The organism is Promicromonospora alba (assembly GCF_042654905.1).
GTDB classification, from domain to species: Bacteria; Actinomycetota; Actinomycetes; order Actinomycetales; family Cellulomonadaceae; genus Promicromonospora; species Promicromonospora alba.
Genome location: NZ_JBHSFI010000003.1, coordinates 228,467 through 342,192, shown reverse-complemented (window position 1 = coordinate 342,192; position 113,726 = coordinate 228,467). Strand labels below are relative to the sequence as shown.

The 113,726-nt window shown below is 71.4% G+C and carries 98 protein-coding genes and 4 tRNA genes (2 of these 102 running past the window's edge); 53 read left to right on the top strand and 49 right to left on the bottom strand.

All coding sequences use genetic code 11. From position 1 onward, the window contains the following. From ACFO6V_RS06775 to acnA, 3 genes are all read left to right on the top strand, one after another. Nucleotides 1-655, top strand: partial view of a class I SAM-dependent RNA methyltransferase gene (locus ACFO6V_RS06775; RefSeq protein ID WP_377133531.1) — the end only. 746 nt of this gene lie to the left of the window's left edge; only the last 655 of its 1,401 coding nucleotides appear in the window; its start codon lies beyond the left edge, outside the window; its stop codon occupies nt 653-655. A gap of 48 nt (nt 656-703) precedes the next feature. Next, nucleotides 704-1,501 (top strand): SGNH/GDSL hydrolase family protein, encoded by a 798-nt coding sequence (locus tag ACFO6V_RS06770; RefSeq protein ID WP_377133529.1) that lies wholly within the window; start codon nt 704-706, stop codon nt 1,499-1,501. Nucleotides 1,502-1,632: 131 nt separating this feature from the next. Next, nucleotides 1,633-4,395 (top strand): aconitate hydratase AcnA, encoded by a 2,763-nt coding sequence (gene acnA, locus ACFO6V_RS06765; protein ID WP_377133527.1) that lies wholly within the window; start codon nt 1,633-1,635, stop codon nt 4,393-4,395. A gap of 151 nt (nt 4,396-4,546) precedes the next feature. Here acnA and ACFO6V_RS06760 read toward each other — a convergent pair whose 3' ends face one another. From ACFO6V_RS06760 to ACFO6V_RS06740, 5 genes are all read right to left on the bottom strand, one after another. Further along, entirely contained in the window at nt 4,547-6,448 is a 1,902-nt protein-coding gene (locus ACFO6V_RS06760) for a cupredoxin domain-containing protein (protein ID WP_377133525.1), read from the bottom strand. A 29-nt stretch (nt 6,449-6,477) separates the two neighbouring features. After that, nucleotides 6,478-10,482: a ThuA domain-containing protein gene (locus tag ACFO6V_RS06755; RefSeq protein WP_377133523.1), complete on the bottom strand. Its 4,005-nt coding sequence runs from the start codon at nt 10,480-10,482 to the stop codon at nt 6,478-6,480. Nucleotides 10,483-10,515: 33 nt separating this feature from the next. Continuing rightward, nucleotides 10,516-11,619 (bottom strand): multicopper oxidase domain-containing protein, encoded by a 1,104-nt coding sequence (locus ACFO6V_RS06750; RefSeq protein WP_377133521.1) that lies wholly within the window; start codon nt 11,617-11,619, stop codon nt 10,516-10,518. A 353-nt stretch (nt 11,620-11,972) separates the two neighbouring features. Continuing rightward, nucleotides 11,973-12,590 (bottom strand): hypothetical protein, encoded by a 618-nt coding sequence (locus tag ACFO6V_RS06745; protein WP_377133519.1) that lies wholly within the window; start codon nt 12,588-12,590, stop codon nt 11,973-11,975. A 109-nt stretch (nt 12,591-12,699) separates the two neighbouring features. Beyond that, nucleotides 12,700-13,590, bottom strand: coding sequence for an alpha/beta fold hydrolase (locus tag ACFO6V_RS06740; RefSeq protein ID WP_377133517.1), 891 nt, complete (start codon nt 13,588-13,590; stop codon nt 12,700-12,702). A gap of 93 nt (nt 13,591-13,683) precedes the next feature. Between ACFO6V_RS06740 and ACFO6V_RS06735 the strand changes: the two genes are divergently transcribed. From ACFO6V_RS06735 to ACFO6V_RS06720, 4 genes are all read left to right on the top strand, one after another. Next, nucleotides 13,684-14,316: a TetR/AcrR family transcriptional regulator gene (locus ACFO6V_RS06735; RefSeq protein ID WP_377133515.1), complete on the top strand. Its 633-nt coding sequence runs from the start codon at nt 13,684-13,686 to the stop codon at nt 14,314-14,316. 87 nt (nt 14,317-14,403) lie between these two features. Next, nucleotides 14,404-15,210 (top strand): alpha/beta fold hydrolase, encoded by an 807-nt coding sequence (locus ACFO6V_RS06730; RefSeq protein WP_377133513.1) that lies wholly within the window; start codon nt 14,404-14,406, stop codon nt 15,208-15,210. A gap of 74 nt (nt 15,211-15,284) precedes the next feature. Beyond that, on the top strand, nt 15,285-15,971 hold the full coding sequence (locus ACFO6V_RS06725; RefSeq protein WP_377133511.1) for an NUDIX hydrolase: 687 nt from the start codon (nt 15,285-15,287) through the stop codon (nt 15,969-15,971). A gap of 31 nt (nt 15,972-16,002) precedes the next feature. Then, a complete protein-coding gene (locus ACFO6V_RS06720; RefSeq protein ID WP_377133509.1) occupies nt 16,003-16,935 on the top strand; it encodes a threonine/serine dehydratase in 933 nt (310 codons plus the stop codon). A gap of 132 nt (nt 16,936-17,067) precedes the next feature. On the opposite strand, the gene ACFO6V_RS06715 is transcribed toward ACFO6V_RS06720, so the two are convergent. From ACFO6V_RS06715 to ACFO6V_RS06705, 3 genes are all read right to left on the bottom strand, one after another. Beyond that, the gene (locus ACFO6V_RS06715; RefSeq protein ID WP_377133507.1) at nt 17,068-17,583 is read right to left on the bottom strand and encodes a hypothetical protein; all 516 of its coding nucleotides are present in this window, start codon (nt 17,581-17,583) and stop codon (nt 17,068-17,070) included. Between the two features lie 157 nt (nt 17,584-17,740). Continuing rightward, on the bottom strand, nt 17,741-18,463 hold the full coding sequence (locus tag ACFO6V_RS06710) for a DUF4241 domain-containing protein (protein WP_377133505.1): 723 nt from the start codon (nt 18,461-18,463) through the stop codon (nt 17,741-17,743). A gap of 29 nt (nt 18,464-18,492) precedes the next feature. Continuing rightward, complete coding sequence (locus ACFO6V_RS06705) at nt 18,493-19,383, bottom strand: aminoglycoside phosphotransferase family protein (RefSeq protein WP_377133503.1); 891 nt, start codon at nt 19,381-19,383, stop codon at nt 18,493-18,495. A gap of 93 nt (nt 19,384-19,476) precedes the next feature. On the opposite strand from ACFO6V_RS06705, the gene ACFO6V_RS06700 reads away from it, so the two are divergent. Both ACFO6V_RS06700 and ACFO6V_RS06695 read left to right on the top strand, forming a co-directional pair. After that, nucleotides 19,477-19,905: a DUF1801 domain-containing protein gene (locus ACFO6V_RS06700; RefSeq protein WP_377133501.1), complete on the top strand. Its 429-nt coding sequence runs from the start codon at nt 19,477-19,479 to the stop codon at nt 19,903-19,905. A gap of 89 nt (nt 19,906-19,994) precedes the next feature. Beyond that, a complete protein-coding gene (locus ACFO6V_RS06695) occupies nt 19,995-22,043 on the top strand; it encodes a HelD family protein (RefSeq protein ID WP_377133499.1) in 2,049 nt (682 codons plus the stop codon). A 53-nt stretch (nt 22,044-22,096) separates the two neighbouring features. Here the strand turns inward: ACFO6V_RS06695 and ACFO6V_RS06690 are convergent, their stop codons facing one another. After that, complete coding sequence (locus ACFO6V_RS06690; protein WP_377133497.1) at nt 22,097-23,548, bottom strand: GuaB1 family IMP dehydrogenase-related protein; 1,452 nt, start codon at nt 23,546-23,548, stop codon at nt 22,097-22,099. Nucleotides 23,549-23,732: 184 nt separating this feature from the next. On the opposite strand from ACFO6V_RS06690, the gene dxs reads away from it, so the two are divergent. The 3 genes from dxs to ACFO6V_RS06675 all read left to right on the top strand — a co-directional run bounded on the left by dxs (nt 23,733) and on the right by ACFO6V_RS06675 (nt 27,689). Continuing rightward, on the top strand, nt 23,733-25,616 hold the full coding sequence (gene dxs, locus ACFO6V_RS06685) for a 1-deoxy-D-xylulose-5-phosphate synthase (protein ID WP_377133495.1): 1,884 nt from the start codon (nt 23,733-23,735) through the stop codon (nt 25,614-25,616). Nucleotides 25,617-25,683: 67 nt separating this feature from the next. Further along, on the top strand, nt 25,684-26,775 hold the full coding sequence (locus tag ACFO6V_RS06680; protein ID WP_377133493.1) for a carboxylate-amine ligase: 1,092 nt from the start codon (nt 25,684-25,686) through the stop codon (nt 26,773-26,775). Between the two features lie 248 nt (nt 26,776-27,023). After that, on the top strand, nt 27,024-27,689 hold the full coding sequence (locus ACFO6V_RS06675) for a GNAT family N-acetyltransferase (protein WP_377133491.1): 666 nt from the start codon (nt 27,024-27,026) through the stop codon (nt 27,687-27,689). A gap of 7 nt (nt 27,690-27,696) precedes the next feature. Here ACFO6V_RS06675 and ACFO6V_RS06670 read toward each other — a convergent pair whose 3' ends face one another. Together ACFO6V_RS06670 and ACFO6V_RS06665 are read right to left on the bottom strand one after the other, a co-directional pair. Beyond that, a complete protein-coding gene (locus ACFO6V_RS06670) occupies nt 27,697-28,398 on the bottom strand; it encodes a hypothetical protein (RefSeq protein WP_377133489.1) in 702 nt (233 codons plus the stop codon). 70 nt (nt 28,399-28,468) lie between these two features. Next, nucleotides 28,469-29,125 (bottom strand): MSMEG_1061 family FMN-dependent PPOX-type flavoprotein, encoded by a 657-nt coding sequence (locus ACFO6V_RS06665; RefSeq protein WP_377133487.1) that lies wholly within the window; start codon nt 29,123-29,125, stop codon nt 28,469-28,471. A 97-nt stretch (nt 29,126-29,222) separates the two neighbouring features. Here ACFO6V_RS06665 and ACFO6V_RS06660 point away from each other — a divergent pair, with 97 nt between their 5' ends. From ACFO6V_RS06660 to ACFO6V_RS06645, 4 genes are all read left to right on the top strand, one after another. Continuing rightward, nucleotides 29,223-31,424 carry a DEAD/DEAH box helicase gene (locus tag ACFO6V_RS06660; RefSeq protein WP_377133485.1) on the top strand — a complete coding sequence of 734 codons (2,202 nt, stop codon included), beginning with the start codon at nt 29,223-29,225 and terminating at the stop codon, nt 31,422-31,424. 71 nt (nt 31,425-31,495) lie between these two features. Further along, on the top strand, nt 31,496-34,018 hold the full coding sequence (locus tag ACFO6V_RS06655) for a tetratricopeptide repeat protein (protein WP_377135178.1): 2,523 nt from the start codon (nt 31,496-31,498) through the stop codon (nt 34,016-34,018). 136 nt (nt 34,019-34,154) lie between these two features. Beyond that, a complete protein-coding gene (locus tag ACFO6V_RS06650; RefSeq protein ID WP_377133483.1) occupies nt 34,155-35,036 on the top strand; it encodes a hypothetical protein in 882 nt (293 codons plus the stop codon). A 98-nt stretch (nt 35,037-35,134) separates the two neighbouring features. Next, on the top strand, nt 35,135-35,923 hold the full coding sequence (locus ACFO6V_RS06645) for a hypothetical protein (protein ID WP_377133480.1): 789 nt from the start codon (nt 35,135-35,137) through the stop codon (nt 35,921-35,923). Here ACFO6V_RS06645 and ACFO6V_RS06640 read toward each other — a convergent pair. After that, nucleotides 35,877-36,620 (bottom strand): class I SAM-dependent methyltransferase, encoded by a 744-nt coding sequence (locus ACFO6V_RS06640; RefSeq protein ID WP_377133478.1) that lies wholly within the window; start codon nt 36,618-36,620, stop codon nt 35,877-35,879. The genes ACFO6V_RS06645 and ACFO6V_RS06640 overlap by 47 nt on opposite strands. Before the next feature lie 172 nt (nt 36,621-36,792). Between ACFO6V_RS06640 and ACFO6V_RS06635 the strand changes: the two genes are divergently transcribed. After that, complete coding sequence (locus ACFO6V_RS06635) at nt 36,793-37,539, top strand: metallophosphoesterase family protein (protein WP_377133476.1); 747 nt, start codon at nt 36,793-36,795, stop codon at nt 37,537-37,539. 39 nt (nt 37,540-37,578) lie between these two features. Here the strand turns inward: ACFO6V_RS06635 and ACFO6V_RS06630 are convergent, their stop codons facing one another. Further along, the gene (locus ACFO6V_RS06630; RefSeq protein WP_377133474.1) at nt 37,579-38,250 is read right to left on the bottom strand and encodes a class I SAM-dependent methyltransferase; all 672 of its coding nucleotides are present in this window, start codon (nt 38,248-38,250) and stop codon (nt 37,579-37,581) included. Between the two features lie 360 nt (nt 38,251-38,610). Here ACFO6V_RS06630 and ACFO6V_RS06625 point away from each other — a divergent pair, with 360 nt between their 5' ends. Continuing rightward, nucleotides 38,611-38,841: an excisionase family DNA-binding protein gene (locus tag ACFO6V_RS06625; RefSeq protein ID WP_357502358.1), complete on the top strand. Its 231-nt coding sequence runs from the start codon at nt 38,611-38,613 to the stop codon at nt 38,839-38,841. A gap of 170 nt (nt 38,842-39,011) precedes the next feature. On the opposite strand, the gene ACFO6V_RS06620 is transcribed toward ACFO6V_RS06625, so the two are convergent. Both ACFO6V_RS06620 and ACFO6V_RS06615 read right to left on the bottom strand, forming a co-directional pair. Then, entirely contained in the window at nt 39,012-39,644 is a 633-nt protein-coding gene (locus ACFO6V_RS06620) for a metallophosphoesterase family protein (protein ID WP_377133472.1), read from the bottom strand. A gap of 73 nt (nt 39,645-39,717) precedes the next feature. After that, complete coding sequence (locus ACFO6V_RS06615; protein ID WP_377133470.1) at nt 39,718-41,268, bottom strand: hypothetical protein; 1,551 nt, start codon at nt 41,266-41,268, stop codon at nt 39,718-39,720. Between the two features lie 102 nt (nt 41,269-41,370). Between ACFO6V_RS06615 and pdxR the strand changes: the two genes are divergently transcribed. Beyond that, nucleotides 41,371-42,810, top strand: coding sequence for a MocR-like pyridoxine biosynthesis transcription factor PdxR (gene pdxR / locus ACFO6V_RS06610; RefSeq protein WP_377133468.1), 1,440 nt, complete (start codon nt 41,371-41,373; stop codon nt 42,808-42,810). On the opposite strand, the gene ACFO6V_RS06605 is transcribed toward pdxR, so the two are convergent. The 7 genes from ACFO6V_RS06605 to ACFO6V_RS06575 all read right to left on the bottom strand — a co-directional run bounded on the left by ACFO6V_RS06605 (nt 42,767) and on the right by ACFO6V_RS06575 (nt 52,678). Further along, nucleotides 42,767-44,053 (bottom strand): APC family permease, encoded by a 1,287-nt coding sequence (locus ACFO6V_RS06605; RefSeq protein WP_377133466.1) that lies wholly within the window; start codon nt 44,051-44,053, stop codon nt 42,767-42,769. The genes pdxR and ACFO6V_RS06605 overlap by 44 nt on opposite strands. A 91-nt stretch (nt 44,054-44,144) precedes the next feature. Beyond that, on the bottom strand, nt 44,145-45,914 hold the full coding sequence (locus ACFO6V_RS06600; protein ID WP_377133464.1) for a potassium channel family protein: 1,770 nt from the start codon (nt 45,912-45,914) through the stop codon (nt 44,145-44,147). Between the two features lie 84 nt (nt 45,915-45,998). Further along, complete coding sequence (locus ACFO6V_RS06595) at nt 45,999-48,140, bottom strand: 3-hydroxyacyl-CoA dehydrogenase NAD-binding domain-containing protein (RefSeq protein ID WP_377133462.1); 2,142 nt, start codon at nt 48,138-48,140, stop codon at nt 45,999-46,001. 3 nt (nt 48,141-48,143) lie between these two features. Continuing rightward, on the bottom strand, nt 48,144-49,394 hold the full coding sequence (locus ACFO6V_RS06590; protein ID WP_377133460.1) for a thiolase family protein: 1,251 nt from the start codon (nt 49,392-49,394) through the stop codon (nt 48,144-48,146). Between the two features lie 263 nt (nt 49,395-49,657). Continuing rightward, the gene (locus ACFO6V_RS06585; RefSeq protein ID WP_377133458.1) at nt 49,658-50,713 is read right to left on the bottom strand and encodes a lipid II:glycine glycyltransferase FemX; all 1,056 of its coding nucleotides are present in this window, start codon (nt 50,711-50,713) and stop codon (nt 49,658-49,660) included. A gap of 10 nt (nt 50,714-50,723) precedes the next feature. Next, nucleotides 50,724-52,013, bottom strand: coding sequence for an HRDC domain-containing protein (locus tag ACFO6V_RS06580; protein ID WP_377133456.1), 1,290 nt, complete (start codon nt 52,011-52,013; stop codon nt 50,724-50,726). Further along, complete coding sequence (locus tag ACFO6V_RS06575) at nt 52,010-52,678, bottom strand: DUF3000 domain-containing protein (RefSeq protein WP_377133454.1); 669 nt, start codon at nt 52,676-52,678, stop codon at nt 52,010-52,012. The genes ACFO6V_RS06580 and ACFO6V_RS06575 overlap by 4 nt, the downstream gene beginning before the upstream one ends. Before the next feature lie 182 nt (nt 52,679-52,860). Here ACFO6V_RS06575 and gndA point away from each other — a divergent pair, with 182 nt between their 5' ends. The 6 genes from gndA (at nt 52,861) to zapE (ending at nt 58,525) form a co-directional block, all read left to right on the top strand. After that, nucleotides 52,861-54,297 (top strand): NADP-dependent phosphogluconate dehydrogenase, encoded by a 1,437-nt coding sequence (gene gndA / locus ACFO6V_RS06570; RefSeq protein ID WP_377133451.1) that lies wholly within the window; start codon nt 52,861-52,863, stop codon nt 54,295-54,297. Beyond that, complete coding sequence (locus ACFO6V_RS06565; RefSeq protein ID WP_377133449.1) at nt 54,294-55,598, top strand: carboxylate--amine ligase; 1,305 nt, start codon at nt 54,294-54,296, stop codon at nt 55,596-55,598. Before gndA ends, ACFO6V_RS06565 begins: the two co-directional genes overlap by 4 nt. A 195-nt stretch (nt 55,599-55,793) precedes the next feature. After that, nucleotides 55,794-56,255 (top strand): DUF805 domain-containing protein, encoded by a 462-nt coding sequence (locus tag ACFO6V_RS06560; protein WP_377133447.1) that lies wholly within the window; start codon nt 55,794-55,796, stop codon nt 56,253-56,255. A 67-nt stretch (nt 56,256-56,322) separates the two neighbouring features. Continuing rightward, nucleotides 56,323-56,745, top strand: a complete 423-nt coding sequence (locus ACFO6V_RS06555) for a DUF805 domain-containing protein (protein WP_377133445.1) — start codon at nt 56,323-56,325, stop codon at nt 56,743-56,745. Between the two features lie 14 nt (nt 56,746-56,759). Continuing rightward, nucleotides 56,760-57,425, top strand: coding sequence for an SDR family oxidoreductase (locus tag ACFO6V_RS06550; RefSeq protein ID WP_377133443.1), 666 nt, complete (start codon nt 56,760-56,762; stop codon nt 57,423-57,425). A 53-nt stretch (nt 57,426-57,478) separates the two neighbouring features. Continuing rightward, nucleotides 57,479-58,525 (top strand): cell division protein ZapE, encoded by a 1,047-nt coding sequence (gene zapE / locus ACFO6V_RS06545; protein ID WP_377133441.1) that lies wholly within the window; start codon nt 57,479-57,481, stop codon nt 58,523-58,525. 7 nt (nt 58,526-58,532) lie between these two features. Here the strand turns inward: zapE and cuyB are convergent, their stop codons facing one another. The 6 genes from cuyB to glgX all read right to left on the bottom strand — a co-directional run bounded on the left by cuyB (nt 58,533) and on the right by glgX (nt 67,329). Next, nucleotides 58,533-59,327 (bottom strand): cysteate racemase, encoded by a 795-nt coding sequence (gene cuyB, locus ACFO6V_RS06540; RefSeq protein WP_377133439.1) that lies wholly within the window; start codon nt 59,325-59,327, stop codon nt 58,533-58,535. A 43-nt stretch (nt 59,328-59,370) separates the two neighbouring features. Beyond that, the gene (locus ACFO6V_RS06535) at nt 59,371-60,633 is read right to left on the bottom strand and encodes a carboxylate--amine ligase (protein ID WP_377133437.1); all 1,263 of its coding nucleotides are present in this window, start codon (nt 60,631-60,633) and stop codon (nt 59,371-59,373) included. 62 nt (nt 60,634-60,695) lie between these two features. After that, nucleotides 60,696-61,556: a PPK2 family polyphosphate kinase gene (locus ACFO6V_RS06530; RefSeq protein WP_377133435.1), complete on the bottom strand. Its 861-nt coding sequence runs from the start codon at nt 61,554-61,556 to the stop codon at nt 60,696-60,698. Between the two features lie 59 nt (nt 61,557-61,615). Continuing rightward, the gene (locus tag ACFO6V_RS06525) at nt 61,616-63,382 is read right to left on the bottom strand and encodes a hypothetical protein (protein WP_377133433.1); all 1,767 of its coding nucleotides are present in this window, start codon (nt 63,380-63,382) and stop codon (nt 61,616-61,618) included. A 56-nt stretch (nt 63,383-63,438) separates the two neighbouring features. Then, entirely contained in the window at nt 63,439-65,109 is a 1,671-nt protein-coding gene (locus tag ACFO6V_RS06520; RefSeq protein ID WP_377133431.1) for an RNA-guided endonuclease InsQ/TnpB family protein, read from the bottom strand. 81 nt (nt 65,110-65,190) lie between these two features. Beyond that, nucleotides 65,191-67,329 (bottom strand): glycogen debranching protein GlgX, encoded by a 2,139-nt coding sequence (gene glgX / locus ACFO6V_RS06515; protein ID WP_377133428.1) that lies wholly within the window; start codon nt 67,327-67,329, stop codon nt 65,191-65,193. 141 nt (nt 67,330-67,470) lie between these two features. Between glgX and ACFO6V_RS06510 the strand changes: the two genes are divergently transcribed. Beyond that, nucleotides 67,471-67,716 carry a hypothetical protein gene (locus tag ACFO6V_RS06510; protein ID WP_377133426.1) on the top strand — a complete coding sequence of 82 codons (246 nt, stop codon included), beginning with the start codon at nt 67,471-67,473 and terminating at the stop codon, nt 67,714-67,716. Between the two features lie 35 nt (nt 67,717-67,751). Here ACFO6V_RS06510 and ACFO6V_RS06505 read toward each other — a convergent pair whose 3' ends face one another. From ACFO6V_RS06505 to ACFO6V_RS06490, 4 genes are all read right to left on the bottom strand, one after another. Further along, nucleotides 67,752-68,027, bottom strand: a complete 276-nt coding sequence (locus ACFO6V_RS06505; protein ID WP_377133424.1) for a hypothetical protein — start codon at nt 68,025-68,027, stop codon at nt 67,752-67,754. A 71-nt stretch (nt 68,028-68,098) separates the two neighbouring features. Beyond that, on the bottom strand, nt 68,099-69,265 hold the full coding sequence (locus tag ACFO6V_RS06500; RefSeq protein ID WP_377133422.1) for a cystathionine gamma-synthase: 1,167 nt from the start codon (nt 69,263-69,265) through the stop codon (nt 68,099-68,101). 85 nt (nt 69,266-69,350) lie between these two features. Then, entirely contained in the window at nt 69,351-70,718 is a 1,368-nt protein-coding gene (locus ACFO6V_RS06495; RefSeq protein ID WP_377133420.1) for a cystathionine beta-synthase, read from the bottom strand. Between the two features lie 120 nt (nt 70,719-70,838). After that, a complete protein-coding gene (locus ACFO6V_RS06490; protein ID WP_377133418.1) occupies nt 70,839-71,162 on the bottom strand; it encodes a DUF2277 domain-containing protein in 324 nt (107 codons plus the stop codon). Between the two features lie 82 nt (nt 71,163-71,244). Between ACFO6V_RS06490 and ACFO6V_RS06485 the strand changes: the two genes are divergently transcribed. Both ACFO6V_RS06485 and ACFO6V_RS06480 read left to right on the top strand, forming a co-directional pair. Beyond that, nucleotides 71,245-71,832, top strand: a complete 588-nt coding sequence (locus tag ACFO6V_RS06485) for a GNAT family N-acetyltransferase (protein WP_377133416.1) — start codon at nt 71,245-71,247, stop codon at nt 71,830-71,832. Continuing rightward, nucleotides 71,832-72,686: an LLM class flavin-dependent oxidoreductase gene (locus tag ACFO6V_RS06480; protein ID WP_377133414.1), complete on the top strand. Its 855-nt coding sequence runs from the start codon at nt 71,832-71,834 to the stop codon at nt 72,684-72,686. Before ACFO6V_RS06485 ends, ACFO6V_RS06480 begins: the two co-directional genes overlap by 1 nt. Nucleotides 72,687-72,729: 43 nt before the next feature. On the opposite strand, the gene ACFO6V_RS06475 is transcribed toward ACFO6V_RS06480, so the two are convergent. The 3 genes from ACFO6V_RS06475 to ACFO6V_RS06465 form a co-directional block, all read right to left on the bottom strand. Further along, the gene (locus tag ACFO6V_RS06475; protein WP_377133412.1) at nt 72,730-73,200 is read right to left on the bottom strand and encodes a VOC family protein; all 471 of its coding nucleotides are present in this window, start codon (nt 73,198-73,200) and stop codon (nt 72,730-72,732) included. 89 nt (nt 73,201-73,289) lie between these two features. Next, nucleotides 73,290-73,679, bottom strand: coding sequence for a helix-turn-helix domain-containing protein (locus ACFO6V_RS06470; protein ID WP_377135176.1), 390 nt, complete (start codon nt 73,677-73,679; stop codon nt 73,290-73,292). A gap of 51 nt (nt 73,680-73,730) precedes the next feature. Then, nucleotides 73,731-74,642 (bottom strand): GntR family transcriptional regulator, encoded by a 912-nt coding sequence (locus ACFO6V_RS06465; RefSeq protein WP_377133410.1) that lies wholly within the window; start codon nt 74,640-74,642, stop codon nt 73,731-73,733. A gap of 169 nt (nt 74,643-74,811) precedes the next feature. Between ACFO6V_RS06465 and ACFO6V_RS06460 the strand changes: the two genes are divergently transcribed. From ACFO6V_RS06460 to gap, 7 genes are all read left to right on the top strand, one after another. Next, a complete protein-coding gene (locus tag ACFO6V_RS06460; RefSeq protein WP_377133408.1) occupies nt 74,812-76,044 on the top strand; it encodes an FAD-dependent monooxygenase in 1,233 nt (410 codons plus the stop codon). Between the two features lie 32 nt (nt 76,045-76,076). After that, entirely contained in the window at nt 76,077-76,766 is a 690-nt protein-coding gene (locus tag ACFO6V_RS06455; RefSeq protein ID WP_377133406.1) for a FadR/GntR family transcriptional regulator, read from the top strand. Further along, nucleotides 76,763-77,530 (top strand): creatininase family protein, encoded by a 768-nt coding sequence (locus ACFO6V_RS06450; protein ID WP_377133404.1) that lies wholly within the window; start codon nt 76,763-76,765, stop codon nt 77,528-77,530. The genes ACFO6V_RS06455 and ACFO6V_RS06450 overlap by 4 nt, the downstream gene beginning before the upstream one ends. Before the next feature lie 100 nt (nt 77,531-77,630). Beyond that, the gene (locus ACFO6V_RS06445) at nt 77,631-78,728 is read left to right on the top strand and encodes a CE1 family esterase (protein ID WP_377133402.1); all 1,098 of its coding nucleotides are present in this window, start codon (nt 77,631-77,633) and stop codon (nt 78,726-78,728) included. Further along, nucleotides 78,725-80,290, top strand: a complete 1,566-nt coding sequence (locus tag ACFO6V_RS06440; RefSeq protein ID WP_377133400.1) for an AbgT family transporter — start codon at nt 78,725-78,727, stop codon at nt 80,288-80,290. The genes ACFO6V_RS06445 and ACFO6V_RS06440 overlap by 4 nt, the downstream gene beginning before the upstream one ends. A 121-nt stretch (nt 80,291-80,411) precedes the next feature. Continuing rightward, on the top strand, nt 80,412-81,368 hold the full coding sequence (locus ACFO6V_RS06435; protein WP_377133398.1) for a GlxA family transcriptional regulator: 957 nt from the start codon (nt 80,412-80,414) through the stop codon (nt 81,366-81,368). 200 nt (nt 81,369-81,568) lie between these two features. Next, on the top strand, nt 81,569-82,567 hold the full coding sequence (gene gap / locus ACFO6V_RS06430) for a type I glyceraldehyde-3-phosphate dehydrogenase (protein WP_377133396.1): 999 nt from the start codon (nt 81,569-81,571) through the stop codon (nt 82,565-82,567). An 86-nt stretch (nt 82,568-82,653) separates the two neighbouring features. Here the strand turns inward: gap and ACFO6V_RS06425 are convergent, their stop codons facing one another. Further along, nucleotides 82,654-83,082: a protein-tyrosine phosphatase family protein gene (locus ACFO6V_RS06425; protein WP_377133394.1), complete on the bottom strand. Its 429-nt coding sequence runs from the start codon at nt 83,080-83,082 to the stop codon at nt 82,654-82,656. Between the two features lie 83 nt (nt 83,083-83,165). Between ACFO6V_RS06425 and ACFO6V_RS06420 the strand changes: the two genes are divergently transcribed. Both ACFO6V_RS06420 and ACFO6V_RS06415 read left to right on the top strand, forming a co-directional pair. Next, the gene (locus ACFO6V_RS06420) at nt 83,166-83,747 is read left to right on the top strand and encodes a dihydrofolate reductase family protein (protein WP_377133392.1); all 582 of its coding nucleotides are present in this window, start codon (nt 83,166-83,168) and stop codon (nt 83,745-83,747) included. 33 nt (nt 83,748-83,780) lie between these two features. Further along, nucleotides 83,781-84,335: a hypothetical protein gene (locus ACFO6V_RS06415; protein ID WP_377133390.1), complete on the top strand. Its 555-nt coding sequence runs from the start codon at nt 83,781-83,783 to the stop codon at nt 84,333-84,335. A gap of 114 nt (nt 84,336-84,449) precedes the next feature. Here the strand turns inward: ACFO6V_RS06415 and ACFO6V_RS06410 are convergent, their stop codons facing one another. Continuing rightward, on the bottom strand, nt 84,450-86,069 hold the full coding sequence (locus ACFO6V_RS06410; RefSeq protein ID WP_377133387.1) for a beta-1,3-glucanase family protein: 1,620 nt from the start codon (nt 86,067-86,069) through the stop codon (nt 84,450-84,452). 231 nt (nt 86,070-86,300) lie between these two features. Between ACFO6V_RS06410 and ACFO6V_RS06405 the strand changes: the two genes are divergently transcribed. Next, nucleotides 86,301-87,215: an alpha/beta fold hydrolase gene (locus ACFO6V_RS06405; RefSeq protein ID WP_377133385.1), complete on the top strand. Its 915-nt coding sequence runs from the start codon at nt 86,301-86,303 to the stop codon at nt 87,213-87,215. Nucleotides 87,216-87,328: 113 nt separating this feature from the next. After that, the gene (locus ACFO6V_RS06400) at nt 87,329-88,084 is read left to right on the top strand and encodes a class I SAM-dependent methyltransferase (RefSeq protein ID WP_377133383.1); all 756 of its coding nucleotides are present in this window, start codon (nt 87,329-87,331) and stop codon (nt 88,082-88,084) included. 254 nt (nt 88,085-88,338) lie between these two features. On the opposite strand, the gene ACFO6V_RS06395 is transcribed toward ACFO6V_RS06400, so the two are convergent. The 4 genes from ACFO6V_RS06395 to ACFO6V_RS06380 all read right to left on the bottom strand — a co-directional run bounded on the left by ACFO6V_RS06395 (nt 88,339) and on the right by ACFO6V_RS06380 (nt 90,960). Then, a tRNA-Val gene (locus ACFO6V_RS06395) sits at nt 88,339-88,410 on the bottom strand. 81 nt (nt 88,411-88,491) lie between these two features. Beyond that, nucleotides 88,492-89,340 (bottom strand): aminotransferase class IV, encoded by an 849-nt coding sequence (locus ACFO6V_RS06390; protein WP_377133381.1) that lies wholly within the window; start codon nt 89,338-89,340, stop codon nt 88,492-88,494. Between the two features lie 13 nt (nt 89,341-89,353). Then, nucleotides 89,354-89,944 (bottom strand): dihydrofolate reductase family protein, encoded by a 591-nt coding sequence (locus ACFO6V_RS06385; RefSeq protein ID WP_377133378.1) that lies wholly within the window; start codon nt 89,942-89,944, stop codon nt 89,354-89,356. 56 nt (nt 89,945-90,000) lie between these two features. Continuing rightward, nucleotides 90,001-90,960: a hydroxyacid dehydrogenase gene (locus tag ACFO6V_RS06380; RefSeq protein WP_377133376.1), complete on the bottom strand. Its 960-nt coding sequence runs from the start codon at nt 90,958-90,960 to the stop codon at nt 90,001-90,003. 183 nt (nt 90,961-91,143) lie between these two features. Between ACFO6V_RS06380 and ACFO6V_RS06375 the strand changes: the two genes are divergently transcribed. Genes ACFO6V_RS06375 through ACFO6V_RS06365 form a run of 3 tightly spaced genes read left to right on the top strand, consistent with a single transcriptional unit; the run spans nt 91,144 to nt 94,446 of the window. Continuing rightward, the gene (locus ACFO6V_RS06375) at nt 91,144-92,475 is read left to right on the top strand and encodes an ABC transporter substrate-binding protein (protein ID WP_377133374.1); all 1,332 of its coding nucleotides are present in this window, start codon (nt 91,144-91,146) and stop codon (nt 92,473-92,475) included. Between the two features lie 28 nt (nt 92,476-92,503). Next, a complete protein-coding gene (locus ACFO6V_RS06370) occupies nt 92,504-93,508 on the top strand; it encodes a carbohydrate ABC transporter permease (protein ID WP_377133372.1) in 1,005 nt (334 codons plus the stop codon). Further along, the gene (locus ACFO6V_RS06365; RefSeq protein ID WP_377133370.1) at nt 93,505-94,446 is read left to right on the top strand and encodes a carbohydrate ABC transporter permease; all 942 of its coding nucleotides are present in this window, start codon (nt 93,505-93,507) and stop codon (nt 94,444-94,446) included. The genes ACFO6V_RS06370 and ACFO6V_RS06365 overlap by 4 nt, the downstream gene beginning before the upstream one ends. A gap of 8 nt (nt 94,447-94,454) precedes the next feature. Here the strand turns inward: ACFO6V_RS06365 and ACFO6V_RS06360 are convergent, their stop codons facing one another. Further along, nucleotides 94,455-95,474: a LacI family DNA-binding transcriptional regulator gene (locus ACFO6V_RS06360; protein ID WP_377133368.1), complete on the bottom strand. Its 1,020-nt coding sequence runs from the start codon at nt 95,472-95,474 to the stop codon at nt 94,455-94,457. Nucleotides 95,475-95,525: 51 nt separating this feature from the next. Between ACFO6V_RS06360 and ACFO6V_RS06355 the strand changes: the two genes are divergently transcribed. The 3 genes from ACFO6V_RS06355 to ACFO6V_RS06345 are packed head-to-tail and all read left to right on the top strand — an operon-like array spanning nt 95,526 to nt 100,362. Then, nucleotides 95,526-96,482, top strand: coding sequence for a family 43 glycosylhydrolase (locus ACFO6V_RS06355; RefSeq protein ID WP_377133366.1), 957 nt, complete (start codon nt 95,526-95,528; stop codon nt 96,480-96,482). After that, nucleotides 96,479-98,674: an alpha-galactosidase gene (locus ACFO6V_RS06350; RefSeq protein WP_377133364.1), complete on the top strand. Its 2,196-nt coding sequence runs from the start codon at nt 96,479-96,481 to the stop codon at nt 98,672-98,674. Before ACFO6V_RS06355 ends, ACFO6V_RS06350 begins: the two co-directional genes overlap by 4 nt. A gap of 20 nt (nt 98,675-98,694) precedes the next feature. Continuing rightward, on the top strand, nt 98,695-100,362 hold the full coding sequence (locus tag ACFO6V_RS06345; protein WP_377133362.1) for a glycoside hydrolase family 43 protein: 1,668 nt from the start codon (nt 98,695-98,697) through the stop codon (nt 100,360-100,362). Nucleotides 100,363-100,484: 122 nt separating this feature from the next. Here the strand turns inward: ACFO6V_RS06345 and ACFO6V_RS06340 are convergent, their stop codons facing one another. After that, entirely contained in the window at nt 100,485-101,186 is a 702-nt protein-coding gene (locus tag ACFO6V_RS06340) for a DUF3800 domain-containing protein (RefSeq protein WP_377133360.1), read from the bottom strand. A 215-nt stretch (nt 101,187-101,401) separates the two neighbouring features. Between ACFO6V_RS06340 and ACFO6V_RS06335 the strand changes: the two genes are divergently transcribed. Continuing rightward, nucleotides 101,402-104,971 (top strand): discoidin domain-containing protein, encoded by a 3,570-nt coding sequence (locus tag ACFO6V_RS06335; RefSeq protein ID WP_377133358.1) that lies wholly within the window; start codon nt 101,402-101,404, stop codon nt 104,969-104,971. Nucleotides 104,972-105,040: 69 nt separating this feature from the next. Continuing rightward, nucleotides 105,041-106,306 carry an alginate lyase family protein gene (locus tag ACFO6V_RS06330; RefSeq protein WP_377133356.1) on the top strand — a complete coding sequence of 422 codons (1,266 nt, stop codon included), beginning with the start codon at nt 105,041-105,043 and terminating at the stop codon, nt 106,304-106,306. A 33-nt stretch (nt 106,307-106,339) separates the two neighbouring features. Here ACFO6V_RS06330 and ACFO6V_RS06325 read toward each other — a convergent pair whose 3' ends face one another. Next, nucleotides 106,340-107,440: a chorismate-binding protein gene (locus tag ACFO6V_RS06325; protein ID WP_377133354.1), complete on the bottom strand. Its 1,101-nt coding sequence runs from the start codon at nt 107,438-107,440 to the stop codon at nt 106,340-106,342. A 190-nt stretch (nt 107,441-107,630) separates the two neighbouring features. Between ACFO6V_RS06325 and ACFO6V_RS06320 the strand changes: the two genes are divergently transcribed. The 3 genes from ACFO6V_RS06320 to ACFO6V_RS06310 all read left to right on the top strand — a co-directional run bounded on the left by ACFO6V_RS06320 (nt 107,631) and on the right by ACFO6V_RS06310 (nt 107,929). Continuing rightward, nucleotides 107,631-107,702 (top strand) — tRNA-Gly (locus tag ACFO6V_RS06320). Nucleotides 107,703-107,770: 68 nt separating this feature from the next. Continuing rightward, a tRNA-Cys gene (locus ACFO6V_RS06315) sits at nt 107,771-107,841 on the top strand. Nucleotides 107,842-107,854: 13 nt separating this feature from the next. Then, nucleotides 107,855-107,929 (top strand) — tRNA-Val (locus tag ACFO6V_RS06310). Between the two features lie 85 nt (nt 107,930-108,014). On the opposite strand, the gene ACFO6V_RS06305 is transcribed toward ACFO6V_RS06310, so the two are convergent. Continuing rightward, entirely contained in the window at nt 108,015-108,323 is a 309-nt protein-coding gene (locus ACFO6V_RS06305) for a DUF7677 family protein (RefSeq protein WP_377133351.1), read from the bottom strand. A gap of 407 nt (nt 108,324-108,730) precedes the next feature. Here ACFO6V_RS06305 and ACFO6V_RS06300 point away from each other — a divergent pair, with 407 nt between their 5' ends. Both ACFO6V_RS06300 and ACFO6V_RS06295 read left to right on the top strand, forming a co-directional pair. Further along, nucleotides 108,731-109,003, top strand: coding sequence for a hypothetical protein (locus tag ACFO6V_RS06300; RefSeq protein WP_377133349.1), 273 nt, complete (start codon nt 108,731-108,733; stop codon nt 109,001-109,003). Further along, complete coding sequence (locus ACFO6V_RS06295; protein ID WP_377133347.1) at nt 109,000-110,121, top strand: HAD family hydrolase; 1,122 nt, start codon at nt 109,000-109,002, stop codon at nt 110,119-110,121. The genes ACFO6V_RS06300 and ACFO6V_RS06295 overlap by 4 nt, the downstream gene beginning before the upstream one ends. Before the next feature lie 110 nt (nt 110,122-110,231). Here the strand turns inward: ACFO6V_RS06295 and ACFO6V_RS06290 are convergent, their stop codons facing one another. Further along, entirely contained in the window at nt 110,232-110,519 is a 288-nt protein-coding gene (locus tag ACFO6V_RS06290; RefSeq protein WP_377133345.1) for a hypothetical protein, read from the bottom strand. Between the two features lie 385 nt (nt 110,520-110,904). On the opposite strand from ACFO6V_RS06290, the gene ACFO6V_RS06285 reads away from it, so the two are divergent. Continuing rightward, nucleotides 110,905-111,576, top strand: a complete 672-nt coding sequence (locus ACFO6V_RS06285) for an SAVMC3_10250 family protein (protein ID WP_377133343.1) — start codon at nt 110,905-110,907, stop codon at nt 111,574-111,576. On the opposite strand, the gene ACFO6V_RS06280 is transcribed toward ACFO6V_RS06285, so the two are convergent. The 3 genes in view from ACFO6V_RS06280 to ACFO6V_RS06270 are tightly spaced (at most 29 nt apart) and all read right to left on the bottom strand, a layout consistent with a single transcriptional unit that may run on beyond the window. After that, the gene (locus ACFO6V_RS06280; protein WP_377133341.1) at nt 111,573-112,103 is read right to left on the bottom strand and encodes a GNAT family N-acetyltransferase; all 531 of its coding nucleotides are present in this window, start codon (nt 112,101-112,103) and stop codon (nt 111,573-111,575) included. The genes ACFO6V_RS06285 and ACFO6V_RS06280 overlap by 4 nt on opposite strands. 29 nt (nt 112,104-112,132) lie before the next feature. Then, nucleotides 112,133-113,695: an asparagine synthase-related protein gene (locus ACFO6V_RS06275; RefSeq protein ID WP_377133339.1), complete on the bottom strand. Its 1,563-nt coding sequence runs from the start codon at nt 113,693-113,695 to the stop codon at nt 112,133-112,135. Between the two features lie 27 nt (nt 113,696-113,722). Next, on the bottom strand, nt 113,723-113,726 hold the end of the coding sequence (locus ACFO6V_RS06270; protein WP_377133337.1) for a hypothetical protein. 158 nt of this gene lie beyond the right edge of the window; the window shows 4 of its 162 coding nt (coding positions 159-162); its start codon lies off the right edge, out of view; the stop codon is at nt 113,723-113,725.

The window sequence follows — 113,726 nt, the reverse complement described above, 5'->3', positions numbered from 1 at the left end:
CGAGCCGTGGCGCCGCGGCAAGCCCGACACCCGGCCCAACGCCCGCCGCTCCGTGAGCGAGTTCGTTGCCGGGCCCTGGGGCACGCACCGCTTCCGCGTGGCGGCCGGCGGGTTCTGGCAGGTGCACCGCGAGGCGCCGTCCGTGCTGACGCGGGCCGTGCTGGACGCGTCCGGCGCGACGTCCGGCGAGCTCGTCGGGGCGACCGTCCTCGACCTGTACTCCGGCGCCGGGCTGTTCACGCTGCCGCTCGCGGAGGCCGTCGGGCCGCAGGGCCGGGTCGTTGCCGTCGAGGGCGACGAGCAGGCGTCGAAGGACGCCCGCCGCAACGCGCACGCGTACGAGCAGGTGTCGCTCGAGGTGGGCGCCGTCGAGCGGGTAATGGAGGGAGGGCGGGGGGAGGACAGCACTGTGCCGACGGCCGACGTCGTGGTGCTGGACCCGCCGCGGTCGGGCGCCGGACGAGCGGTGGTCGACGCGATCGCCGCCCGCGCCCCGCGCCGCATCGTGTACGTGGCGTGCGACCCGGCGGCGCTCGCGCGTGACGTCGGCTACCTCGCCGCACACGGTTACACACTCTCGGGAGTGCGCGGGTTCGACCTGTTCCCGCACACGCACCACGTCGAGGCGGTAGCGGTGCTGGACCGTCAGGACTGACGGAACCATGGAGAAAACTCCCAGGTCGGAGCGCGTACGATGCGCATCGTGAAGCGGTGGTTCGTGGGCGGCGGGATCGCCGTGGCGGTGGTGGCGGCGTTCGCGGTCGCCGTCCTGGTGGGCATGGTCCTGGGGGCCGGCGGTATCACCCTCGGCGGCGCGGGCGGGGTACTGGCACCCGCACCGCGGGGCGCGCCGTCGGTCTGGGCCGAGTCGCCCTCGCCCTCGCCGTCCCCGGTGGTCGAGCAGGAGCCGGTGGTCCTCTTCGTCGGTGACTCCTACACCGTCGGGCAGGGTACGACGTCGCCCGAGCTGCGGTGGAGCACCCGCGTGTGCGAGGAGATGGGCTGGCAGGAGCTCAACGTGGCCGTCGGCGGCACCGGGTTCGTCAAGGGGAACTCGAAGCGCGACAACTACCCCACCCAGCTGCGGTCGGTGCCCTGGGGCAGCGTGGACATCGTGGTGATCGCCGGTGGGCAGAACGACTTCAAGGCGCTGCGGAAGGACCCCGGACGGGTCTTCGACGCGGTGGCGGACACGTACGCCCTGGCCGCGCTGCGGTTTCCCGACGCCGAGATCGTCGCGGTCGGGCCCTCCACCCCGCGGACGGTGGGCCTGGAGGCGCGCGCCCTGGACAGCGCGGTGCGCGCCGCCGCGGCCGCCCACGGGGCGACGTACGTCTCGCTCCTGGACCCCAACATCGTCCAGGGCGGCCTGGTGCACGCCGACGGGGTCCACACGACCGACACGGGCAACGCGCGGATCGCGGAGCGGGTGCTGGCGACGCTGCAGGCCGGCCAGCCGCAGACGGGCGCCCGGCCGGCAGATATCTTGACGTCAAGATAAATGCGTTATGCTGGCCTGAGCAGCCCGGCCTAGGCTGGGTGAAGCCCCCTGGAACCCATGCGAAGGCTCCTTCGCGCGATGACCGCGCCTGTGAGAGCCGACGCACCGTCAGCCCCGCAGAAGGAGCCACAGTGAGCACCGTGGACACGTTCGGATCGAAGGGAACGCTGGAGGTCTCCGGCAAGTCCTACGAGATCTTCCGGCTCAACGCGGTCGAGGGGGTCGAACGCCTCCCGTACTCCCTGAAGATCCTCGCCGAGAACCTCCTGCGCACCGAGGACGGCGCCAACATCACCGCCGACCACGTGCGCGCCCTCGCGTCCTGGGACCCGGACGCACAGCCCGACACCGAGATCCAGTTCACGCCGGCGCGCGTGATCATGCAGGACTTCACCGGCGTGCCCTGTGTCGTCGACCTCGCCACCATGCGCGAGGCGGTCGCCTCGCTCGGTGGCGACGCCACCAGGATCAACCCGCTGGCCCCCGCCGAGATGGTCATCGACCACTCCGTGCAGATCGACGTCGCCGGCCGCGCGGACGCGTTCCAGCGCAACGTCGAGTTCGAGTACCAGCGCAACCACGAGCGCTACCAGTTCCTGCGCTGGGGCCAGACGGCGTTCGACGACTTCAAGGTCGTCCCGCCGGGCACCGGCATCGTGCACCAGGTCAACATCGAGTACCTGGCCCGCACGGTCATGACGCGTGAGGTGGACGGCGCGCTGCGCGCATACCCCGACACCTGCGTCGGCACCGACTCGCACACCACGATGGTCAACGGCCTGGGCGTGCTCGGCTGGGGCGTCGGCGGTATCGAGGCCGAGGCCGCGATGCTGGGCCAGCCCGTGTCGATGCTCATCCCGCGCGTCGTCGGCTTCAAGCTCAGCGGCTCGATCCCGGCGGCCGTGACGGCCACCGACGTCGTGCTCACGATCACGCAGATGCTGCGCCAGCACGGCGTCGTCGGCAAGTTCGTCGAGTTCTACGGCGAGGGCGTGGCCCAGGTGCCGCTCGCGAACCGCGCCACCATCGGCAACATGTCGCCGGAGTTCGGCTCGACGGCCGCGATCTTCCCGATCGACTCCGTCACGGTCGACTACCTGCGCCTGACCGGCCGCACCGAGGAGTCGCTCGCGCTCGTCGAGGCGTACGCCAAGGAGCAGGGCCTGTGGCTCGACGCGGACACCCCGGAGCCGGTGTTCTCCGAGTACCTCGAGCTCGACCTGTCGACGGTCGTGCCGTCGATCGCCGGGCCGAAGCGCCCGCAGGACCGCATCGAGCTGACGAACGCGAAGAACGCGTTCCTGCGCGACCTGCCCAACTACGCCCCCGAGGTCGGGGCGGGTGCCGACGAGGTCGGCCGCGAGTCGTTCCCCGCGTCCGACTCCCCGGCGCCGTCCGCGAACGGCCGCAAGCACGTGCACGTCACGAACAGCGAGGGCAAGGAGTTCGAGCTGTTCCACGGCGCCGTCGCGATCGCGTCGATCACGTCGTGCACCAACACCTCGAACCCGTCGGTCATGATCGCCGCGGCGCTGCTCGCCAAGAACGCCGTCGAGAAGGGCCTCGTGTCCAAGCCGTGGGTCAAGACCTCCATGGCGCCGGGCTCGCAGGTCGTGACCAACTACTACGAGAAGGCCGGCCTGTGGCCGTACCTCGAGAAGCTGGGCTTCCACCTGGTCGGCTACGGCTGCGCCACCTGCATCGGCAACTCGGGCCCGCTCGACGAGAAGGTCTCCGAGGCCGTCAACGAGCACGACCTGTCTGTCGTCTCGGTGCTCTCGGGCAACCGTAACTTCGAGGGCCGGATCAACCCGGACGTCAAGATGAACTACCTGGCGTCCCCGCCGCTGGTCATCGCGTACGCCCTGGCCGGCACCATGGAGTTCGACTTCGAGCACGACCCGCTGGGTCGCGACGAGGCCGGCAACCCGGTGTTCCTCCGGGACCTCTGGCCCTCGCCGGACGAGGTCGAGAAGACCATCGCGTCCTCCATCGACCGCAAGATGTTCGAGTCCGACTACGCCGACGTGTTCAAGGGCGACGAGCGCTGGGCCGCCCTGGAGACCCCCGAGGGCGACACGTTCGCCTGGGACCCCGAGTCGACGTACGTGCGCAAGCCCCCGTACTTCGACGGCATGGGCATGACGCCGGAGCCCGTCACCGACTTCTCGGGCGCCCGCGTGCTCGCCAAGCTCGGCGACTCGGTCACGACCGACCACATCAGCCCGGCCGGCTCCATCAAGCCGGACAGCCCGGCGGGCAAGTACCTCGCCGACCACGGTGTGGGCCGTCGCGACTTCAACTCCTACGGCTCGCGCCGTGGCAACCACGAGGTCATGATCCGCGGCACGTTCGCGAACATCCGCCTGCGCAACCAGCTCCTGGCTTCGGAGAACAACGGCGCGGGCGTCGAGGGTGGCTTCACCTTCAACTTCGTGAAGAACGCGCAGGACACGATCTACGACGCCGCGCAGGACTACGCCGCGGCCGGCACCCCGCTCGTGGTGCTCGGCGGCAAGGAGTACGGCTCCGGCTCGTCGCGTGACTGGGCCGCCAAGGGCACCGCGCTCCTGGGCGTCAAGGCCGTCATCACCGAGAGCTTCGAGCGGATCCACCGCTCGAACCTCATCGGCATGGGCGTGCTGCCGCTGCAGTTCCCGGCCGGCCAGAACGCCGAGACGCTGGGCCTGGACGGCACCGAGGTCTTCGACGTCACCGGCGTCACGGTCCTGAACGAGGGCGTCACGCCCGAGACGGTCAAGGTCACCGCGACCAAGGCCGACGGCGCCAAGGTCGAGTTCGACGCCGTCGTCCGCATCGACACCCCGGGCGAGGCTGACTACTACCGCAACGGCGGCATCCTGCAGTACGTGCTGCGCTCGCTGGTCGCCTGACGTAACTCGTTGAGTGCTGGCTATTTGTTGGGTTTCACGCCGCGAGACCGCAAATAGCCAGCACTCAGCGTGAAAGCTGGGCCGGTACGGCAAGAGGCTCGGGGCACCTCCCGTGGGGAGGTGCCCCGAGCCTCTTGTTGTGTTTGTTTGGCTACCGGCCGACGTCGGAGCGCTTGGCCGCGTTGACCAGCTTCGCGCGCTTCGTCTCGGTGATGACGCCGTCCGCCCGGAGCTGGTCGGCGACCTGGGTCACGTGGCGCACGAACGCCCAGTGGCTCACCCACTGCCCGTCGGCGTCGACGAGGTCCGCGATCGTGCACCCGTTACCCGTGTCGACGTTGGCCACCTTGCTGTCGACGTCGCCCATGATCACCGTGGGGCGCTCGTCGGAGACCGGACACGCGTCGATCCCCTCACGGGCGATCGAGAACCTGAGCGTCCCCGTCCGCGTGACGTTCCCGGCGTTGTCGGTCGCCCGGTACCCGAGCTCGTGCGCTCCACCCGCCGTGACCACTATCGGCCCCGTGTACTCCCGGAAGATGAAGTCGTCGAGCGCGTACTCGATGAACGCCACCCCGGACTCGCCGTCCCGGGCGTTGATGGTGATGGTCGCCGAGTCGATGTAGACACCGTCGTCGTCCTGCTCCCCGTCGACCTGTGCCGACGCGATCGGCTGGGTCGTGTCCGGCGGGTCCGCGCCACCGACGACCACCAGGTCGACCTTGCCGGGCTGCGAGACGTTCCCGGAGTTGTCGGTGGCCCGGTAGGACAGCGTGTGCGGGCCTGTCACGTCGACCACGACCGGTGCCGTGTAGGCCTTGTAGCCGGCGCCGTCCAGGTTGTACTCCACGCTCTTGACGCCGGTGCCGGCGTCCTCGGCCAGGAGGCTTACCGTCGCGGAGCCGACGTACGCGCCGTCGGCGTCCTGCTCGCCCGTGACCTCCGCTGTGACGGACGGCGGGGTGGTGTCCTCCTGGGAGGGTTCCACGACGGTGAACGTCGCAGAGCCGGGTGCGGAGACGTTGCCCGCGTTGTCCGTGGCCCGGTAGGTCACGGTGTGCTCACCGACCGTGTCGACGACCACGGGGTCGGTGTAGGGCGCGTACTCGGCGCCGTCGAGCGCGTACTCGACGCTCGCCACGCCCGAGCCGGCGTCCACCGCACTGAGGTTCACGGTGGCGGTGCCGACGTAGGCGCCGTTGTCGTCGAGCTCGCCCGTCACCTCGGGGGTGACGGTGGGTGCGGTCGTGTCCTCCCCGTCGGAGGGCACCACCGTCACGTGCGCCATCTCGGGTTCCGAGACGTTGCCGGCGTTGTCGGTGGCGCGGTACTCGAGCATGTACATGCCCGGCTCGTCGAGCACGACGGGCTCGCCGTAGGGCACGTAGGCACCGCCGTCGAGCGAGTACTCGACGGAGGCGACGCCGGAGCCGGCGTCCTCGGCCGTGAGGCTCACGGTGGCCGAGCCGATGTAGGCGCCGTCCGCGTCCTGCTGGCCCGCGACGTCGGCGGTCACCACCGGTGCGGTGGTGTCCTCGCCCGGGTCCTCGGTGACCACGAGCTCGCCCACCATGGTGCTGTGCCCGGGGATGGCGCAGAAGTACCGGTACGTGCCAGGGGTCAGGACGACCTCGGCCTCGTAGCGGCCGCCGTTGGCGTCGAACGGGTTGGCCAGGATGTCCAGCGTGATGTCGTGGTTGTACCCGGGGGTGCTGGTGTCGAACGTCAGCGTGTGCGACATGCCGATGTTGTTGCCTGTCGCCGCGCTGTTCTCGAAGACGATGGTCGCCGCCCCGGCGGTCGCCGTGGCGGGTGCCGAGGCGTACTCCGAGACGCTCGCGTCAGCGGTCCAGGTCAGCACCTGGTCCGCTGCCTGGTCGGTTGCCTGGTTCGCCGCCTGGTCGGTCGCCTCCGCTGCCGCCGGGGTGGCGGACCGCTCGGACGAGATCTCGCCGCGGTACTCCGCGGCGGTGGCCGCCGGGGCCAGCGGCAGCACCACGAGGGCGCTGACCGCGGCCCCGGCGAGGAGCCGGGACAGTCTGTGTCGGAACATGGGGACGCCTCTCTCTTCGACGGGGGCGGTCACAGGTCGCGCACCCGGATGTTGCGGAACTCCATGGCGTCGGCGTCACTGTGGTTCTGCAGGCCGATGAAGCCGCTGAGGAACTGCCGCAGGTCGGTCGGCGGGTCGCCGGCGCGCGAGGACTCCTTGCCCGGCGAGTTCTCGAACTCGTTGATGACCTCGCCGTTACGGATGATCGTGTACTGCTGGCCGACCACCTGGATCTCGTACTCGTTCCACTCGCCCTTCGGGGTGACCCCCGCCTGGGGCAGGCCGTTCGAGTCGAAGTTGTACACCGACCCCGTCTTCTGGGGTTCGCCGGTCGGCCCGTCGTAGAGCTGGATCTCGTGGCCGCAGTAGATGGCCACCCAGGCCTCGGCGTCGGTCAGCTGACCGCACTCGGGACGCTCGTCCCGCGGCACGCGCGGGTCGGGGAACCGGGTGAAGACACCGCTGTTCGCGTAGCCGGTGCCTGGAGCGACGTCCTTGAACTCCAGCTTGAGGGAGAAGTCCTCGAGCTCCTCGCCCGGGTGCCACAGCATGCCGAGCCCGCCCTGGGCCCGGATGGACCCGTCGTCGCGGAGGTCGAAGTTTCCGCCGGGCGCCTGCCGCCAGTCGGCGAGCGTCTCCGCCGTACCGTCGAAGAGCCACCGGTACCCGGAGTGGGCCTCCGTCCCGATGTCCGACGCTTTCGCGGCCTGGACCAGCTTCGTCTGCGCGGCCTTCGTGATGACCTTGTCCGCCACGAGCTGCTTGGTCACCGCGGTCACGTGGTTCACGAACCGGCCGTTGGTGTCCCAGTCGCGCTCGTCGTTGATCAGGTCGTTGATGGTGCAGCCGCCCAGGTCGACGCTCGCGACGCTGGTCTTGGTGGTACCGATCCAGACGTTCTTGCGGTCGTCCGGGATGGTGCACGTCGTCTCGACAGGGACGTCGAGAGTCGTCGTGTCGCCGTCGGCGTAGGTCACCGTGAGCGTCGCGTCGTAGCTCCCGACCCTCTTGTAGGTGTGCCGCGGGTTCGCCTCGGTCGAGGTGCTCCCGTCCCCGAAGTCCCAGGCGTAGGAGACGCCGCCCGAGTCGCCGCCCGTGAAGGCGACGGTGAGCGGGTCGCTCTGCACGCTGGCCCCGGAACCGGCAGGCGTCGGCGTCGGCGCGCCGCCCGTGTAGGCGATCCGGGTCAGCTTCTGCCGGTCGGTGAGGGAGAAGAAGCCGCCGCCGTAGTCGAGCAGGTACAGCGCCCCGTCCGGACCGAACTTGGCGTCCATCCACTGGTCGACGTCGTCGTTGCCGTTGCCGCCCTGGATGATCTGGCGCAGGTCCTCGGCGAAGACCGGGGGAGCGGCCTCGTCCACCGTGTCCGGGTTCACCGTGACGGCGATCCGGTTGTTCGAGTTGGACTGGTCACCGATGAACCACTTGTTGTCCCAGTACGCGGGCCAGGCGACGCCGCTCCTGGTGTCCACCTCGGACCGGTGGTAGGTCGGTCCGTTCATGATCGCCTGACCGCCGCCCCGCAGGTACGGCTGGGTGTAGGTCGCCTCGGCGTCCACGTACGACGGGATGCCGTTCTCGCCCTCGGGGAAGACCGGTCCGCCGCCGCTCGGCGAGTACCAGATCATGTTGTCGCGCACCGGCGGCAGGTCCACCAGGCCCGTGTTGCGCGGCGAGGTGTTCTTCGGGTTGTCGCAGTCGTACCAGCCGGTCAGTACCGTCGCGTCCTCGTTGCTGCGGTCCCGGTAGGGCTGCCCGTTACCCATGCAGTAGGGCCAGCCCTGGTTGCCCGCCGAGGTGATGATCGTGGCGGTCTCGTACTTCGCCGGCCCGAGCTCCGGGTCCGGCAGGCCGGCGTCCGGCCCCACCCACGCCGCCGTCAGCCAGTCGTTCTTCTTGTCGTAGGCCAGGCGCGAGATGTTGCGGACACCCATGACGTAGATCTCCGGGCGCGTCTTGTCGCCCGGGTCGTCGGCCTCGGGGAACAGGTTCCCCTCGGGAATGGTCGCCGTGCCGTCCGGCTCCGGGTGGATCCGCAGGATCTTGCCGTTCAGGTCGTTCGTGTTGCCGGCCGTGCGCCGCGCGTCCTGGAACGAGATGCCCGCGTACTCCTGGGTCCAGTTGTTGCCCGAGTAACCACCGGAACCGCCCGAGGAGTTGGCGTCGCCGGAACCGATGTACAGGTTGCCGTCGTTGTCGAAGTCCATGCCGCCGCCCGCGTGGCAGCAGCTGTGGATCTGCGTCTCCCACTCCAGCAGGTCCTTGCGCGTGGACTGGTCGATGGTGTTCGCCTCGGCGTCGTACGTGAAGCGCGAGACCGTCCGCTTGCCGACACGTCGCTCGACGTCGATCGACTCGTGCGGCATCCAGTAGAGGTAGATCCACTGGTTCTCGTCGAAGTTGGGGTCGAGGGTCAGCCCCAGCAGACCCTCCTCGTTCTTGACCAGCTCGCTGCCGCTGCCGCGGTTACCCATGACCTCGAGGGTGGTCAGCAGCTTCGTGGTCCCCGAGTCCGGGTCCCAGCGGTGTACCGTGCCGCAGCCGAGCCCCACCTTCGGGTCGTCCCACGAGACCACCGGACCGGACGGGCAGGCGGCCTTGCCGATGTAGAAGACGCCGCCGTCGGGTGCGACCGTGAGCCCGTGGGGCTCGCCGATCTGGTCGAGCTTGCCCGCCGCGTTCTTCACCGTCAGGCGCTCGGCCTCGTAGTTCGCCGCGATGGTCGCCTGGCAGTCGCCGCGCACCATGCCCGTCGACCAGAGCAGGCCGCCCAGCAGGTGGTCGCGGAACTCCGGCTCCGCGTAGGTCTCGGCGGTGCCGCCCATGCCCGTGTAGAACGACCGGCCGCCGTCGTAGTCACGGCACCACGAGATCGGGTGGAACGGGCCGTTCGCGCTCTCGCCGGGCTCGTAGTCCCACTCCTGCACCTGCGCGACCGTGTGCACCTCGCCGATCGGGTTCGGCGACCAGTTCAGCCAGCGGTCCGAACGGGTCCAGTTGAGCGGCAGCCCGTCGTTGGCGGGGTGCGCCCGGTCGACGACGTTGACCGTCGCCTCCTGCACCGGGACCTCGGGGGCGGGCTCCTCCTCGCCCGTGCCGTCGAAGAGCTGGATCTCGGCGAGCTGGGTCAGGTCGTCACCCGCGTTCGCCGTGATGTCGAGCCGGTAGTGCTGGTAGGCCGTCTCGTTCTCGAACCGGTAGTCCATCGGGGTGAACCGGTCGGGGAACTCCTGGTCCGCCTGGGTGTCCAGGTCGGTCCACGTCTCACCGTCGGTGGAACCCTGCAGCGTCCAGTTCTTCGGGTCGCGGCCGGCGAAGTCGTTCGCCGAGGTCAGCGCGTACCGCGTGGCGACGACGGCCTCCTCCATCTCGAGGTCGATGGTCGCCGTCGGCTCGAAGGCGAGCCACTTGGTGTTCGAGTCGCCGTCGATCAGGTTCTCGGCGTCCTCGTTCGGCGGGTTCTCGGCGTTCGCGCTGACGCTCGCGACGGCCAGCGGGTCCGGCAGGTTGCCGGCCGGCCGGGTGCCGATCAGGCCCGTGAACCACTGCGAGCGGTCCTGCGCGCGTGCGGCGTCGCGGACGCCGAGGAAGCCACCGCCGTCCTGCACGTAGGCCTTGAGCGCGTCCTCCTGCGCGGTGCTGAGCTCGACGCCCTCGGCGGACAGGAAGACGACGCCGCGGAACGCCGCGAGGTTCTGCGCGGTGAAGGCTCTCGGGTCGCTGGCGGTGCGCACGGTGAACCCGTGCTCGGCGCCCAGCTCCTTGATGGTCCTGGTCGCGGCCGCCACGGGGTCGGCCTGCTTGTCCGGCGCGCCGTGGAACACGAGCACGTTGATGTCTGCCGCGTCCTCGGCGAGCGCCGCCGGCGCGACCGCCACCGGGGCGACGTCCGCCGTCGTGGCCCGCTGGGCCTGGGCGGGGACCGTCGCCAGCCCCATGACGAGGGCGGCGCCGGCTGCCGCGGCGAGTGCGCCGCGTACCGACCTGCGCGGGGCTGCCGCCCCGAGGATCGTGCGTCTTCCTGTCCGTTCCATCACTGCTCCTTTGCGCGTGATCGATGCGTGCGGTCAGTGGCCGGAGTGGGCCGTGCCGGTTTCTGTGCCGGTCTCTGTGCTGGTCTGGGTGCTGGGCTCTGTGGAGGACTGGGTGGCGCCGCTGGTCAGGTGGCCGCCGTGCTCGTGGAACCTGTCGATGGCGTCCTGTGCGCCGGCGGGCATGGAGCCGTCCGCGTTGCGGACCAGGAAGATCCCGGCCATGCCGCCGTCCGAGTGGAACTGGACGTGGCAGTGGTACATCCACGCGCCCGCGCCGACCTTCTGGCCGGCCTTCACCTGGAACCCGAACGAGTCGCCCGGGTTGAGGTCGCGGGTGTCGATCACCTGGCTGGGGTCGTCCGGTCCGGTCAGGTAGCCGGTCCGGTTGTTCGCCCAGCGGTGGGCGTGCAGGTGGAAGGTGTGGAGCTGGTCCCCGTGCCCGATCGCGACGAACTCGACGGTCTCGCCGAGGTTCGCCTCGAACATCGGGGTGTCGGGGGCCGTCTTGTTGTTGATGGTCATGTCGTTGAACACGACGGTGTACGTCCGGTCGGGCACGATGTCGCCCCTGCGCCGCACGACGAGCCCGCCGTACAGGCCGGCGCGCAGGCCCGCGGTGCCGTGCTCACCGCCCAGCGCATGGTCGTGGTAGTGCCAGTAGCCGGCGCTGCCGGGCAGCCAGTGGCCGTCGTCCAGCTGGGTCTGCACGTGGCTGCCCCAGGTGTACGTGCGGGTCTCGCCGGGCTCGTTGAACGAGTCGTTGAACGGGCTGCCGTCCGACTCGGTCTTGTAGTCGACGCCGTGCGGGTGGATGGACAGGCGCTTGTCGGTGTTGTTCACCAGCTCGATCTGGAGGGTGTCTCCCTCCCACATCTCCAGCAGGGGGCCGGGGATGGTCGCCTTGCCGGGCGTGAGCCCGTAGCCGTAGAGGCCGCCGGGCAGCGGCTCCGCGTAGACGGTGATGTGCCGGGTGGTGCCCAGCGGGCGGACGATCCCGGTCCCCGCCGCGGCGGCGGTGTCCGCGCCGAGCGCCAGCGCCGCGGTCGGCGCCATCAGCCCGGCGAGCGTTCCGGTCAGGATCGAGCGACGGGACACGGCGCTCTGCGGGGTTCGGGTTTCAGCGTTGTTCTCAGGCATGCGGCTCCGTTCGACACCGCCGGGCATGCGGATGCGGGCCCGGCGAGACAGGGATCAGGAGGTATGGGGGCTCAGGCGCGCGAGGCCGTCGGCGGCGACGCCGTGGGTGACAGCGTTGTCACGAAGGTGGACCACATCGTCGTTCCCTCCAAGGACGTTGGCTCGTGACCGTCAGCGGCGGCGGTCACGCCCTCATGACCCATGCGGCCAACCGGAAAGACATGAGATGGCTCGCATGCGTGTTGTGCACCACAAGGTGGCTTTGCGAACCTATGGCGACTTATGCCGAGTGTCAAGCAAAAGTTGGAGGAACAACGTCAGACTTCTGCGTGGAAGGCTTCGGCGGCGGGCGGTTACGGGGGAGGTAGCAGCACCCACACGGCGGTCACCACGAGGATGGTCCCGGTGAGGAGCCCGGTCAGGGGATGGGCGAGCGCCGCCGTCGGACGGGGGCCCCGCGGCCTGGTGACGGTACGCAGCACCCAGCCGAGCGGCCAGGCCGCCAGGGCCGCGAGGAACCCGGCAGCGGCACCCAGGTACAGGAGGGGCACGTCGAGGGTGTTGGCGACGATCGCCACCTGGATCGCCGTGGACAGCGCGACGACCGTCGGGATCAGGTGGAGCCTCGGCTTGCCCGCGGTGACGCCGGCCTTGTCCTCGTCCTTGGCGGCCGCCACCGCCCGCCGGTACTTGCTCGCTATGAGCCCGGTGCACAGCCGGGTCAGGCCGCCGTGGGCCAGGAGCGCCGCGACGTAGATGGCCACTACCCGCCCCGTCACGACCGTGCCGTCGGGCCAGGAGCGCACGGCAGCGACGACGGCGACCACGACGACGCCGCAGGAAAGTACGACGCCCGCGATGGGCAGGAGCCGGGTCCAGGGTCCGGAGTGCCGGACGGTCCAGGCGAACCACAGCGCCGCGAGGGCGCCCGTAGCTGTCGCCGCGAGGGCATGGTCGCTCGCGTACTGCATGGTGATCCCCTTCGCAGAACCGGCGCGGACCGGGCATCAGCGTAGGGTGTTTTCGCAGGTCAGGGAAGTGTTTGTGCATTTGGATGGGGTTGCGTCCCCGGGCGGGCGGTCACGCGGACGCCGGGGCCGCCAGGTGGTCGAGGATCCTGGACCGGACCGCCGCGTCGCCGAGGATCTTGTTGTGCCCCAGTCCCGTGGTCGTGAACAGCTCGCTCGACGACGCGTGGGCCTCGTGGAGCCGCTCGGACAGGACGTGGGGATTCATGCGGTCCTCGGCGTCGTGTATCCAGAGCGCGGGGACCGACGCCGGCACGGTGCGCGCCAGCAGGTCGAAGCGTTCGTAGACATCGGGGTGGCCGGGCAGCCCGTAGCGCTGGACTGCGGTCGCGAAGCGGTCCCGCAGCGCCCAGGGGAGTCCTGACACCCGGACGAACCAGTCGGTGGCCGAGCGGACCGACGTGAGGGCGGAGACCCCGGTGAACCGCTCGGCCCGGACGCCCTCGTGCAGGGCGATCCCGGCGGCGAGCACGCCGAGCGAGTGCCCGACCACTGCCGCCCAGGGTGCGTCCTCGACGTCGGACAGCCGGCGGATGATGTCGAGGTCGTCCAGCCCGGTGCGGCCGCGCCCGCCGGAGTCGCCGTGGGCGGGGGCGTCGTAGGTGACGACCCGGAGCCCGGCGGCGGTGAGGTCCTCCACGATCCGGCCGAAGGCCGAGGCGCGGGAGCGCCAGCCGTGGACGAGCAGGACGCCGGGCGCGCCCGGCTCGCCCCAGGAGTAGGTGGCGACCTGGGTGGATCGGCGCCCGCCGCCGCGGAACGTGGGGCGGTGCACGAGCGAGCCGCGGCGTGCGGACTCGTGGACCGGCCGGTCGGCGAGCCGGACCGGCACCGGAGGGCCGGGTCGCCAGTAGGTGACCGAGCCGAGCGCCAGGGCGAGCGGCGGCGCGGTGCGCCCGAGTGTGCGGAACGTGGCGCGGGTGACGCGCTGGGACTGGGGCACGGAAGACCTCCGGGAGCTGTCCGGGACTGGCTGAACAATCTGTACGATCGTTCGCACACTATCCGATGTGCGAACGGTCGTACACTCTCTTTTATGGATCTCACGACGGACCTGCGCCGTGCCCGGGGTGACCGCACGCGCCGCGCCGTGCTGGACCACGCGGTGCAGGAGGCGTCGGTGAGCGGGCTCGACGCGCTGTCCTTCGGCACGCTCGCCACCTCCGCGCCCGTGAACAAGAGCGCTATCGCCGGCCTCTTCGGGTCCAAGGAGAAGCTCCAGCTGGCCGCCGTGGAGCGGGCCACGGAGATCTACCGCGACCACGTGATCGTCCCGGCGCGCTCCGCTCCGCGAGGCCTGCCGCGGCTGTGGGCGCTGGTGCTGGCCTGGACCGAGTACTCCCGCACGCGCGTGTTCCGCGGGGGATGCTTCTTCCGCACGGTCGAGGTGGAGTTCGACATGCGCGAGGGAGCCGTGCGGGACGCGGTGGTGGCCGCGCAGCGGTCCTGGGAGTCGTACGTCGAGCACCAGGTGCGGACGGCGGCCGGCGCCGGCGAGCTGTCCCCGGGAACTGAGCCAGACCAGGTGGAGTTCGAGATCAACGCGCTGCTGAACGCCGCCAACGACCGCTCACTCCTGTACGGCGACGACGCCGTGTACGGGCGCGCCGAGGCGGCGGTCCGGGCGCTCCTGGTGGCGCACGGGGCGGACCCGGCCGCGCTGCGCTGACCTGCGGTCTTCGGCGACGACCGGTTCGCCTTCGAGCGACGTCCAAATGTTTCAAGCCGGTATACATGTGCTCGTTACCCTCTGTTCATGGTGATGCGGCACGAAGGTCCTGACGACGCGCCCGTACCACCTGGGGCCGTCTCGCTCGCCACCACCCGCTGGGGCAGCGGACCCGGGCGGGCGCTCCTGCTGCACGGCACGGTGTCGGCCGGCGCCACCTGGTGGCAGCTCGCGGAGACCCTCGCGGCGGACGGCTACGAGGTGATCGCCCCCGACCTGCGGGGCCACGGGACGAGCCCGCGCGCCGACTCGTACCTGCTCGCCGACCACGTCGCCGACGTGCTTGCCCTCGGTGCCGGCTGGGACCTCGTGGTGGGACACGGCCTCGGGGGCCTGCTCGGCGCGCTGGCCGCCGACGCCGGCTCGGGCTCCGACCCCGGCTCCGGCCGCAGGTTCGCGCGGCGGCTGGTGCTGCTCGACCCCGCGCTCGACATCCCGGACGACCGGTTCGAGACCGGCGCGGCGGCGGAGATCGCCGAGGCCGCCCACCCGCGCTCGCCCCGGGCGGTGCAGGCGGCGCACCCGGCCTGGGACCGGCGCGACGTCACTGCGGTCGTGGCCGCAGCGAAGGCCGCCGACGCCATGGCGGTGGCGCGCACCCTGCGGGACAACACGCCGTGGCGGTACACCGGCGTCATCAGCCGCCTCGTGGTCCCCACGCTCGTGCTGAGCGCGGACCCCGCCCACGGCGCCCTGTTCCCGTCGCCCACCGGCGTCGAGCTCATGATCCGCAACCCGAGCGTGCGGGTGCGGATGGTGGTGGGCGCCGGGCACGCGGTGCACCGCGACCGGGCGGCCGCCGTGTCGGCCGCTATCCGGTCGTTCCTCTGGTGAACGTCTCCGGCGTGCTTCCCCCGGTGCGCTTCCTCTGGTGCCGAAGCCTCCGGAACCGGAGTTAAGGTCGGGCAGTGAGCTCCTCCGCATCCGCACGCAAGCAGCTGGTCGCGCTCGCCGAACAGGGCTTCGACGGGCCGTGGCGGCACGCGCGCGGTGACTTCACGAGCGACGCCCGCCCCGCCTCGGTCCTCGTGCTGTTCGGCGTCCTGGACGACCTGGCCGCCGACCGCGACGACCACGATCTCGCGGTGCCCGCCGACCTCGACGTGCTGCTGCTCGCGCGGGCCGCGACGCTCCGCAGCCACGCCGGCCAGGTCGCCTTCCCGGGCGGACGCGCCGACGACGGGGAGGACGCCGTGGCCGCCGCCCTGCGCGAGGCCGTCGAGGAGACCGGGCTGGACCCGGCAGGCGTCGAGGTGCTCGGCGCGTTCGACGAGCTGCCCATGCCGGTCAGCAACCACGTGGTCACCCCGGTGCTCGGCTGGTGGGCCCGGCCCACGCCCGTCGGCGTCGTCGACGCCGCAGAGTCCGCGCACGTCTTCCGCGCGCCCGTCGCCGACCTCCTGGACCCGGCCAACCGGTTCACCGTGGTCGCCCGTCGCGGCAACCAGACCTGGCGCGGCCCGGGCTTCCACGTGCACGACGGCGACCTCACCCACCTCGTGTGGGGGTTCACCGCCGGGATCCTGGACGCCATGTTCGACCAGCTCGGCTGGACCGAGGACTGGGACCGCACGAAGGAGCTCGGGATCTCGTGACCCCCACCGCCGACGCACCGAGGAGCACCAGTTGACCGACGTGACCCGCGACGCCATCCGCGCCGCCGAGGCCCTGATCCGCCCACACGTGCGGCATACTCCCGTGCTGGACGTCGACCTGGCGGACTTCGGCCGCCCCGCGCACCCCCTCTCGCTCAAGCTCGAGTGCTTGCAGCACTCCGGCTCGTTCAAGGCGCGCGGCGCGTTCACGAGCCTGCTCACCCGCGAGGTGCCCGACGCCGGAGTGGTCGCCGCCTCGGGCGGCAACCACGGTGCGGCAGTCGCCTACGCGGCCGCCCGGCTCGGGATCCCCGCCACGATCTTCGTGCCGAGCGTGACCTCACCGGCCAAGGCCGACCGCATCCGCGGCTACGGCGCGAAGCTCGTCGTGGGCGGTGACCGGTACGCCGACGCGCTCGCCGCGAGCGAGGAGTTTGTCGCCGGTACCGGCGCCATGACGGTGCACGCCTACGACCAGCCCGAGACGCTGATCGGACAGGGCACGCTCGGGCTGGAGATCGCCCAGGACCTGCCCGACGTCGACACGCTGCTCGTCGCAGTGGGCGGCGGCGGGCTCATCGGCGGCATCTCCGCCTGGTTCCGCGGCGACGTGAAGGTCGTCGCCGTCGAACCAGAGGGTTCGCCGACGCTGCACCGTGCGCTCGCCGCCGGCGAGCCGGTCGACGCGCCCACCGAGGGCATCGCCGCCGACTCGCTGGCACCCAGGCAGGTGGGCCGGCTCATGTTCCCGCTGGCCCAGCAGTTCGTCGCCGAGTCGGTGCTGGTCACCGACGACGCCATCGCGTCGGCCCAGCACTCCCTCTGGGACACGGCCCGCGTCGTGGCCGAGCCGGGCGGCGCGGCGGCGCTCGCCGCCGCGCTGTCCGGGAGCTACGTGCCCGAGCCGGGGGAGCGGGTCGCGGTGCTGGTGTGCGGGGCCAACACGACGGCCGTGCGGTTCTGACCCGTGGCCATGTGCTCCATCGAAACTGTCGGTGCGACTGATGCGGCTGCCGCCGAACCATCGCGGCCATCGAGGTGAGAGGAGTCCGTCCGGTCTTGCGGACGAACCCCTCCCATGTACGAGTCGCGACGGTCAGCCGCAGGTGTTGGTCGTATAGCTCGCGGCTCGGACCACGCCCCCGTCGTCGTAGAACTTGTAGCGGCCCTCGGTGTCGCGAATCATCGTGGTGTTGTGGGCCGACCCGTTGTACGTGAGCTCGAGCGTGCGGCCCTCGCCTTCGCTTCCGCTCCTGTACTCGAGCTGATTGTCGGCCCGGCCGAACTGGTAGTCGTCCACCACGTACTTGCCCGTGAGGTCGTGGGTCGCGTGCGCCGTGTTACCGCCGAAGTGCCCGTCGATGTCGCTCTGGTCGAACGACGTACGGTCCTGTTCTTGCGCGCCCTCCGCCCAGAGGATCTTCTGCCAGAGGCACACCGCGTTGGAGCTGTCTCCGCGGCTCAGAGCGCCTTCGTCGCCCCAGTCGCCCACGTAGGTGTCGTATCCGCGGACGTACCCGTCGGACTTGGCCGCGTGCGCTGGTGCCGAACTGAGCGTGGCGGCCAGCAGCCCGATGACCGCGACGGCCGCAACCCTCGGAAACAGCTTCATCAGAAGCACTCTCCCTGCCTTGACGTCCCCTGCCGGTCAGAGAACTCGCAGGCCAGAACCTAAAAGCCTGTTTACCCTGTGTCGAGCAATTGCACTCACGTGAAAACCTTTGCGGCACCGCTCAAGGGGCAGTTCGAGGGACTTCCCACGGCACGGATCACGCGCTGACGGTGACCGCGGCCTCATCGGCGGCTTCGTCTTCGTCGTTCTCGTCGTCCTCCGGTTCCTCCGGACCGGCGACCAGGAGGTCGATGTGCAGACCGAGCAGCGCGCCGTCGGCGTCGTGGGTACTGACCACCGGGTAGAAGCCGTCGCCCCAGCCGGAGTGGCTGAGCACTATGTTCTCGCCGGCCGTGGCCAGCGGCAGGGTGATGTTGGCGCAGCCGTTCCGGTAGTGGTCCGGGTCGTCCTGGAGCGAGAACCAGGACTGGTCGGTGCCGTTGTCGAAGAGGTCCTCGTACCAGTCGTCCTCCCGGGGCGGCATGCAGGCGGCGGCCGCCCCGGCGTCCGTGTAGGCAACCGTGCCCGCGTCGACGCCGACGCCGTAGAACTCGTCGCCGGTGGGCGGCTCGGCGCCGTCCGGCGAGACGAGGCGCACCTCGGCGACGGGAGCGGCGTCGGAGACCACCAGGGACAGGTAGGCCTCACGCGGGTGGCTGCCGTCCCGGGCCTCCGAGACGTCGGCGACGGTGACCCGCACCGGGTAGGAGCCCGGCGGCACGGTGGCCACCAGGCCGTCGCCCAGGGCGACGTACGGGTCGGACGCCTCGACCCGCCCCGACGGCACGTGCAGCACGCCGAGGTCGTGCACCGTCTGGGGGTGGGGCGTGCCGTCCGGTGTGCCGGGCAGGAGGGCGAAGAAGGGCCTGAAGTAGGTCATGCGAGGAACGTAGCCGGAGCTGCCGACACTCAGCCGAACAGCTGGTCGATCGCGTGCTCCCCGACGCCCACCATGATCGGGTGCGTGTCCGGGTAGGAGAAGCAGATGGTCGTGTACAGCACCGCCCAGCCCCGCGCGCGGCGCCACATCCCGGCGTCCCAGCCGCGGCCGTCCCGCGCCTGGGCGTCGATCACGCGGCGGAAGCGGTCCCGGCCCTCGGCGTCGAACGTCAGCCACATCGCGCCGAGGTCCGACGCCGGGTCGCCGCTGGTCACGTCCCCGAAGTCGATCACCGCGGAGAGCCGGTCGCCGTCGGCCACCAGGTTGGCCGGGTGCGGGTCGCCGTGCAGCCACACCGGGGCGCCGTCGTAGCCGGGGGCGTCGGCGGCGTCGGCCCACAGGTCGTTCGCCCGGTCCTGGAACCGCTCGGGGAGCAGCGTGACGCGGTCCTCGAAGGTCGCGGTCCGCTCGGCGACGGGGATCCCGCGGAACCTGTTCCCCGGGGCGTCTTCGGGCGCCGGCTGGTGCAGCGCGACGAACACCCGCGCAAGGTGCTCGGCCCACGGTGTGCGTTGTGCCGCCGGGACCGTGGCCGCGGGGACGCCGTCGGCCCACCGCACGATGCCCCACGGCCACGGGTAGCCGAGCGCCGCGCTGGGCGCGCCGGTGCGGACCGGGACGGGGACCGGCACGGGCAGCCGCGGGGCGAGCAGCGGCAGCACCCGGTGCTCGTTGCGCATGAGCTGCGCCCCGAGCTCGCGCCGGGGGAGGCGCAGCGCGAGGTCGTCGCCCAGGCGGATCATCACGTTGTCCCAGCCGTTCGCCACCAGCTCCAGCGGCAGGCCGGCGAGGTCGGGGTGCTGCTCCTCGAGGAGCTCTCGGCTGAGGTCGACTGTGACGTCGAGGTCGGCGGCGACCACGGCGGCTCCTTCGTCTGGTGTCGTACGCGGCGGGGCCCGGCAGCTGCGTGCCGAGCGAGCGGTCAACGGTACCGGTATGCCCATACTGGAACCATGGCGACCACCTGGACCGACGAAGACCCCGCCGCCTACGTCGACGCCGTGCCCTCCGCCGTCCGGCGGCGCGACGCGCGGACCCTGTGGGACCTCATGGAGCGCGTCACGGGTGCGCCGCCGCGCATGTTCGGCACCTCGATCATCGGGTTCGGCGAGTACCGGTACGAGTATCCGAGCGGCCGCTCCGGGCATGCGCCCGCCGCGGGGTTCGCGCCCCGCAAGGCGGCCACCACGGTGTACCTGGCGGACGGCGTCGGCGCCCACGAGGAGCTGCTGGCCGGGCTCGGCCCGCACACCACGGGCGTCGGCTGTCTCTATCTGAAGGATCTCGAGCAGGTCGATCTCGCGGTGCTCGAGGAGGTCGTGCGCCGCTCCTGGGCGACCGTCACCGACGGGACGTTCGGGCAGCGGGCAGCGGAGTCCTGAGCCACGCGGCACGCCCGAGCGCGGTGCAACCCGGGGAACGTTCTGCGAACGGTCCGCGTTGACCCCCAGGCCAACACGAAGGAGACCCGGTGCAGCAACGCCAGATCGAGCAGTCCGCCGAGCAGGATCACGTCGATGCCATGTACGCCAGGCTGGACGGTGAGGTGGCCCGCGTCAGTGCGGACCTCGACGACGCCGTCCGCGCGTCGTCCACCGACCCGGAAGAGGCGTTCACCCGCGAGGTGCGTGTCCGCATGCTCAACCGTCGGGCGCGCACGCTGGGCTCTGCCGAGCACCACCTCTGCTTCGGCCGGATCGACCACGCCGACGGCCGCACCCTGCACATCGGGCGCACCGGCCTGAGCGACGGCGACGACCAGCTGCTCGTCGACTGGCGCGCCGACGCCGCCCGCCCCTTCTACGCCGCCACCGCCGCGCACACCATGGGGCTGCACCGGCGCAGGCACCTGCGCCTGGAGGGCCGCAAGGTCACCCGCGTGAGCGACGAGCTCCTGGACGGCGCGGAGCCCGGCCCGGAGGACCTCGTCGGGGACGGGCCGCTGCTCGAGGCCATCGGCGCCCGGCGCACCGGCCGGATGCGCGACGTCGTCTCCACGCTGCAGGCCGAGCAGGACGCGATCATCCGGTCCGCCCACCGCGGCGTCACCGTCGTGGAGGGCGGCCCGGGCACGGGCAAGACGGTGGTCGCCCTGCACCGCGCCGCCTACGTCCTCGCCGGCTTCGACGAGGCCCGGGCCGACGGCGTGCTCGTGCTGGGCCCGAACTCGCGCTTCCTCGACTACATCGCCGAGGTGCTGCCGTCGCTCGGGGAGAACGACGTGGCCATGAGCACCGCCGACCGCCTCGTCGCCAACGCCCTCGGCGTCGACGCAGCCCCGGCGGTGGGCCACGAGCTGCGCCGCGCCGCCGGCGACGTGCGGCTGGCCGACGAGCTGGCCGAGACGGTCCGCGGCTACCAGGCCCCCGCGGGCACGCTGACCGTGCTGGTCGACGGCGACGCGATCACCATGGACACCCACGCGCTGGCCGAGGCGCGGGCGACCGCCGGCGGCGCCGGCCTGCCGCACAACCAGGCCCGGTCTCTCTTCAAGGACCTCGTCGTGGACTTCGTGTCCGACGAGGTGCAGGCGCGCGCCCGGATCATGCTCGCCAAGCTGGACGAGGACATCGAGGTGCTGACGGGCGGCGTGAACGTCGACAAGGCGGCGGCGAAGGATCTCGAGCGGCTCGGGTTCGGCCCGGACGAGGGCGGCGCCTTCGGGCACGCCGCCGCGGTGGCGGAGCTCGACCCCGGCGCCCTGCGGGCCGAGCTCGCCGACGACCTCGCGCTCGAGCGGGCCGTCGAGGCCGCCTGGCCGCGGCTGGAGGCGGCGGACGTCGTCCTCGACGTGCTGGACCAGCGCCCGGAGCTCACCGTCGAAGGTGCTCCGGCGGGAGCCTGGACCACGGCCCACCTGCCGCTGCTCGACGAGGCGGAGCACCTGCTCAACGGCCCGCCCGCCCGGACGTACGGGCACGTGGTGGTGGACGAGGCGCAGGAGCTGACGCCCATGCAGTGGCGTTCGGTGCTGCGCCGCTGCCCCGGCCGGTCCATGACCGTGGTCGGCGACCTCGCCCAGGCCGGTCCGGCCACCGGGGCGGCGTCCTGGGCCGACGCGCTGGGCAGCGACCTGGCCAGGCGTGCGGACGTGCGCACCCTCACCGTCTGCTACCGCACCACCGCCGAGGTCCTGGCCGCGGCGGCGCCGCTGCTCGCGCAGATCGCCCCGCACCAGGCTCCCGCCGTGGCGGTGCGAACCGGGGCGGAACCCCGGCGTGTGGCGGCGACGGGCGACCTGGTGAGCGCCGTCGTGGCTGAGGCAAGGGCCGAGGTCGCGGTGGACCTCGATGCGCTGGTCGCCGTCGTCGCGGCCGACGGGGCCGTCGCCGGGATCGCCGAGGCGCTGGACGGTACCGGCGTCCGCGTGGTGCCCGTCTCCCAGGTGCGCGGCCTGGAGTTCGACGCCGTCGTGGTCGCCGACCCCGACGGGATCATTGCAGCCCGGCCGGGCGGCGAGCGCGACCTCTATGTCGCGCTGACCCGCCCGACCCAGCGGCTGGTCGTCGTCGGAGCGTGAACAACATGCTGGACCAAGACCTGCGGGTGGAGATCAGCGCGGCCTGACGGGGCTCACCAGCTCGTCGGGACCGGGAGACCCTCCTGGTACCCGGCGGCCGACTGGATGCCCACCACCGCGCGCTCGGAGAACTCGGCGAGCGAGCGCGCGCCCGCATACGTGCACGAGGACCGCAGGCCCGACGTGATCTCGTCCAGCAGGTCCTCGACGCCCGGCCGGGCCGGGTCGAGGTACATCTTGCCGGTCGAGATGCCCTCCTCGTAGAGCGCCTTGCGGGCGCGCGCGAACGCGGTCCCGGCACCCGAGTTGCGGGCCGCGACCGCGCGCGCCGAGGCCATGCCGAACGAGTCCTTGTAGAGCCGGCCCGCGCCGTCGGACTTCAGGTCGCCGGGCGACTCGTACGTCCCGGCGAACCAGGAGCCGACCATCACCTGCGACGCGCCAGCGGCCAGCGCCAGGGCGACGTCGCGGGGGTGGCGCACGCCGCCGTCGGCCCAGACGTGCTTGCCGAGCTCGCGGGCCGCGGCCGCGCACTCCAGGACCGCGGAGAACTGCGGCCGCCCGACGCCGGTCTGCATGCGCGTCGTGCACATCGCACCCGGGCCCACGCCGACCTTCAGGATGTCGGCGCCCGCGGCCACGAGGTCGCGCACGCCCTCGGCGGTGACGACGTTGCCCGCCACCACCGGCACCCTCGGGTCGACGGACCGGACCGCCTCCAGGGCGGCGAGCATCTTGGTCTGGTGGCCGTGCGCCGTGTCGACGACCAGCACGTCTACGCCTGCCGCGAGCAGGTCCTTGGCCTTCGCGGCGACGTCGCCGTTGATGCCGACGGCGGCCCCGATCCGCAGGGCGCCGGACGCGTCGAGGGCGGGGGAGTAGATCGACGAGCGCAGCGCGCCCTTGCGGGTGAGGATCCCGGAGAGGCGCCCGTCGCGCACCACCGGCGCGAGGTCGAGGCGCGCGGCGTGCAGCACGTCGAACGCGGCCTCCAGCCCGCCCGGGGTGTCCAGGAGGGCGGCGTCCAGCAGCCGGGGCTCGGCGGACATGACCTCGGAGACGCGCGTGAACCGGTCGACGTCCGAGCAGTCCGACTCGGTCACGACGCCCACGGGCCGGTCGTCCTCGACGACGACGGCCGCGCCGTGCGACCGCTTGCCGAGCAGGTTCAGCACGCTGTGCACGGTGTCGTGCGGGGAGACGACCACCGGCGTCTCGATGACCGGGTCCTTGGCCTTCACGTCGGCGACCACGCTCGCCACGATGTCGGCCGGTACGTCCTGCGGGATGATCGCGATCCCGCCGCGCCGGGCGACGGTCTCCGCCATGCGGCGGCCCGCCACCGCGGTCATGTTCGCGACGACGACGGGGATCGTGGTGCCGGTGCCGTCGTCGGACGCGAGGTCGACGTCGAACCGCGACGTGACGTCCGAGCGGGACGGGACGAGGAAGACGTCGCCGTAGGTGAGGTCGGTGGCCGGGCTCTGCTCGGGGAGGAATCGCACGTTCACCAACAGTAAAGACTTCTGCCCGCTCTGCCTATGAGTCCGGCCACATCGTTGTGGAGGTATCGGAGACAGGCAGGAGACAGGCGAGGTAGGCAGCGGTCCCGTGGCACAGTGGAGTGGTCGGAGACCCTTAGAGTGGGGCCCCGATTCCCCTGCTGAGGGGTATGACGAAAGGACGAGCATGGGCCTGCTGAGCGACATACGTTCGCCCGAGGACGTCCGGGCGATGACGCCCGGCCAGATGCCGGAGCTCGCGGAGGAGATCCGTGGATTCCTCGTGGAGAGCGTCTCGCGGACGGGCGGTCACCTCGGCCCGAACCTGGGTGTCGTCGAGCTGACCATCGCCATGCACCGGGTCTTCGACTCGCCGCGTGACTCCATAGTGTTCGACACCGGCCACCAGGCCTACGTGCACAAGCTGCTGACCGGTCGCCAGGACTTCTCGGAGCTGCGCAAGCGCGGCGGCATGTCGGGCTACCCGAGCCGCGCCGAGTCGCCCCACGACATCGTCGAGAACTCCCACGCCTCCACCGCGCTCTCCTGGGCCGACGGCATCGCCAAGGCCAACCAGGTACGCGGCAAGGACGACCACGTCGTGGCGGTCATCGGCGACGGTGCCCTGACGGGCGGCATGGCCTGGGAAGCGCTGAACAACATCGCCGAGAGCCGGGACCGCAGGCTCGTGATCGTCGTCAACGACAACGGCCGGTCCTACTCGCCGACCATCGGCGGGCTCGCGAACCACCTCGACACGCTGCGCACCTCCGGCGGCTACGAGGCCGTCCTCAGCTGGGGCACCCGGGCGCTGCACCGCTCCGGCGCGCCCGGACGGTTCGCCTGGCGCTGGCTGCACGGCCTGAAGAAGGGTCTCAAGGACGTCGTCGCCCCGCAGGGCCTGTTCGAGGACCTCGGCATCAAGTACATCGGCCCCGTCGACGGCCACGACACCGAGGCCCTGGAGCGCGCGCTCGGCCGCGCCAAGGCGTACGGCCGCCCCGTGATCGTGCACGCCATCACCGAGAAGGGCCGCGGGTACAAGCCCGCCGAGGAGGACATCGCCGACCGGTTCCACGCCGTCGGCGTCATCCACCCCGAGACCGGGCTGCCCGTCGCGGCCAGCCGGTTCGGCTGGACCAAGATCTTCGCCGACGAGATCGTCAAGATCGGCCGACGCCGGCCCGACGTCGTCGCCATCACCGCCGCCATGCTGCACCCCGTCGGGCTCGCGCCGTTCCAGGAGCAGTTCCCGGAGCGCACCTTCGACGTCGGCATCGCGGAGCAGCACGCGGTCACCTCGGCCGCCGGCATGGCGTTCGCCGGGCTGCACCCCGTCGTCGCCGTGTACGCGACGTTCCTGAACCGGGCGTTCGACCAGGTGCTCATGGACGTCGCCCTGCACAAGGCGGGCGTCACCTTCGTCCTCGACCGCGCGGGCATCACCGGCGACGACGGCGCCAGCCACAACGGCATGTGGGACATGGCGATGCTGCGTATCGTGCCCGGCCTGCGGCTGGCCGCACCCCGCGACGAGACGACGCTCCGTGGCGCGCTGCGCGCGGCCGTCGACGTCGACGACGCGCCCACCGTGGTCCGGTACCCCAAGGGCGCCGTGGGCGACGACATCCCGGCGATCGAGGAGCTCGACGGCGTGGACGTCGTGGGGCGGTTCGGGGTCTCGACCGACGAGACGGCGCGGCGGGTGCTCGTGGTCGGCGTGGGGTCGATGGCCGGCTGCGCCATGGACACCGGCGAGGCGCTCGCGGCGCACGGCCTGGCGGTCACCGTCGCGTCCCCGACGTGGGTGCTGCCCGTCCCGGAGAACCTGGTCAAGTTGTGCGGCGAGCACGACCTCGTGGTCACGCTCGAGGACGGCGTCGTCGACGGCGGCGTGGGCGACATGCTCGCGCAGCGCGCGGGCGAGCAGGGCATCGGGACACCGCAGGTGCACGTGGGCCTGCCGGTGGCGTTCCTCGACCACGCGAGCCGCGACCACATCGTCAAGGCACAGCGCATGACCGCCGCCGACGCCACGCGCGACGCGCTGGCGGCGCTCGCGAGGCTGTGACGGCCGGCCGGACCGCCAGGGGCCACGGGTGGTACTGGGCGCGACCGAGGCGTGTGAGACTTCCCTCGTGACTGGTACAGGGACAAGGCGGACCGTCGGCGTCGAGGAAGAGCTGATGCTCGTCGGGCACGACGGGTCGCCCATCGCGCGCGCCCAGGACGTGCTCGGCAGCGCGGAGCCCGCCGACGGGCCGCTCGAGCACGAGCTCATGGAGGAGCAGATCGAGACGGCCACGCCGCCGCGCTCGACGCTGGAGGACGTCGCCGCCGCGATCCGGGAGGGTCGGGCGGGCGCTCAGGCAGCTGCCGAGCGCCACGACGCGCGGGTCGCCGCGCTGGGGACCTCACCCCTGGCGCTCGCCGGCACGACGGTCGGAAAGCTCCGGTACCTCCTGGCACGCGCTGAGTTCGGCCTGACCGCCCGCGAGCAGCTCACCAGCGGCTGCCACGTGCACGTCTCGGTGGCGGACGACGCCGAGGGCGTCGCCGTCCTCGACCGCATCGGGCCGTGGCTCGCGCCGCTGCTGGCGCTGTCGGCGAACTCGCCGTACTGGATGGGCGACGACTCCGGTTACACCAGCTTCCGTTCCCAGGTCTGGTCCCGCTGGCACACGGCGGGCCCGACGCGGCGGTTCGGCACCCCGGAGGCGTACCACGCGGCGGTCGACGGGCTGGTTGCGACCGGCACCATCCTTGACAAGGGGATGGTCTACTTCGACGCGCGCCTGTCCGCCCGCTATCCCACCGTGGAGATCCGGGTCGCTGACGTGTGCCTGTCCGCGGACACCGCGACGCTGCTGGCCGCCCTGGCTCGCGGACTCGTGGAGACGGCGGCGCGCGCTGCGGACTCCCCGGCGCCCGAGGCGCCGGTGGAGATCCTGCGCACCGCGCTCTGGCGGGCCAGCCGTTCGGGCCTGGCCGGCGACCTCGTGGATCCCAGGACCTGGCGCCCGGCCCCCGCGCACGACGTCGTCGGCGCGCTGGTGGACCACGTTCGCGAGGCGCTGCAGGACATGGACGACCTCGACACGGTCACCGAGCTGTTGGGCACGCTCTGGTCGCGTGGAAACGGCGCGGCGCGCCAGCGTGCCTGGGCAGCAGAGGCGAACGGCGACCTCGGTGCCGTCGCCCGGCGCGCGGCGGACGCGACCCTGGAATGAGAGTTCACCAGTAGTTCCCCGCCACGTCCCGCGCGGGCTTGCGCGGCTCGTTGACCAGGACGGCGACGGCCGCCCGGGACAGCCCGACCTCCGCCGCGATCTGCATCGGTCATCCACAGGGCTGGAGGTCAGGCGGCTCCGCTCGTCGCCGGGCGAGGCACCCACCGCAGGGGTGTACCTCGCTTCCTGGGTCCCGCAGCCGGGAATTCAGTTTGCCCGTCTCGGACCGCACCTGGAACCGTCTGCGCATGGACCTCGCCAGCGCCTTCCCGCCCTTCGGCCTCCGGGTCGTCTGCGGCGACCTCGAGCTGCGCCTGCCCGACGACGCCGAGCTGTTCAGCCTGGCCGACGTCGCTGTGGCCGGCATCCACCCGCCCGATCGGAGCCCGTTCGTCTTCCCGTGGAACGCCGGCGAGCCGGACGAGGTGCGCCGGAATCTCCTGCAGTACCACTGGTCGTCGCGCGGCAAGATGTCGCCGGACGCGTGGGCGCTGGAGCTCGCGGTGTTCCGCGACGGCGAGCCGATCGGCGTCCAGAGCGTGGGCGCCACGGCGTTCGGCGTGACCCGGTCCGCGGGGACCGGCTCCTGGCTCGGCCTCGTGCACCACGGCCAGGGCATCGGCAAACGGATGCGGCTGATGGCGCTCCACCTGCTGTTCGAGGGGTTCGACGCCGTCGACGCGCGGACCGAGGCCTTCGACGACAACCCGGAGTCCAACGGGGTGACCCGGTCGCTCGGCTACGCGCCGAACGGCGTCGGCGTGGTGGACAGGAAGGGCGAGGCCGCCACCGAGAACCGGTACCGGATGACCCGCGAGATGTGGGACGCGCGCCCGTCGGTGCACCGGCCGGACGTCACGCTGGAGGGCGTGGCCCCGGTCCGGGCGATGCTCGGGATGGACCGGGAGCCGTAGCCGGCCGTCACTTCTTGGCGACGGCCCACCAGATGATGCCGGCGAGGAGCAGCAGGAAGCCCAGTCCGCCCGCCAGGAACCCGACCAGGAGGATGATCCCGCTGCTGCCGATCCCGGAGACGCTGTCCGCGTTGAGCGCTCCGCCCACCGCGATGCTGACGTCGTCGGCTGCCAGCTGCGGGTCGACGGCCAGCGTGTACGTCCCGGTCCCGTCGGTCACGAGCACTCCGACGGGGAACACCGACCAGCCGTTGACCGGCACCGCGCTGACCTGGTCGGGCGGTGTGATGCTCAGCGGGCCGTTCGGCCCCTCGGCGGTCACCGCCGAGATGGGCAGGCGGGCCGAGGCGCCGTCCGAGACCTCGTAGACGATGTAGGCGGCCTCCTCCTGGACGTCGAAGGTCACGGGTGCGGTGGACGGCCCGAGTGCGAGGGCGTCGCTGCCGGCGGTGCCCTCGGTGGTCACGAGATCCGTCGGCATGAGGTCGGCGATGCCTCCGGCCGCTCCGGTGATGCCCACCGCGCCCCCGATCACGCCTGCCACCAGGACCGCGAGGCCGGCGAACGTCAGGATCTTGGGGCCGGTCTTCCGCGGCCGGGGCGCCTGCTGGTACTGGGGCGGGTACCCGTGGGCCATGCCCGGACCGGCCTGCTGCTGCGGCGCGGACCACGCCGCGTGGTCGCCGGGCTCCGGGAGAGGTGTCGTCATGGACGCATCGTGCCCGGCCACCGGTGTGCGGCCAAGGAAAGTCTCCTGAATTCACCCCGGCGGCGGCCGGTCAGCCGTAGATCGTCTCCGTGTACTGGGGGCCGTAGTGCGCCTCGACCTGAGCGAGGGTCTGCTCCGGACGCTCCAGGGTGTGCGCGATGACGGCGCGGCGGGGCACGGTCTCCAGGTCCCAGGTCTCGGGGTCCCACGTCTTGGAGCGCAGGAACGCCTTGGCGCAGTGGTGGAAGACCTCTTCGATGTCGACCTCGAGCGCGAGCACCGGGAGGTTGTGGCGCACCTGGAGGCCGGCGAGGTACGGCGCGTCGCGCACTATGCGGGCCGAGCCGTTGACCCGCAGCGTGTCGTCACGGCCCGGGATCACGAAGATGAGGCCCACGTGCGGGTTGGCGAGCACGTTGAGGAACCCGTCGGTGCGCCGGTTGCCCGGACGCTCCGGGATGGCGATCGTGCGCTCGTCCAGGATGCGCACGAGCGACCCCGCGGGGTCGCCCTTGGGGGAGACGTCCAGGTTGCCGTCGGCGTCCGACGTCGCGACCAGGCACAGGGGCGAGGCCTCGAGCCACTGCCGGTCCAGGTCGTGCAGGGAGCTGCGTACCTTGTCCGCGGCCGGGCCGAGGGGCGGCGGGATGATCTCGCGGAGCTCCTCGACAGTCGTGACGGGGATTCCGCCGAACCTGCTCGGCCGGTCGCTCTGCTCGTTGGTCATGGCCTCAACATAGGCCGGGCGCCTCGGCGACGACCAGTGAAAACTGCGTACTACGCGAATGGGGCATGTCAGACCATCCGGGTACGCTCGCAGCGCCATGACCGAGCAGACGACCCTCCCCAGCCCGCCAGCTGCCCCAGCCGGACCGCCCCGACCATGGAAGGCGCGAGCGGCCCGCCGCATCGTGGAGCAGGCGCACGGCCTGCTCGACGACGCCCGGCTGCTCACCACCGCCGACGCCGGCCTGCGCGAGCGCGTCCGCGACGCCTACACGGCGACCCGTGAGGTGCGCGTCCACGCAGTCCTGCGCGCGGTCGGCGTCACGGCCCTGGAGGACCGGCGCAAGAAGCTGCGGGTCGCCGTCCTGGAGAAGGCGGGCTTCACGCACGTCACGCAGGTGCTCGTCGCGGGGACGGACCGGCTCGTCGAGGCAGGCATCGGCGCCGGGACCGCGAAGCTCGCCACGTCCGCGGCCCGCGAGCTGGCCGACGAGGTCGACGCCGACCTGCGGTTCCGCATCGACGTCGACCCCGACGACCCGTACGCGACGGTCCTCGTCCAGACCCTGTACGCGTTCGGCCTGGCCACCGACGCCCGCCACCGGCACCTGGACGAGGCGCGCCGCGTGGCCGCCGTCGTGCCGGAACAGCTGGAGCCGGCGGGCCTCGCCACGAGCCTCTGGCGGCGCCTCGTGGCGCCCGCCGACCGCAAGGCCGCGGCCTTCGCGGCGGTCTCGGCGCTCGCGGACCAGGTGGCGCTCGCGCGGCTGACGGACGACGCGCGGGCGGTGCGCGCCGCCGTCGGGCAGCCGCCGGAGGGTGCGGAGGTGTGGGCCGACTTCGAGGCCCGGTCAGCCGAGTACTACGGGCTGCTGTCGCAGGTCGTCGACCTGGGCGACGACCACGAGGCGGCCGAGGGCGGCCTGCCCGCCGACGTCGTGCGGCGGGTCGAGGCACAACCGCTGGACCGCACGCTGCTGCGCGCCAACCTGCGCGGCTACCAGCAGTTCGGCGCCAAGTACGCCCTGGTGCAGCGCCGCACGATCCTCGGCGACGAGATGGGCCTCGGCAAGACCATGCAGTCGATAGCCGTGGCCGCGCACCTCGTGGCCACCGGCGGCACGCACGTGCTGGTGGTCTGCCCGGCGAGCGTCGTGACCAACTGGAAGCGCGAGGTGGAGCAGCACTCCGACCTGACCGCCGTCGTCATGCACGGCAACGACCGGGAGAAGGCCGCGGCCGCCTGGCTGGAGCGCGGCGGCGTCGCGATCACGACGTTCGAGGTGCTCGGCAGGCTCGACCTCCCGTACGACCTGCGGCCGGCGCTCATGGTCGTCGACGAGGCGCACTACGTGAAGAACCCCGAGACCATCCGCGGCCGCGAGGTGCGGCGCTGGGCCGACCGCTCCGACCGCGTCCTGTTCCTGTCCGGCACGCCGATGGAGAACAAGGTCGCCGAGTTCAAGAGCATGGTCGGCTACCTGCAGCCCGAGGTCGCGGGACAGCTCGACCCCAACGCCGACCTGTCCGGCGCCAGGGCCTTCCGCCGGATCGTCGCGCCCGCCTACCTGCGCCGGAACCAGGAGGACGTGCTCACCGAGCTGCCCGAGATGGTGCAGGTCGAGGAGTGGGAGCAGTTCGGCCCGGTCGACGGCGCCGCCTACCGCGACGCCGTGCTCGCGGGCAACTTCATGGCGATGCGGCGGGCCGCGTTCGCGGTCTCGGAGCCCGAGGAGTCGGCCAAGCTGGTGCGCCTGCGCGAGCTCGTCACCGAGGCGGTCGACGGCGGCCGCCGCGTCATCGTCTTCTCCTACTTCCTGTCGGTCCTGGAACAGGTCATGGACCTGCTCGGCGACCTGGCGGTCGGACCGCTGACCGGATCGGTGCCCGTCCCGGACCGGCAGACGATGGTGGACGCGCTCTCCGAACCCGGCGGGCCGTCGGTGCTGGTCAGCCAGATCACCGCCGGGGGAGTAGGGCTGAACGTGCAGGCCGCGAGCGTCGTCATCTTCTGCGAGCCGCAGGTCAAGCCCACGATCGAGGCGCAGGCCGTCGCCCGCGCGCACCGCATGGGCCAGACCCGCACCGTGCAGGTGCACCGGCTCCTGGTCGAGCAGTCGGTGGACCAGCGGATGATGGAGATCCTCGGCTCCAAGTCGGCGCTGTTCGAGGAGTTCGCCCGCCAGTCCGAGATCACCGACGCCTCGCCGTCGGCCGTGGACGTCGCCGCGCCGACCGAGACCTCGCTGTCGCGGACCATCCTCGCCGAGGAGCAGGAGCGCCTGGGCCGCACACCATGAGCGAGCCCTGACGGCCCATCTGGGTGTGATATCCGGTCCCCACGGGATTGAGGTTCACTGACGTCGTGTCCATGCTGACGTCACCACCAGGCGCGACGGTCACGCACTTCCTGTCGCCCGGAAGGCTGCTCGCGCCGGCCCGGCGCGTGGTCCCGTTCGTGGGGCGGACCGCCGAGCTCGCGGCGCTCCTCGACTGGTGCACGGGTCCGGCGGCGGCGGCGGTCGAGCTGGTCACCGGCCCGCGCGGCGTCGGAAAGACCCGGCTGGCCCGCGAGGCGGCACACGCCATGGCGCACGCCGGCTGGACCTGCCTCGACGTGCCCGACGGCGCAGAACCCGCGGCCCTGCCCGCCGTCCCCGACGGCGCCCCCGCCCTCCTGGTGCTCGACGACGCCGAGACGCGCGGGCCGGCGCTCGCGGAGCTCCTGCGGACGGCCGCGCGGGGCCGCAACGGTGCGCTCAGGATCCTGCTGGTCGGGCGCGACGTCGGCCCGTGGTTCAACCGGCTGACCGCCACGGGCCTGGCGGTTCGGGCGCTGCTCGAGCCGGCGCGCGCCGGTGACGATCTGAGCGCCCAGGTGCTTCCCGGACAGGTGGACGCCCGGCTGGTCACGGCGTTCGTGGAGCCGTACGCGCAGGCCCTCGGGGTCCCCGTGCCGCGGGTGGCCGTCGGGTCGGTGCCCGGTGGTGCCCGCATGCTCGACCTGCACGCGGCAGCGCTCTGCGCGGTCATGCGGACGCAGGTGCGCGGGCCCCGGAGCGCGCTGCCGGTCGACGTGTCCGACGCCCTCGACGAGCTGCTCGAGCACGAGCGCTGGACCTGGTTCCGCTCGGCCGAGGAAGCGGGGCTGCTGGGCGAGGCGGGTTTCCTGCCCGAGGCCATCGACTCCCTGGTAGCGGCCGCGACGCTCACGGGCGTGCGCACCGCGGACGCCGCGGAGAACCTCGTGCGGCGCGTCGCGGACGTGATACCAGGGGTGCGGCCGGGCGCGGAGGCCGACATCGGGCGGTGGCTGGTGCGGCTGGACCCGCACCGGGCGCTGCCCCGCCGGCTGGTCGACCCGCACCTGCTGGCCGAGCTCACGGACACGCCGCAGCTGCTCGGGGCGTGCCTGGCGGGAGCGGCGGCGCCGTCGGTCAGGCGGGCCGCCCTGCGCACCGCCGGCATGGTGGTGGAGCGGCTCGACCGGCGGTCCGCGGGCCTGAGCGACGCGCTCGACCAGCTCGGGGCTGCCGTCGCAGCTCTCCCGGAGGACGGTCACGTGCTGCGTACCGTCTCCGGAGCGCTCCCGCACCCGTCGCTCGCGCTGGGCGAGCTGCGCGCCGAGCTCACGCTGCGCACCCTCGCCGCCACCCCCGACGGCGACCGCGCGCGCCGCGCCGAGGCCCTGCGCGACGTCGGGGTGGCGCTCGGTGAGGTGGGCCGGTCCGCGGACGCGGAGCGGTACGAGCGGCAGGCCGTCGCGCTGTTCCGTGGCCTCGTGGAGCAGGACCCGCACCGGTTCCGGCCGCGCTTGGCCGCGGTGCTCGCGAACCTGGGCGCGACCTTGTCCGACCAGGGACGGCCGCAGGACGCGCTGCGGTGCGAGGAGGAGGCGGTCGCCCTGCTCCGGCTCGTCGACACCGACCACCCCGGCGTGGTCACGCTCGACCTGACGACGGCGGTGTCGAACCTCGCCGTCACGCTGGCGGAGCTGGGGAAGCCGTTGTCCGCGCTCGCGCCGAGCCGCGAGGCGGTGGAGCTCTGGCGTGGGCTCGCCGGCCGCAACCCCGACCGGTTCACGCGGGCGCTGGCCCTGTCCCTGATGAACGTGGCTCGTCGGCTGCTGGAGCTCGACAGGGGTGCGGAGGCGCTGCCGGCCGCCGAGGAGTCCCTGGAGATCCGCCGGCGTCTGGCCCACGCCGATCCCGACGAGCACCTGTCGGGGCTCGGCGACTCGCTCGAGGTCATGGGCAGCGTGCTCACCGACCAGGGCCGGGGCGTGGAGTCGCTGCGGTACCTCGAGGAGGCGGTGGAGATCCGGCGTCGGACCGCGGAGGAGAACCCGGGCCGCTACCTGGCAGATCTCGCGCACTCGCTCCGGGCGCTGGGCACGCAGCTGTCGGGCCTCGGCAAGCGGGCCGAGGGCCTCGAGCTGCAGCAGGAGGCGGTAGGGGTGCAGCGGCGGCTCGCCGCCGACAACCCTGGCCGGTACGTGCCCGAGCTCGCGGAGGCGCTGTCCGCCCTCGGCGTCACCCACTCGCGGCTGGACCGCCCGCAGGACGCGCTCAACGCGGAGCGCGAGGCGACCAGGACCTGGCGCGAGCTGGTCACCACCGACCCGCACCGCTACCGTCCCCGGCTGGCGCGGTCGCTGACCAACCTGAGCTCGATCTTCGCCGTGCTCAAGCTCGGTGACGAGGCGGTGGCGCCCGCGAGCGAGGCGGTGGCGCTCCTGCGGGACCTCGTCGCGGAGAACACGCCGAAGTACCGGCCGAGCCTCGCGGCGGCGCTGCGCGTGCTGGCGCTCGCGCTGCACGACCAGGGGCGGTTCGCCGAGGCGCGGCAGGCCAGGGGCGAGGCCGAGGAGCTGGGCGGGCTCGCGACGGCCTGAGGCCCCGGTCTCGGCGTGCCCCCGTAGTTGTCGGGCGAAACCGATGTTCCAGTATTGTCTAGACTTGACCGATTCGTTGCCTTAACATCGAATTGGTGATACCAGGTCGTGTGCGCGAATCCTGGGGGTGGTCCAGATGCAGGGATGGGCTCGGGGGAGTCTCCTGGTCGTCGCGCTCGGCGCGACGTCGAACCTCGTTCTTACTTTCATTCCCGACGTGATGCCGCCCCGGGTGACGATCCCCATCATCTGGTGCACCGGCGTCGCGACGGTCGTCATAGCTGTCGTGTACCTGTTCGAGCAGACGATCGCCGTCCGGCAGCGGGTGGAGCGGGAGGCCGATCTCGAGCGGGCGCGGCTGCTGAACGAGCTGCGGCAGTACCGGGGGATCGAGTGGGTCAGCGCCGACCGCGAGCACCGGAACGCGTCGCTGGAGATCTGGAAGTCCGCGCGGCGCCAGGTGGTGGTCTTCGGGTTCGGCATGACGAGCGTCGCCCGCGACCCCAACCTGATCTGGGCGATGGTGAACCGCGGCGTGGACGTCGACGTCATCAAGGTCGACCCGCAATGGCTCGTGGACCAGCCCGCGATCGCCGCCACGATCGACGGGTACTACGACCGGGACGAGGCCTTCATCGGGCAGGTCCGGCAGGCGCACGAGCGGCTGGAAGGGCTTGCGCGCGAGATCAACGCCGAGGGCCGGGGGCAGCTGAACATCCACACCTACCGGACCACCGTCCAGTACAGCGGCTCGATCCGGGACCCCGGCACGCCGGAGGCCTCGGGCTACGTGGAGTTCCACCTCTACCGGAAGTCGATCGAGCGGCTCGGCATCGGCCTGACGCGGTACGACGACGAGGACGAGCTCAACCCGCCGATCCTGCACCACGTGCTGCACTCGCTCTCCCTGGCCGTCGGGCACCCGGTGCCGGCGGTACGCCGTCCGCGGGCGCTGGGGCGCGGGGACGAGGGGCTCGCGCTGGGCGAGGAGGACACGCGGCCGGGGACGGGATCGTGAGCAAAGTGGGTAAGCGGCTGACGCCCACCTCGAGGCCGGGAGGCCTCCGTCGTCCCTGGGCCGGCGGGGGCCTGCTCCTGGTCGTCCTCGGAGTGTGTGTGAACCTGCTGCTCACTTTTGCGCCCGACGTCGTCCCCGCATGGGTCGCCGGCGCCGTGGTCGTGTTCACCTCGGTAACACTGGTGCTGGTGGCAGGTGCGGTGCTGGCCCAGCGGCTCCGGTCGTCGCTGGACGCGGAGGCCGCGGCCGCGCGGGCGGAGGAGCTGGCGGAGACTGCCCGGCGTGAGCTGCGCGGGGTGGTCTCCGCAGGCAAGGAACGTCTCCGCGGAGCGGAGTTCTCCGAAGTTCTTCTCGGCGCGCGTCGACGGCTGATCGTTCACGGTGTCGGCATGACCAACATCTCGCGCGAGCGGGATCTGATCCGGACGGCAGCCGTCGGCGGGCTGGAGATCCATCTCGTGATGGTGGACCCACGGTGGCTCAGGCGGACCAGACGGATGCCCGCCGTGCTGGCGCGCTATTACGACGAACCGCAGCTGCTTGTCCGGGTCGAGAAGGCGTACCAGGACCTCACGATCATGGCTCGCGAGGTCAACGCCGAGTGCGGCGAGGTGCGGGTGCGCGTACACACCTACTGTGCGGTCTCTACGTTCGGCGCGACGATCGCGGAGCCGGGGACGTCCGACGCCAACGGCTTCGTGGAGTTCCACGTGACGGGGCGCCCGCCGCGTCGCATCCGGTTCGGCGTCCGACACTACCGGGACGGGCCGAGGGACAGGTCGGTCGTGTCGCAGATGGTCGACGCGATCTCCGACCTGTGCGGGTTCGACTTCTCGGCGCCTATCCCCGACCGTCCGGTGCCTCTCGACGTCGAGCAAGCACTGTGAGCCACGCTTTGCCACGCATGTCGGTCGTGGGCAGGTCAGTGATCAGAAATCTGTCTCCGGCGGCGTCCCGGATGAGGCTGAGGAAGTCTTCCTTCGGGTAGTGGCCCCGCCAGCGCTCCACATACGTTCCGTCGGCACCGGCCTTGCCCAGGTAGGCCTCCCGTCGACTGTCCTCGACGGTGGTCGAGAACAATGCTGTTCCACCGGAGGCAACGAGATCGAGAGCCCTCTTTACCACCTCATCGTCGACCGGCTTGGGGAAGAGATGAACGAAGGCGTTGGCAACGACCAGCTCGAACTGGCCCTCGAGTGCTACGAGCTCACCACGAGCGTCGCGGAATTTTCCGGTAAGGAACTCGCCCTCGAGGAACAGGGGCCCGTCGCGGTCGGGACGCCGGTTGCGGGCGAGCTCGATCATGCGAGGTGAGAAGTCGATCCCTGTCACTTCGTAGCCGTGCTCTGCCAGCAAGAACGCATGAGAGCCGTCAGCGCAGCCGATGTCGAGGGCACGGCCTGTCAGAGGCTTCCGTGAGTCGTTGAGCTGGCCGCTCAGCCATTCGGCGGCGTGTCTCATGCGCAACGGCGACGTCACCCGATAATCCTCGGCAAGGGCCTGGTAAGCCGCCAGGTTCACGTCCAGTACGGAGGCGAGGTCTGGCCTGAGTGCGATCGCTGCACTCGTTGTTGCGGCCGACATGCGGCTCCTTGCATGGGTCGGTTGAGGAACGGATCATTTGCCGCCGGGGTGATGCGGCCCTCGGATTTTGGCAGATCTAGCGCACACTTGCACGCCTGGGCGCAGAGGCGGGGAGCGGCGATTCGCGTCCAGACGCAGTGAAACCAGATCGCGATGTGGCACTATCCGGTGTGTGCCTTTGGAGAAAATTGCCCTGATCAGTGACGTGCACGGCAACCTCACCGCACTTGATGCGGTGCTCGACGACATCGAGTCGCGCGGTGTCGATCGGATCATCAACCTCGGTGACTTCGTGGGAAAGGGCCCACGAGGCGGCGAGGTCGTCGACCGGTGCGACAAGGTGTGCGACGTCAATATCCGGGGCAACTGGGACGACCACCTGCCCGTGTGGAGCGACGAGTCGGCGCCCGAGATGATCTGGTGGCGCGACGAGCTGCGCCAGGATCAGCGCGACTGGCTGCGGGCGCTCCCGATGAGCCACGACCTGTTGCTCAGCGGGCGGCACATCAGGCTGTTCCACGCGTCCGCGACCAGCCCGCACGTGCGGGTGCGCGCCAAGCACACGGCGGAGGAGTTCGCGGGGATGTTCGCCAACACGGCGATGACGGGAGGTGGCCCGGCGCCGTCCATGGTCGGCTACGGCGACATCCACGACGCCTTCGTCGAGGTGGAGCGAGGGCGCACCCTGTTCAACGTCGGGAGCGTGGGCAACCCGCTGGACGAGCCGGTTCCGAGCTACGCGATCCTGGAGGGGGCCGTCGACGAGCCGGGTCAGGCGCCGTTCGGGCTGCAGTTCGTCCGGGTGCCGTACGACATCGAGGCGGAGATCGAGGCCGCCGCACGACTCGGCATGCCGGCCCTTGAGCCTTATGCGGTCGAGCTCCGCACGGCGGTCTACCGCGGGTTCCAGGGGATGTGACCTGAGGGCTCGATCAGGAAGCCTGGTCAGGAGATCCGGTCAGGCGGGCCGGTCCACCACGACGTCGATCCAGAGCTTGCCGTCGGCGTCCGGGTCGACGACCACCCAGGGCCGGACCGGGACCTTGACCCCGTAGACGTCGCGGGCGGCCTCCCGCACGAGCCACATGAACGACTCGACCGTGTAGTGGTTCCGCCAGCGGTGGGCCGTCCGGCCGTCCGCGCCGGCCTTGATCTCCAGGCCCTGCCGGTCTGCGGCGTCCGCCGTCGTGGAGATCAGTGCGGTGCCGCCCGGCGTGACATGGCGGAGGACCTTGCGCACGGCGTCGTCGTCAGCCTCCGGCGGAAAGAGGTGGACGAAAGCGGTGGCGAGGACGAGGTCGAACCGTTCGCCGTCGAGCGGTGCCTCTGTGCCCCGGTCGTCGACGTATCGGCCCGCCAGGAACTCACCGTGCAACCACCGGGGCTTGTTCGGCACGGTCGGGTCGTCCGAGAGCTCGCGGGCCGCGGCGATCATGGGTGCCGAGAAGTCGACGCCGGTGACCGCGTAGCCGAGTGCGGACAGGACCCGCGAGTGGGTTCCGTCGGCGCAGCCGATGTCCAGTGCCGTCGGATGTGCCGGGGCGGTTATCTGCGGAAGGCGCTGCGTCAGCCATTTCTTGGCGTTTTCTTGACGCACCCCGGTTGTGCCCTTGTAGGTACCGGCGAGCATGTCATAGGCGGCACGATTGATCTCAAGAATCCATTGAAGATCGGGAGAAGTGCCGCTGTCGGCCGGAATCAGTGCGGACACTGCGGACGGCGCGGCCATCCATCCCCCTTGCGCGCGATGGATCGTTCCGATCCGCCAGTTGACCAGGAAAACCGTCGGACCCATTCGGGCCGGCGGAATGGCGCTTATCGTGTCACACCTTGCGCTGGCGCGCGTTCACTGGCGCGGACGCCGGCACGGCTGCGGGTGGGAGCAATTGCCGCGAGCCCGGCTCTCAGGGAGAAAAGAATCATCATCGAATATCGAAACTCGCACCGATTCGACTGGACTCCGGCCACCTGAGCGCGCAAGACTAGCGGTGTGAACGAAATCACATTGGAAGCAGAAGTCAACCGACCGCACCAGGATCTGACGACGCTCGAAGCCGCGCGTCTGCTGGGAGTGTCGAAGCTGCACGTCATCGACCTTCTCGAGGCAGGTGAGATCGATTACCACATGGTCGGCAGCGACCTGATGTTCAACGCAGCGGAGATCGCGTCCTACAAGTCGGACCGCGAGCACCGCGACTCGGAGTCCCTCGTATCCGCATGACCCCCGCGCGGCGGCCGGCGCCCTGGCGCTTCCGCTGATGCAGCGGGTGCGCCTCGCACACCGGCGACGCCGCGCACCCTGACGCCTGAGCGCACGTTCATCACCTTCAGAACGTGCGCTCTTGTCGTACCGGGGCCGCTCGTCACGCCGAGCGCGTCGCACCGAGCCCGTCACGCCCAGCTCAGCGGCTGCAGGTCCTCCGCGCCCTCGGTCAGCAGGCCGGCGACGGTCTCGGCAGGCACAGGTCGCCCGCCCCACGCGTCGACGCCGACGTTGATCTGCCTGCCGCGCCGGCGCCAGGTGTCGTGCACGTGGCCGTGCACCACCCAGGCGCCCTGGTCCGCCGGCCGGTACTCGACGAACCGGTCCTCGCCGTGCGAGTCGCCCGCGTACGGGAAGTGCGACAGCACGACGCTGTGCCCGCCCACGGTGACCGGCTCCGGCCGGTCGTGGATCTCGGCGAAGCCCGCGTCCAGGTACCGCTGCCTCTCCTTGGCCCGACGCCGTTCGCGCGCCTCCGGGTTGCCTTTGCGCAGCGGGCGGTCACCCTCCCAGCAACGGTCGTGGTTCCCGGGCACCAGGAGCTTGCGCCCCGCCAGCCGGCCGATGTGGGTGAGCGACTCGTCGAGCGCACCGAGGGCGACGTCGCCGAGCACCCACACGGTGTCGTCGTCGGTGACCGTCTCGTTCCAGAGCTGGACGAGCCGGGAGTTCATCGCGCCGACGCCGGGGAACGGGCGGTCGCAGAACCGGATGATGTTCAGGTGCCCGAAGTGCTGGTCGGACGTGAAGTACGTAGTCATGTCGGGACGTATTCAACAGGCTCCCGTGCCGCCGAGGAAGGGAATTCGGCGGCACGGGGAACGCGTCCTGTGCTCAGGATTTGTGGCTCCACGTGCAGAACCCGCTGTCGGCGGTGAAGTTCTCCTTGCCGAGGTTCCCGTCCTCCCAGTCGTAGATGACGCCGTCGTGCCGGGTAGCCGTGATGTAGTCGCCCGCCGGGATGGTCACGGTCTCGCTCGGGACCGTGAGCGAGTAGCCGACGCACTCCGGCTGGTCGCCCTTCGCGTAGTACTTGCAGTCGTCGCACGCCTCGATGGTGATGACGCCGGTGGCCGGTCCGGTGTAGACGATCTCCATCTGCTCCGGGCTGTAGTTGTGGACCGTCAGGGTGACAGTTCCCTCTGGCTCCTTGAGCGAAGGCAGCTTCACGCCCGCCTCCGGGTCCCGCAGTGCGATGCCCGTGGCGATCTGGAGGCGTCCGGCGTACCCGGCCTCCTTCGCCCTGGGATACGCGTCGAGGATCGCGGCCAGGTTGGCTTGCGCGTCGAGGTGGTCCTTGGCCTTGAACTGTCGCACCGCGCACTTGAGCAGTCCGGCCGGCACCTTGGTCCGGGCCTCGTCGGCCAGGGCGCTGACCTTGCCGGAGTCGAAGCCGGCCAGGAAGCTCGCCGAGTCCCTCGCCGCGACCGTCCCGGTGCAGCCACCCTTGCTCGCCAGCTGCTTGATCACGCCGTCTCGCCACTCCGCCAGGTCGTCGGGCAGGGCCGCCGCCGGATCGCTGGACGGGTGGTCGGTCATCAGCTCGGCCAGCGGCTCCTTCGCGTCGCGGAGCTCACCTTCCTCGATGAGCTCCATGCCGCAGCCGTGCAGCGCGCCGGACAGCTCGCCCTCCGCGACCGCCTGCAGCGGGCCGCCGGTCCCGGGTTCGGCGAAGTGCCGCACCGCGGTGAGCGCGTTGCACTCCTTGTCGCCCTTGGCCTGCGCGTACAGGTCGTCGATCAGCCCGGGGACCCGATCGGCGGCCCGCGTGCCGGGGTGCTCCTCCGCCGTCTGCAGATATGTCGTGTACGCGGTGTCGTAGGTCTTCCGGAACGCGCCGAAGGCCGTGCCCGCGGAGTCCAGGCTCGCCTCCGCCTGGGCCAGGTCGTGCGCGAGGTGCTGCTCCAGCACCTCGTGCTGCGTCACCACGTAGGCGGCGCCCAGGAGGGGAACGATCGCGAGCGTGGCCCACGCGGTCCGGCGGGCGGCGCGCGGCGTCCAGACGGTGCGCTGCGGCGTCTCGCGGCGCGCCCGGCGCCGGGCGAGGAGCGCTGCGTCCAGCGCGAACAGGCCGAGCGCGCCGAGGTAGCCGAGTGCCCACCAGACGGCGATCGGCTCGCGCCCGATCGGCAGCGCGACCCAGACCAGACCTGCCGTCGCGGCCAGCGCCACGACCAGGCGGAGCCACGCGCGCAGGTGCAGGTAGCCGAGACCGAGCCCGCTCAGGTTGAGCAGGGCGGCGGTCAGGGGGCGGGCCGACGGGCGAGGGACGCCGTCGGCGTCCGGGGGCGTCGCGGGCGGCTCCGGAGCCTCGCCCGTGGCGTCGGTGGGCGCTGCGGCGGGCTCCTCGGGGAGGATCGCCGTCGGCGCGGGTTCAGTGCTCATGAGCCGCGATGCTAGGTGCCCCGTCTGTCCCGAATTGGCGAAAAGGGGCGGTTGAGTCGGGTGAATTGCCCCGATGAGTCCGAACCGTAATGAGCGGCTGTCATGTCCGCCGGAATGGGCGATGATCGGCGGGTGGACCTCGCCGTCGATCTGAGCCAGCGCACCGGTCGCACCGATGCGATCTACCGCGCGCTGCACGCGGCGCTGACCGCCGGCCGGATCCCCGCGGGGGAGCGGCTGCCCTCGACCCGGGACCTGGCCCGGGACCTCGGCGTCTCGCGCGCGAGCGTCGCGGAAGCCTACGAGCGGCTCGTCGCCGAGGGGTTCCTGGAGACGCGGCCCGGATCAGGCACGTTCGCGACCGCCGCGGCGGGCGACAACCCACGCGTGCGGCACCGTGCGGCGGGCGCCCTGCGCCCCCGGGCCGGCTGGCGCTGGGCCCCGCACGCCACGAGCGGCGACGCGCCAGTGCCCGCGCACGACTTCCGGGTGGGCATCCCCGACGCGAGCATCTTCCCGTTCGACACCTGGCGCCGCCTGCTCGCGGCCGAGTCGCGGTCCGGCGGACCGGCCGGGGGCGCGTACTCCGCCCCGGCGGGCCTGCCCCGGTTCCGGGAGGCGGTCGCCCGCTACGTGGCCGGTTCGCGGGGGGTGCACGCCGAGCCCGGTGACGTCATCGCGACGACCGGCGCGCAGCAGGCCCTCGACCTGGTGGCGCGGGTGCTGCTCGAACCGGGGGACGTCGTCGCCATGGAGGACCCTGGCTACCCCGAGGCGCGCGAGCTCTTCGCACTGCACGGCGTCCGGGTGGTGCCGGTGCCGGTCGACGCCGAGGGGCTCGTCGTGGACGACATCCCGCCCCGGGCCCGCCTGGTCTACACCACTCCGTCGCACCAGTTCCCGCTCGGGATGCCGCTGTCGCTGGCCCGGCGCCGTGCCCTGCTGGCGCACGCGGCACGCCACGGGACGGCGGTGATCGAGGACGACTACGACAGCGAGTTCCGCCGCGCCCGCCGTCCGCTGGAGTCGTTGCAGGCCCTCGACCGCGACGGGCGTGTCGTCTACGTCGGCACCTTCTCGAAGTCGCTGCTGCCGGGCCTGCGCGTCGGTTACCTGGTGGCGCCCCCGTCACTGCGCGACGCGCTGCTCGCGGCCCGGCAGCTCACCGACGGCCACGGCGCCGTGCACGTGCAGGCGGCGCTCGCGCGCTTCATCGACGACGGGCTGCTCGCCCGGCACGTCCGGAAGGCCTCCGCGCACTACACCGAGCGGCACGAGATCCTGCTGGACGCGCTGGCGGGCCTGCCCGTGGAGCCGGTGCCGTCGGCGGCGGGCCTGCACGTCGCCGCCTACCTGTCCGCCGACGCTCCGCTGGGTTCGCAGGAGCTCGTGGCCCGTGCCCGACGGCGGTCGGTCGCCCTGGACTCCCTCGCCGCCTACGCGGTGGGTCCCCACCGCGACGGGGTGGTGCTCGGGATCGGCGGTGCGGTCACGGGCACTATCCGGCCAGGTATCCGGGTTCTGGAGCAGCTGCTGGCGTGACGGCGGCCGCGGCGCGCGCCCGCCGCCGTCGCCACGTCGCCCAGGCCAGCCCGCCCAGCGCGGCGAGCACCGGGCCGGTCATGTGCGGTCCGGTCATCACGAGGAGCCCGAGCGCGGCCACCAGCGACACCGCCGCGCACCACCAGGCCGCGCCCCGGCGCGGCAGGAGCCGCAGCGCCGCGGCGGTGCCCACCACGTAGAGCAGGGAGAACGTGGCGGTCGCCATGAGGAGGATCGCGTCGGTGGACTGGTGCAGGGCGGCGAGCAGCGCCGTCGTGCCGAGGGCGACCGCCGTGATGAGCGCCAGCGAGCGGCGGGGCGTGCGGCCCGGCGCGGACGCGAGCCACGCCGGGAGCGCGCCGTCGCGGGCCAGCGCCGCGCCCATCCGGCTGCCGCCCGCGAAGTAGACGTTGATGGCTCCGACGGTCAGCAGCACGGCCAGCACCGTGGTGACGGGCCGGGCGCTCTCGCCGAACCCGAGCACCAGCAGGTCCGAGAGCGGTGCGGGACCGGGCGTCGGCCCCAGCACCGCCACCGTCGCGAACGCGACACCCAGGTACAGCACGCCCACTGCCGCCACTGCGATGGCGGTGGCCCGGGGAATGTCCCTGGCGGGGTTGCGGTACTCGGCGGACAGCGAGCCGAGGATCTCCCAGCCCGCGAACGCCCAGACCAGCAGGGCCGCGGCGGAGCCGACGGCGCCCCAGCCGTGCGGGGCGAACGGCGTGAGGTGCGCCGGCTGCGCGTGCGGCAGGGCCACGACCACCGCGACGGCCAGCAGGAGCGCGACCACCCCCGCGATGACGAGCTGTGCCGTGCCGGACACCCGCAGGTCGAACCAGTTCATCACCGCGCACACCGCGATGATGGCGACGGTGGTGACCAGTGCGGTCCCCGTGCCGCCGCCGGTGGCGTCCGCGACGTAGGCCCCGGCGAAGCCCGCCGCGGCGGGTGCGCCCACGGGGATCGTCGCGTAGAACGCCCAGCCGACCATGGTGGACGCCCGCTCGCCGAACGCGAGGCGGGCATAGGTGGCCACGCCGCCGCCGTCGGGGTGGCGCGCGCCGAGCGCGGCGAAGGTCGTGGCGAGCGGGATGGACAGGAGCACGAGGGCCGCCCACGCGACCAGGGACGCCGGGCCCGCCACGCCGGCGGCCAGGGCGGGCAGGGAGATGACGCCGGTGCCGAGCATCGCGCCGAGGGTGAGTGCGGCGCCCTGGGGGACGCTGAGTCCGTTCTGCATGGCCCGAGGCTATGCGCCAGGTGGACCGCCGAACGGGCCGGTTCTCGGCTGATCGTTCAGGCCAGTTGTCGCTGTTCTCACACTGTGCGGCTCACACCGTGCGCGCCGGGAGCTGCGGTGCGGTCGCCAGGTCGCGCAGACGACGCAGGCCCGCCGTGGTCGCGATGACGACCAGCGTGTCGTCGGCGTGCAGGTACCACCCCTCCGACGGCTCGATCATGCGGCCGCCACCCCCGCTCGCCTGCGGCTTCGTGCGGATGGCGAGCAGGCGGCTCCGCACGACGCCCTCGGCGTCCTCCTCCTCGCCGTCGAGATCGACGTCGTCGGGATGCATGCGGGCGAGCCGGCTGCCCTCCATGATCACTATCTCGGCGAGCACCAGCACCCGGTCACGGTACGGGATGGTCGCCTTGACCTCCTGGCCGATCATCGACGCGGCGAACCACGGCGCGGCGAGGAACGAGGAGCTGAGCCCCACGGAGTCGGGGATCTCGCGGCGGATGCGCCGCGACAGGTCCTTGTCGTACACGCGCAGGACCGTGCGCAGCGGCGTCGGTGCGTCCTCCGGCCGCGGGATGGAGCGTGCTGAGAAGCCGATGCCGATGGTCGTCGCGCCGCCGCTCGTGACCACCACTATCGCCTGGGCGGTGTCGACGTACGCGGAACGCAGGGTCGCCGCCCGGCGTGCGTCGCCGATGACCACGGGCACGTCCCTGGCGCGGGCCACCGCGATACCGCGCGCCGACTCGTCGATGTCGACGGCGACCACGGGCACACCACGACGGTCCAGGGACCTGACGATGCGGGTGCCGAGGTCACCGAGCCCGACGACGACCACGTGGTCGGACATCGCGTGCAGCGGAGAACCGGCGTCGAGCAGGCGCTGGGTCCGCACGACGCCGTCGACCACCACACCGGTGACCCACGGGATGACGGCGACGCTCACTATCGTCAGGACCACCTGGGTGGCCTTGACGACAGGGTTGGCGTCGTGGTCGGGGTCGCTGCCCGCCAGCGCCGGCAGCACCGCCTCGTACAGCGCGCCGAAGAAGGACGAGCCGGTCGCGAGCTGGATGGTCGTCGCACCGACGAGGACGACCACGAGAAGGACCCCGGCAGCGAGCAGCAGGTTCCAGCCCGACGTGATCGCCAGGGTGCGCAGGTACTCGCCGAACCGGCGCCGCCGGTGCGGGTCCACCTCGTCCTCGTCCGGTTCGAGGTCGGCCTTCAGCTCGGGCAGGACGTCGTGCCCGCCGGCGTCCGCCAGGAGCACCTTCGGGGCGAGCCCGGCCAGCTCCTCGTCGTTCGGGAGCGCCGTGACGGTGCCGTCCTCGTTCGTCGCGAACAGGACCATGCGGGTGGGCAGGGACGTCTCCTCGTCCGACACGGTGACGAGGCGGCGATGCTGCACCGGGAGGCGGACCTGCCGGCGCAGCGCCGCGGCGACGATCTCGGGCGCCGCGAACGCCGACGCCGAGAGCACCGTGCAGCGGTCGCGCTGCAGGTGCCGCCCGAGCGACTCGTCGAAGATCCGGACCACCACGTGCAGTGCGGGCCAGGCCTCGCGGAGCAGGAGGGCCAGGGCGACGTTGCCGCCGTCGTCCTGGTCCACGAGCGCGGCGGCGTGAGCACGGTCCGCGCCGGCCGCCGTCAGGACCTTCTCGTCGACCCGGTCGGTCTCCACGAGGTCCACCCGGTCGAGGGCCGCCATCTCCTGGGCGTACCGGGACGAACGGTCGGGTACGACCACCGTCACGGTGCCCCTGTAGCGCGTGCTGAGCGCTCTGGTCAGGCGAAACGCGAGCGGACCGTCGCCCACCACCACGTAGTGCGCGTGCGTTCCCGGACCGACGTCTGTCATGGTCGCAGAGCGTAGCGGGGCCCTCCGACAACGACGCACGAAAGTGTGCGCGGTCGTCGGAGGGCCCGGATGCGGCTCTCAGTGTCAGGCGGGGACGTTCGCCACGCCGTCGGGCAGGAACCGCTTGCCCAGGACCTTCTCGCTGTAGCCGGTGCGGTCCAGGTACGGCGTGATGCCGCCCGTGTGGAAGCCCCAGCCGGCGCCGAGGATCATCGCGAGGTCGATCTGCTGCGGGCCGTGCACGACGCCCTCGTCCAGCATCAGGCCGATCTCGGTGGTCAGCGCCGTGAGCACCTGGTCGAGCACGCCGTCGGCGTCGAGCACGTTCTGGCCGTGCCGACCGGGCTCGCCCGGCGTCAGCGCCTCGCCGAAGTACTCCTGGATGGCCGGGTTGACCGGCTTGGGCAGACCCTTGGGGCCGTCCAGCACCACGCGGGTGCCGTCCTCGACGATCTTGGCCAGGCCGGCCGACGCCGGGATGCGGTCGCCGAGGTTCTCCCGCAGCGACGTCAGCACGTGCTGCGCGACGGCGGGGCCCACCAGGTCGGTCAGCTCGAACGTCGGCATCGGGAAGCCGAGCGGGGCGAGCGCGCGGTCCGCGAGCTCGACGGGGGTTCCGCCCTCGATCGCGTCCAGGACCTGGCCCATCACGAGCAGCAGCAGGCGGTTCACGATGAAGCCCGGGCGGTCGGCCGACATGATCGCCGTCTTGCGGAGCTTCTTGGAGATGGCGAACGCCGTGGCGAGGGCATCGTCCGAGGTGCGCTCGGCGTTGATCACCTCGACCAGCGGCATCTGGGCCACCGGGTTGAAGAAGTGGATGCCGACCACGCGCTCCGGGTGCTGCAGGTCCGCCGCCATCTCGGTGACGGACAGCGCGGAGGTGTTGGTCGCCAGCACCGTCTCGGGGGAGATGACGCCCTCCAGCTCGGCGAACACCTTCTTCTTGAGCCCCATCACCTCGGTGACGGCCTCGATCACGAAGTCGCACGAGGCGAACTCGCCGATGTCGGTGGTGCCGGACACCGAGGCGACGATGCGCTGCGCGGCGTCGGGCGAAAGGCGCCCGCGGCCGGCGAGCTTCTCCGCCGTCTCGCGGACGAAGGACAGGCCCTTGTCCACGCGCTCCTGGTCCAGGTCGCGCATGACCACCGGCACGCCGAGGCGCTGCGCGAACAGGAACGCCATCTGGGCGGCCATCAGACCGGCGCCCACGACGCCGACCTTGGTGACCGGCCTGGCGAGCTTGGGGTCGGGGGCGCCCTGGGGCTTCTTGCCGCCGCCCACGAGGTTGAACGCGTAGATGCTGGCGCGCATCTCGTCGGACATGATCAGGTCCGCCAGCGCCTGGTCCTCGGCCGCGAAGGCCTCGGCCTTGGTGGCGTTCCGGGCCCCGGCGATCAGCTCCAGCGCGCGGTGCGGCGCGGGACGTGAGGTGCCGACGACGGCGTCGAGCTGGGCCTTGGCAGCGGCGACGACGCCGTCCCACACCGGCTGCGGGTCGAGCTCGCGACGGGGCACCTCGACCTCACCGGTGACGACCTTGGCCGCCCAGATGATGGACTGCTCCAGGAAGTCGGCGGCCTCGAACAGCTCGTCGACCAGGCCGATCTTGAGGGCTTCGGCGGGCTTGTACGGCTTGTTCGCCGCCGGCCGCGTGAGGATGACCTCGATCGCCTTCTCGACGCCGATCAGGCGAGGGACGAGGTAGGCGCCACCCCAGCCGGGGATGAGGCCGATGCCGGTCTCGGGCAGGCCGAGCGCAGCAGCGTCGGAGGCCACCGTGCGGTAGTCGCAGTTCAGCGCGACCTCGAGGCCGCCGCCCAGCGCGAGGCCGTTGACGAATGCGAAGGTCGGCACGCCGGTGGCCTCGCGCAGGTCGCCGAGGATCGTGTACGCGGCGTGGCCCATGCGGCCCAGCTCGACGGCCTCGGCGTGGTCGTGCACCGACGTGATGCCCTTGAGGTCGGCGCCCGCGGCGACGAAGTAGGGCTTGCCGGTCACGCCGACGGCGACGATCTCGCCGGCCTCGGCACGGGTGCGGACGACCTCGAGCGCGGCCTTGAGCTCGGCCATGCCGGCCGGGCCGAACGTGTTCGGCTTGGTGTGGTCCAGGCCGTTGTCGAGCGTGACCAGCGCGAGGACGCCGGCGCCGCCGGGCAGCCGCACGTCCCGGACCAGCGAGTGGGTGACGCGCTCCGCGGGAGCGTTGGGGGTCTCAGGCACTGGTCAGTTCTCCTCGTCCGTGTGGCCGGAGTAGTCGGCGTGGTGGGGGTTCTCCCAGATGACGCTGCCGCCCTGGCCCAGGCCCACGCACATGGCGGTGAGGCCGTACCGGACCTCGGGGTGCTGCTCGAACTGGCGGGCGAGCTGCGTCATCAGGCGGACGCCGGAGCTGGCCAGGGGGTGGCCCATGGCGAGGGCGCCGCCGTACTGGTTGACCCGGGCGTCGTCGTCGGCGATGCCGTAGTGGTCCAGGAAGGAGAGCACCTGCACCGCGAACGCCTCGTTCAGCTCGAACAGGCCGATGTCGTCGATCGTCAGGCCTGCGGACTTCAGGGCCTTGTCGGTCGAGGGCACCGGGCCGTAGCCCATGATCTCCGGCGGCACGCCGGCGTAGCCGTACGACACCAGGCGCATCTTCGCGGGCAGGCCCAGCTCGGCGGCGACGTCGCCGGAGGCGAGGATGGCAGCGGTCGCGCCGTCGGTCAGCGGGGACGACGTCGCGGGGGTGACCCGGCCGCCCGCGCGGAACGGCGTCTTGAGGCCCTGGATGGACTCGAAGGTCGTCTCGGGGCGGGGCAGCTCGTCGGTGGTGGCCAGGCCCCAGCCCTGCTCGGTGGACCGGGTCGCGACCGGCACCAGGTCGGGCTCGATGTTGCCGTTGGCCACGGCCTTGGCGTACTTGGCCTGCGACTCGACGGCGAACCGGTCGGCGCGCTCCTTGGTCAGCTGCGGGAACTTGTCGTGCAGGTTCTCCGCGGTGACGCCCATGTTCAGGGACTGCGGGTCGACGAGCTTCTCGGCCACGAACCGGGGGTTGACGTCGGCGTCGAAGCCCATCGGGTGGCGGCCCATGTGCTCGACGCCGCCCGCGATGACGACGTCGGCGGCGCCCATGGCGATGCCCGCTGCCGTGGTCGTGGCGGCCGTCATCGCACCGGCGCACATGCGGTCGATGGCGTAGCCCGGCACGGACTGGGGGAGACCGGCGAGCATGCCTACCGTGCGGCCGAGCGTGAGCCCCTGGTCGCCCTGCTGGGTGGTGGCGGCGATGGCCACCTCGTCGATCCGCTCCGGGGGGAGCTCGGGGTGGCGCCGCAGCAGCTCGCGCACCACCTTCACGATCAGGTCGTCGGCACGCGTCTCTGCGTAGATGCCGTCGGGCTTGGCCTTGCCGAAGGGTGTGCGGGCGCCGTCGACGAAGACGACGTCGCGTACGCCGCGGCGAGCACGCGGTGTTTCCGGGGCTGCGGTCATCAGCAGAACTCCTGGGGGTTTTCGGGACGGCGACGTCCGGTGAGCGACGCCGCTGGATCGAGATACACGCTACCGCGAGTACCGGTAAAAAGCACGTAAGAAGTGAGACGGAGTCCGGGTGAGTGTGAAACTGAGTCTCCCCGCGCGACTGACGAAGTAGAGCGCCTGTCCGAGTCTCCCTGGTGTCACTCAGGGAGACTCGGACAGGCGCTCTACTTCGTCAGTCGCGCGGGGAGGGTGGGGAGGTGGGGCGGGGCGAGTGGTCAGCCGTTGCCGCGGAGCTTGCGTACTACCTTTTTCGCCGTCGGGAGGGCGGTGTTCCAGGTGGTGTACAAGCGCGAGAACGCGACGTCGATCGAGCCGACCAGCTCGTCGGTGTGCTTGGCGAAGCTCTTCTTGAAGTCGCTGATGCCGTCGTTGAGCAGGCCGTTCATGTCGTACCGCACGAGGCCCTGCTCGCGGGCGATCTCGATGGTGCGCCAGTAGGTCGGCGCGGTGGCCGTGGCCTTGCGGCCGGCGTCGGTTCCGCCGCCGTACAGCAGGAACGAGGTGCTCGCGGAGTTGACGCACCACGCGAAGCACGCCGGTACGTCGTCGACGTAGGTGGCCACCAGCACCGACTTGTCGCCGAGCGACCGGTTGATGTCGAGGTAGTACTCGTCGGAGTGGATCGCGAAGCCCGCACGCTCGGCGGTCTCCTTGTAGACGTCGAGCACGCGCAGCACCTCCGCGTCCTCCGTCACCCGGCGGATGTCGAGGCCCAGCCGGGCGCCCTTGCGGATCTCGTACCGCGTGGACTTGCGCATGTCGCCGAGCAGCTCGTCGGCGGGCCGGGTGAGGTCCAGGATCAGTGTGCTCGGGATCAGGATGTGGTTCGACGCCTGGCGCCGTCCCGCCAGGTCCAGCTGCGTGCCCGCGGGCCAGTCCGGCTCGATGGTGATGCCGACGCCGCCCACGTTCTCGCGCGCCCACTCCACCACTGTGTTGGTCACGGCGTTGCGCGTCGCAGTGTCGCCGACGCCGAAGACCGCCTGCGCCGTCTCGCCGTCGTGGTGCGCCACGACCGGCCCGCGCGGCACGTACGACAGTGCCTTGAACTGGGCCGGCAGCGGCCGCACGAGCAGCTGCGCCAGGCCGACGGTGGTGCCGTCCTCGGTCACCCGGAGCCGGTGCGCGCGCCAGTTGCCGGCCGCCTTCACCTCGCCCCATCCCCACAGCTGGAGCGGGTGCCCGCCGAGGGCGAGCACCTCGCGGTCCCAGGTCGAAGGTTCGGTGACTACGTCGACGGCGAGCGTGATGGGCTCCGACAGGGCTGGCATGGGGACGACTCTACTGGGGCGGGGGTGACGCTTTCACACCCGGTTCGCGTGCCGCGTCGGCGAACGCCCGCTCCAGGGCGCCCGCGAGCAGCCTGAGCTGCCACTCGCGTGCCCCACGGCCGCGCAGGAACTCGGCGATGCCCGCGGCGTCGGCGGGTACCGGTGGCGTCCAGCACAGGCGGCGCAGCGCGTCGGGCTGCAGCAGGTTCTCGACCGGGACGTTCAGCTCCTCGGACAACGCGGTCACGAGCTCGCGCGCCGCCGTGAGGCGGCGGGCAGCGGTGGTGTCCCGGTCACCCCAGGTGCGCGGCGGCGGCGGACCGTCGGAACGCGGCCCGCGCACCGAGGGCAGCGCCGACTCGGGCAGGGCGCGCGCCTCGTCGATCGCCTTCTGCCAGTAGGCGGCCCGGCGCTTGGTGCCCTTGCCCGCGAACTCCGGCAGGGCGACGAGCTGGCCGGCGGTCTTCGGCATCGCCTTCGCCGCCGCGACGATCGCCCGGTCGGGCAGGACCCGGCCCGGCGAGATGTCGCGCGCCTGGGCGCTCGCGTCCCGCGCGATCCACATCGCCCGGACGGCGGCGACCTGGCGCGGGTTGCGCAGCACGTGCATGCCGGAGGTACGGCGCCAGGGATCGACCCGCGGCGGCGGCGGGGGAGCGGTGCGCACCGCCTCGAACTCCTGGGCAGCCCACTCGGTCTTGCCGGCGGCCTCGAGCCGTTCGGCGAGGCGGTCGCGCAGCTCGACGAGCACCTCGACGTCGAGCGCGGCGTACCGCAGCCAGTCCTCCGGCAGGGGGCGCGTGGACCAGTCGACCGCCGAGTGCTCCTTGGCCAGACCGAGGCCCAGCACCTCCGCGACGACGGCGGCGAGCCCCACGCGCTCCATGCCGAGCAGGCGCGCGGCGAGCTCGGTGTCGAAGACCCGGGCGGGGCGCAGCCCGTGCTCGGCGAACCCCGGGAGGTCCTGCGAGGCGGCGTGCAGGACGAACTCGGCGTCGCCGACGGCCTCGCCGAGCGGCGAGAGGTCGGGGACGCCGACCGGGTCGATCAGCGCGGTGCCCGCACCCTCCCGCCGTACCTGGACGAGGTAGGTGGCCTGGCCGTACCGGTACCCGGAGGCGCGCTCGGCGTCGGCGGCTACCGGCCCGGAGCCCGCGGCGAACGCCTCGACGACCCGTGCGAAAGCGCCCTGTGTGGCCACCACGTCCGGCAGCCCGTCAGCGGGCTCGGTCAGTGGGGTAACAGGTGCCGGCACGGGCGTCGATGTCTCCGCAGGGAGTCCTCGCTCCGTGGTGGTCATGGACCTACCGTATGGCGTTGCTTGGATCGGTCGGTAAAACGCCTGGTGAGCGTGGCGACGCCCTCGGGGAGCGGGGGCACCCCTGCGGCCATGGTGAGCAGCGTCGCCCACGCGCTCAGATGGGTGCCGAGCCGGGTGTCGAGCGGTGTCCACGACGCGCGGATCTCGAGGTCGACGGCGTCGGGAGTGCCCTCCAGTGCGCCGTAGCTGTGCGAGAGCACGCGGGTGACCGTGCCGCCCTCGGCCACCGTGTCCGTGCCGCGGACGAGCCCTGCGGACTCCAGGGCCTCGCCCACCCAGGACCAGGCGACGTCGGCCAGCATGGGGTCCGCCGCCATCTCTGGCTCCAGCGAGGCACGCACGAGGGTCACCACGCGGAACGTGCCGTGCCAGGCCTCCTGGCCCGCCGGGTCGTGCAGCACGACGAAGCGGCCGGTGGCCAGCGGTTCCTCGGAGTGGTCGTGGTCGTCGGAACGGTCCCGGGCGGCCGGTCCCGGCGGGGCGCCGGGCAGCACGTCGCCCGAGAGCGCGACGCTGAACGGGGCCACCCGGCGCGGGGCCGGGATCTCCGTGAGGCGCACCTCTGAGCGCAAGGCCTGACGCCGCAGGTCGGCGAGAGCCGCTGCGAAGTCGACGGGGACGCCGGTGGGCGGGCCGCTGGTCACCACTTCACGGTACGTCCGTGCCGCAATCTCCACGCGGAGGCGCGCGGCGGTCGCCGGAACGTGATCTGCCCGCCCGGCGGACGGCGCGGCGCTACCGGGACCCCTGACCACTAGGCTGGACGCGGGTCACGGCACGTCACGCACGCACGCCGGCCCGTACCCACTTCTTAAGGAGCAAGAACGTGTCAGGCACAGCACAGATCGGCGTCACCGGGCTGGCGGTGATGGGTCGCAACCTCGCGCGGAACTTCGCACGTCACGGCTACACGGTGGCGGTCCACAACCGCTCGTACGCCAAGACCGAGTCTCTGGTGGCGGAGCACGGCAGCGACGGTGAGTTCGTGCCGAGCGAGACGCTCGCCGACTTCGTCGCGTCGCTCGAGCGCCCGCGCAAGGTAGTCATCATGGTCAAGGCCGGCGGTCCCACGGACGCCGTCATCGACGAGCTGGTGCCCCTCCTGGAGGAGGGCGACATAGTGGTCGACGCCGGCAACGCGCACTTCCCGGACACGATCCGGCGCGAGGCGGCCCTCAAGGAGCACGGCCTGCACTTCGTGGGCACCGGTGTGTCCGGCGGCGAGGAGGGCGCGCTGAACGGCCCGTCGATCATGCCGGGCGGCACGCCCGAGTCGTACGCGTCGCTCGGCCCGATCCTGGAGGACATCTCCGCGAAGGTGGACGGCGTTCCCTGCTGCACCTACGTGGGCTCCGACGGCGCGGGCCACTTCGTCAAGATGGTGCACAACGGCATCGAGTACGCCGACATGCAGCTGATCGCCGAGGCGTACGACCTGCTGCGCCAGGGCCTGGGTGCTTCAGCCGCCGAGATCGGCCAGATCTTCGCGCAGTGGAACACGGGCGACCTGGAGTCGTTCCTCATCGAGATCACCGCCGACGTCCTGCAGCACGTGGACGCCGAGACCGGCAAGGCGTTCGTCGACATCGTCCTGGACCAGGCCGAGCAGAAGGGCACCGGCCGCTGGACGGTGCAGAACGGCCTGGACCTGGGCGTGCCCATCACGGGCATCGCCGAGGCCACCTTCGCCCGCGCGCTGTCGGGCTCCGTGCCGCAGCGCACCGCCGGTCTCGCGTCGCTCCCCGCGCACACGCAGGAGTGGGAGGTCAAGGACCGCGACGCGTTCATCGAGGACGTCCGCCAGGCCCTGTACGCCTCCAAGGTCGTCGCCTACTCGCAGGGCTTCGACCAGATCGCGGCGGCCGCCGCCGAGTACGACTGGGCGATCGACCGTGGCGCCATGGCCCGCATCTGGCGTGGCGGCTGCATCATCCGCGCCCGGTTCCTCAACCGGATCACCGAGGCCTACGAGCGCGACGCGGACCTGCCGCTGCTGCTCGCCGACCCGTACTTCACCGACGCCGTCGCGAGCGGTCTGCCCGCCTGGCGCCGCGTGGTGGCCGGTGCGGCGCAGAACGGCGTGCCGACGCCCGCCTTCTCCTCCTCGCTCGCGTACTACGACGGCGTCCGCGCCGAGCGGCTGCCCGCCGCGCTCGTGCAGGCGCAGCGCGACTTCTTCGGCGCGCACACCTACAAGCGGGTCGACCGCGAGGGCACGTTCCACACCGAGTGGTCCGGCGACCGCACGGAGGCTGACGCGTGAGGGGTTTCCCCGCGGACAAGGGGCTCGTAGGCGGCGGCGGGGAGGTTCCCGTCCCGGACCTGATGGTGGTGGGGATCGGCGGCGACGTCGGCATGTACGCCCTGGCGCGCGCGTTCCACGAGCAGTACGGCACCCACTCCGTGGTGCTGTCGAAGGTCGCCACGCGTGCCATGCAGGACTCGGCGATCGTCGACAACGTGGTGGTGCCGCACATCGACTCCGTTGACGTGCTCCTCTCGACGCTCGAGGGCCTGGCGCAGCAGCACCGGGACAAGGTGCTGGTCCTGCTGACCAACGCAGACTGGCACGTGCGCACGCTCATCATCCACCGGGAGCGCCTGGAGGCCGCCGGCTACGTGCTGGCGTACCCGTCGCTGCCGGTCCTGGAGCAGGTGAGCAGCAAGGAGGGCTTCGCGCAGGTCTGCGACCAGCTCGGCATCCCGACGCCGCGCACGGTGGCGGTCGACGTCGCCAAGCTCGTGGCCGACGGCGGCCGTGCCGCGGTGCCCGCCCTCGAGGTGGACCTGCAGTACCCCGTGGTGGGCAAGCCGTCCAACAGTGCCGAGTGGTACTACGTGGACTTCCCCGGCAAGAAGAAGATCCACCACATCGACTCCCGCGCGGAGCTCGACGTGATCCTGGGTCACCTCGCCGACGCGAAGTTCCCCGGCACGTTCCTGGTGCAGGAGTTCATCCCGGGCGACGAGACGCAGATGCGGTCGCTGACCGCCTACCGCGACACGTCGGGCGAGGTGACGCTCCTGGCGACCGGCCGGGTGCTCCTGGAGGAGCACACGCCCGGCACGCTGGGCATCCCGGCGGCCATCCTGGTGGAGGCGTACGACGACGCCATGGAGGCGGCCACCCGGTTCCTCGACGCGACGAGCTACGTGGGGTTCGCGAACTTCGACTACAAGCTGGACCCGCGCACGGGCCAGCACGTGTACTTCGAGGTGAACCCCCGCATCGGGCGGAACAACTACTACGTCACCGCGGGCGGGGCCAACGTGGCCCGCGTGCTCGTGGAGGACTGGGTGCTGCACCGGCCGATCCGCCCCGTGCGGGCCGTGCGCGACGTGCTCTACACCGTGGTGCCGTTCGGCCTGCTGTCCAAGTACGTCCTCGACCCGGAGCTCAAGACCCGGATCAAGGCGCTCAAGGCCAGTGGCGACGTGATCAACCCCCTGAAGTACGACCGTGACTCCGGCCTCAAGCGCCGGCTCATCGTCGAGGCGATCACGCAGAACTACCGCCGCAAGTACGCGCAGTACTACCCGGAGCCGACGGCGACGGGGTACTGACCCTCGCGCGGCGCTCGCCCCGACATGTCAGAAGCCCAGGTCACTCCGGTGACCTGGGCTTCTGACATGTCGGGGCGAGCGCCCATGGGTAGTTCTGCCCGAAGTTAAGCCTTGCGCACTGTGTGGCTGATCGGGACACTGTGTGCGCACTTGCCGGATATTTCTGGCATAAATCGTGAGAGAGGTTTCACCCCGATGTCGTTCATCGAGTCCATCAAGACCGTGCTGTCCAACTACGCGGTCTTCAACGGGCGCGCGAGGCGTTCCGAGTACTGGTGGTACGCCCTGGCTGTCACGATCGTCTCGACGATCCTGTTCGTGATCCTCGTCGCACCGGGCTACGGCGCCTACCTGACGTCCCTCGCGGAGTACTCGACGGCCGGCGACCCCGCCGCGCCGGTCCCGACGATGCCCGGCTCCCTGGTGGCGGGCTACGCGATCATGTCGATCTTCAACCTGGCGCTCCTCCTGCCGGGCCTCGGCGTCACCGTCCGGCGTCTGCACGACACGGACCGCTCCGGGTTCTGGATCTTCTTCGCCCTGGTGCCGATCGTCGGCCCGATCATGCTGATCGTGTGGGAAGCGACCGCCGGTACCCCGGGCCCGAACCAGTTCGGCCCGGACCCCAAGGCCGTGGCGCAGCCCACCGCCGCCTGATCCTCGCGGCCCCGCCCGCGCAGGGCGGACCGACCCACCACAACGAACCGGGAAGACCCCACAGCACATGTCCTTGATCGACTCCGTCCGAACCTGCCTGCGCAAGTACGGCACCTTCACCGGCCGTGCCCGAGCAGCCGAGTACTGGCTCTTCTACCTCGCGCTGGCGATCGTGAACGTGGTCATCTTCGTGGCGCTCCTGCTCCCCGCGCTGATCACCATGGACCCGGTGACGCAGGAGCCGGGCGTGCTCGGGATGATCGGCTCGACGCTCCTCGCGATCGTCATGCTCGGGACGCTCGTGCCGCTGCTCGCGGCAGCCGTCCGGCGTCTGCACGACACCGGGAAGTCCGGCTGGTTCTACCTGCTGTGCCTGGTCCCGTTCGTCGGGGGCATCATCCTCATCGTGCTGCTCGCCCTTCCGGGTGAGCCCGGCCCCAACCGCTTCGGCCCGGACCCGAAGGCCGTGCCGCAGCTGGTCGCGGCCTGACCTAGCCTGAGCTGATGAACAGTTCACGCCCCGTCCTCGTCGTCGGGGCGAGCGGATTCGTCGGCAGCCGGGTCGCACGCGCCCTGGCTGCCGACGGCCGCGCGGTGCTCGCCGTCGCGCGGCACGCACTTCCCGAGCGGGTCACCGTCCAGCCCAGCGTGATCCCCGTGCTCGCCGCGGACCCTGTCGCCCAGGCGGACGCCGTCCGCGAGGCCTGCGCCCGGGCCGGTGTCCCGCTGCCCGGCGCGGTGGTCGCGTCGATCGGCGGCTGGCAGAAGGGTCCGGACCTGCTCGACCTGGACCCGGCCGAGTGGTCCGCCACGCTGGCGTCCCACCTCACGGCACACCTCGACGCCGCACGCGCGCTCGCGCCGCTGCTCGGACCGGGCGACCCGTACGTGGTGCTCAACGGCGCGGCGTCGCGCGAGGCCATGGCAGGCTCTGGCGCCGTCAGCGTCACCGGAGCCGGTCTGGCGATGCTGGTCCAGGTGCTGCGCCTGGAGGCCCAGCGGGCCGACGCCTCCCCGCCCGTCCGCTTCCACGAGCTCGTCATCGACCACGCCGTCGCGGGCGACGACCGCAACGAGGACCCGGCCCAGACCAGGGCCCCCGCCCAGGTGGTGCGGGCCCTCGGCGAGCTGCTGGACGACCCCGGCGCACCCGCCGTCCTGCACGTGTGACGTTGCTCTCGCGACACGCCCCACGTGCCGCGACGCCGGTAATCTCTTGCTTCGTGACAACCACCGCCACCGTCCACAGCCAGACCGCGACGACCGCCCTGTGCGCCGTCCGACCGCAGGTCCCTGTCGACAGGCTCGTCACCGATCTCGTGCCGCCGCGGCACTTCGCGGACGCCCGGTTCACGACCTACCGCGCCAACCCGGCACACCCCAGCCAGGGCCGCGCCCTCGCCCGGCTCCAGGAGATCGCCGCGGAGATCACCGCCCCCCGGCGCGGCCTGTTCAGCCGCCGCAAGGCGGCGCCGGCGGTCTACCTCGACGGCGGCTTCGGCGTCGGCAAGACCCACCTGCTCACGTCGCTCGCCCACGCAGTCGGCGAGGCGCTCGGCGCCGACAAGGCCGCCTACGGCACCTTCGTCGAGTACACCAACCTCGTCGGGGCGCTCGGCTTCCTCCCCACCGTCGAGGCACTGGCGACCAAGAAGCTGGTCTGCATCGACGAGTTCGAGCTCGACGACGCCGGCGACACCACCATCATGTCCCGCCTCATGCGCGAGCTCGCGGACCGCGGCGTGGCGCTCGCCGCGACGTCGAACACGCTGCCCGACGCGCTCGGCGAGGGCCGTTTCGCCGCCCAGGACTTCCAGCGCGAGATCAAGGCGCTCTCCGACCGCTTCGAGACCCTGCGGGTCGACGGCCCGGACTACCGCCACCGCGAGGTCGTCACCGACTCCGAGCCGCTGACCGGGGCAGAGGTCGTCGCCGCGGCGGACCGGCCGGGCGGCACGCTCGACGCGTTCGACGACCTGCTGGCGCACCTCGCGACGGTGCACCCCAGCCGGTACGGCGCGCTGCTGGACGGCGTCTCGGTCGTCGCGCTGACCGGTGTGCACCCCGTGACGGCGCAGGAGGTGGCGCTGCGCCTCGTGGTGCTCGTGGACCGCCTCTACGACCGGGACGTGCCCGTGCTGCTCGGTGGGTCGGCGGACACCCGCGGCCTGTTCACCGAGGAGATGCTCGCCGGCGGGTACCGCAAGAAGTACTACCGGGCGCTGTCCCGGCTGGGCGCGCTGGCCGAAGAGGGCCGCAAGCTGCTCTGACGCCTCCCTACTCGTCCGCGCGCAGCCGGCGGCCCGCACGCAGCACCGTCGCCCGGGCCAGCTCGTCGAGGGAGTCCACGAGCACGACGCCGGGCAGGAGGTGCGCCGGGGTCGCCTCTGCCGCGACCGACAGCTCGGTGCACCCCAGCACGATCGCGGCGGCCCCGCGGCGGCGCAGGTCGGCGATGACGCCCTCCAGGGCCGTCAGGTCACCGCCGCGGCCCGCCTTGACGCCGGCGTAGACCAGCGACGTCACGGCCGCCTGGCCCGCGACGTCCGGCACCAGGGTCTTGATGCCGCGCGCGCCGAAGGCGTCGGCGTAGACGCCCGACGCGATGGTCCCCTCCGTCGCGAGGAGGCCGACGGCCTCCGGCCGCGGCCCGCTGAGCCGGCCCGCCCAGGTGTCGTGCGCGAGCACCGCGGACACCGTCACGTCCACCGCCGACAGCAGCGGGAGCGGCGTCGCCGCCGCGATCGCGCCGGCGAACGCGTGCGCCGTGTTGCACGGCAGCACGAGGAAGCCGGCCCCCGCCCCGGCGAGCCGCCGCGCGTCGGCGGCGAGCACCGGCCCGGGATCGTCGGGCGAGCGCCCCAGCACGAACGCCGTCCGGTCCGGGACGGTGGCGTGCTGCAGCACCATCATGTCCACGTGGTCCTGGTCGCGTGCGGCGTCGGTCAGCCGGACCACACGCTCCATGAACAGGACGGTCGCGAGCGGGCCCACCCCGCCCAGCACGCCGACGAAGCCCGCGAACCCGCCGTCCCGCCCCGTTCGTGCGTCCATGTCTGTGTCTGTGTCCATGCTTGTATCTGTGTCGAGGTGGCCGGCACCCGACATGCCGGCGTCAGGCAACGTCCTGCTCCGCCGACGGAAAGACGTTGCCGAACCCGGGCCGTGCGGGCGCACCGCCCGGATCCTGCAGCGGGTGGTGCTGCGCGAACTTGCGCACCTGGTTCAGCTCGGCGAGGCGTACCCAGGTGTCGCGGCGCGGCGACAGGTCCCGCCGGTACTTGAGCGGGTGCACCACGCGGGCGCCCCGCACGGCGGCGCGCAGCGCGTCGTCCTGCACGTACCGGTCCAGGAGGAAGCCCGGGACTATCCGGTACAGCACCTCGAGCGGCTCCGCGACGTCCGGCCACTGCCCTCCGAGATGGTCCGCCACCCAGTAGGCGGCAGGGTTCAGCCCGCTCGCCGTCAGGTAGTAGTTGGACCGCCCGGTGCGCGGGTTCAGCTCCAGGAAGTGCCCGACGCCGGTGCGCGGGTCCACCTTCACGTCGAAGTTCGCGAACCCGGTCCAGCCCAGGTGCTCCACGAGCCGGCGGGCGTCCGCCTCGACCTGCGGGAGCCGCCCGGTGAGGATCGCGGCGGGGTTCCCGAGCGTCCCCGGCGTGTGCTCCTCGAGCAGCACGTGGCCACCCCAGGCCATGCGCACCGCGCCCGCGCGGTCGGAGTAGGTGGTCATGATCCGCATCTGGGAGTCGTCGCCGGGTATGTACTCCTGGACGATCATGGGCCGCCGGTAGCCCGCGTCCCCGGCCGCCCGCAGGAGCGCGGCCAGCTCGGCGCGGTCCTGCACCAGGTGCACCTTCGCCTTGCCGGGGAACGACACGTGGTGCCACGCGGCGTTGTCGCCGGGCTTGGCGATCACCGGGAAGCGCAGGTCCAGGTCGCCGACCGGCTCCCCGCCGGCCCGCACCTCCGTGCGCGGGTGGGGGATCCCGAGCTCCTGGCAGAGCGCGGAGAACCGCTGCTTGTCCATCACGTGGTCGAGCAGCCCGACCGACGGGTAGGGGACCAGCGCCACGTCCTCCAGGCGCGCGCGGTGCTGCGCGAGCGCCCGCACGTACCAGTCCACGCAGGTGAGCGCGATGACGGGTCCCTCGACCGTGGCGGCCACCCGGCGGATCAGCTCGACCATGACGGCGGGGTCGTCGAGGCGCGGTTCGACGACGTTGTCGATGATGCCGGAGTGCGCGACGTTGGGCGTCGGGCGGATGGACACGACTGTCGACCTGACGCCGTAGCGCTCGTGAAAGGCACGGGCGAGGCTGTAGGCGCCGGCGTCGCCACCGAGGATGACAGGGTGTACCGCTGCGGGGTTCCTCATGCCACGTAAGACGGGTGGCGCCCGGCGAAGGTTGTTCCCAGGAGCGGGTGAAGAACCGCAGGTCAGCTGGCCGCGAGGCGGGCCTTCTCCGTCTCGACGTCGAAGTCCGCGGGCGGCCAGCCCAGGTCCAGCGACCGCAGGGCGCCCGTCAGCAGCTCGGTGACCGCGAGGCGTGCGTACCACTTCCGGTCCGCCGGCACGACGTACCAGGGCGCCACCTCGGTGGAGGTGCGGTCGAGCATCTCCTGGTACGCCGCCAGGTACTCCGGGAGCTTGGTGCGGACGTCGATGTCCCCGGGGTTGTACTTCCAGTGCTTGTCGGGCCGTTCGAGCCGCTCGGCCAGGCGCGCCTTCTGTTCGTCCGCCGACACCATGAGGGCCACCTTCACGATCAGGGTGCCCGACGCCGCCACCTCCGCCTCGAACTCGTTGAGCTCTCGGAAGTGCGTGCGCCAGGTCTCCGGCGGTTCGAGCTGGTTGACCCGGACCACGAGCACCTGCTCGTGGTGCGACCGGTCGAAGACGCCGAGATAGCCGGGGCGGGGGAGCGCGTTGCGGACCCGCCAGAGGTAGTCGTGCTGCCGCTCCTCCTCCGTCGGGACGCCGAACCCCCTGTGCTGCACGCCCTGCGGGTCCACCATGCCGACGACGTGGCGCACGATCCCGCCCTTGCCCGCGGTGTCGAGGCCCTGCAGGACGAGCAGCACCGACCGGTCGCCGCCGGTCCGGCCGTGCGCGAAGAGGCGCTCCTGGAGCTCCGCGAGCTCCGGCCCGCGCGCCGCCATCAGCTCCTCGCCGTCCGCCTTCTTGCCGGACCAGCCGGGCGTCGCCGACTGGTCCAGGGCGGTCAGGTCGGTCCCGCGCACCCAGCGCAGGGCGTCGTCCACCGGGGTCTTCCACAGCTTCTCGGGCTTCTTTGCCATCGGTGCTGCCTCCTTCGCGGGACCGGCGGACGCCGGTGCCAGGGGATCAGGCTCGCAGGTCAGCTCTCCGCACGCAGCACGGCGGTCATCCGGGGCGGCACCGTGAGGGTGTCGCCCACCAGACGCGTCGCACCCGGCTCCCAGGCCGCGGCGAGCTTGAACGCCCCGGGGAGCGGCGCCTTGCCCGCCCCCTCGGCGGGCCGCAGCAGGCTCCCCAGGCGCAGGGCGGCGAGGCCGTGGCCGGTGTTGAGCACGAACGCCAGGCTGCCGCGCAGCACCGCGATGACCGACCGGTCCGCGGTGGAGCGGATCTCCAGCGGCAGGTCCAGCTCCTCGCTGATGTCGTGCCGGATGGAGATCAGGTCGCGCGCCCAACGCACGAGGCGCCGCTCGTTCTCGTTGCGCGGGACCACTGGTGCGTGCACGGTGTCGAGCACCAGCGGGTTGCCCGCGAGGATCACGGTGGCGAGCACGCTGGAGCGGATGTCGACGTCGTCCACCCCGAGGAGGGCCGTCGCGGGGCTCTCCTCGCCCGCCCACGGGACCGTGAGCTGCGCGGCGGGGAGCCGGGTGATGTCCTCGACCACGCTCGCGCCGGCCCGGACCCGGGTGCGGCGCCCGCTGTTCTGGCTGTTCTGGCGGGTCGCGCGGCGCACCGACGGGTGCACCAGGTCGGCGAGCATCTGCAGCGCCTGGATGTCCTCGGTCTTGCCCGGCCCGGACAGGATGCGCAGCAGGATGGTCGTCAGCCGGTCGCTCCGGCCGGGGCCGTCCACGAGCAGGCTGAAGCGACGGTCGAGCTGTTCGCCCATCCCGACGACGTAGTCCGCGAGCTCACCCAGGAACGGGGTGGGGGAGCGGTCGACGAGGGCGTCGACGTCGAGCACCAGGCCGTCCACGTGGTACTCGCGCAGCCAGTGCCGCGCGTCGTCGACGAGGAAGTCGCGCGGCCCGCGGCTGCCGCTGCCGTCGAGGTTGATGCGGTCGCCCACGAAGTCGGTACGGACCGTCGGCGCCGACGGGACCTTGCCCGCCCGTGTGCCGATCGACGGGACCTGACCGGTCCGGAGCTGGATGGGACCAGTACGCGGCCGGTCCAGGGGCACCTGGCCGGTGCGCGGGCGCATCGCCTGCAGCGCGTGCTCGCCGGCGTCGCCGACGTCGGAGCGCGGCGGCCGCGGCCGGCCGCCCCCGCTCAGGTACGGGCCGTAGGCCTCCAGCCCGAGCTCGTCCGCGACCGCCCAGCGGTAGGGGATGTCGAGCACGACGGCGAGGCCGACGGCGTGCGCGGCGTCGATGAAGCGCTGCAGCGCACGCGGGCCGCCGTAGGGCTCGTGCACCGAGTACAGCCGCACGCCGCGCGTCGGCCCGACGGCGGGGTCGAACGCGGCCACCGGCGCGAGCTCGACGCCGTGCGCCCCGAGCTCGGCGACCGTGGGCAGCAGGGCCGCGGCGGCGTCGAGCGTGCCCTCCGGGGTGAACGTCTCGACGTCCACGTGCATGAGGACGCTCGTGGAGAGGTCGGGCGGCGACCACGAGCCGTCGGTCCACTCGAACGCCGGGTCGAAGACCCTGGTGGGGCCGTGGATGCCCTGCGGCAGCCACACGCTCCGCGGGTCGGGCAGCAGCGGGCCGCCGTCGACCGAGTAGCCGTAGTCGGTGCCGTGCCCGAGCACGCTGTCGGCGCCCCAGTACCCGGGCTCGCCGGCGCCGACGAGGCGCAGCGGCATGTGCTCCGGCTCGTCCTGCGGGTCGTACGGCACGAGCACCTCGATGACGCGTGCACGCGGGGCCCACACCACTGGCCTCGGCCCGGGGACGGGCATGTCAGGCCCCGGTCGGGGCGGTGGTGTGATTCCCCCGGTTCCACTCCTCGGTCCGGTCACGGCCGACAGCCTACGGCGTGTTTCAGAAGTTGTGTGGCTTGTGAGACACCGCCCTTCTCGGGCGTCCAGTCGAACCGCGTGTGCGGTCTGCTGGTTCCCACGTCATCCAGTCCCTTACCGCCACGGCCACGAGGGCCGTCGTCGGTGGGGGTGTCCTGTCGGTGGGCGTTGATAACGGGGCCGGCTGCTTGACGGTCCCCGACCCGGGCAACACCACAACCGGCACCGTCATCGACGGGTGGGGTGTGGTTCTCGGCCCAGGCGGCGAGATTCACTGCGGCATTCAGATCCCGGTCCATCACGTGCCCGCACTCGTGGCACTCGAAGGTGCGGTCCTTGAGCGTCAGGTCCTTGCGCAGGGTGCCGCAGGACGAGCAGGTCTTGGACGACGGGAACCACCGGTCCACCACGACGACTTGTCCGTCGCGCCAGGCCTGCTTGTACGTGACCTGCCGGGCCAGCTCACCCCAGGCCGCATCGTTGATTGCGCGGGAGAGCTTTTGGTTGGATCGCATGCCCGTGATGTTCAGGTCTTCCAGGACCAGCCGAGCGTGGTTCTTGACCAACTGGTTGGACACCTGATGCAGCACATGACAGCGGCGGTCACGGATCCGGGCATGCTGCCGTGACAGTCGCACAACAGCGCGACGGCGGTTCTTCGATCCCTTCTTCTTGCGGGACACCGCCTTGGACAAGCGTCGTAGCCGCGGCAGCCCGCGCCGCAGGGCGCGCTGGTTGCTGACCCGCAAGACCTCGACGCCGTCGGACGTCCCGCCGACGGCCAGGGCATGCAAGCCACGATCCACACCCACCCAACCGGCCGCACGCCCGGCGTCGTCCTGTCGGTTGGCGGCCTCGACGCCGTCCTTGACGGGCTGAGGTACGTGCGGTGCGGCAGCGTGCCGGAGCGCGGGGTGGACGTCGGCGGCCTCGATGGTGATGGATATCCACCACCGGTTCGCGCCCCGCGACACAGTAACGAAGAGGATCCGGGCACGACCCTTGGTGACCATCCGGCGCAACCGCCGCGTGTCCTCCCGCACTCGCAAGACACCGATCTTCGGCAGACTCACAGACCGGGGACGGTCTCCGTCCCCGAGACGGATGCCGGCACGCCTTCCGGCGGTGGCCTTGTTCCGGATCCGGAACGACCCACCCGTCGGACTCTTCTTCTTGAACCGCGGAAACCCGACGGTCGGACCCTTCCGAGCACCCGTGCGGGAGTCGTTGTGCGCTCTCAGGGCGCGTCCGAGGTCGACGGCGGCTTCTTCGAACACCTGAGCCACGACCTTGTCCCGCCACACCAACCCTGTCACCTCGAGCCGAGCGGTTCCGTTCGCGTCGACGACGAACCGGCGCCCAGCAGCCTCGGACCTCTTCCAGGCGTTGAACGCGGTGATCAGGTCGAACCCTGTCCACGGCACCCGCGCAACGCCCGGGACGGTGTCGTCCTCGGAGTGGTCGCCATCGGACCTCACCCCCAGCCCTGGCGACTCCCGGCTATGGGCTGCGTACCGGGCTTCCTTGTGCAGGTGCAACGCCTGGTTGAACCCGAACCTTGCCGCACCGACGTGCCAGGACAGCACACGTTCCTGCTCGACCGTCGGGTCGAGACAGTAGCGGAATGACGTATGTCTTGCCATATACACGATCCTGCCACGGATCACCCACGTATGAGAACACATGTTCGATGATTTGATCGGACTCGGCCAATCACGGCCGAAGCGCAACCACGTCCGAAACACGTCCTAGCCCGGTGTTCCGCTCGGGCGGGTCAGCACCACCACGCTGCGTCCTGTCACGGTGAGTCCGGTACCGGCGTCCAGCACCGTCCCGGGCTCGGCGCTGCCGTCGGTGTCCAGCACCACGGTCCAGGCGCTTCCGTACCTGGCGGGCGGCAGGGTGAACGCCAGGTCCTCGGAATGGGCGTTGAGCAGCAGCAGGAACGAGTCGTCGACCACCCGCTCGCCGCGCCCACCGGTCTCGGTGATCGCGTCGCCGTTGAGGAACACCGCGACGGTCCTGGCGTACGACTGGTTCCAGTCCGTGTCGTCCATGCGCGCGCTGGTGAGGTCGAGCCACTCGATGTCGCCGAGCTCCTCGGTCCCGATTCCGTCGAAGAACCGGCGGCGGTGCAGGATCGGGTGGTCGCGGCGCAGCCGGACCGCCTTCCTGGCGAACTGCAGCAGCGCCGCGCTCTCGTCGTCGAGCCCGTCCGGGCCGCCCCAGTCCATCCAGGTGAGCTCGTTGTCCTGGCAGTAGGCGTTGTTGTTGCCCTGCTGGGTGCGCCCGATCTCGTCGCCGTGCGCGATCATCGGCACGCCCTGGCTCAGCATGAGCGTGACCAGGAGGTTGCGGCGCTGCCGGGCGCGCAGCTCCTTGATCTCCGGGTCGTCCGTTGGCCCCTCGACGCCGCAGTTCCAGGACCGGTTGTGGTTCTCGCCGTCCTGGTTGTCCTCGCGGTTGTCCTCGTTGTGCTTCTCGTCGTACGACGTGAGGTCGGCGAGCGTGAAGCCGTCGTGGGCCGTGACGAAGTTGATGGACGCGCTGGGCATACGACCGCTGTGCTCGTACAGGTCGCTCGAACCCGTCAGGCGGGAGGCGAACTCCGGCAGCGTGGAGGGCTCCCCGCGCCAGAAGTCGCGCACGGTGTCGCGGTAGCGGCCGTTCCACTCGGTCCACAGGGACGGGAACCCGCCCACCTGGTAGCCGCCGTCGCCCAGGTCCCACGGCTCGGCGATCAGCTTGACCTGGGAGATCACCGGGTCCTGGTGCACGATGTCGAAGAACGCGCTCAGCCGGTCGACCTCGTGGAACTGGCGGGCCAGCGTGGCCGCCAGGTCGAAGCGGAACCCGTCGACGTGCATCTCCTCGACCCAGTAGCGCAGCGAGTCCATGATGAGCTGCAGCACGGCGGGGGAGCGCATGAGCAGCGAGTTGCCCGTGCCGGTGGTGTCGAAGTAGTGCGCCTCGTCGCCGTCGACCAGCCGGTAGTAGGCCGCGTTGTCGATGCCGCGGAAGCTCAGCGTGGGGCCCAGCTGGTTGCCCTCGGCGGTGTGGTTGTAGACGACGTCGAGCAGCACCTCGATGCCGGCCTGGTGCATCGCCTTGACCATGGCCTTGAACTCCATGACCTGCTGGCCGCGCCGGCCGTAGCCCGCGTAGCCGTTGTGCGGCGCGAAGAACCCGATGGTGTTGTAGCCCCAGTAGTTCGTCAGGCCCTTGGCCGCGAGCGACGGGTCGGTGACGAACTGGTGCACCGGCATCAGCTCGATCGCCGTGACGCCGAGCTTGGTCAGGTGCTCGATGACCGCGGGGTGGGCGAGCCCGGCGTAGGTGCCGCGCAGCTCGTCGGGGACGTCGGGGTGGCGCATCGTGAGGCCCTTGACGTGCGCCTCGTAGATCACCGTCTCGTGGTACGGCGTGGCCGGCGGGCGGTCGTGGCCCCAGTCGAAGAACGGGTTGACCACCACCGAGACCATGGTGTGGCCCAGCGAGTCGGACGGTTCGGGAGTCGTGCCGGTGGTCGCCTGGTCCACGTCGTCGAACGAGTACGAGAACAGGGCCGGGTCGCCGTCGAGGTCGCCGTCCACCGCCTTCGCATACGGGTCCAGCAGCAGCTTCGCCGGGTTGCAGCGGTGGCCCGACGCCGGGTCGTACGGCCCGTGCACGCGATACCCGTACCGCGTCCCCGGGCCGACGCCGGGCAGGTAGACGTGCCACACGTGCGCGTCCGTCTCGGTGACGGCGACGCGGGTCTCGGTGTCGTCGTCGGCCAGCAGGCACAGCTCCACCTGCTGGGCGACCGACGAGTAGAGCGCGAAGTTGGTACCCGTACCGTCGAACGTCGCGCCGAGGGGGTAGGGGCGCCCTGGCCAGGTCTGCATCCGATGATCATCACACCCCGGCGGGGCCGGTGGGGGGAGATCTGCGCGCTGGGCGTGCCGTCGCGGTGGAGGCTTGGCGAGGATTAGAAATACTGTGCCAAGCGGATGTGCAGCCGCTCGGGTTTCTGCGAGAATGTGTTCATGATCACGGGGGAACCCCAGTCCGCCACCGAGCCCGCTGACTCAGGTCCGACCGATCTGGTCGACGAGTCGAACGCCTTCTACGCACGCATCGCGCCGCCGGCTGTCCGCCGCGCCGCAACCCGCCGGGGCCTGCTCGGCGGAGGAGACGCCTCCAAGGCGCCGCGCAACCTCGCCGACTGCGCCCTCGACCCGATCTCCGGATCCTCGAGCGGGGTGTCCTGGGACGACCCGGAGGAGCTCTGACCGGCCGGGCACACCAGCCCTGCCGACCGGCCCCGTCAGCGGGGTAGCCGCCCCGGGCCCACGGGGATGAGGCGCGGCATGCCCGCCGGCGCTACCTGGCTCAGGGCCAGGTAGCGCGCCTCTGCCCTGTGCAGGCGGATGTGCTCGTCGAGCGACCACTGCGGCCCGTTGGTCAGCGTCATGCCGCAGGAGCAGTCGATCTCCTCGCGGTCGCCGGCCAGGTGCCGCACCAGACCCACGGTGACGTGGGAGGCGCGGGCATCTGCCTTGGCCCGGTGCATGGCAGCGCTGACGGGCGCGTGTTCGCTCACGCCCCCAGGCTAAGCGTTGAGTGCGTGATATTTGCCCTCTCGAGCGCTCCGAGAGGGCAAATACCCAGCACTCAACGGATGCGGTCGAGGGCCTGTTCGACGTCGTCCAGGAGGTCCGTCACGTCCTCCAGGCCCACCGACAGGCGGACGATCGACGGCGACACCTCGGCCTCCGTGCCGCGCACCGAGGCGTGCGTCATCTCGCTCGGGTAGTTGACCAGCGACTCGACGCCACCGAGCGACTCGGCGAGCAGGAAGACCCGGGTCGACTCGGCGAACGTGCGCGCCGCGCGCTCCCCGCCGGCCAGCTCCAGCGAGATCATGCCGCCGAAGCGCGACATCTGGTGCGCGGCGGTCTTGTGGCCCGGGTGGTCGGGCAGGCCGGGGTAGAGCACGCGAGCCACCGCCGGGTGCTCGATCAGGCGCTCCGCGAGCGTCTGGGCGGTCTCGGAGTGGCGCTGCATCCGCACGGAGAGGGTCTTGATACCCCGCGTGGTCAGGAACGCGTCGAACGGGCTGGAGACCGCACCCGCCGCGAACTGTACGTAGCGCACCTGCTCGGCGAGCTCCTCGCCGCCGTTCGCCACGACCACCGCCCCGCCGACGACGTCGGAGTGCCCGCCGAGGTACTTGGTCGTGGAGTGCACCACGACGTCGGCACCGAGGTCGAGCGGACGCTGGAGGGCGGGCGACGCGAACGTGTTGTCGACGACCAGGAGCAGGCCCGCCTCCCGGGCGAGGCCGGCCAGCGCGGGGATGTCGCTGATCTTCATCAGCGGGTTCGACGGCGTCTCGACCCACAGCACCTTCGACTCGGGCCGGATCGCGGCGCGGACGGCGTCGAGGTCGGCGGTGTCCACCGTCGTGTGCTGGATGCCGGCCTTGCCGTGGATGGTGCGGACGAGCCGGTGCGTGCCGCCGTACACGTCGTTCGGCACGAGCACGTGGTCCCCGGGCGAGAGGACGGCCCGCAGCAGGGCGTCCTCGGCGGCGAGGCCGGACGCGAACGAGATGCCCTGGGCGCCGCCCTCGATGGCCGCGAGCTGCTCCTCCAGCGAGGTCCGGGTCGGGTTGCCCCCGCGCGAGTACTCGTACCCGCCGCGCAGCCCGCCGATGCCGTCCTGCACGTAGGTGGAGGTGACGTGGATCGCCGGGATCGCGTCGCCGGTCGTCGGGTCGGGGTGCTGTCCCGCGTGGATCGCGAGGGTGTCAAAGCGGTTGGGTCGGACGTCGGTCATGATGCTCTCTCTTCGAGGGTTCAGTGCTGGGAGCTGCTGGGAGCTGCTGCGGGGAGGGGCGGGCCCGGGCGGGCGGCGCGGTGGGTCAGACGGCGAGGTAGTCGAGCAGGTCCGAGCGCGACACCACGCCGAGCGCCTTGCCGCCGTCGGTCACGAGCAGGGCGCCGTCGGTCGCGAGCGCCGCGCGCAGCGCCCCGACCGGCTCGTTGACGCCGACGAGCGGCAGCGGCCTGCCGATGAGCCCGCCCACCTCGTCGGAGAGGTTGACCTTGCCGGCGAACACGCCGTCGAGCAGGTCGTCCTCGTGCACGGCACCGGCCACCTCGCCGAGCACCACCGGTGGTTCGGCGGCGAGCACGAGCAGCTGCGAGACGCCGGTGCGCGTCATCCGGTCGATGGCGTCCCGGACCGTGTCGGTCCGGTACACGAAGACCAGCGGCGGGGTGCGGTCCGCCTTCGCGGCCAGGACGTCGGCGACCGTGTGGTCCTCGATCGCGGGCGAGAACCCGTAGGACCGCATCCAGGTGTCGTCGAAGATCTTGGCGAGGTAGCCGCGGCCGCCGTCGGGCAGGAGGACCACCACGACGTCGTCCGGGCCGAGGTCGCGTGCGGCGCGCAGCGCGGCGACGACGGCCATGCCGCTGGACCCGCCCACCAGGATGCCCTCCTCGCGCGCCAGGCGCCGGGTCATCGCGAACGACTCGGCGTCGTTCACGGCGATGATCTCGTGGGGGACGGTGGGGTCGTAGGCGGTCGGCCAGAAGTCCTCGCCGACACCCTCGACCAGGTAGGGGCGGCCGGTGCCGCCCGAGTACACGGAGCCCTCGGGGTCGGCGCCGATGATGCGCACCGCGCCGTCGGACACCTCGCGCAGGTACCGGCCCGTGCCCGTGATGGTGCCGCCGGTGCCGACGCCCGCGACGAAGTGGGTCACCTTGCCCTCGGTGTCGCGCCAGATCTCGGGGCCGGTCGTCTCGTAGTGGGAGCGCGGGCCGTTCGGGTTCGAGTACTGGTCGGGCTTGAACGCGCCGGGGATCTCGCGCACCAGCCGGTCGCTCACCGAGTAGTACGACTCGGGGCTGTCGGGCGCGACCGCCGTCGGCGTCACCACGACCTCGGCGCCGTACGCCGTGAGCACGTCGCGCTTGTCCTTGCCGACCTTGTCGGGCAGCACGAAGACGCACCGGTAACCGCGCTGCTGGGCGACCAGCGCGAGGCCCACGCCGGTGTTGCCGGAGGTCGGCTCGACGATGGTGCCGCCGGGCCGGAGCTTGCCCTCCCGCTCGGCCGCCTCGATGATGCGGCCGGCGATGCGGTCCTTGGACGACCCGCCGGGGTTCAGGTACTCGAGCTTGACGAGCACGGTCGCGCTGGTCACGCCCTCGGTCACCCGGTGGAGCCGGACGAGGGGCGTGTTGCCGACGAGGTCTACTACGGAATTGGCGTACTGCACCTGTTTTTCTTCCTGTTGCTGGGCGCGCGACGATTCACGCGGACGACGGATGGGTCCGGGGTCAGCGACAGCAACAGGTGAGCGGTGCGAGCACACGACAACTGTAGGGGCACGAGCCGCTCAGTGCGAGTGTGAGATGCCCAGCTCGTGCATGCGTTCGTGCTCCTCGCGCTCCTTGATGCGCTGTGCGATGCGCTCCTGGACCTCCACGCGGCGCAGCGGAGGCACGGTCTTGGGCGGCTGACGGCGTTCCGGCAGCGCGTCGAGCAGGCGTGTCACGATCTCCGTGATCTCCTGCGTGGCCTGCTCTACCGGCTCGCGTGTGGCGTCACTCACCTTGGTCACGCCCGTGACCTTGCGGACGAACTGCAGCGCTGCGGCGGTGATCTCGTCGTCGGTGGCGGGCGGTTCGAGCCCGCGTAGCGTCGTGATGTTTCGGCACATGCTCCGACCGTACGCCGGGCCGCGTTCGCGGGGGAGGGGTAAGCCTTGGCGGGACCGGCCTGCCGTGCGGCAGGGTAGGGGCATGCAACCTTCTGCTGATGCCGCGCCCGGTTCCACGCTCGAGGTCCGGCCCGCGACCGTCGTGCGCGAGGCCACCGCCGAGGACTGGCCGGACATCTGGCCGATCGTGCGTGAGGTCGTGCGTGCGGGCGACACGTTCGCCTACGACCCCGCCATGACCGAGGCGCAGGCCCGGGCCGCCTGGCTGGACTACCCGGTGCGGGTGGTCGTGGCCGTGCGCGACGGCGCAGTGGTCGGCACCGCGAACATGTACCCGAACCGGCCGGGCCCTGGCAGCCACATCGCCTCGGGCAGCATCATGGTCGACCGGGCAGTGCGCGGCACCGGCGCCGGCCGGGCGCTCGTCGAGGACATGCTCGCCTGGGCTCGCCGCGACGGGTATGCCGCCGTCCAGTTCAACGCTGTGGTCGACACCAACGCGGGCGCCGTCCACCTGTACGAGAGCCTCGGGTTCGTGACGCTCGGCGTCGCGCCCGGCGCCTTCCGGCACCCCGAGCTGGGCGACGTCGGGCTGCGGATCATGTGGCGCGAGCTGCGCGAACCGGACGCTGGGGCCGCTCGGGCCGCGACCGGAGAGGTCGGCGCCTGATGCGGTACTCCGTGAACATCCCCAACTTCGGCGACTTCGCCGATCCCCGCACCGTCGCGAGCGTCGCCCGCGCCGCCGAGGACGCCGGCTGGGACGGCCTGTTCGTCTGGGACCACGTGGTGCACAGCAAGGAGATGCGCCGCGGCCTGCCGTTCGGCGACCCGTGGATGCTCCTGACCGCCGCGGCGCTCGCGACGTCGCGACTCCGGCTGGGCACGCTCGTCACCCCGGTGGCCCGGCGCCGCCCCGAACAGCTCGCGCGGCAGGTGGCGACGCTCGACGCCGTGAGCGGTGGCCGCGTCATCTTCGGCGCGGGCCTCGGCGGGCCGGTCGAGGACGAGTTCGGCAGCTTCGGCGACGAGACCGACCCGGTGGTGCTCGCCGAGAAGCTGGACGAGGGGCTCGGCCTGCTCGCCCGCTACTGGGCGGGGGAGCGCGTCGACCACGCTGGTCCGCACTACGTGGTGCGGGACGTGGAGCTCCTCCCCGCGACCGTCCAGCGACCCCGGCCGCCGGTCTGGGTGGGCGGGTTCTGGCCCAACCGCCGCCCGTTCCGCCGCGCGGCAGGGTGGGACGGCGTGGTGCCGCTGTTCGCGTCCGGGCACGGCGTCCCGCCGACGCCGGACGAGGTCCGCGAGGTCGCGGCGTACGTCGCGGGGCACCGCACGTCGGACGGCCCGTACGACGTCGTCACGGGCGGGCGCACGACGCCGGAGGCGGCGGCCGACGTCGTCGGGCCGCTGGCCGAGGCCGGGGCGACCTGGTGGGACGAACGCGGGCTGTACGCGTCACCCGACCTGTACTCCAGCGCCGCGGTGCTGCGCCGCGTGGAGGCCGGGCCGCCGCGGCCCTGAGCCTGGGCCTCGGCCTGGGGTCGGCCCGGCCTCGGCCGGGACGTCAGCCGTTCTGCGGCGCGCCGCCCCAGCGGGCGATGTCCTCGTCGGTCACCTCCACCGGGCCCGTGGCCGGCTGGGTGACCCGGATGTGGTTGCCGAACGGGTCGCGCAGGGCGCAGTCGATCCCGTACGGCTGCTCGACCGGCTCCTCCGTGAACTCGACGCCCTTGGCGCTGAGCTCGGCATACGTGCGGCGGCAGTCGTCGGTGGTGAGGATGCACGCGACGCCGAGCGCGCCCTTGGTGACCAGGTTCCGGACCTGGGCGGCGACCTCCTCGCTCAGCGAGGGCGGTCCGGGGACCTCCAGGAGCAGGTGGCGGTCCGGGTCGGCCGGCAGGGAGACGGTGAGCCAGCGCATGAAGCCCATGTCGACGTCGTTGCTGACAGCGAACCCGAGCTTGCCGACGTAGAAGTCGAGGGCCTCGTCCTGGTCGAGGACGTACACGGAGGTGATGGAGATGTTCTTGAACATGTCGGTCACGCTACGGCGGCTCCGGTGCGGTGCGCTTCTCCGAAACTGCTCACCTCGGGAGCCTGCCGGGAGCCGCTCCCTCCGACGGCTCAGTCCGCGGGGCGCAGCCAGCTCTTCGTGAAGCAGACCGGCGCCGCGACCGGTCGCGTCCGCCGCCGGTACTCCGTCGGCGAGACGCCGACGACGTCACTGAAGGTGCGGCTGAAGGTGCCGAGGCTGTTGAACCCGACCAGGAGGGCGACGTCGGTCACCGGGGTCGCGGTGTCGCGCAGCAGCGCCATCGCCCGCTCGATCCGGCGTCGCTGCAGGTAGCGGTGCGGCGTCTCGCCGAACGTGGCCCGGAAGCTCCGGCTGAAGTGTGACGGCGAGACGTGGGCGATGCGGGCCAGCGTCGGCACGTCGAGCGCACGGCCGTAGTCGCGGTCGATGGCGTCCCGGGCCCGCAGCAGCCGCCGGTTCTCCTGCTCGCGCGGGGACATCGCCTGGCCCGCCCGCGGGCGGCTCACCGTGCTGGACGTCACGCGGTCAGCCTACGGCGCGGACGGCGTCTCGCCCAGGAAGACCGCGTACCCGTCCAGCAGGCGGGCCAGGCCGAACTCGAAGAGCGAGTCGAGGGTGAGGTCGATGTCGGTCGACGCCGCCACGGTGAAGTGGGGGTAGCGGCGCGGGTCCACGGCTGCCCGGAGGCCGGGGACGGTCCGGTCCATCCATTCCTCGTCGGTCATGCCCGTGTCCTGGCGGGCCAGCAGGGCAGGCTCGATGCTGACCCCGACACCACGCACGAACTGGAAGACCGACACGGTCAGGTGCATCCGGGTGTCGATGTCGAACGCCTGCCCGGAGATCGCGTCGAACGCGGCCAGCAGTGCCTCGGTGTGGGGCACGCCGTGCGGCACGATCTGCGGCCGCGTCATGGACATGACGTGTGCCGCCCACGGGTGGCGCTGGAACGCGCCCCACATCGTGCGGGCACACACCTCGGCGCGGGCCCGCCAGCCGTCGGGCAGCGGGTCGGGCAGGGGGGCGGAGGCGTAGACGGCGTCGAGCATCCGGGTGAGCAGCTCCTCGCGGCCCCGCACGTGCCGGTAGAGCGACATGGTGGGGATGCCGAGGTCGGTGGCGATCCGCCGCATCGAGAGCCCGCCGAGCCCCTCGGCGTCGGCCACGGTCATGGCCGCGCGCACGACGTCGCCGACCGACGGCGCAGGACGGGCCGCAGGCCCGGCGCCCGCACCGGCAGCCACGACCGTGCCGACCCCGCGCCGCACCTCGACGAGCCCGTCCCGCCGCAGCGCGTCGAGCACGCGGGACGCGGTCGCCATGGCGACGCCGTGCTCGGCGACGATGCGGCGCGTGGAGGGGACCGGGTCGCCCTCGGCGAGCTCGCCCGACCGGATCCGGGCCCGGATCTCGTCGGCGATCCGCTCGTACGTGGTGGACATCGAGACTCCTGTACTAGTGCACTCGATGGGCTCGGGACGTGCGTTCCGCGGGCCGCACCGGACATCTGATCGCTGCACTAACTGCCGCACTACCTGACGGTTTACCCAGCATAGGGCGGTTCGTACGGTGTACGAAACACCTTCTCGAACACCACCCCCAGGAGCAGTCATGACCCACGTACTCGTCTCCGGCGCCAGCGTCGCCGGACCCGCCCTCGCCTTCTGGCTGCGCCGGTACGGCTTCGACGTCACGGTCGTCGAGCGCAGCCCCGGACCCCGCCCCGGCGGCCAGGGGATCGACGTCCGCGGCGCCGGCCGCACCGTCCTCGACCGGATGGGCATCACCGACCAGGTGCGCGCCGCCCACACCGGCGTGCGCGGGATCGCCTACCTCGACGCCGCCGGACGCCGCACCGTCGAGCTCCCCACCGAGCTGTTCGGCCACTCCGGCGGCGTGATCGCCGACATCGAGATCCTGCGCGGAGACCTGATGCGCATCATCATGGACGCCGCCGAGGGTGTGGAGTACGTCTACGACGACAGCATCACGGCACTCGACCAGCGGCCCGACGGCGTGGCGGTCGCCTTCGAGCGGTCGGCGCCCCGCCGGTTCGACGCCGTCGTCGGGGCGGACGGCGTCTTCTCCACGACGCGGCGCCTCGCGTTCGACGGCGCGTGGCGGACCGTCGACTCCGGGTATCACCGCGCGGTGTTCACCGCCGAGAGCGCCCAGGAGTCCGGCCGGGACTCCTGGGGCCTCGACGGCTGGGAGTTCCTGTACTCGATGCCGAAGGGCAACGGCGTCGGCGGCCGGAACGTGCTGCTGTACCCCGCGCACGGCGGTGCGCGCGGCATGGTGCACTTCGCGGGCGACCCGGTGGCCTACGACCGGCGCGACATCGCCGGGCAGAAGCGGATAGTCGCCGACGTCCTCGCGGGCGAGGGCTGGCAGGTGCCGCGCCTGCTGGACGCGATGTGGGACGCCGACGACTTCTACTTCGACCGGCACGTCCGGGTCGAGATGCCGGCCTGGCACCGGGGCCGGGTGGCGCTGCTCGGCGACGCCTGCACGGCCGGCTCCGTCGGGATGGGTACCTCGCTGGCCCTGGTGGGGGCCTACGTGCTGGCGGGCGAGCTCGCCCGGTCCGACGGCGATCCCGAGCCTGCCTTCGCCGCGTACGAGGCCCGCATGCGGCCGTACGCCCAGGCCAACATGAAGCAGCTCCCGGGCGGGGCGCGGGGCTTCCTCCCGCCGTCGGCCTTCGAGATCAAGGCCCGGACCGCGGTGATGGGCGCGATGCTCAGGACGCCGCTCGCCCGCATGGTGATGGGCGGCATCGACAAGGCCGCGGACTCGATAGTCCTGCCGGACTACGCGTCCCTGGCGCCCCGACGGGGTTGACCGATGAGTCATCAAGTGATTTAGTCACTTTCATGACTCAAGGTAGAGCCTCGTTCTCGGAGCAGCTGGCGGACGACATCGTCGAGCTGATCCGCTCCGAGAGCCTCGGACCCGGCGACGTGCTGGAGTCCTCCCGCGACCTGGCCAAGCGGTTCGCCGTCACCACCCCGACCGTCCGCGAGGCGCTGCGGCGCCTCGAGGCCACCGGCGTGGTCGAGCTGCGGCACGGCTCCGGCACGTACATCGGGCCGGGCCTCGAGCGGTCGGTGCTGGCCAACCCGCACCGGCCGCACATCACCAGGGCCTCGGTGATCGAGCTCGTCCAGGCCCGCCTGGTCATCGAGCCCGGCATCGCGGCGCTCGCCGCGAGCGCCCGCGACGCCGCGGCGCTGCAGCGTCTGGAGGCCGCCACGGCGACGGCGCTGCAACCCCCGGTGCACGGGTTCCGCCCGGCGCTCAACTTCCACGTGGAGCTGGCGGCGGCGTCGGGCAACGGCCTGCTGCGCGAGACGGTGGAGGCGCTGCTGCACGTGCGGGCCCCCGAGCAGACGGAGATCCGGTTCCGGTACGACGACCGCCAGCGGGACCATACCGAGCACCTGGAGATCCTGGGGGCGGTGCGCGACGGCGACGGCGCGGCCGCCGAACGGCTCACCCGGGAGCACCTGACGACCATCCGGGAGTCGCTGGAGGCGGCGGACTTCGGCAGGGACGCGTCGTGAGCGCGCCGGTCCGCCTGGCGGAGATGACGACGCGGGAGGCCGCCGACGCCGCGGCTCGCGGCACGATCGTGCTGATCCCCGCCGGTGCGCTGGAGCAGCACGGGCCGGGCATGGCGCTCGGGACCGACCTGTTCCGCGCCGAGGCGGTGGTGGAGCGGGTCGCCGCGAACCTGGCCGGCCGGGTGGTGGTGGGCCCGTCGCTCCCGGTGGGGGTGTCGCCGCACCACATGGCGTTCGCCGGCACGGTCACGCTGACGACGGGGACGTTCGCCGCCGTCGTGCGGGAGTACGTGACGAGCCTGCACACCCACGGCTGGACCCGGTTCCTGGTGGTGACCGGGCACGGCGGCAACAACGCGACGCTGACGACCGTGGCGCAGGACCTGCTGGTCTCCCACCCCGGGATCCAGCTCGCCTGGTCGCCCCTGACCTCGCTCGCCGGCGACGCGGTGGCCGCGATGGACCCGAGCGCCGTCCACGGGCACTCGGGCGAGGCCGAGACGGCGCAGATGCTGCACATCGCACCGCACCTGGTGCACACCGACCGCCTCGAACCCGGCACCACCACCCCGGACCAGCTCGACGGCGTCTCCCGGACGGCGCGCTACCACGCGCAGCCCGCGCTCACCCTCCCGTACGACCGACTCAGCCCCAACGGTGTGCTCGGCGACCCCCGCCGAGCGACCGCCGAGGACGGCGCCGCCATCGTCAAGGCCATGGTCGGCCGCATCACCACGTTCCTCGAGGACTGGCTGGCCGCCTAGCCCGGCCCCTCGCACCGGCTGGACCGAACCCCACGACGCACCTGGCCCGCCAGGTGTCCATCCCGTCATGCCCGGACACGGGCACCAGGAAAGGACTCGCATGTCAACGACGACAGCATCATCCGCCCCCGCAGGCGCCGGGGGAGCCCGGCGCCGGCCCGGCCGGCGCGCCGCGCTCCTGGCCGCGCTGGCGCTCGCGGTCTCCGGCCTCGCCGGTCCGCTCGGGGCCACCACGGCCTCCGCCGCACCCGCGCTGCCCGACGCCGCGACACCGCCGTCGGGCAGCGCGCACCACTACCGCGACCCGGCCCGCTCGGCCGGGTGCGGGACCGACCCGGGCCAGGCGCCGGGCAGCAGCGTGCTGCGCACGCTCACCAGCGACGGCCGCGAGCGGACCGTGCAGCTGCACCTGCCCGACGGGTACCGCAGCGACCGTGCCTGGCCGGTCGTGCTCGTGTTCCACGGACGCGGCAACACCGGCGCGGGTACCGAGGCGTTCTCGGGGCTCGACGCCCTGCCGGCGATCGTGGCCTACGGCAACGGCGTGGTCGGCACCGGCGACGGCGACCGGCAGGCCTGGGAGGGCGCGCCCTACTCGGCGCCCGGGGTCGACGACATCGCCTACACGAACGACCTGCTGGACACCCTGGAGTCGGACCTCTGCGTCGACGCCCGGCGCGTGTACGCGACCGGCAAGTCCAACGGCGCGGGCTTCACCGGCATCCTGGCCTGCGAGCTGTCGGACCGGATCGCGGCGGTCGCGCCCGTGGCCGCAGCCTTCTACGGCACCGGCCACCCGGACTGTGAGCCGCAGCGGCCGGTGCCGGTGATCGAGTTCCACGGCACCGCCGACGCCACCATCCCGTACGACGGCGACGCCGACCGCGGTCTCCCGGCCGTCCAGGACTGGGCGGGCGGCTGGGCCGAGCGCAACGGGTGCGCCATCAGGCCCCGTGTCGAGGAGACCGCCGACGACGTGACCACCTACCGGTGGACCCGGTGCGACCGCGGCGCCGACGTCACGCACGTTGCGGTGCTCGGCGGCGGCCACACCTGGCCGGGGGAGGACAGCTACTCCGGCGGCGGCTACGCGACGCACAGCATCGAGGCGCACGAGGTCATGTGGGAGTTCCTGCACGACGAGCGCCTGCCGGTCCGGTTCCTGGCCGAGCGTGCCGGACAGGGGACGGCGTCATGACCGCCACGTCCACGCCCGGCACCGCTCCCGGGACCTCAGGCCCCGAGCCGGACCGCCTGCCCGGCGTGCTGCGCGCGCTCGCCGTCGTCGAGCGCCTCGGCAACGCCCTGCCGCACCCGTTCTGGCTGTTCTGGATCCTCGCGGGCATCCTCGGCGCGCTCAGCGCCGCGCTCGCCGCAGCCGGCGTCTCCGTGGTCTCGCCGGCCGACGGCGAGGAGGTGGTGGTCCAGAACCTGCTCAGCGGCGAGGGCCTGGCCATGGCCGTCTCCACCGCCGTCGACAACTTCGCCACGTTCGGCCCGATGGGCACCATCGTCGCCGTGATCATGGGCGTCGCCATCGCCGAGCGCACCGGGTTCCTGTCGGCGGCCATGAAGGTCTCGGTCTCCCGCGTGCCCGTCGGGTGGGTCGTGTTCGCCGTCGCGTTCGCGGGCACCGTCTCGCACGTCGCGAGCGCCGCCGCCTACATCATCCTGGTGCCGCTCGGCGGGCTCGCGTTCCGGGCGGTCGGCAAGTCGCCGATCCTCGGCGTCGTCGTGGCCTACACGTCCATCGCGTCGGGCTACGACGCGAGCCCCGTGCCGACGCCGAACGACGCCATCTTCGCGGGCATCACCACGGAGGCCGCGCGGATCATCGACCCGAACGCGTACGTCTCGCCGGTCAGCAACTGGTACTTCAACATCGCGTCCTCGCTGCTGCTGGCGATAGTGATCACCCTGGTCACGAACCTGGTGCTCGCCAAGCGGCCCGACCTCGACGCCGACCCCGACGCGGACCTGGACGACGTCGAGGGCCTGGAGCTCTCGCCGCGCGACCGGTCCGCGCTGCGCGCGGCGATGCTCAGCGGCCTCGTCGGCATGCTGGCGGTCGTCGCGGTGGTGCTGCCGCCGTCGTCCCCGCTGCGTGGCGAGGGCGGGAGCCTCACCGAGTCGCCGTTCCTGGACGGGATCGCCGCGATCGTGGCCGTGCTGTTCGCGCTGGTCGGCATCGTGTACGGATGGCGGTCCGGCGCGATCACCAAGGCGGCCGACGTGCCGCGGCTGATGGCCGAGGGCGTACGCCAGATGGCGCCCGTGCTGGTGCTGTTCTTCGCCATCGCGCAGTTCCTCGCGTACTTCGACTGGACGCACATCGGCGACGTGATCGCCGTGAACTCCGCGGAGGCGCTGGAGTCGACGGGCGTGCCGATCTGGGCGGTGTTCCTCGCGATCCTCGCCCTGCTGTCCCTGGTCAACGTGCTCGTGACCAGCGGCTCGGCGATGTGGGCGCTCGCGGCACCGATCGTCGTGCCGATGCTCATGCTGCTGGACGTGCCGGCAGAGACCACTCAGGCGCTGTTCCGCATCGCCGACTCCGGGTCGACGGCGATCACGCCCATGAGCCCGTACTTCATCATGGCGCTCGGGTTCCTGCAGCGGTACCGCAAGAGCGCGGGGATCGGCACCCTCGCGTCCTACACGCTGCCACTGGCCGTGTGCATGACGCTGGCCTGGACCTGCTTGTTCTTCGCCTGGTGGGCCCTCGGCATCCCGCTGGGCCCAGGCGCCCCGGTGCGCTGATCCTGGCAGGCGTGGCCTGCGGCCCTGACTCGACGTACCAGGTACGCCGGGTCAGGGCCGCAGGCCCGCCGCCACCCAGAGATTCTGACCTGCGCCGCGGGCGCCGCCTACGATGCGAGGCGTGACCGTGTCGCGCCGGAAGAACCACCAGATCGCCGTGCTGGTGCTGGAGGGCGCCAAGCCGCTCGACGTCGGCATCCCCGCGCAGGTGTTCTCGAACCGGCCGAGCATGCCCTACGAGGTGCGGGTCTGCGGCGCGGCGCCCGGGCTGGTGACCGGCGGCGACGGCCTCTCGTACCACGTCGCCGAGGGCCTCGACGCCCTCGAACGGGCCGACACCGTGTTCGTCCCCGGCTACCGGACGCCGGCTGCCGCCGACCCGCCCGCCGTCGTCGTCGACGCACTCAAGGCCGCGCACGCGCGCGGGGCCCGGCTGGCCGCCATCTCGACCGGGGCGTTCGCCCTGGCCGCGACCGGGCTGCTCGACGGCAAGCGGGCCACCACGCACTGGCACTACACGAGGGCGCTCCGCGAACGCCATCCGCTGGTCCAGGTGGACGAGAACGTGCTGTTCGTCGACGAGGGTGGCGTGCTCACGTCGGCGGGTGCGGCGTCCGGCATCGACCTGTGCCTGCACCTGGTGCGGCGCGACCACGGCGTCGGGCTGTCCAACCACGTCGCCCGCAGGCTGGTGGCCGCGCCGTACCGCAGCGGGGGACAGGCGCAGTACGTGCCGCGCAGCGTCCCCGAGCCGCTCGGCGACCTGTTCGCCGAAACGCGTGCCTGGGTGCTGGAGCATCTGGCCGAACCGCTGACCCTCGACGCGCTGGCGCGCAACGCCCGGGTCTCGGCACGCACGTTCTCGCGGCGGTTCGTGGAGGACACCGGGTACACGCCGATGCAGTGGGTGCTCCGGGCGCGGGTGGACCTGGCGCGGGAGCTGCTGGAGCGCAGCGACCTGAGCGTGGAGCAGATCGCGCACCGCGTGGGGCTGGGCACCGCGGCCAACCTGCGCCTGCACTTCCACCGGATCCTCGGCACGTCCCCGACGGAGTACCGGCACACGTTCTCTGCGTGACCTGTCAGAAAGCCCCGCACGTGTCAGACGCTCAGGTCACTCCGGTGACCTGAGCGTCTGACACGTGCGGGACTCTCTGACAACGCGGCAGAGGCGTGGCGAGATCCTTGCGGACGGTGGCGTTATGTCTGGCGTGATGCTTGCGCACCATGGCTTTCCAGCCGCTTTCGGTGTCGCATCCACGCGCGCAGAGTGGAGGCATGACACGCATCGCCATCAACGGCTTCGGCCGCATCGGACGTAACTCCCTCCGCGCCCTGCTCGAGCGCGACAGCGACCTCGAGGTGGTCGCGATCAACGACCTCACCGCCCCGGACGCCCTCGCTCACCTGCTCAAGTACGACAGCGCGCTCGGCCGCCTCGGCCGCTCCGTGGAGGTCGACGGCGACGAGCTCGTCGTCGACGGCCGCCGCATCAAGGTGCTCGGCGAGCGCGAGCCCGCCAAGCTGCCGTGGGCGGAGCTCGGCGTCGACATAGTGCTCGAGGCCACGGGCCGGTTCACCTCCGCCGACGCCGCCCGCGCGCACCTCGACGCCGGCGCTCGGCGGGTGCTGGTCAGCGCTCCGTCGGCCGGTGCCGACGTCACGCTCGCCTACGGCGTGAACACCGACGTCTACGACCCGGCCAAGCACGTGATCGTCTCGAACGCCTCGTGCACCACGAACGCGCTGGCCCCGCTGGCCGCCGTCCTGGACGACCTGGCCGGCATCGAGCACGGGTTCATGACCACCGTGCACGCGTACACCCAGGAGCAGAACCTGCAGGACGGGCCGCACCGCGACCTGCGCAGGGCCCGCGCAGCCGCCGTCAACATCGCGCCCACGACGACGGGCGCGGCCAAGGCGATCGGCCTCGTGCTGCCGAACCTGAACGGCAAGCTGTCGGGCGACTCGATCCGCGTGCCCGTGCCGGTCGGCTCCCTCGTGGAGCTCAACACGACTGTCGAGCGCGAGGTCACCCGGGACGACGTCCTCGCGGCGTACCGCGCCGCGGCCGACGGGAAGCTCAAGGGCATCCTCGACTACTCCGACGAGCCGCTGGTCTCCAGCGACATCACGGGGGAGGCGGCGTCCGCCATCTTCGACGCCGCGCTGGTCCGCGTCGAGGGCAAGCACGTCAAGGTGGTGGCCTGGTACGACAACGAGTGGGGCTTCTCCAACCGCGTGATCGACACGCTGGAGCTGCTCGCACGCGACTGACCGGCGTGCTGAGGAAGGTCGGTAGAACGTCAGGTGATCGGTAGCTCGGACTGCCGACCACCTGACGTTCTACCGACCACCGCCCGTCACCTTGACGCGAACTCACCGATCCAGCGCTTCTGCCGCCGGGTCTCCACCGCGCGCGGGTGGTAGTTCGCGCGGACCCAGGCCACGGCGTCGTCGGCCGGGACCCCGCTCATGACCGCGAGGACCGCCAGCGCGGTGCCCGTACGTCCGATCCCGCCGCCGCAGGCGATCTCCACGCGTTCGGACGCCGCCCGCGTGTGCGCCTCGCGCAGCGCGGTCACCGCCTGCACTGTCGAGTCGGGCAGGCGGAAGTCGCGCCACCGTACCCACCGGTACTCCCAGCCGGGCACCCGCGGGTCGCGGCCGAGCAGGTAGACGGCGAGGTCCGGAGCGGGCGAGTCCTTGCGCGGACGGCGCAGCCCCGTGCCCCGGACGCGGCGGCCGTCGGGGAGCTCGACGACGCCGTCGGTCATGTCCCACTGATGCATCGCCCCAGCGTAGTGAGCCGCCCACCGATGATTCCTGAGGTTCTCCGCAGTCGGACAGTCAGAGAAACCGGAGGGAGAAGACGATGGGCAAGGTCCTCACGCACATGACGATGTCCCTGGACGGCTTCATCGCGGAGCCGGACGACCAGATCGGGGAGCTCTTCGAGTGGTACGACGGCGGTGACGTCAGCGTGCCGAGCGCGAACAAGGACGTCACGTTCAACGTCGACGAGGCCAGCGCTGCCATGCTGCGCGACCTGGTCATGGAGGCGGGCGCACTGATCTCGGGGCGGCGGCTGTTCGACATCACCGACGGCTGGGGTGACAACCACCCGGCCGGCGCACCCGTCGTCGTGGTCACGCACCATGCTCCGGAGGACGCGCACCGGTGGCCCCGGACCACGTTCGTCGACGACGTCGGCGCGGCCGTCGCGCGGGCGCGGGAGATCGCAGGCGACAAGGACGTGACCATCGCGAGCGCGAACGTGGCCCAGCAGGCGCTCACGCTGGGCCTGGTGGACGAGGTGTGCGTCAGCCTCGTGCCCGTGCTGTTCGGCGAGGGCATCCCGTACTTCGCGAACCTGGGCGGGCACCACCTCCTGGAGGACCCGGTGGTGGTCCAGGGGCGCCGGGCGCTGCACCTGCGTTACCCCGTGCGGCGCTGACGAGCCCGACCCGTGCGTGCCAGGATGAGTGGCATGGCGACGAGCTCCCGCATCCAGGCAGTCGAGCGCGCGACCGGCAGGAGCTGGGACGAGTGGCTCGAGTACATGGCGCGGATCGGCGCCCCTGAGCTGACCCACCACCAGATCGCCGCCGCGGTCATCGGGGAGCTGGACGGCAAGGTCGACAACCTCGGGTGGTGGGCACAGTCGACCGCGGTCGCGTACGAGCAGTACATCGGCCGGCGCATACCCGGCCAGCGGCCCGACGGCACCTTCCAGACGAGCGTCAGTAAGTCGACGTCGCTCGGCATGGAGGCCCTCATGGAGGCCTGGACCCGGTTCGCGGACGGCAACCCGGACGTGGACGGGCTGGTCGAGGGTGAGGTCCGGGTCAGCGGTACGGAGAACCGCATCACCTGGCGGGCCAAGGCCCGCGAGGGCGAGTCCGTCATCGTCATCAGCGAGCCCAAGAAGAACGGGACCGCCTCGCTCGTCGTGCAGCACCTCGGGTCGCCGACGCCGGAGCGCAACGACGAGGTGAAGGAGCTCTGGCGGACCATAGTCTCCGGGTTCGTGGCCGGTCTCTGAGCCGCTCGCCGGTCGAACCCACCTCGCCGGTCGAGCCGTATCCGTTGGTCGGGCTTGTCGAGACCCCAGATCTCGACAAGCCCGACCATCGAGTTTGCTAGACCAACAAGGGACCTAGAACGTCCAGCGCTGCGTCTCCGCGCCGGAACAGGTGCGGATCTCGAGCCGCTGGCCGTCCCGCAGCGGGGTGCCCCCGGCCGCCGTCAGGCACTTGCCTGACTGGGGATTGACCACCGCCCGGGAAGCGGACTGGTAGGTCCAGTTCTGCGCACCGGTCCCGTTGCAGTTCCACAGCTGCACGACGGCGCCGTCGGCCGTGCTGCCGCCCGAGATGTCCATGCACTTGCCCAGTGCGCTCAGCGTGGAGCCCGACCGGGCCCACGTCTGGGCGGCGTTACCACTGCAGTTGACGATCTGGAGCGGGTTCCCGTCGGCCGCGTCGGCCCACGGGACGTCGACGCACATGCCGTTCGCCGCGCGCACCGGCCCAGTGCCGGCCGGGAGGGCCGAGGAGCCGCCGTCGCCCCCGCCGCCGTCGGACCCGGCGATCGGCGTTGCCGCGCCCTGGAACGGGTCGAGCTGGATGTAGGCGGCGGACGGGTTGCCGTCGTGCACCAGGGACTCCTGCGCCAGGACGTCGTCGAAGGCGAAGCCGTAGGCCTTGCCGTTCGCCATCTGCTGGTGGATGTACTTGGAGTAGTAGTCCGTGACGGACTCCTGGTAGAAGCCCGAGGTGCTGGTGCCGGGCTGCGTGGTCGTGGTCAGGAGCGTCGAGCGGTGGAAGCCGGCGCACAGGGTGCGGGCGATGGCGCCGATGTCGTTGTTCGGGGCGGCAAGATCCTTGTAGCAGCCGAAGACCGAGTCGCTCGACGGCTTGCGGAACTCCGTGACGTACGCGCCCGAGGCGTTGGTGAACCGCATGACGCCGTTCACCACGCGGCCCGTGAACCGGGCGGCCGGGTCGTAGGAGTAGGGCGCGACGATGAGGTTTTCGCCTGAGTACTTGGTCCAGACCCGGTCGATGTAGCTGCCCAGGATGTTCGTGTCGATCTGCCCGGTCCCGATGGCGTGCCCGGGCGCGAGGACCCGCAGCAGCGACCCGTCGGGGGCGCGCTGGGCCAGGTTGTTCCAGCCGGGAGTGCCGGCCAGGGCGTTGACGACGTTCTGGTAGCCGTCCGGCTTGAGCATCCCGGTGCTGATCACCGTGCCGTCCGCCTTGCGCAGGCCCGTCTGGTACGGGGCCGAGAGGAAGTCGACCTGGGTGCTGTTGATCCAGAGGCCGTCGTTGTTCAGCGTGAACTCGGTCCAGCTGAACAGCTTGTTCCGGTTCGGGTCGCTCGGGTTCTGCACCGCCGGCTGGACCAGGCGGCCGTCGTTGACGACCTTGAACGACAGCTTGCTGCCGTACGAGAAGTACACCCGACCCGACATCTTGGGCAGCTGGATGGTCTTCGACTGCCCGTCCGCCGGGCCGGCGATCGAGGCGTCGGGCGCGTCGACCGGCGTCCCGCCCACGGTGGGCCAGGGGTGGAACGTGCCTCCGGCGTCGGACCAGCCGAGCCGGCCCGTGTGCGGGTCGCCCAGGACGTAGATGAAGACCTGGTCACCGCGGCCGGAGTCGTTGGTGATGGTCAGGGGGATCGTGGCGGGGACCGCGGTGGCGGCCACGGGCTGGGTGACGACGAGTGCCGTCGCGGTGATGGCGAGGACGCCGAACGCGGCTATCGCGTTCACCAGCCTGCGGAGTCTGGGCCTGCGAGTGCGTGACCGTGTTCGTGACATGGGATCTCCTCGTTCCGGGTGGTACGTCGTTGTACTTACGGGACTGTCAGCAACAAAGCGGATATTAGTGAGGATTCCTGACTATGTCACTAGTCGGGCACGATCTCGTGAGTCGACGACGGTCCGGCTAGCCTCGATCGAAGCGGAATCCGGCCGATCGAGGACTCATCGAGGAGGGTCCCCATGAAGGTGACCAGCAAGCCGCGCCACCGCACGATCGACGTCGACGGGCTCGAGATCTTCTACCGGGAGGCGGGTGACTCGGATGCTTCCGGTGATTCGAGCCCGCCCTGCGTGCTGCTGCTGCACGGCTTCCCGAGCTCGTCGCACCTCTTCCGGCACGTGATGTCGCCGCTGGCCTCGGTGGGTCGTGTCGTGGCCCCGGACCTGCCGGGCTTCGGGTTCTCCGCCTCGCCGGGTGTCGACGGGTACGAGTACACGTTCGCGCACCTCGCGGACACGGTAGAGGCGTTCCTGGAGCGGATCGGGGTCGACAGGTTCTTCGTGTACCTGCACGACTTCGGTGCCCCTGTCGGGTACTACCTCGCCACGCGGCACCCGGAACGGATCCTCGGGCTCATCGTCCAGAACGGCAACGCGCACGACGACGGCCTGGGCAGCCAGTGGGACAGCGCCCGAGCCTTCTGGGCCGACCCCTCGGAGGAGAACCGGGCCCGCCTGCCCGAATGGCTCAGCTACGAGGGCGTCCGCGACGAGTACGTGAGCGGGCTGCCGGACCGGGTGCGTGTGCTCCAGCCGCCCGAGTCGTGGCACCTGGACTGGGGGCGGATGTCGCGGCCCGGGAACCTCGAGGCCCAGTTCGAGCTGTTCCGCGACTACGCGAGCCACGTCGCCCGGTTCGACGAGATCGCCGACTACCACCGGACCCACCAGCCGCCGTGCCTGGTGCTGTGGGGGCGGCACGACACGTACTTCGACCTGGCCGAGATCATGGGCTACGCCCGGGTGCTCGACCGGCTGGAGATGCATGTCTACGACGCCGGACACATGCTGCTGGAGACCCACTGGCCGGAGTGCGCGGCGGTGACGGGGGAGTTCGTCAGCGATGTGACGGCGGAGCCGCCGCTCCACACCTGACCTCGGTTCAGCAGACTCAGGGACTGTCCTTGCTAAAACCCTTGGTGCCCGGTTCGCGTCGCTGATGGACTGACGTCCCGCCGTGAGTCTGCCGTGTGACGGAGGTAGTGGTTGTGACGGAATATGACGCGCTTGCCGAGGTGTACGAATGGCTCATCTCAGATGCAAAGCTGCCGCCGGCCGAGTTCGCTGCGTCGTTCGATGACGTCCTCGGTCTCCTGCCGTCGAACGCTCACGTCCTCGACTGCTCGTGCGGAACCGGACAGCTGGCGGTGGGCCTCGCCGGTCGCGGCATCCAGGTTGCCGCAACCGACGCCAGCGAAGCGATGGTTCGCCGGACCGCAGAGCTGTCCGAGGAGTTCGGGACATCTGTCCGGGCCCTGCGGGCGAGCTGGGAAGAGTTGCCCGACCATTTCGAGGACGACACGTTCGACATGGTGTTCTGCGTCGGCAACTCGCTTCACCATGCCGCGGGTGCGGCGGGCAGGGGTGCTGCTCTGGAGTCGATGGCACGGCTCCTGCGGCCTGGCGGGCGCTTGGTGCTCACATCCCGCACCTGGGAGCTCGTGAGGGCCAGAGGTTCCCGCCTGGACATCAGGGACCGGCTGGTCCGCCGGAACGGTCGCGATGCCGTCGTGGTCTACCGCTGGGAGATTGCGCCGCACTGGGAGGATGAGCACCACATCGAGATCGCGATCGCACAGGTTGAAGCGACCGGGCTGGTTCTTGTCCGCTCGGAACTGCTGTCCTGCTGGCCGTACCGGTACGAGGAACTCGAAGTCGAGCTGCACCGGGTCGGACTCCGGACCGAAGTGAGCACGTTCGATCTTGAGGCCGAGAACTACATGGTGGTCGCGAGCAAGATATAGCCAACGGGCTCCTACCGTTCGGGAGCACCATCACCGTGCACGGCCCGGCCGAAGTCAGGGCCCGCCTCCACGACCTCGCGGTCAAGCTCTTCCACCACCACGCACCGCTGGACGGTTGACCACAGCAGTTCCTGCCAGCTGAGCCCGCGTTCTGGCAGCAACTGCTGTGCTCAACGCCAGGTCGGTTGCCAGCCAGGCAACGCGAAAGGCCCTCCAACCAGCGTTTCCGCTGGCTGGAGGGCCTTCTCTCACGGTGGGCGATACTGGGATCGAACCAGTGACCTCTTCGGTGTGAACGAAGCGCGCTACCCCTGCGCCAATCGCCCGTGCTGCTCACCCGCTAGGGCGTGCGTGGACGATATTAGCCTGGTTCGAGCGCGGATGCGAAATCCAATCGCCCAGGCGCGTCAGGGATCGAGCCGCTCCCGCATGTTCCGCTCGAACAGGTCGCGCGCGGCGCTCGACAGCTCGCCGATCTGCAGGTCCACACCGTCCAGCCACACCGTCGGCTGCACGTTCCGCACCGACCCGGTCAGCAGCATCTGCGCCTCGCCGGCCGCCACCCGGTCGAGCACGGAGAGCGGCAGCTCGCCGTCCTTGGCCTCGCGCACGGGCAGCCCCGCCTCGGCGCCCCACTCGAGCAGCAGCTCGCGCGTGATCCCGGCCAGGCAGCCCACGCTGAGCGGGGGCGTGACGAGCTCGCCGTCGATCTCCAGGAACACGTTCGAGCCGGTGCCCTCGCACAGCAGGCCCTGCGTGTTCGCGAACACCGACTCGTCGGCGCCCTTCTTGATCGCGTCGGCGAGCGCCACGACGTTCTCGGCGTAGGACGTCGTCTTCAGGCCCGCGACCGCGCTGTTCTCGTTACGGGTCCAGGGGGAGCGTGCGGCTCGCCCGGTCGGCACGACGACGGCGGGGGTCGCCGCGACGACCACCGTCTGCGGCCCGTCGGACCGCCCGGACCCGAGCGGCCCGACGCCGTCGGTCACCGTGATGCGCAGGCGCCCGGCGTCGGGTGCGGCGGCGAGGACTGCGTCGACGCCGTCGCGCACCCAGCTCAGGTCGAGGGGTGCCATGCCCATGCCTGCCGCCGAGCGTTCGAGCCGCGCGAGATGTCGCGTGAGGGCGAACGCGTGGTCGTCGACGACCGCGCAGGTCTCGAAGACGCCGTCGCCGACAGTGATGCCGTGGTCCACCGCGCTGAGCGCGGCCTCGTCGGGCGCGACCATGCGCCCCTCTGCCCAGATGACCGTCATGCGGCCCAGTCTGTCACCGGCGCAGGGTCACGTGCGTGACCTCGGGCGTGTGCCGCACGGAGGTGGAGCTGAACTCGATGGGCGGCACGCCGTCGAACACGCGGGTGCCCGCGCCGAGCGTGAACGGCACGACGTGCAGCCGCAGCTCGTCGACGTGGCCCGCGGCGAGGTACTCGTTGAGCGTCGTCGCCCCGCCGGCGATGGAGATGTCGCGGTCGCCTGCGACCGCGCGAGCCTGTTCCAGGGCGCTCTCGATGCCGTCGGTGACGAAGTGGAACGTCGTGCCGCCCTCCATCGGGATCGGGTCGCGCGCGTGGTGGGTGAGGACGAAGACGGGTGCGTGGTACGGGGGGTTGTCGCCCCACCAGCCCTTCCACTCCGGGTCCAGCGGCCCGCGGCCGGCGGTGAACATGTTGCGGCCCATGATGTACGCGCCGGCGCCCACGATGGCGTCCACCTCGGCCTTGTGCGCGTCTCCGTACTCGAACATCCAGGTGTGCAGGCGTTCGCCCGCGAGCGGCCCGAACGGGTGCTCCAACGACTGGTCGTGCCCTGCGGAGTAGCCGTCGAGTGAAACTGCCAGGTCTGCTTTCACGATTCCCATGCCCGGTACGACGACGGACGCCCCGAGAACTCATCGGTCGGTGCGCGCCCGGTGTCCTACCGCCGGGCGAGCTGCTCGATCTCAGCTACCGCGTTGTCGCCGAGTCTGCTCAGCTCGTTGCCCATCGAGCCAGCGATGTGCGGCGTGAGCAGCACGTTCGGCAGGCTCCACAGCGGATGGTCCGCGGGCAGCGGCTCGGGCTCGGTGACGTCGAGGACCGCGTCGATCCGGCCGGTCACCAGCTCGGCGACGAGCGCGTCGGTGTCCACCAGGGCCCCGCGTGCGGTGTTGATCAGCGTGGCGCCGTCGGGCAGGAGAGCGAGCCGGCGCGCGTCGATCATCTGCCGGGTCTCCGGGACGTCGGGGGCGTGGACCGAGACCACCGTGCACGTGGCCATCAGCTCGTCGAGCTCGACCTTGTGCACGCCGAGGTCGCGGGCGCCGTCGTCGGTCAGGTAGGGGTCGAAGACCGACACGGCCAGGTCGAAGGGGCGCAGCAGCTCGATGGTCTGCCGGCCGATGCACGAGGCGCCCACGATGCCCACCCGGCGGCCGTGGTTGCCCGCCTGCGGGAACGCCTGCTCGCGGTCGATGAACGCGCGCCGCTCGGCGTAGAGCCGGGCGGAGGGCAGCGTCTGCTTGCCCGCCAGCAGGATGAGCGCGAGCGTGAGCTCGGCCACCGGCCGCCCGTTGGCGGCGCGGGCGTCGGTCAGCGTCATCCGGCGCTCGCGGGCCGCGGGGCCGAGCAGCCCGGCCGCACTGCCGCCGGTATGCACGACGGCGCGCAGCCGGGGCGCCGTCGCCATCACGGCGTCGGTGAGGAGGCCGGCGCCCCAGCCGGTGACGAGTACGTCGCAGTGCTCCAGCGCCTTCGCCGCGTCCGGCGTGGTGAGGTCCTCCAGCACCTCCGGCCACACGTGCGCCACGGCCGCGAGCCGACGGTGGGCCGCGTCGTCGAAGAGCCGTTCCGCGAGCGCCGCGGGGCGCATGGTGAGCACGACGTTGAGTGGTTCCATCTCTACCTCCAGGTCCGGCAAGCAGGATAACGTTGTCCTCGGACGCAGGGAAGGCCTGGGGTGCGGCGAGGTCAGAAATGAGACGGCTGCTTGACACCGGGGGGCAGGCCGCTAACCTGAGAACGTTTTCCTGCGTTGATCCCGACGCAGCTCAAGGACGAGTACTTCTCAAAGGGGAGAGCCATGATCAGAACACGCGCCCGCTGGGCGACCGCCGGCCTCGCCGTCACGGCGCTGACCGGCCTGAGCGCCTGCTCGGCCGGCGACGCGCCCGCCGCCGGCACGCCGGACGAGGCCGCAGGCCCGGCCACCATCGAGGTCTGGGGCTGGAACGCCGAGACCGGCGAGCAGATCGCCGAGGCGTTCAACGAGGCCCAGGACGACGTCACCGTCGAGTACGTGCTGCAGGCCAGCAACACCGCCACGCAGACCAACTTCCAGAACGCGATGGAGGCCGGTTCCGGCGTCCCGTGCCTGGTGCAGGGTTTCGCGCCGCTGACGACGATGGTCGTCAACGGCTGGGCGCAGGACATCAGCGCGCAGGTAGAGGCCTCCGCGGACCTGTACAACGAGGGCGCCCTCGCCGCGGCGCAGGTCGACGGCCGGTACTACGGGCTGCCCAGCGGCTCCGACGGCCAGTTCTACATCGCGAACCAGAAGACGTTCGACAAGTACGACGTCGAGGTGCCGACCACCTGGGACGAGTTCGTCGAGGCGGGCCGCGAGCTGAAGGAGCACGGCGTCGACATCACGAACCTGGCCGGCGAGGACCCCAGCATCCTGATGAACCTGGCCCAGCAGGCGGGCGCCGAGTGGTTCGCCATCGACGGCGACCAGTGGGTGGTGAACTTCACCGACGACCGCACGCTGGCCGCTGCCGACGTGATTCAGCCGCTCATCGACGAGGACCTGGTCTCCAACCAGACGTACATGGACAAGCCCGCGCTGCTCGAGTACTTCGACTCGGGCAAGATGGCGTCCACGACCACGCAGTGGTGGTCGCTCACCGGCTACCAGACCGGGTTCCCCGACTCCTCGGGTGACTGGTCGGCGCACCCCATCCCGCAGTTCGCCGACGCCGCGGAGCCCGTGACCCCTGGCCGCACGCTCCCGTCGTTCGTGCCGGAGGGCTGCGAGAGCCCGGAAGCGGTAGTGGCGTACTCCGACTGGCTCACCACGCCCGAGGCGATCGAGGCCGGGCGGAACAAGGAGACCGGCGCCGTCGGGTTCCCCGTCCAGATCCCCGACGCTTCCCCCTATGTCGAAGAGGTCGTCCCGAAGGACTTCTTCGTCGACGACAAGGTCGCGGGCGAGGAGATCGTCGCGGCCCAGGAGCGCGTGATCGGCAAGTTCGAGCTCGGCCCGAACTACGACGCCTGGTTCCCCGAGCTGCAGGACCAGTGGGGCAAGGCGGTAGCCGGCGAGATCACCCTCGCCGAGGCGCTCGAGGCGGTCCAGACGTTCGTCGCCTCCGACCTGGACGCCAAGGGCATCTCCTACACCGTCGCCGAGTGAGCTGCTGATCCACGAGGGGAGGACGCCGATGTCCGTCAACACGCAAGACAAGCACGCCACCGCGCGCGAACCGGTCGCCGGGTCGCCACCCGGCGGTCGCCCCGGGCACGGCTCCTCGCCTCGTGGGCGCGGCCCGCGCTGGACCTGGCGCACCGCGCAGAGCGTCAAGGGCGCCTCGCTCACCTTCCCGTTCCTGGCCGGCTTCACGCTCTTCGTCCTCGTGCCGGTCGGCATGGCCCTGCGGGAGAGTGTCTACGCCACGAAGTCCACGGGCGGCCTCGGCTTCGGCGGCCAGACCGTGTCCTTCGTCGGCCTGGACAACTTCGCCGCCGGTCTCGCCGACGGCAACTTCTGGGCGGGCATGCTCCGGGTCTTCCTGTACGCCCTGGTGGTGGTTCCGGTGACCCAGGTCCTGAGCCTCGCCATGGCCCTCCTGCTCGACGCCGCGCGACGCCGGACCGCCGCCCGGTTCCGCATAGCGCTTCTGCTGCCGTACATGGTGCCGGGCATCGTCGCGACGATGGTCTGGATCTTCCAGTACAGCCCCACCGTCGGGCCGCTGACCCCGTTCTTCGAGGCCCTGGGGCTCGACCTGAACTTCTTCTCCAGCTCGATGGTCTGGGTGTCCATGGGCAACCTCGCGGTCTGGGGTGCCCTCGGCTTCACCATGCTCATCCTGTACGGCTCGCTCCAGTCGGTGCCGCACGAGATCTTCGAGGCGGCACGGCTGGACGGCGCGTCCGAGCTGCGGATCGCCTGGTCCATCAAGGTCCCCTTCGTCCGCGGGTCGCTCGTGCTGACGTCGCTGCTCTCGATCATCGGCACGCTGCAGCTGTTCGACCAGCCCCTGCTGTTCCGGGCGGTCACCCCGGAGACCATCACGCGGGACTTCACCCCGGCGATGATGATCTACGACCAGGCGTTCAAGGTGGGCAACCTCAACTACGCCACCGCTCTGTCGGTCATCCTCGCCCTCGTCGTCGGTGTCGCCTCCGCGATCATCTACCGCTTCACGAACAGGGAGGACTCATGAGCGACACGACGCTCGTGCCCGAGGCCGCCACCGCCGCACAGCCCGTACGCACGCGAGGACGCCGTCGTCGCGGGGCCGACGACAGCTCCTCCATCGCGGAAGCCCGGGGCTCCTCCCGCTGGGTGGTCCTCGGGGTGCTGGTCGCCCTGACGCTCTACGCCGTCGGGCCGCTGTGGTGGCTGCTCGTCGCGGCGACCAAGAACCAGCGCGACCTGTACACCACCAACGGGCTCTGGTTCAGCAGCTTCAACCTGTGGGAGAACGTCAGCACCCTGTTCACCTACCAGGACGGGATCTTCGGCCGCTGGCTGTGGAACACGGTCGTCTACGCGGGGCTCGGCTCGCTCGGGCTCACCCTCGTGGCGCTCGCCGCCGGGTACGGCATCGCGAAGTACCGGTACCGGGGGCGCGGCCTGACGATGGGCCTGATCATCGCGTCCTTCCTGATCCCGGGCTCGCTCATGATCGTGCCGAGCTTCGTGCTGTTCGTGCAGCTGGGCCTGTACGACACGATCTGGGCGATGATCCTGCCCGGCATGTTCGGGTCGTTCTCCGTCTACCTGGCCAAGGTCTACGCGGAGGGCGCCGTACCGACGGAGCTCATGGAGGCCGCCCGCATCGACGGCGCGGGAGAGTACCGGATCTTCTTCTCCATGGGGCTGCGCCTGCTGTCCACTGCGGGCGCGACCATCTTCCTGCTGCACTTCGTGGCGTCGTGGAACACCTTCATGTGGCCGCTGGTCTTCCTCAAGGGCGTCGAGAAGTGGCCGGTCATGCTCGGCATGTACTCCTGGCTGCAGCGCGGCACCGACAGCACCGTGGACCTGACCAGCCTGGTCCTGACGGGATCGCTCGTCTCGACGATCCCGATGGTGGTGCTCATGATCGCCCTGCAGCGCTACTGGCGTTCGGGCGTCACGCTGGGGAGCCTCAAGTAGTGGCCGGCTCAGCCCTTCGGCGGGGCGGTCGACTCGCGCACGACGAGCTGCGGCGTGCTGACCGACGACGCCACGCCCTCCTCGCCATCGACCACCTGGGCCAGGAGGCCGAACGCCCGGGCGCCGAGGTCCTCGAAGTCCTGGTCCACGGTGGTCAGGGACGGTCGCCACAGGGCGACCAGCGGCTGGTCGTCGAAGCCGACCACCGAGATGTCGCCGGGGACGTCGAGGCCCCGGTCGGACAGGGCCCGCATCAGGCCCAGCGCGATGTCGTCGTTGGCGCAGAAGACCGCCGTGACGTCGCTCATCCCGGCGATCCGCTCGCCCCACCGGTAGCCGGCGCTCGCGTCCCACTCCGCCCGCATGATCTGCGGGACGGGGGCGCCGGCGGCGGCCAGGGCCGCGCGCCAGCCGTCGGTGCGGCCCGAGTGCTTGCCCTCGGTGGGGCCGGCGATGTGGTGGACGGTCTTGTGGCCGAGGTGGAGCAGGTACTCGGTCGCCTGGCGGCCCGCCGTCCGCTCGTCGATCAGCGCCGCCGGGACGTTGCCGGTACGGCGCGAGCCACCGCCCGCGACCACCACGGCCAGCCCTTCGGGCAGCGCCCGGGCGGCGTTGATGCCCGCTCGGTCGAACTCGAGCACGATCACGCCCGCCGTGGGCTGCGCGAGCGTGAGGTCGATGGCGGCGCGCACGTGCTCGTCGTCGCCGGACTCCACGACGGTGATCGACACCGTCATGCCGGCCCGGCGGGCGGCCGTCTCGACGCCCTGCAGCGTGCGGGCGTAGCCGTAGTTGGCGGTCGCGCCCGCGAGCACGGAGACGAGCGTGCGCCGGCCGGAGCGCATCGAGCGGGCGGCGCCGTTCGGGCGGTACCCGAGGGTCTGCACCGCCTCGTGCACGCGCTGCGCGAGCTCGGGCGCCACGTACTTCGAGCCGTTGAGGACCCTGGAGACGGTAGGCACCGAGACCTCCGCTGCCCTCGCGACATCGGCGAGGACAGGGGCTCGGTACGACTTCGGACTGGCCATGAGCCGAGCATACGGCAGCTGATAACGTTTTCCCCACCCGAGGAGAGTTGAGTGCCCACCCCACCGCGCGCCCCACGTGGCGTCATCGCACCAGGACGGCTCTTCGCCGATGACCAGGGCGCCATCGCTCAGCTGCACGGCGTCGGCATCCAGAAGTTCGGCGACCTGTTCTACGCCTGGGGCGAAGACAAGACGAACGGCGGAACCTTCGGGGGAGTGGCCTGCTACTCGTCACCCGACCTCGCGACCTGGACCGCGCACGGGCACGCCCTGGCCGTCTCGCCCGACGTCCCCGACCTCGCCCCCGGGCGCGTGATCGAACGCCCCAAGGTGCTGCGCAACCCCGGCGGGACGTACGTGATGTTCCTGCACGTCGAGTCCGCCGACTACGCCTACGCCCGCGTGGGCTGGGCAGTGGCCGACCAGCCCGAGGGTCCGTACACCTACCTGCGCAGCGAGCGCCCGCTCGGCAACATCAGCCGGGACATCGGCGTCTTCGCGGACGACGACGGCACCGGGTACCTGCTGTCCGAGGACCGCGAGCACGGCCTGCACGTCTACCGGCTCTCCGCCGACTACCTGGCGGTCGAGGAGATCGTGTCGACGACGCTCACGCCGCCGAGCGACCACCCGGCGGGCCCGCACGGCTACGAGTCGCCGGCGCTGGTCAAGGTGGACGGCCTGTACTACCTGTTCGGCTCCGACCTGACGGGCTGGTCCACGAACGACAACAAGGTGGCGACGGCGTCGTCGCTCGCGGGGCCGTGGAGCGACTGGGCGGACTTCGCGCCGCCCGGCTCGGCCACCCACGACTCGCAGACCTCCACGATCGTCACCGTGCACGGCTCCCTGACCACCAGCTACGTCTACGTCGGCGACCGGTGGGACAGGGACGACCTGTTCCACTCCGCGCCCGTCTGGCTCCCGCTGCGGATCGCCGACGGCGCCGCCCGGCTCGAGTGGCGCGACACCTGGACCATCGACCCCACGACGGGAGTGATCGCATGACCGTGACCCTTCCCGGCCTCGAGGACGACACCGAGCAGCGGATCGAGTGGGGCAACGACGTCGTCCGTGTGGCGATAGCGCACGGCCCGCACACCGCGCCGCGGCTCGTGGCGCTGTGGCATGTGGGCGAGGGGCGACCGGACCTCGCCGGCCTGCGCCGCTGCGCGCTTCCCGTGCTGGAGGTCGCGGTGCTCGGTGACGGCAGGTCCGGCACGTCCGGCAAACGGCACGTCGACGGCGCCGCGGGCCAGCGGATGCGGCTCGTCGGCACGAAGGAGGAGGCGGCCGAGGGCCCGGACGGCGGCCCCGTCCGGCGTCTCCTGCTGCACCTCTCCGATCCGGACACCGGCCTGCGCGCCACCGTGCACTACGAGCTCGCCGACACGATCCCCGTGCTGCGGACCTGGGCGCAGCTGGCGGCCGACCGTGAGCTGGTGCTCGACCACGTCACCACCGGCGTCGTCTCCGGGCTCGGCCACGCCGCCCGCTGGGAGACCGAGCTGGCGGTGTGGGAGGCGGCCAACCCCTGGAGCGGCGAGTTCCGCTGGCGCCGGTCCACGCTCGCCGAGCGCGGCCTGTACGACGTCGGCATGGTGCGGTTCGGCCAGGTCGGCTCCAAGAACCGGATCAGCCTCACCTCGACCGGCGCCTGGTCCACCTCCGAGCACCTGCCCATGGGCCTGGTCGAGGACACCCGCACCGGCCGGCTGCTCGCCTGGCAGGTCGAGACCAGCGGCGCGTGGCACACCGAGCTCGGCGACCGGTACGACGACGTCTACGTCGCCGCCATGGGCCCGACGGCGCACGAGCACCAGTGGGCCGGTCATCTCGACGTCGCCACCGGCTTCAGCAGCATCCCGGTGAGCCTCGCCGTCGTCCCCGGCGCGGCGGCCGGAGCCGAGGCGACCCTGGGCGTCATGGGCGCCGCGCTCACCGCCCACCGCCGTCGGACCCGGCGGCCCCACCCCGACCACGACACCCTGCCCGTCGTCTACAACGACTTCCTGAACACCCTGATGTCCGACCCGACCACCGACCGTGAGCTGCCGCTGATCGCGGCCGCCGCCGACCTCGGCGCCGAGTACTACGTGATCGACGCCGGCTGGTACGACGACGAGAACGGCGGCTGGTGGGACTCCGTCGGCCAGTGGGAACCCTCGACCACCCGGTTCCCCGACGGCGGCCTCGGCGGTCTCATCGACCGGATCCGCGCCCACGGCATGCGGCCCGGCCTCTGGCTCGAACCCGAGGTCGTCGGCGTACGCAGCCCCGTCGCGCACACCCTCCCCGAGGAGGCGTTCTTCCAGCGCCACGGCCACCGCGTCGCGGAATGGGGGCGCTACCAGCTCGACCTGCGCCACCCCGCCGCACGCGAGCACCTCGACACCGTGGTCGACCGGCTCATCAGCACCTTCGGGCTCGCCTACCTCAAGCTCGACCACAACGTCGACATCGGCCCCGGGACCGACGCCGGCACGGGCGAGGCCCCCGGAACCGGGCTCCTGGAGCACGGCCGCGCCTTCCTCGACTGGGCGGGCAGCGTCATGGACCGCCACCCCGGCCTGGTCATCGAGGCCTGCGCGGCCGGCGGGTCGCGCACCGACGCGGCCACCGGCAGCGTCTTCCCCGTCCAGTCCGTCACCGACCAGCAGGACTACCGGGCCACCCCGCCCATCGCCGCCGCCGCACCCCTTGCCCTCCCGCCCGAGCAGACCGGGGTCTGGGCCTGCGTCGACGGCACCATGGACCGCGAACAGCTCGCCTTCTCCCTGGTCACGGCCCTGCTCGCCCGCGTGCACCTGACCGGCCGCGTCGACACGCTCGACGCCGACCAGCGCGCCGTCGTCCGGGAGGCGCTCGCGGTCTACCGGGCAGTGCGCCCCGCCGTCGGCCGCTCGATGCCGGTGTGGCCGCTCGGACTGCCGGGCTGGCGCGACCCCTGGATCGTCCAGGGCGCGCGCGACGGCGACCACCTCTACGTCGCGGTCTGGCGCCGGGGCGACTCTGGCGACGGCGCGCCCGACACCTTGCGGGTGCCGCTGCCTGGCCGGGCCGCCGACGAGGCGGTGGAGGTGCTGTATCCGCGCTGGGGCGGCGAGTCGGTCGCAGTGGTCGACGACGGACGTGCGCTGGAGCTCAAGCTCCCGGCGCTGACGTCGGCGCGTTTGCTACGGGTCCGGGTGGCCTCGTGAGCGGCCCGGCGGCCGGTCTGGTGAGTGAACCTGTGGCCGGGCCGGTCCGCACGGCGGTCAATCCAGTGGTGCGCGGCTTCGCCCCGGACCCGTCGGTCATCCGCGTGGGGGACTGGTACTACCTCGCGACCAGCTCGTTCGAGTGGTTCCCCACCATCCCGCTGTACCGTTCGCGCGGCCTCGCGGACTGGGAGCCGGCCGGGGCCGTCGACACCGCCGCGCCCGGCCGGTCGCTCCTCGGGGTGCCCGACTCGGGCGGGATCTGGGCACCTGCGCTGAGCCACGCCAACGGCGTGTTCTGGGTCGTGTACTCGATAGTCCGCTCGCTCGGCACGCGGCACTTCGACCTGGAGACGTACCTCTGCACGGCGTCCGACGTCGGCGGCCCGTGGTCGGAGCCCGTGCGCGTGCCCGGTCACGGGTTCGACCCGTCGCTGCTGCACCACGACGGCCGCCACTACCTGCTCAACCTGCAGAACGACTCGCGGGTCGGCGGGCGGCGGTTCGACGGGATAGTGCTCACCGAGCTGGAGGTCCCGTTCGCCGACGGAGTGCCCGGCCGGGTGCGAGCGGTGGGCCCGACCCGCCTGCTGCTGCAGCGTGACGAGCTGGTCGAGGGACCCAAGATCACCGTCCACGACGGCTGGTTCTACCTCCTGCTGGCGCAGGGCGGGACCGGCGTCGAGCATGGGGTGCTGGTTGCCCGGAGCCGGTCGCTGACCGGGCCCTACGAGGTGGACGACGTCCCGCTGCTCACCTCGCGGGACGACCCGGCGGTCCCGCTGCAGAAGGCCGGGCACGGCGAGCTGGTCCAGACGCCGTCGGGCGAGTGGTACCTGACCCACCTGGCGTCCCGGCCGCTGCAGACGATGGCTGGGCCACGCAACACTCTCGGCCGGGAGACGGCGGTGCAGCGTGTGGTCTGGACCGACGGCTGGCCCCGGCTGGCCCAGGACGGCTGGCACCCGGTGTCGGAGGTGGAGGTCCCGGCCGTGACGGCCACCGCAACCGCCGTCGGCCAAGCCGACGACCAACGGCGTGGTGGGCTCGACGTCGCTCCCGGGTGGCCGTGGTCCACGCTGCGCGAACCGCCGGGGGACTGGGTCGAGAAGCTGCCGACCAGCCCTGACGAACCAGCCCGGGTCCGAGTGCGGGGCCGACAGTCCGCCGAGTCGCTGTGGCAGCAGTCTCTCCTGGCCCAGCGCCTGACCGAGCACCACGCCGAGGTTGAGGTCACCGTCGACGCCGAGCCCACGACGTTCACCCAGTCCGCCGGGCTGATGCTCTGGTACGACACCACGTCGTACTACCAGCTCCACGTCACCTGGACCGAACCAGAGGGCGAGCCCCAGGCAGGCCAGCAGTGGGCCGGGGGCGAGGGCCGCCGCGTGCTGGTCCTCACCCACGGGCATCCGGACGGCGCCCGGATCCTGGCGACCGTCGACCTTCCCGGTGGCCCGGTACGGCTGCGCGCGCGGATCGACGGCGCCACGGCGCGACTGTCCTCGGCGTCCGGCGACGGGCCATGGACGCAGGTGGGACCGGACGTGGACTTCAGCGAGCTGTCCGACGACTTCGGCCCGCGGCTGCGGTTCACCGGCGCAATGGTGGGCATCAGCGCGGTCGATCTGGTCGACGGCACCTTCACCGCCGACTTCTCCGCCTGGTCTCTTCGCCCCCGCGTCTGACCGGCGCACGCAACAACCGATAGACGGATTACGGGAGGTCGACTTAGTATTGGAGCACGCGATAGGGAGAAATCCTGAGCGTCTTGCCTCAGCCCCCGCCTCTGGCGGGGGCTGCTGTGCTTCTACGGCTTCCAGATCCGCTCCTTGCGCATGCTCGGCGCGATGACCGACCACAGCTCCTCATTCGCTCGAGCGGCCCGCTTGTCGGTCTCGACCACGTCCGCCACTCGCTGGTGGAGGAATGCAACCAGGTCGGCCGCTTGAACGAGACGGCTCATCTCCGACGAGACGAAGTAGACGGTGTCGACGATGCGACGCGGTTGCCCCCGGTATCCCCAGACTGCTCGGCTCCTCGTCCCACGGAGCGCCTCTTGCGCAGCGCGTGCCGTGTGGTGCTCGTCGGCAACGACGATCAGATCCTGGCCACGTCGATCCGCGTAATGATCGAGCTTTTCGAGAAGGTGTAGAAGCGTCGTCACGTGCTCGTCGTGCTCGTCCGCGTATCTGCTCTGGAAGCGTCCGCGATCGAGCCCTTCCACAAAGAAGACTTCGCAGTGCTCGGCGACCACTTCGAGCGACTGCTTGTATATCGAGATGCGTGCACGCGTCAGGCGGCGGAGGGGTGCCCAGCCTTCGGTTGCCTGGAACAAGTCGTGGCCGTGGAGTTCGTCATCCGGCTCGATTCCGTCGTACGTCGCGGCTGCACGGTCCATCACGGAATTCAGGCCGTCGAGCAGCAGGCGCGCATTGTCCTGGTGGACGATCAGGCCAATGGTTCGGTAGTGCAGACGGTTGGACGACTCGTCGATGAAGGCCAGGAGCACCGGGCCAGGCTAGAGCGGTTGAGGGAGTCGCGCAGCGCGAGACTGTGGTCCGACGCCGCGATGGCTCTGTTACCAGAAGCCGCAGCCCTTGTGCTGTCCGGTACGTCGGGATAACGTATTCCTGGGATAACGATATCCCGACTCACGACGAGGTGACGACAGCGCGGCCCGGTGCCGCGCTCGGCCCGCAGAGCTGCGGCCGTGGAGGGAGCACGATGAGGCAACGCACGTCCAGGCTGCGCTCGAGAGCGGCCGCACTGTTCACCACGGCGGCCGTCGTGATCGCCGGCATGGTCCCGGCGTCCGCGGCGGTGGCTGACGACGTCGGCCACGCCGAACTGCTGGCCGGCCAGGCAGCCGTGCAGCCGGTCGAGATCCACCGGACGGTGAGCGAAGCCGGGTTCGCACACCCCGGCGTCGGGCTGACCGCTGACCACCTCGAGAACATGCGGACCCAGGTGCGCGCCGGCGTCGAGCCCTGGGCGAGCTACTACGACGCCATGACGCAGACCAGATACGCCGCCGTCGACTTCAAGGCATCGATCCAGGGGCCGACGGACGAGCAGCCGACCGCCACCGCGTACGACACCGCGAGCATGCGCAGCCGCCAGCACGCCGACAGCATCGGCGCCATGACGCAGGCGCTGATGTACCTGGTCACCGGCGACGAGCGGCACCGCGCCAACGCACTGCACGTGATCCGCACCTGGAGCAGCCTGGACCCGGCCAGGTACAAGTACTTCCCCGACGCGCACATCCACACCGGCGTCCCGCTCTACCAGACCCTGGTCGCCGCCGAGATCATCCGCTCCACCGAGCCGGCGAACGCCGAGCTCGACGGCTACGACCTGCGCTGGACCGAACGCGACGAGCAGCGGATCGAGGGCAACCTCGTCCGCCCGGTGCTCGACACGTTCCTCTACTCCCAGAACCGCCTGTGGAACCAGCACCTGTACGGCGTGATCGGCATGGTCTCCGCCGCGATCTTCCTCGACGACGCCGAGCTGTATGCCGAACGCGTCGAGTGGTTCACCGTCAACGCGGGCTACGAGAGCGAGCACACGATCAACGGCGGGGACGTGAACGGCTCGCTGGCCTCGCTCTTCCGCCTCATCGACTCCGGCGACCCGCTCAACCCGTACGGCAAGGACTTCGTCCAGCACGTGGAGATGGGCCGCGACCAGGCGCACGCCGAGGGCGACGTCGACCTCCTGGCGGCCCTGGCCCGGATCGTGCACAACCAGGGCACCGAGATCGACCCTGTCGACGGGACCGTCTCGACCGCGCCGGACGCCGTCAGCCCGTACGAGTTCCTGGACAATCGCATCCTCGAGGGAGGCGACGTCTTCGCCGCCTTCATGATGGGCGAGGAGCCGCCCTACATCGACACCTCCGGCGGATCGGGCAAGCTCTCCGAGGCGTACCGCGGACGCCTGCGCGAGCCGCTGAACGAGCTGTACTACCAGTACAAGTACGTCGCGGGCGTGGACGTCGAGACGGAGGCACCGTTCGTCGCCGAGCTGTACGAGCACGGCGACGGGCCGCTGTACCGCTACGGCACCGCGGTCTCGAACTTCTGGAACGAGAGCGGCTCGGACTTCACCGGCGCCGAGTACTGGGTGGCGTTCCCGCCCGAGCTCGCCCAGGAGGACGTGACGGTGCCGCCCGTGGGCGACGGGCCGGAGCTGCCCCTGGGGAAGTTCGGCCACACCCTCGGCAGGGGCGCCAAGCAGCTGACCGACGACGCCGGGCAGAGCTTCGTGCGGCTGAACGCCACGAAGGACGACGCCCGGGTCGCCGTGCGCCGGGTCGTGTACCGCGACCGCAGCAGCACGGCGCTGGTCGGCGTGCGGGTCCGCACCCAGGGCACCGCGACCCTGGAGGTCGCCCGCACCTCGCACGACGAGCCCTTCACCACGGTCCAGCTCCCGGATACCGGCGGGAAGTGGCGGTACGTCTGGTTCGACGTCGCCTCGAGCAAGGTGCCGAACGCCGGGGCCAACCTCGTGGTGCTCCGCGCGACCGCGGGCAGGACCTCCGTGGACGTCGCGGGCCTGCTCGCCGACGCGAACGGGACGCTCGCCCCGCCGACCTTCGGCGACGGCCCGTCGCTGGACGTCGTGGCCGTGGCCGGCGAGCCCTACACCCGGGACCTTGGCGTCACGGACCCCGACGGCGACTTCTCGCTGAGGCTCCAGGACGCGCCCCGCACCGCGAAGGTCTTGGCGGACGGCACATTCACGTGGAGGCCGTACGCGCAGGGGGCCGAGCGCCTCCTGGTCGTCGCCTCCGACGACCAGGCCGACACCGCGCTGCCTGTGTCCCTCACCGTCGCGCCGGACCGGGCGGGTGCCGTGGGCGCGCTCCTGGACGGGCTGGCGGAGCCGGCGTCCTACACGACCGCGAGCTGGACGCCGGTCGCCGAGGCGCGGACCGCGGCGCTGGCCGCCGTGGACGGTGTGACGCCGGCGGAGTTCGGCGTCCTGCTGGAGGGCCTGCGGCTGGCCGTCGCCGGCCTGGAGCTGCTCGACCCGCGTCTGCCGGACGGCACGCTCGACTTCTCCCGCATCGTCACCTCGGACCAGCTCGCGCCGAACACCCTCCTGGCGCTGACCGACGGGGACAGCCAGTCCACCTGGGGCGACCTGCGGGTGCCGAGCGTCGTGCTCGACCTCGGTCCGGGCTACCGCGTCCGGGCCGACGGCTTCGGGTTCCTCGCCCGGGACACGTTCCCCAACCGGGCCGAGGGCACGAACGTCTACGGGTCGTCCGACGGCGAGGCCTGGACGCTGCTGACCGAGCACCCCAACGCGGGCGACGACACGAACATCGAGCAGGTCGCGGTGCGCGAGGCGGAGCGCGACAAGGAGTTCCGGTACCTCAAGCTCCAGATCGACGAGCCCGGCGCGCCGACCGACCCCGCGTACCCGGCAGTCATCTGGACCCTCGCGGACTTCCGGATCGACGGCGAGCGGACCGAGGCGGACCTCGACCTGCTGCTCGCCGAGGCGGAGGCCGCCGACCTGTCGGGCTGGTCCCGTGGCTCGGCGGTCCGGTTCACCCGGGAGATAGAGGCGGTGCGCACCGCCGCGGTGCCGGGAGCGGACGACAAGGCCCTCGCGCAGCGTGTCCTCTCCGCCTGGGACCTGCTCGAACGGCCGACGCCGGAGCTTGCCTCCGTCGCGCGCCAGTGGGTCACCGCGAGCACGCCGTCGTGGGACGGGCGCCTGGACGCGGCGGCCAACGGCTGGGCGATGTTCGACGGCGACCCGGCCACCTTCACCGACACGACGCAGGCCGCGGGCTGGGTCCAGGTGGTTCCCGACGACGGCAGCACCTTCCACGTGGAGGCCGTGCGGTACGTGCCCCGCTCCACCCACGTGAGCCGTGCCGAGGGGATCCAGCTCCAGGGATCCACCGACGGCGGCAGGACCTGGCAGACCTTCGCCACGATCAAGGGCGCGACGTCGGGCTGGAACCAGATAGATCTGCCCGAGCCCGTCGACACGGGCGCGATCCGCGTCCTGGCCGGCTCCGGCAGCACCAACCTGGCCGAGGTCGCGCTCGTCACCAGCACGGTGGACCGCTCAGCGCTCGACCTGTACCTGGCCGAGACCGCGGACCTCGTTGCCGCGGACTGGACTGCGTCGTCCTGGCAGCGGCTCGACGCCGCCCGCGAGGCGGGGCTCGCGCTCCGCTCGGCAGGCGCCGCCCCCGACCAGGAGGAGGTGGACGCCACCACCGACGAGCTCGCCGCGGCCGTGGCCGCGCTCGAGGCGGCCTGAGCTCCGGCCGGCCGGCAGCTGTGCCCGTTATCTATGGCCGTTGTCAATGACGACAGAACGGAAACCGCGATGACCGCACGTGAAGAAACCCCGCACACCGGGACGGACGGCGCCTCGCGCCGCGCCTTCCTCGCCGGATCGTCCCTGGCGGTGCTGGCCGGGCTCTCCGGCAGCGCGCTGGCGGCGCAGTCGGCGTCCGCCGCACCGGCGAGTCCTGCCGCCGTGCTCGCCACCCACCCGGGCATGCAGCACACTGCGGCCCAGCTGACCGCCGCCCGCAGCCGGGTCGCCGCAGGCGCCCAGCCGTGGACCGCCGGCTGGGGCCGCCTCGTCGCGAACGGACGGTCCGCCGCGACGTGGCAGCCGCGCCCGCTCGCCGACGTGATCCGGGGCGGGACCGGCGAGAACTACGCCCAGATGTACCCCGACATCCACGCGGCCTACCAGAACGCGCTGCGATGGCACGTCTCGGGTGACGAGGCGCACGGCGCGGCGGCGTCGCGGATCCTCAACGCCTGGTCCGGCACCATGCGGTCGCTGGGCGGCAACGCGGACCGGTACCTGGCCGCCGGCCTCTACGGGTACCAGTTCGCCAACGCGGCCGAGCTCGTGCGCAACCGTGCTGACTTCGACCGCGGGCGGTTCGCGGACATGCTGCTGGGCATCTTCCACCCGATGAACGAGCAGTTCCTCACCAGCCACAACAACGCGGTGATCACCAACTACTGGGCCAATTGGGACCTCTGCACCATGAACTCGGTGCTGGCGATCGGGATCTTCACCGATCGTTCGGACCTGGTCCAGCGCGCGGTGGACTACTTCGAGGACGGCGCCGGGAACGGCTCGATCCGGCACGCGGTGCCCTTCCTGCACGACGTCGACGGCGGGCTCGGGCAGTGGCAGGAGGCGGGCCGCGACCAGGGGCACACCATGATGGGCATCGGCCAGATGGGCGCCTTCTGCGAGATGGCCTGGAACCAGGGCATCGACTGCTACGGGTACGACAACAACCGGTTCCTCAAGGGCGCGCAGTACGTCGCCAAGTACAACCTGGGGAACGACGTCCCGTTCACCGACTACACGTGGCAGTCCGGCCCGAACACGACGGCGCCGCACGTCGGCTGGTCGACCCACACCGAGGTCAGCTCCGCCAGCCGGGGGCAGCTGCGGCCGGTGTGGGCGTCGGTCCTCGCGCACTACAGCGGGCGGAAGGGCCTGGAGGCGGGCTGGGTGCGTCAGATGGCGGAGCGCGTGCGCCCCGAGGGCGGGGGCGGCGACTACGGCTCGACGTCGGGCGGGTACGACCAGCTCGGGTTCGGCACGCTGATGTACTGATCCGCCGCCACGCCGGTCACCGGCCGGCCGCCGTCACCGGGGCTCCGACGCCAGCGCGACCAGCCGCTCCGCCTTGAGCTCGGTCTCGTGCCACTCCGCCGTCGGGTCGGAGCCCCAGGTGATGCCGGCGCCGGTGCCGAAGCGGAGCACGCCGCCGCTCCCGTCGTCGGCCCACCAGAACGTGCGGATGCCGACGGCGAGGGAGGCCTCGCCGTCGGCCACCCAGCCGACCGCGCCGCAGTACGGACCGCGAGGGACGGGCTCCAGCTCGCGGATGATCCGCAGCGCGCTCGACTTCGGCGCGCCCGAGACCGAGCCGGGGGGAAACGTTCCGGCCAGCAGACGGCGCCACAGCTCGCCGGAGCGGACGACGTCGTCCGACAGCGTGCCGCGCACCCGCGAGACGAGGTGCACCAGGCCGGGGTGCTCCTCGACCTCCAGCAGCGAGGTGACCGCGACGGTGCCGGGGCGGCACACGGTCTGCAGGTCGTTGCGCACGAGGTCGGTGATCATGACGTTCTCGGCGCGGTCCTTCTCGGTGAGCCCGTCGGGTGTGCGGGCGGTGCCCTTGATGGGGCCGGACTCGACGACGGTCCCGGTCCCCGGCTCGTCCCGCACGGACAGGTAGAGCTCGGGGGAGGCGCTCACCACCCATACCGGGTCCAGCCCGGTCGCGGCGGGCACGTGGACGGCGGCCGCGTGCGGCGCCGGGTTCCCCGCGGCGAGCCGGGCGGCGAGCGCCCGGGCGTCGGGTTCTGTTCTTGCTGGACCGACGGCGAGGGGTGCGGACAGCACCCGGCAGATGTTGGCCTGGTAGACGTCGCCCTCGCGCACGTGCTCGCGCACCCGGCCGACGGCGGCCTCGTAGCCGGCCTGGTCCATCGAGGAGGTCCAGGTGTCGGCCGGGGGACCGGTCCAGGTGGTGGCGGGTGGCGTCCCGGCGTCGTGCACGGTGGTGAACCGCCAGGCGCGGGCCTGGCCCGTCGTTCCTGATTCCGAGGCTGCCTCGAAGTCTGCGACGACGAACCAGGTTCCGGACGCGAGCCGTTCGGGCTCGGCCAGGACGTCGATGCATTCGACCGCGTCCGTCGCGACGCGTCCGGCGAAGCTCGCCCATCCCGTGTCTCCGGTCACGTCGGACGGCGGAGCTGCGGGAGTCGGGCGGGACGGAACCGGGCGAATCGTGCGGTTTGCGGGCGGATGGGCCGGGCTGGGGGACACGGGACAACCGTACGGCGGCGCGACCGATTGGACGGTTAGCCCTCTGGTCGATTAATGTTCAGAACGCCGGAACACCGGGGGAAACCCCAGGATGCCCGGCATCGCGGACGTAGCTCAGTGGTAGAGCATCACCTTGCCAAGGTGAGGGTCGCGGGTTCAAGTCCCGTCGTCCGCTCGGAAAAAACGCCGCTCTCGTAGATCTTCGGCTGATGAGAGCACGCCTAGGTTGTAGGTTGGCCGGGCGGTGGGTTGGCCGAGTGGCGAGGCAGCGGTCTGCAAAGCCGTATACACGGGTTCGAATCCCGTACCCACCTCGCACAGCAGCATGGGCGATTGGCGCAGCGGTAGCGCGCTTCCCTGACACGGAAGAGGTCACTGGTTCGATCCCAGTATCGCCCACCATGCACGACAGGCCCTCTGGCCGGCGGAGACGCTGGCTGGGGGGCCTGTCGCATGTCCGGGGCTGGTGGCAGCTGAGCTGCGGCCGTCAGTAGAGCGCGACTTCCCAACCCTCAAGTTCGGGCTCACCCGGCGGCAGGCTCCCGGTGCAGTACTGGTAGAGCCATGCTGCTGCTCGCCGCTCGGCGTGCTTCTCGTTCACGGGTTCGCCCTCGTCGTCGAGTTCTAGGACGTTGGCGAAGATCGCGAACAGCGTCTCCATCTGGCTTGGTGAGTCGCGTAAGTCGTCCCAGTAGTCGATCCCATCGAGGAGCGGATGCCCGACCGACCCGCGAGCAACCCAACCCGCGAAACGCCGCAGCGCGCCCGATGTCCCGTGCGACAGTTTCGTGCTCATGGCGGCGACTCTAGGGGCTCCGGATCCCCCGTGTGTGCGGTCTGCCTGGTGCCGTCGCCGGCTTGATGAAGGTGCTCTTGGACCGTGCTGAAGGTCGCTTCAGAGCATCGCCGGTCACAGAGCATGGCCGAGCCCTGGAATGTCGGTGCGACAAGGGTGCGTCAGTACCGCGACCGCCGTGCGCTACAGACGAGTAGGTGTCCCGGGTTCGATGGGAAGGGTAGGAGAGTCCTCGTTCCAGTAGCCTCTCACCCGACCCGGAGCGTGAGCGATGCAGACCCAGACCAGACCCCCAGCCGGTGCTTCGTTGCATCGTAAATTCGGAGCGACCCGATGATCGGTCTACGCCCGGTCGCGCTGAATATGTCGCCGCGCGGACCACGAACGAGATCGACCGCCAGCACCGCTTGGTCGCGACCTACGCGGAGACGGAGGGCTTGGCGCTGTCGGAGACTCTCGATGACACCCGTGACGGGCTCACGATCAGCCAGGTGACCGAAGCTGCCCGTGGTCACGGCGCGAGCATCGTGCTGGTCCCGGCCGAGGCGAGACTTGCCGAGGCGTATGCCCGGCTCGCCTACGAGCTGGAGCAGCACGGCATGCGTTGCGTCCTGCTTGGCGGCCCGCATCCAGCGATCCAGCGCGGACGTGTCTTGGCTGGTCTCGGGGGTCGGTCGTGACCGCCGTCGGGACGCACGTCAAGATGCTCGTCGCCCTTGATATCGATGGGACCGTCATGTCGTCTGGCGGCGTCGTCGCCGCTGCGGTGCGCCGGTCGATCGGGTTGGTGCGTGCAGCGGGGCACCTTCTTGTGCTCGCCACGGGGAGGTCTCTTGCCGGGGCGCTGCCGGTGGCCGAGCTTCTCGGACTGGCTGACTGCTACGTGGTGTGCTCGAACGGGGCGCTGACGATCCGCCTGGACGCGGGCGCGCCCGGCGGCTACCACTACGCCCGCAGCGAGCTGTTCGACGCGACCGCTGTCATTCATCGTGCCCTGGAGCTGCACCCTACGGTTCGGGTAGCGGTCGAGGAGCCCGGCTGGGGCTGGAGGGTAAGCGCGCCGTTCGGGCCAGGGCAGCTCAACGGTGAGCAGAAGACGGCCTCTGTTGCGGACCTCTGCGTCAGCCCTGCGACGAGGATGGTGCTGGCGGCGCCAGGGGTACGGCAGCATCTTGACGCGTTGCGCGCGACGGGTGTCACGGTGACTCCCGCTGGTCGGGCGTGGCTGGACGTGACCGGGACCGGCGTCACGAAGGCGAGCGCGCTGGAAGCTCTCCGAGACAAGCTCGATGTCCCGCGTGAAGCGACAGTCGCTGTCGGGGACTCCGAGAACGACGTCGAAGCGCTCGTGTGGGCGGGACGCGGGATCAGCATGGGCCACGCACCTGCTGCTGTACGTGCTGCCGCGGACGAGGTCACGGGAACGGTTGACGAGGACGGTGTGGCGACGGCGCTCGACCCGCTCCTCCCGGACATCGACACGACGCTCCTGCCTGACCTGGCCGCTCAGCTCGCCGTGGCTGTCGAGTCGGCCCCCGGGGTGGCCAAGCTGCGCGTCTGGCATGGATCTGGCGCCGATCTCGCTGGAGCCGAGATCCACTCCGCTATCGCTCGCGCCTGGGTCCGCCACGCACCGATCGCTGCCATCGGCGGCGTCACCATGCTGGACCTCATCGCCGCCGCGGACATCGCCGGGCTCAGATACCCGACTACGGATCTGGGCCCAAGCGCTCGCTGGACCAGGACCGATCCCGCCATCGGCCCTGCCTTGTACGAGTTGCCGCTGGGGCGGCATTGAAACTCACCGATCCGAATATGCGCCTGCCCATCGACCTGGCCGGCCCTGTTCCACTGACGGTTCGGCCAGCGTCCTGTTCCCACCTGCTTGCAGTGCGTCCCGCGGCGAACTCACTGATCAACACCATCCGTGCCCGAATCCTTGTCGGACCAGTCGGGCGGGTGGCCGTGGAAGAGGTTGGTGACAAGAGCGATGACGGATCGGCGGGCCGCCTCATCAGCACGTGAGAATAGGACTAGCCCGACGAGCACGAAGAGCCCGGCGAGCACGAGGAGCCCGGCGAGCACCGTGACCATAAGATCGCCGCCGTTGACTTCCCGTCCAAGTTGGGAAGCCAGCCCGATGCCAGCGGCGATGCCAACCGTGCTCTTGCCCCATCCTTGACTTCTTCTACGCACCGAGGGATCCCTTCGACGACGAGGCCACTCGCACCTCGTGCGATCTACTGGTCTTCCCAGTAGGGCCCTTCGCCACAGGAAGGTGTGGAACCTTGGTGCTCAGTGACACCCAGGTCGCAATCAATTTCCTGAGACCGTCGTCGAGGGAGGCGACGAGGTCGGCGCTGTTGCGTGGCATGTCGGTCATGTCAAGGAAGGTGCAGATCCCCTGCGTGGTGACAGCGGGAGCCGAAACTCGTGGAAGTGTGATTCCAGCCGAGCTCGAAGCGTCGTCCTCAGGTGCCCGCTGGCTGACGTCGGCTAGCGCATGACGCTCCACCGGTGGACTCCGGCTCGCGTTTGCGTCAGGTCTGGCTAGGTTGACGGGATGCCTCGTCGACCAGCCATGCGTGACTTCATCTACCTCTCGCGAACCCGTGTAGAGCGCATCGCTGCCACACTGCCGCCTAAGGTGGTTGCCCGTCTCAGAGATGTGAGTTTTGGCTTAGGAGTTGTCTCGGCAGGGGTCACCATCGACCGGGACTCGGCTAGTGAGAGAGTTGGGAACTCCGCGTTGGTGGCCGCCATCTCTGAGGTCGAACGAGCCATCCGGAAGGACTACGAGGTGCTTCCGTACGACGATCCTGGGGTCACAAGAGGCGTGTGGATCGAAGGTATCGGCGTCGAGATGGCCTACGGTGTGCCGGACGGGAGCGCCAAGGTGAGGAACGCTGCGGTCTTCACGAGCAGCTCCCAAGAGCGAGCGGTAATGCTCGGCGGTTCCGCCGCAGGGCTGCTTGACCGATCGCCAGACTTGCCAGATCCAACGCACCTTATGTCGAACCCACAGGCGATCCGGGAACTTCTGCGGATGCTGGATGGGCCACTGCCTGATGACTCAGGATCGCTGTACAGCTATGCAATCTCGAATCTGCACGCTTCTATGGCTAGTGCGGGTGGGCTTTCGCGGGTCTCTTTCCTCGCTCTCGCTGTTGATACGCCTCAGGGTCGGCACGGCGAGAACGTCATCATCGCTCTCCCGCTCTATGTGGAACTTGCTCCACTGCTGCGCCGCTAGCGCGCCGGCATCGTCGATGTCTCGGTGAGGACGAGGTCGCTGCGCAACTGCGCGCGGTGCTGGAACATGTGCACGGTGCGGGTCTTGCGTTGGGTCGTGCGTACGAGGGTGTAGCCCTGCTCGCGGTAGAGGTTCGCCAGACCGTCGAAGTAGCACCCGCGGCGTACCCATTCGAGGCTGCGTCGTGCGGCGTGGTCGAGGGCCCACCAGGCGATCTGGGTGCCGATCCGGTGCTCCAGCCAGTCCGGGTGGGTTGCCGTGGTGAACAGGTATAGGGCTGGTTGTGCGGCTTCGTCGTCGGTCCACTCCGGCGGGGCCTGGTCCTGCAGGGTGGTCGTCCCGATGATCTGCTGGCCGGCCTGCACGACCCACATGCCTCCGCCGTCTTCACCTGCCAGGTTGGCGACGGAGTCCGTTGCGTCGCGCCAGCTCTCCATTCCTCGTTGTTCGAGCCAGTCCGAGCGGGCCAGGATGAGGTCCCGCACTCCTGGGCGGTCGGCTGTGGTGCTGGGTCGGATCGTGAACACGGTCGGGACTCCTTGCAGGGCCGGGGCGGTCAGCAGTAGGCGGTGGTGGCGTGGTGGAGGGTGAGGACTTCGAGGAGCTTGGCGTCGTGGTCCTCACCGTAGGTCCCGGACTGGAGGCGGTGCACGGCGGAGGTGATGCCGTCGGGGTCGACGAGCTTCTCCTCGAACAGGAGTGATCCCTCATCGAGCATCTCCTTGAGCAAGGTGACTCCTTGGGTGGTCAGGGCGTGCTGGACGACCTCGGCGAACGACTCGCGGGCGGTGGGGTGGGTGACGTCGTCGGACATGCCGTGGGAGGCCAGGTGCTGGCGCTGGAGCTGCTTGAGCATCCGCCAGTCGTAGGGGAGCTGTTCGCCGAGCGCGACCATGTCCGGGTCGGCGAACGGGTGGACCGGCCAGAGTCCCTCGCGCAGCAGGACAGGTGCGGTGGTCTCCAAGGACAGAAGCGTCATGGAGTTGATCTGAGCCGGTGGTGCGATGCCGTCGTCCGCGAACTCCAGCGCAGCCCGGGTTCGCGCTCCGATCCACGGAAGATCCGCGGCCGTGGAGATGGGCGGGAGCTTCTTGTCCGGGTACTCCTCGACGGACAGGGCGACCATCTCGTCTCCGCCGAGGCCGGTGACAACGCTGGTCGCTCCGGACTGGGCCGTGGCGCGGGCCATGAGGGTGAATGGGTGGTGCAGGGGTTCCTCGGCCGGGCTGATGCGCGCGCCCTGGGTGCGCAGGCAGTCGGCGGCCAGGGGCTGGTGCTCCATCGCGTCGATCAGGATGTCCGTCTCGGCGTACGACATGACGGCGCGCATCTCGGTCCGTCGTCGGATCTGCGAGCCGCGGCCGGGGCCGCCGATCAGGAGTGCCGCAGTGGTCAGACGGCCGGGCCAGCGCGCGGCGGCGCGGGCCGCGATGGTGCCAGAGTCGAAGCCCCCGGTGAGATGGAACAGTGTCCGGTCGGGGTCCAGCGGGCGCTTGTCCAAGACGGCGTCGATGGTGCTGGTGAAGGCGTCGATCACCGCAGCGTCCTGGGACAGGTCGCGAGGGCGTAGGTGGAGCGCGGGTTCCGGGTAGCGGATCACCAGGTGGCCGGCGAAGTACGCGGTAGCGCGCTCGGTCAGGTGCCAGATGCCGGTGAAGAACGTGTCGGTGCTGTAGCGGGGCCGGTACACCAGCAGCCGTGCGGCCTCGCGGACGTTGATCCCGCGCACGTAGCCGGCTAGGTCGGCCATGTCCCACGACCCCGCAAGGACGTGGGCGTCATGGGCGAGATACAGGGGCGTGACGCGAGCGGCCCCGGCAGTCACCTGCACCGGCTCGCTGTCGGCCAGCTCGATCGCCACGAAATCCAGCGGCCACTGCACTGCCAGGCTGCGGATACGTTCGAAGACCGTCGGCGTCACGGTCTCGACGGCCGCCGACGTCGCCCTGGTTCCGGAGGCTCTCTCGCGGACCACGACCAGGGTCCGGGTCTGGTCGGTCACGGCCACCTGCTCGGCGGCGGGGTTCACGACCGGAGTGATCCGGGTCGCTCCGTCCTGGCTCCGGTAGCTCGTGCCGGTCCACATCAAGGGACCGGCAGCACGGGTATCGATACGCATCCGCAGCACGAGATTCAGCCCCTCTCGTCAG

Excerpts from the sequence above, each read along its gene's own strand:
- ACFO6V_RS06730 (WP_377133513.1), top strand. The coding sequence starts at position 14,404 with ATGGTGATGCGGCACGAAGGTCCTGACGACGCGCCCGTACCACCTGGG.
- ACFO6V_RS06640 (WP_377133478.1), bottom strand. The coding sequence starts at position 36,620 with ATGTCGGCCGCAACAACGAGTGCAGCGATCGCACTCAGGCCAGACCTC.
- ACFO6V_RS06530 (WP_377133435.1), bottom strand. The coding sequence starts at position 61,556 with ATGGCAAAGAAGCCCGAGAAGCTGTGGAAGACCCCGGTGGACGACGCC.
- ACFO6V_RS06305 (WP_377133351.1), bottom strand. The coding sequence starts at position 108,323 with ATGAGCACGAAACTGTCGCACGGGACATCGGGCGCGCTGCGGCGTTTC.
- ACFO6V_RS06420 (WP_377133392.1), top strand. The coding sequence starts at position 83,166 with ATGGGCAAGGTCCTCACGCACATGACGATGTCCCTGGACGGCTTCATC.
- pdxR (WP_377133468.1), top strand. The coding sequence starts at position 41,371 with ATGTCCGCCGGAATGGGCGATGATCGGCGGGTGGACCTCGCCGTCGAT.
- ACFO6V_RS06380 (WP_377133376.1), bottom strand. The coding sequence starts at position 90,960 with ATGGAACCACTCAACGTCGTGCTCACCATGCGCCCCGCGGCGCTCGCG.
- ACFO6V_RS06670 (WP_377133489.1), bottom strand. The coding sequence starts at position 28,398 with ATGACGACACCTCTCCCGGAGCCCGGCGACCACGCGGCGTGGTCCGCG.
- ACFO6V_RS06405 (WP_377133385.1), top strand. The coding sequence starts at position 86,301 with ATGAAGGTGACCAGCAAGCCGCGCCACCGCACGATCGACGTCGACGGG.
- ACFO6V_RS06675 (WP_377133491.1), top strand. The coding sequence starts at position 27,024 with ATGGACCTCGCCAGCGCCTTCCCGCCCTTCGGCCTCCGGGTCGTCTGC.
- ACFO6V_RS06700 (WP_377133501.1), top strand. The coding sequence starts at position 19,477 with ATGGCGACCACCTGGACCGACGAAGACCCCGCCGCCTACGTCGACGCC.
- ACFO6V_RS06285 (WP_377133343.1), top strand. The coding sequence starts at position 110,905 with ATGCGTGACTTCATCTACCTCTCGCGAACCCGTGTAGAGCGCATCGCT.
- ACFO6V_RS06475 (WP_377133412.1), bottom strand. The coding sequence starts at position 73,200 with ATGTTCAAGAACATCTCCATCACCTCCGTGTACGTCCTCGACCAGGAC.
- ACFO6V_RS06630 (WP_377133474.1), bottom strand. The coding sequence starts at position 38,250 with ATGCTCGCCGGTACCTACAAGGGCACAACCGGGGTGCGTCAAGAAAAC.
- ACFO6V_RS06465 (WP_377133410.1), bottom strand. The coding sequence starts at position 74,642 with ATGTCCACCACGTACGAGCGGATCGCCGACGAGATCCGGGCCCGGATC.
- ACFO6V_RS06440 (WP_377133400.1), top strand. The coding sequence starts at position 78,725 with ATGACCGCCACGTCCACGCCCGGCACCGCTCCCGGGACCTCAGGCCCC.
- ACFO6V_RS06555 (WP_377133445.1), top strand. The coding sequence starts at position 56,323 with ATGTCCTTGATCGACTCCGTCCGAACCTGCCTGCGCAAGTACGGCACC.
- ACFO6V_RS06385 (WP_377133378.1), bottom strand. The coding sequence starts at position 89,944 with ATGGGAATCGTGAAAGCAGACCTGGCAGTTTCACTCGACGGCTACTCC.
- ACFO6V_RS06660 (WP_377133485.1), top strand. The coding sequence starts at position 29,223 with ATGACCGAGCAGACGACCCTCCCCAGCCCGCCAGCTGCCCCAGCCGGA.
- ACFO6V_RS06715 (WP_377133507.1), bottom strand. The coding sequence starts at position 17,583 with ATGAAGCTGTTTCCGAGGGTTGCGGCCGTCGCGGTCATCGGGCTGCTG.
- ACFO6V_RS06390 (WP_377133381.1), bottom strand. The coding sequence starts at position 89,340 with ATGACGGTCATCTGGGCAGAGGGGCGCATGGTCGCGCCCGACGAGGCC.
- ACFO6V_RS06490 (WP_377133418.1), bottom strand. The coding sequence starts at position 71,162 with ATGTGCCGAAACATCACGACGCTACGCGGGCTCGAACCGCCCGCCACC.
- ACFO6V_RS06485 (WP_377133416.1), top strand. The coding sequence starts at position 71,245 with ATGCAACCTTCTGCTGATGCCGCGCCCGGTTCCACGCTCGAGGTCCGG.
- ACFO6V_RS06480 (WP_377133414.1), top strand. The coding sequence starts at position 71,832 with ATGCGGTACTCCGTGAACATCCCCAACTTCGGCGACTTCGCCGATCCC.
- ACFO6V_RS06615 (WP_377133470.1), bottom strand. The coding sequence starts at position 41,268 with ATGAGCACTGAACCCGCGCCGACGGCGATCCTCCCCGAGGAGCCCGCC.
- ACFO6V_RS06650 (WP_377133483.1), top strand. The coding sequence starts at position 34,155 with ATGCAGGGATGGGCTCGGGGGAGTCTCCTGGTCGTCGCGCTCGGCGCG.
- ACFO6V_RS06470 (WP_377135176.1), bottom strand. The coding sequence starts at position 73,679 with ATGTCCCCGCGCGAGCAGGAGAACCGGCGGCTGCTGCGGGCCCGGGAC.
- ACFO6V_RS06745 (WP_377133519.1), bottom strand. The coding sequence starts at position 12,590 with ATGCAGTACGCGAGCGACCATGCCCTCGCGGCGACAGCTACGGGCGCC.
- ACFO6V_RS06330 (WP_377133356.1), top strand. The coding sequence starts at position 105,041 with ATGACCGCACGTGAAGAAACCCCGCACACCGGGACGGACGGCGCCTCG.
- dxs (WP_377133495.1), top strand. The coding sequence starts at position 23,733 with ATGGGCCTGCTGAGCGACATACGTTCGCCCGAGGACGTCCGGGCGATG.
- ACFO6V_RS06580 (WP_377133456.1), bottom strand. The coding sequence starts at position 52,013 with ATGACCACCACGGAGCGAGGACTCCCTGCGGAGACATCGACGCCCGTG.
- gap (WP_377133396.1), top strand. The coding sequence starts at position 81,569 with ATGACACGCATCGCCATCAACGGCTTCGGCCGCATCGGACGTAACTCC.
- ACFO6V_RS06460 (WP_377133408.1), top strand. The coding sequence starts at position 74,812 with ATGACCCACGTACTCGTCTCCGGCGCCAGCGTCGCCGGACCCGCCCTC.
- glgX (WP_377133428.1), bottom strand. The coding sequence starts at position 67,329 with ATGCAGACCTGGCCAGGGCGCCCCTACCCCCTCGGCGCGACGTTCGAC.
- ACFO6V_RS06600 (WP_377133464.1), bottom strand. The coding sequence starts at position 45,914 with ATGACAGACGTCGGTCCGGGAACGCACGCGCACTACGTGGTGGTGGGC.
- ACFO6V_RS06560 (WP_377133447.1), top strand. The coding sequence starts at position 55,794 with ATGTCGTTCATCGAGTCCATCAAGACCGTGCTGTCCAACTACGCGGTC.
- ACFO6V_RS06760 (WP_377133525.1), bottom strand. The coding sequence starts at position 6,448 with ATGTTCCGACACAGACTGTCCCGGCTCCTCGCCGGGGCCGCGGTCAGC.
- ACFO6V_RS06755 (WP_377133523.1), bottom strand. The coding sequence starts at position 10,482 with ATGGAACGGACAGGAAGACGCACGATCCTCGGGGCGGCAGCCCCGCGC.
- ACFO6V_RS06605 (WP_377133466.1), bottom strand. The coding sequence starts at position 44,053 with ATGCAGAACGGACTCAGCGTCCCCCAGGGCGCCGCACTCACCCTCGGC.
- ACFO6V_RS06585 (WP_377133458.1), bottom strand. The coding sequence starts at position 50,713 with ATGCCAGCCCTGTCGGAGCCCATCACGCTCGCCGTCGACGTAGTCACC.
- ACFO6V_RS06375 (WP_377133374.1), top strand. The coding sequence starts at position 91,144 with ATGATCAGAACACGCGCCCGCTGGGCGACCGCCGGCCTCGCCGTCACG.
- ACFO6V_RS06455 (WP_377133406.1), top strand. The coding sequence starts at position 76,077 with ATGACTCAAGGTAGAGCCTCGTTCTCGGAGCAGCTGGCGGACGACATC.
- ACFO6V_RS06750 (WP_377133521.1), bottom strand. The coding sequence starts at position 11,619 with ATGCCTGAGAACAACGCTGAAACCCGAACCCCGCAGAGCGCCGTGTCC.
- ACFO6V_RS06655 (WP_377135178.1), top strand. The coding sequence starts at position 31,496 with ATGCTGACGTCACCACCAGGCGCGACGGTCACGCACTTCCTGTCGCCC.
- ACFO6V_RS06445 (WP_377133402.1), top strand. The coding sequence starts at position 77,631 with ATGTCAACGACGACAGCATCATCCGCCCCCGCAGGCGCCGGGGGAGCC.
- ACFO6V_RS06425 (WP_377133394.1), bottom strand. The coding sequence starts at position 83,082 with ATGCATCAGTGGGACATGACCGACGGCGTCGTCGAGCTCCCCGACGGC.
- ACFO6V_RS06665 (WP_377133487.1), bottom strand. The coding sequence starts at position 29,125 with ATGACCAACGAGCAGAGCGACCGGCCGAGCAGGTTCGGCGGAATCCCC.
- ACFO6V_RS06525 (WP_377133433.1), bottom strand. The coding sequence starts at position 63,382 with ATGCCCGTCCCCGGGCCGAGGCCAGTGGTGTGGGCCCCGCGTGCACGC.
- ACFO6V_RS06620 (WP_377133472.1), bottom strand. The coding sequence starts at position 39,644 with ATGACTACGTACTTCACGTCCGACCAGCACTTCGGGCACCTGAACATC.
- ACFO6V_RS06735 (WP_377133515.1), top strand. The coding sequence starts at position 13,684 with ATGGATCTCACGACGGACCTGCGCCGTGCCCGGGGTGACCGCACGCGC.
- ACFO6V_RS06360 (WP_377133368.1), bottom strand. The coding sequence starts at position 95,474 with ATGGCCAGTCCGAAGTCGTACCGAGCCCCTGTCCTCGCCGATGTCGCG.
- ACFO6V_RS06710 (WP_377133505.1), bottom strand. The coding sequence starts at position 18,463 with ATGACCTACTTCAGGCCCTTCTTCGCCCTCCTGCCCGGCACACCGGAC.
- ACFO6V_RS06350 (WP_377133364.1), top strand. The coding sequence starts at position 96,479 with ATGACCGTGACCCTTCCCGGCCTCGAGGACGACACCGAGCAGCGGATC.
- cuyB (WP_377133439.1), bottom strand. The coding sequence starts at position 59,327 with ATGGACACAGACACAGACATGGACGCACGAACGGGGCGGGACGGCGGG.
- ACFO6V_RS06275 (WP_377133339.1), bottom strand. The coding sequence starts at position 113,695 with ATGCGTATCGATACCCGTGCTGCCGGTCCCTTGATGTGGACCGGCACG.
- ACFO6V_RS06535 (WP_377133437.1), bottom strand. The coding sequence starts at position 60,633 with ATGAGGAACCCCGCAGCGGTACACCCTGTCATCCTCGGTGGCGACGCC.
- ACFO6V_RS06365 (WP_377133370.1), top strand. The coding sequence starts at position 93,505 with ATGAGCGACACGACGCTCGTGCCCGAGGCCGCCACCGCCGCACAGCCC.
- ACFO6V_RS06510 (WP_377133426.1), top strand. The coding sequence starts at position 67,471 with ATGATCACGGGGGAACCCCAGTCCGCCACCGAGCCCGCTGACTCAGGT.
- ACFO6V_RS06335 (WP_377133358.1), top strand. The coding sequence starts at position 101,402 with ATGAGGCAACGCACGTCCAGGCTGCGCTCGAGAGCGGCCGCACTGTTC.
- ACFO6V_RS06550 (WP_377133443.1), top strand. The coding sequence starts at position 56,760 with ATGAACAGTTCACGCCCCGTCCTCGTCGTCGGGGCGAGCGGATTCGTC.
- ACFO6V_RS06500 (WP_377133422.1), bottom strand. The coding sequence starts at position 69,265 with ATGACCGACGTCCGACCCAACCGCTTTGACACCCTCGCGATCCACGCG.
- ACFO6V_RS06370 (WP_377133372.1), top strand. The coding sequence starts at position 92,504 with ATGTCCGTCAACACGCAAGACAAGCACGCCACCGCGCGCGAACCGGTC.
- ACFO6V_RS06590 (WP_377133460.1), bottom strand. The coding sequence starts at position 49,394 with ATGACCGCAGCCCCGGAAACACCGCGTGCTCGCCGCGGCGTACGCGAC.
- ACFO6V_RS06415 (WP_377133390.1), top strand. The coding sequence starts at position 83,781 with ATGGCGACGAGCTCCCGCATCCAGGCAGTCGAGCGCGCGACCGGCAGG.